The sequence below is a fragment of the Janthinobacterium sp. C22 genome (assembly GCF_057919405.1).
Genome location: NZ_CP193659.1, coordinates 6,223,141 through 6,338,483 on the forward strand (window position 1 = coordinate 6,223,141; position 115,343 = coordinate 6,338,483).

The 115,343-nt window shown below is 61.3% G+C and carries 82 protein-coding genes, 4 tRNA genes, 6 rRNA genes, 9 pseudogenes and 1 riboswitch (2 of these 102 only partly in view); of the genes and pseudogenes, 36 read left to right on the forward strand and 65 right to left on the reverse strand.

Translation table 11 applies throughout. From position 1 onward, the window contains the following. The 8 genes and pseudogenes from ACRHIG_RS29195 to xapA all read right to left on the reverse strand — a co-directional run. A protein-coding gene (locus ACRHIG_RS29195; protein ID WP_489630917.1) for a hypothetical protein crosses the window boundary here: on the reverse strand, positions 1 to 166 show its 5' portion. It extends 680 nt beyond the left edge of the window; the window shows 166 of its 846 coding nt (coding positions 1–166); its start codon is at positions 164 to 166; the stop codon falls past the left edge of the window. 91 nt (positions 167 to 257) lie between these two features. Further along, a pseudogene (locus ACRHIG_RS29200) lies at positions 258 to 476 on the reverse strand (cytidine/deoxycytidylate deaminase family protein); the annotation flags it as partial. A 64-nt stretch (positions 477 to 540) separates the two neighbouring features. Continuing rightward, the gene (locus ACRHIG_RS29205; protein ID WP_099379413.1) at positions 541 to 948 is read right to left on the reverse strand and encodes a cytidine deaminase; all 408 of its coding nucleotides are present in this window, start codon (positions 946 to 948) and stop codon (positions 541 to 543) included. A gap of 100 nt (positions 949 to 1,048) precedes the next feature. Beyond that, on the reverse strand, positions 1,049 to 2,371 hold the full coding sequence (gene deoA, locus ACRHIG_RS29210) for a thymidine phosphorylase (protein ID WP_489628775.1): 1,323 nt from the start codon (positions 2,369 to 2,371) through the stop codon (positions 1,049 to 1,051). Between the two features lie 75 nt (positions 2,372 to 2,446). Further along, positions 2,447 to 4,826, reverse strand: a pseudogene (locus ACRHIG_RS29215) (aldehyde dehydrogenase family protein). 12 nt (positions 4,827 to 4,838) lie between these two features. Further along, positions 4,839 to 5,798 carry a deoxyribose-phosphate aldolase gene (gene deoC / locus ACRHIG_RS29220; RefSeq protein ID WP_034785577.1) on the reverse strand — a complete coding sequence of 320 codons (960 nt, stop codon included), beginning with the start codon at positions 5,796 to 5,798 and terminating at the stop codon, positions 4,839 to 4,841. Continuing rightward, positions 5,795 to 6,988, reverse strand: a complete 1,194-nt coding sequence (locus ACRHIG_RS29225; protein WP_489628777.1) for a phosphopentomutase — start codon at positions 6,986 to 6,988, stop codon at positions 5,795 to 5,797. Before ACRHIG_RS29225 ends, deoC begins: the two co-directional genes overlap by 4 nt. Positions 6,989 to 7,106: 118 nt before the next feature. Beyond that, positions 7,107 to 7,946, reverse strand: a complete 840-nt coding sequence (gene xapA / locus ACRHIG_RS29230) for a xanthosine phosphorylase (protein WP_092798101.1) — start codon at positions 7,944 to 7,946, stop codon at positions 7,107 to 7,109. A gap of 361 nt (positions 7,947 to 8,307) precedes the next feature. Here xapA and ACRHIG_RS29235 point away from each other — a divergent pair, with 361 nt between their 5' ends. The 7 genes from ACRHIG_RS29235 to ACRHIG_RS29265 all read left to right on the forward strand — a co-directional run bounded on the left by ACRHIG_RS29235 (position 8,308) and on the right by ACRHIG_RS29265 (position 16,421). Continuing rightward, positions 8,308 to 9,471, forward strand: coding sequence for a carbohydrate kinase (locus tag ACRHIG_RS29235; RefSeq protein WP_489628778.1), 1,164 nt, complete (start codon positions 8,308 to 8,310; stop codon positions 9,469 to 9,471). Then, a complete protein-coding gene (locus ACRHIG_RS29240) occupies positions 9,468 to 10,397 on the forward strand; it encodes a pseudouridine-5'-phosphate glycosidase (RefSeq protein ID WP_409027184.1) in 930 nt (309 codons plus the stop codon). The genes ACRHIG_RS29235 and ACRHIG_RS29240 overlap by 4 nt, the downstream gene beginning before the upstream one ends. A gap of 84 nt (positions 10,398 to 10,481) precedes the next feature. Then, on the forward strand, positions 10,482 to 11,384 hold the full coding sequence (locus tag ACRHIG_RS29245) for a LysR family transcriptional regulator (protein ID WP_489628779.1): 903 nt from the start codon (positions 10,482 to 10,484) through the stop codon (positions 11,382 to 11,384). A gap of 379 nt (positions 11,385 to 11,763) precedes the next feature. Further along, on the forward strand, positions 11,764 to 12,759 hold the full coding sequence (locus ACRHIG_RS29250) for a BMP family lipoprotein (RefSeq protein WP_475414084.1): 996 nt from the start codon (positions 11,764 to 11,766) through the stop codon (positions 12,757 to 12,759). Positions 12,760 to 12,840: 81 nt separating this feature from the next. Beyond that, the gene (locus ACRHIG_RS29255; RefSeq protein WP_489628780.1) at positions 12,841 to 14,373 is read left to right on the forward strand and encodes an ABC transporter ATP-binding protein; all 1,533 of its coding nucleotides are present in this window, start codon (positions 12,841 to 12,843) and stop codon (positions 14,371 to 14,373) included. Further along, complete coding sequence (locus tag ACRHIG_RS29260; RefSeq protein WP_070219324.1) at positions 14,366 to 15,445, forward strand: ABC transporter permease; 1,080 nt, start codon at positions 14,366 to 14,368, stop codon at positions 15,443 to 15,445. The genes ACRHIG_RS29255 and ACRHIG_RS29260 overlap by 8 nt, the downstream gene beginning before the upstream one ends. A 4-nt stretch (positions 15,446 to 15,449) precedes the next feature. Then, entirely contained in the window at positions 15,450 to 16,421 is a 972-nt protein-coding gene (locus ACRHIG_RS29265; protein ID WP_034754516.1) for an ABC transporter permease, read from the forward strand. Between the two features lie 506 nt (positions 16,422 to 16,927). On the opposite strand, the pseudogene ACRHIG_RS29270 reads toward ACRHIG_RS29265, so the two are convergent. Beyond that, positions 16,928 to 17,518: pseudogene (locus ACRHIG_RS29270) on the reverse strand (NUDIX domain-containing protein); the annotation flags it as partial. Between the two features lie 85 nt (positions 17,519 to 17,603). On the opposite strand from ACRHIG_RS29270, the gene ACRHIG_RS29275 reads away from it, so the two are divergent. After that, positions 17,604 to 18,368, forward strand: a complete 765-nt coding sequence (locus ACRHIG_RS29275; RefSeq protein WP_489628781.1) for a DeoR/GlpR family DNA-binding transcription regulator — start codon at positions 17,604 to 17,606, stop codon at positions 18,366 to 18,368. A gap of 34 nt (positions 18,369 to 18,402) precedes the next feature. Here the strand turns inward: ACRHIG_RS29275 and ACRHIG_RS29280 are convergent, their stop codons facing one another. The 10 genes and pseudogenes from ACRHIG_RS29280 to puuE all read right to left on the reverse strand — a co-directional run bounded on the left by ACRHIG_RS29280 (position 18,403) and on the right by puuE (position 35,602). Continuing rightward, positions 18,403 to 19,473 (reverse strand): S1/P1 nuclease, encoded by a 1,071-nt coding sequence (locus ACRHIG_RS29280; protein ID WP_489628782.1) that lies wholly within the window; start codon positions 19,471 to 19,473, stop codon positions 18,403 to 18,405. Positions 19,474 to 19,481: 8 nt separating this feature from the next. Next, positions 19,482 to 20,710, reverse strand: a pseudogene (locus ACRHIG_RS29285) (phospholipase D-like domain-containing protein). 16 nt (positions 20,711 to 20,726) lie between these two features. Beyond that, the gene (locus ACRHIG_RS29290; RefSeq protein WP_489628783.1) at positions 20,727 to 22,436 is read right to left on the reverse strand and encodes a bifunctional metallophosphatase/5'-nucleotidase; all 1,710 of its coding nucleotides are present in this window, start codon (positions 22,434 to 22,436) and stop codon (positions 20,727 to 20,729) included. Positions 22,437 to 22,548: 112 nt separating this feature from the next. Next, entirely contained in the window at positions 22,549 to 25,974 is a 3,426-nt protein-coding gene (locus ACRHIG_RS29295; RefSeq protein WP_489628784.1) for a TonB-dependent receptor, read from the reverse strand. Positions 25,975 to 26,766: 792 nt separating this feature from the next. Continuing rightward, entirely contained in the window at positions 26,767 to 28,269 is a 1,503-nt protein-coding gene (locus tag ACRHIG_RS29300; protein WP_489628785.1) for an adenosine deaminase family protein, read from the reverse strand. A 43-nt stretch (positions 28,270 to 28,312) separates the two neighbouring features. Beyond that, positions 28,313 to 29,629, reverse strand: coding sequence for a guanine deaminase (guaD, locus tag ACRHIG_RS29305; protein ID WP_489628786.1), 1,317 nt, complete (start codon positions 29,627 to 29,629; stop codon positions 28,313 to 28,315). Between the two features lie 9 nt (positions 29,630 to 29,638). Beyond that, entirely contained in the window at positions 29,639 to 30,718 is a 1,080-nt protein-coding gene (xdhC, locus tag ACRHIG_RS29310; protein WP_489628787.1) for a xanthine dehydrogenase accessory protein XdhC, read from the reverse strand. A 9-nt stretch (positions 30,719 to 30,727) separates the two neighbouring features. Continuing rightward, positions 30,728 to 33,072: pseudogene (xdhB, locus tag ACRHIG_RS29315) on the reverse strand (xanthine dehydrogenase molybdopterin binding subunit). Positions 33,073 to 33,082: 10 nt separating this feature from the next. Further along, entirely contained in the window at positions 33,083 to 34,549 is a 1,467-nt protein-coding gene (gene xdhA, locus ACRHIG_RS29320; protein ID WP_489628788.1) for a xanthine dehydrogenase small subunit, read from the reverse strand. A gap of 99 nt (positions 34,550 to 34,648) precedes the next feature. After that, on the reverse strand, positions 34,649 to 35,602 hold the full coding sequence (gene puuE / locus ACRHIG_RS29325) for an allantoinase PuuE (protein WP_489628789.1): 954 nt from the start codon (positions 35,600 to 35,602) through the stop codon (positions 34,649 to 34,651). A 120-nt stretch (positions 35,603 to 35,722) separates the two neighbouring features. On the opposite strand from puuE, the gene uraH reads away from it, so the two are divergent. Continuing rightward, entirely contained in the window at positions 35,723 to 36,076 is a 354-nt protein-coding gene (uraH, locus tag ACRHIG_RS29330; protein WP_086145089.1) for a hydroxyisourate hydrolase, read from the forward strand. A 208-nt stretch (positions 36,077 to 36,284) separates the two neighbouring features. Here uraH and rrf (ACRHIG_RS29335) read toward each other — a convergent pair. From rrf (ACRHIG_RS29335) to ACRHIG_RS29355, 5 genes are all read right to left on the reverse strand, one after another. Continuing rightward, positions 36,285 to 36,397, reverse strand: a 5S ribosomal RNA gene (rrf, locus tag ACRHIG_RS29335). Between the two features lie 144 nt (positions 36,398 to 36,541). Further along, positions 36,542 to 39,417 (reverse strand): 23S ribosomal RNA (locus ACRHIG_RS29340). 248 nt (positions 39,418 to 39,665) lie between these two features. Then, positions 39,666 to 39,741, reverse strand: a tRNA-Ala gene (locus ACRHIG_RS29345). A gap of 27 nt (positions 39,742 to 39,768) precedes the next feature. Next, a tRNA-Ile gene (locus ACRHIG_RS29350) sits at positions 39,769 to 39,845 on the reverse strand. 98 nt (positions 39,846 to 39,943) lie between these two features. Next, positions 39,944 to 41,472, reverse strand: a 16S ribosomal RNA gene (locus ACRHIG_RS29355). Together the 16S, 23S and 5S rRNA genes with 2 tRNA genes alongside form the textbook arrangement of a ribosomal RNA operon. 609 nt (positions 41,473 to 42,081) lie before the next feature. Here ACRHIG_RS29355 and ACRHIG_RS29360 point away from each other — a divergent pair. Next, positions 42,082 to 44,070, forward strand: coding sequence for a sigma-54-dependent Fis family transcriptional regulator (locus tag ACRHIG_RS29360; protein ID WP_489628790.1), 1,989 nt, complete (start codon positions 42,082 to 42,084; stop codon positions 44,068 to 44,070). Between the two features lies 1 nt (position 44,071). On the opposite strand, the gene ACRHIG_RS29365 is transcribed toward ACRHIG_RS29360, so the two are convergent. The 9 genes from ACRHIG_RS29365 to ACRHIG_RS29405 form a co-directional block, all read right to left on the reverse strand. Continuing rightward, the gene (locus tag ACRHIG_RS29365; RefSeq protein WP_489628791.1) at positions 44,072 to 45,082 is read right to left on the reverse strand and encodes an FAD:protein FMN transferase; all 1,011 of its coding nucleotides are present in this window, start codon (positions 45,080 to 45,082) and stop codon (positions 44,072 to 44,074) included. Further along, entirely contained in the window at positions 45,072 to 45,716 is a 645-nt protein-coding gene (locus tag ACRHIG_RS29370) for a 4Fe-4S binding protein (RefSeq protein WP_489628792.1), read from the reverse strand. The genes ACRHIG_RS29365 and ACRHIG_RS29370 overlap by 11 nt, the downstream gene beginning before the upstream one ends. Then, positions 45,605 to 45,955, reverse strand: a complete 351-nt coding sequence (locus ACRHIG_RS29375; protein WP_489628793.1) for a hypothetical protein — start codon at positions 45,953 to 45,955, stop codon at positions 45,605 to 45,607. Before ACRHIG_RS29375 ends, ACRHIG_RS29370 begins: the two co-directional genes overlap by 112 nt. A 4-nt stretch (positions 45,956 to 45,959) precedes the next feature. Next, a complete protein-coding gene (locus ACRHIG_RS29380; protein WP_489628794.1) occupies positions 45,960 to 47,132 on the reverse strand; it encodes an FMN-binding protein in 1,173 nt (390 codons plus the stop codon). A 96-nt stretch (positions 47,133 to 47,228) separates the two neighbouring features. Then, positions 47,229 to 48,389, reverse strand: coding sequence for a porin (locus ACRHIG_RS29385; RefSeq protein ID WP_489628795.1), 1,161 nt, complete (start codon positions 48,387 to 48,389; stop codon positions 47,229 to 47,231). A gap of 286 nt (positions 48,390 to 48,675) precedes the next feature. Further along, the gene (locus ACRHIG_RS29390; RefSeq protein ID WP_489630892.1) at positions 48,676 to 50,412 is read right to left on the reverse strand and encodes a PQQ-dependent methanol/ethanol family dehydrogenase; all 1,737 of its coding nucleotides are present in this window, start codon (positions 50,410 to 50,412) and stop codon (positions 48,676 to 48,678) included. A 51-nt stretch (positions 50,413 to 50,463) separates the two neighbouring features. Next, a complete protein-coding gene (locus ACRHIG_RS29395; RefSeq protein ID WP_034756816.1) occupies positions 50,464 to 50,853 on the reverse strand; it encodes a DUF779 domain-containing protein in 390 nt (129 codons plus the stop codon). A gap of 56 nt (positions 50,854 to 50,909) precedes the next feature. Then, positions 50,910 to 52,430, reverse strand: coding sequence for an aldehyde dehydrogenase (gene adh, locus ACRHIG_RS29400; RefSeq protein ID WP_077399968.1), 1,521 nt, complete (start codon positions 52,428 to 52,430; stop codon positions 50,910 to 50,912). 253 nt (positions 52,431 to 52,683) lie between these two features. Next, entirely contained in the window at positions 52,684 to 53,640 is a 957-nt protein-coding gene (locus ACRHIG_RS29405; RefSeq protein WP_489628796.1) for a beta-propeller fold lactonase family protein, read from the reverse strand. Between the two features lie 204 nt (positions 53,641 to 53,844). On the opposite strand from ACRHIG_RS29405, the gene ACRHIG_RS29410 reads away from it, so the two are divergent. Both ACRHIG_RS29410 and ACRHIG_RS29415 read left to right on the forward strand, forming a co-directional pair. Then, positions 53,845 to 54,384 (forward strand): TonB-dependent receptor plug domain-containing protein, encoded by a 540-nt coding sequence (locus ACRHIG_RS29410; RefSeq protein WP_489628797.1) that lies wholly within the window; start codon positions 53,845 to 53,847, stop codon positions 54,382 to 54,384. Positions 54,385 to 54,386: 2 nt separating this feature from the next. Further along, complete coding sequence (locus ACRHIG_RS29415) at positions 54,387 to 55,982, forward strand: TonB-dependent receptor family protein (protein WP_489628798.1); 1,596 nt, start codon at positions 54,387 to 54,389, stop codon at positions 55,980 to 55,982. A gap of 159 nt (positions 55,983 to 56,141) precedes the next feature. Here ACRHIG_RS29415 and ACRHIG_RS29420 read toward each other — a convergent pair whose 3' ends face one another. The 5 genes from ACRHIG_RS29420 to ACRHIG_RS29440 all read right to left on the reverse strand — a co-directional run bounded on the left by ACRHIG_RS29420 (position 56,142) and on the right by ACRHIG_RS29440 (position 61,733). After that, positions 56,142 to 56,975 (reverse strand): substrate-binding periplasmic protein, encoded by an 834-nt coding sequence (locus ACRHIG_RS29420; RefSeq protein WP_489628799.1) that lies wholly within the window; start codon positions 56,973 to 56,975, stop codon positions 56,142 to 56,144. 25 nt (positions 56,976 to 57,000) lie between these two features. Continuing rightward, positions 57,001 to 57,486 carry a cytochrome c-550 PedF gene (pedF, locus tag ACRHIG_RS29425; RefSeq protein WP_035824926.1) on the reverse strand — a complete coding sequence of 162 codons (486 nt, stop codon included), beginning with the start codon at positions 57,484 to 57,486 and terminating at the stop codon, positions 57,001 to 57,003. Positions 57,487 to 57,618: 132 nt separating this feature from the next. Next, positions 57,619 to 58,638, reverse strand: a complete 1,020-nt coding sequence (gene rtcA / locus ACRHIG_RS29430; RefSeq protein ID WP_489628800.1) for an RNA 3'-terminal phosphate cyclase — start codon at positions 58,636 to 58,638, stop codon at positions 57,619 to 57,621. A gap of 16 nt (positions 58,639 to 58,654) precedes the next feature. Then, entirely contained in the window at positions 58,655 to 59,890 is a 1,236-nt protein-coding gene (locus tag ACRHIG_RS29435) for an RtcB family protein (protein WP_475415104.1), read from the reverse strand. A 271-nt stretch (positions 59,891 to 60,161) separates the two neighbouring features. After that, on the reverse strand, positions 60,162 to 61,733 hold the full coding sequence (locus ACRHIG_RS29440) for an RNA-binding protein (protein WP_489628801.1): 1,572 nt from the start codon (positions 61,731 to 61,733) through the stop codon (positions 60,162 to 60,164). A gap of 206 nt (positions 61,734 to 61,939) precedes the next feature. Between ACRHIG_RS29440 and rtcR the strand changes: the two genes are divergently transcribed. Next, on the forward strand, positions 61,940 to 63,544 hold the full coding sequence (rtcR, locus tag ACRHIG_RS29445; RefSeq protein ID WP_489628802.1) for an RNA repair transcriptional activator RtcR: 1,605 nt from the start codon (positions 61,940 to 61,942) through the stop codon (positions 63,542 to 63,544). Between the two features lie 217 nt (positions 63,545 to 63,761). Here the strand turns inward: rtcR and rrf (ACRHIG_RS29450) are convergent. From rrf (ACRHIG_RS29450) to ACRHIG_RS29470, 5 genes are all read right to left on the reverse strand, one after another. Further along, positions 63,762 to 63,874 (reverse strand): 5S ribosomal RNA (gene rrf, locus ACRHIG_RS29450). A 138-nt stretch (positions 63,875 to 64,012) separates the two neighbouring features. Next, positions 64,013 to 66,901: ribosomal RNA gene (locus tag ACRHIG_RS29455) — 23S ribosomal RNA — on the reverse strand. A gap of 239 nt (positions 66,902 to 67,140) precedes the next feature. After that, positions 67,141 to 67,216 (reverse strand) — tRNA-Ala (locus ACRHIG_RS29460). Between the two features lie 25 nt (positions 67,217 to 67,241). Further along, positions 67,242 to 67,318: transfer RNA gene (locus tag ACRHIG_RS29465), tRNA-Ile, on the reverse strand. 80 nt (positions 67,319 to 67,398) lie between these two features. Beyond that, positions 67,399 to 68,928 (reverse strand): 16S ribosomal RNA (locus tag ACRHIG_RS29470). A 491-nt stretch (positions 68,929 to 69,419) separates the two neighbouring features. Here ACRHIG_RS29470 and cobT point away from each other — a divergent pair. From cobT to ACRHIG_RS29540, 14 genes and pseudogenes are all read left to right on the forward strand, one after another. Beyond that, positions 69,420 to 70,460 (forward strand): nicotinate-nucleotide--dimethylbenzimidazole phosphoribosyltransferase, encoded by a 1,041-nt coding sequence (gene cobT, locus ACRHIG_RS29475; RefSeq protein WP_489628803.1) that lies wholly within the window; start codon positions 69,420 to 69,422, stop codon positions 70,458 to 70,460. A gap of 4 nt (positions 70,461 to 70,464) precedes the next feature. Beyond that, a pseudogene (locus ACRHIG_RS29480) lies at positions 70,465 to 71,270 on the forward strand (adenosylcobinamide-GDP ribazoletransferase). Between the two features lie 4 nt (positions 71,271 to 71,274). Continuing rightward, on the forward strand, positions 71,275 to 71,829 hold the full coding sequence (locus ACRHIG_RS29485; RefSeq protein ID WP_489628804.1) for a histidine phosphatase family protein: 555 nt from the start codon (positions 71,275 to 71,277) through the stop codon (positions 71,827 to 71,829). A 44-nt stretch (positions 71,830 to 71,873) separates the two neighbouring features. Then, positions 71,874 to 72,115: riboswitch (cobalamin riboswitch) on the forward strand. Between the two features lie 128 nt (positions 72,116 to 72,243). Next, positions 72,244 to 74,112: a TonB-dependent receptor domain-containing protein gene (locus ACRHIG_RS29490; protein ID WP_489628805.1), complete on the forward strand. Its 1,869-nt coding sequence runs from the start codon at positions 72,244 to 72,246 to the stop codon at positions 74,110 to 74,112. A gap of 88 nt (positions 74,113 to 74,200) precedes the next feature. Next, positions 74,201 to 75,226: a FecCD family ABC transporter permease gene (locus ACRHIG_RS29495; RefSeq protein WP_489628806.1), complete on the forward strand. Its 1,026-nt coding sequence runs from the start codon at positions 74,201 to 74,203 to the stop codon at positions 75,224 to 75,226. Between the two features lie 7 nt (positions 75,227 to 75,233). Further along, positions 75,234 to 76,001 carry an ABC transporter ATP-binding protein gene (locus ACRHIG_RS29500; protein ID WP_489628807.1) on the forward strand — a complete coding sequence of 256 codons (768 nt, stop codon included), beginning with the start codon at positions 75,234 to 75,236 and terminating at the stop codon, positions 75,999 to 76,001. A gap of 1 nt (position 76,002) precedes the next feature. After that, positions 76,003 to 76,634, forward strand: a pseudogene (cobO, locus tag ACRHIG_RS29505) (cob(I)yrinic acid a,c-diamide adenosyltransferase). Positions 76,635 to 76,641: 7 nt separating this feature from the next. Then, positions 76,642 to 77,208 carry a bifunctional adenosylcobinamide kinase/adenosylcobinamide-phosphate guanylyltransferase gene (cobU, locus tag ACRHIG_RS29510; RefSeq protein WP_489628808.1) on the forward strand — a complete coding sequence of 189 codons (567 nt, stop codon included), beginning with the start codon at positions 76,642 to 76,644 and terminating at the stop codon, positions 77,206 to 77,208. Continuing rightward, positions 77,202 to 78,155 (forward strand): adenosylcobinamide-phosphate synthase CbiB, encoded by a 954-nt coding sequence (gene cbiB / locus ACRHIG_RS29515; protein ID WP_489628809.1) that lies wholly within the window; start codon positions 77,202 to 77,204, stop codon positions 78,153 to 78,155. Before cobU ends, cbiB begins: the two co-directional genes overlap by 7 nt. Further along, positions 78,148 to 79,134, forward strand: a complete 987-nt coding sequence (gene cobD / locus ACRHIG_RS29520) for a threonine-phosphate decarboxylase CobD (protein ID WP_489628810.1) — start codon at positions 78,148 to 78,150, stop codon at positions 79,132 to 79,134. The genes cbiB and cobD overlap by 8 nt, the downstream gene beginning before the upstream one ends. Continuing rightward, a complete protein-coding gene (locus ACRHIG_RS29525; protein ID WP_489628811.1) occupies positions 79,131 to 80,030 on the forward strand; it encodes a cobalamin-binding protein in 900 nt (299 codons plus the stop codon). The genes cobD and ACRHIG_RS29525 overlap by 4 nt, the downstream gene beginning before the upstream one ends. Further along, a complete protein-coding gene (locus tag ACRHIG_RS29530; protein ID WP_489628812.1) occupies positions 80,027 to 80,224 on the forward strand; it encodes a hypothetical protein in 198 nt (65 codons plus the stop codon). The genes ACRHIG_RS29525 and ACRHIG_RS29530 overlap by 4 nt, the downstream gene beginning before the upstream one ends. After that, complete coding sequence (locus ACRHIG_RS29535; protein ID WP_489628813.1) at positions 80,206 to 80,832, forward strand: ABC transporter substrate-binding protein; 627 nt, start codon at positions 80,206 to 80,208, stop codon at positions 80,830 to 80,832. The genes ACRHIG_RS29530 and ACRHIG_RS29535 overlap by 19 nt, the downstream gene beginning before the upstream one ends. Beyond that, positions 80,829 to 82,283, forward strand: coding sequence for a cobyric acid synthase (locus ACRHIG_RS29540; protein WP_489628814.1), 1,455 nt, complete (start codon positions 80,829 to 80,831; stop codon positions 82,281 to 82,283). The genes ACRHIG_RS29535 and ACRHIG_RS29540 overlap by 4 nt, the downstream gene beginning before the upstream one ends. Before the next feature lie 66 nt (positions 82,284 to 82,349). Here ACRHIG_RS29540 and ACRHIG_RS29545 read toward each other — a convergent pair whose 3' ends face one another. Then, positions 82,350 to 83,495, reverse strand: coding sequence for a hypothetical protein (locus ACRHIG_RS29545; protein ID WP_489628815.1), 1,146 nt, complete (start codon positions 83,493 to 83,495; stop codon positions 82,350 to 82,352). A gap of 206 nt (positions 83,496 to 83,701) precedes the next feature. Here ACRHIG_RS29545 and ACRHIG_RS29550 point away from each other — a divergent pair, with 206 nt between their 5' ends. The 6 genes from ACRHIG_RS29550 (at position 83,702) to yacG (ending at position 89,118) form a co-directional block, all read left to right on the forward strand. After that, on the forward strand, positions 83,702 to 85,174 hold the full coding sequence (locus tag ACRHIG_RS29550; protein WP_489628816.1) for a DHA2 family efflux MFS transporter permease subunit: 1,473 nt from the start codon (positions 83,702 to 83,704) through the stop codon (positions 85,172 to 85,174). Between the two features lie 73 nt (positions 85,175 to 85,247). Continuing rightward, on the forward strand, positions 85,248 to 86,444 hold the full coding sequence (locus ACRHIG_RS29555) for a type II secretion system F family protein (RefSeq protein ID WP_489628817.1): 1,197 nt from the start codon (positions 85,248 to 85,250) through the stop codon (positions 86,442 to 86,444). Positions 86,445 to 86,550: 106 nt separating this feature from the next. Beyond that, complete coding sequence (locus ACRHIG_RS29560; RefSeq protein WP_489628818.1) at positions 86,551 to 87,420, forward strand: prepilin peptidase; 870 nt, start codon at positions 86,551 to 86,553, stop codon at positions 87,418 to 87,420. Positions 87,421 to 87,442: 22 nt separating this feature from the next. Beyond that, complete coding sequence (gene coaE, locus ACRHIG_RS29565; protein WP_489628819.1) at positions 87,443 to 88,090, forward strand: dephospho-CoA kinase; 648 nt, start codon at positions 87,443 to 87,445, stop codon at positions 88,088 to 88,090. A 62-nt stretch (positions 88,091 to 88,152) separates the two neighbouring features. Next, positions 88,153 to 88,908, forward strand: coding sequence for a cell division protein ZapD (gene zapD / locus ACRHIG_RS29570; protein WP_070219363.1), 756 nt, complete (start codon positions 88,153 to 88,155; stop codon positions 88,906 to 88,908). 18 nt (positions 88,909 to 88,926) lie between these two features. Continuing rightward, positions 88,927 to 89,118 carry a DNA gyrase inhibitor YacG gene (gene yacG / locus ACRHIG_RS29575; protein ID WP_034785391.1) on the forward strand — a complete coding sequence of 64 codons (192 nt, stop codon included), beginning with the start codon at positions 88,927 to 88,929 and terminating at the stop codon, positions 89,116 to 89,118. A 3-nt stretch (positions 89,119 to 89,121) separates the two neighbouring features. Here yacG and ACRHIG_RS29580 read toward each other — a convergent pair whose 3' ends face one another. The 5 genes and pseudogenes from ACRHIG_RS29580 to argJ all read right to left on the reverse strand — a co-directional run bounded on the left by ACRHIG_RS29580 (position 89,122) and on the right by argJ (position 92,401). After that, positions 89,122 to 89,538 carry a PIN domain-containing protein gene (locus ACRHIG_RS29580; protein WP_475413909.1) on the reverse strand — a complete coding sequence of 139 codons (417 nt, stop codon included), beginning with the start codon at positions 89,536 to 89,538 and terminating at the stop codon, positions 89,122 to 89,124. A 6-nt stretch (positions 89,539 to 89,544) separates the two neighbouring features. Continuing rightward, positions 89,545 to 89,754, reverse strand: a complete 210-nt coding sequence (locus tag ACRHIG_RS29585) for a FitA-like ribbon-helix-helix domain-containing protein (RefSeq protein WP_475413908.1) — start codon at positions 89,752 to 89,754, stop codon at positions 89,545 to 89,547. A gap of 118 nt (positions 89,755 to 89,872) precedes the next feature. Further along, positions 89,873 to 90,292: an NUDIX domain-containing protein gene (locus ACRHIG_RS29590; protein ID WP_475413907.1), complete on the reverse strand. Its 420-nt coding sequence runs from the start codon at positions 90,290 to 90,292 to the stop codon at positions 89,873 to 89,875. Further along, positions 90,289 to 91,018: pseudogene (locus tag ACRHIG_RS29595) on the reverse strand (ATP-binding protein). Before ACRHIG_RS29595 ends, ACRHIG_RS29590 begins: the two are co-directional and overlap by 4 nt. A gap of 146 nt (positions 91,019 to 91,164) precedes the next feature. Beyond that, a pseudogene (gene argJ / locus ACRHIG_RS29600) lies at positions 91,165 to 92,401 on the reverse strand (bifunctional glutamate N-acetyltransferase/amino-acid acetyltransferase ArgJ). A gap of 222 nt (positions 92,402 to 92,623) precedes the next feature. Between argJ and ACRHIG_RS29605 the strand changes: the two are divergent. Beyond that, a complete protein-coding gene (locus ACRHIG_RS29605; protein WP_489628820.1) occupies positions 92,624 to 93,949 on the forward strand; it encodes an alpha/beta hydrolase in 1,326 nt (441 codons plus the stop codon). Positions 93,950 to 94,030: 81 nt separating this feature from the next. On the opposite strand, the gene secA is transcribed toward ACRHIG_RS29605, so the two are convergent. After that, positions 94,031 to 96,799: a preprotein translocase subunit SecA gene (secA, locus tag ACRHIG_RS29610; protein WP_489628821.1), complete on the reverse strand. Its 2,769-nt coding sequence runs from the start codon at positions 96,797 to 96,799 to the stop codon at positions 94,031 to 94,033. A gap of 278 nt (positions 96,800 to 97,077) precedes the next feature. Here secA and ACRHIG_RS29615 point away from each other — a divergent pair, with 278 nt between their 5' ends. Continuing rightward, a complete protein-coding gene (locus ACRHIG_RS29615) occupies positions 97,078 to 97,587 on the forward strand; it encodes a DciA family protein (protein ID WP_489628822.1) in 510 nt (169 codons plus the stop codon). A gap of 109 nt (positions 97,588 to 97,696) precedes the next feature. Here ACRHIG_RS29615 and lpxC read toward each other — a convergent pair whose 3' ends face one another. The 3 genes from lpxC to ACRHIG_RS29630 all read right to left on the reverse strand — a co-directional run bounded on the left by lpxC (position 97,697) and on the right by ACRHIG_RS29630 (position 100,474). Beyond that, a complete protein-coding gene (gene lpxC / locus ACRHIG_RS29620; protein ID WP_489628823.1) occupies positions 97,697 to 98,632 on the reverse strand; it encodes a UDP-3-O-acyl-N-acetylglucosamine deacetylase in 936 nt (311 codons plus the stop codon). A gap of 75 nt (positions 98,633 to 98,707) precedes the next feature. Beyond that, the gene (locus tag ACRHIG_RS29625) at positions 98,708 to 99,550 is read right to left on the reverse strand and encodes a DMT family transporter (RefSeq protein WP_475413928.1); all 843 of its coding nucleotides are present in this window, start codon (positions 99,548 to 99,550) and stop codon (positions 98,708 to 98,710) included. A 150-nt stretch (positions 99,551 to 99,700) separates the two neighbouring features. Continuing rightward, on the reverse strand, positions 99,701 to 100,474 hold the full coding sequence (locus ACRHIG_RS29630) for a helix-turn-helix transcriptional regulator (RefSeq protein ID WP_489628824.1): 774 nt from the start codon (positions 100,472 to 100,474) through the stop codon (positions 99,701 to 99,703). 104 nt (positions 100,475 to 100,578) lie between these two features. On the opposite strand from ACRHIG_RS29630, the gene ACRHIG_RS29635 reads away from it, so the two are divergent. Continuing rightward, the gene (locus tag ACRHIG_RS29635; protein ID WP_489628825.1) at positions 100,579 to 101,346 is read left to right on the forward strand and encodes a class I SAM-dependent methyltransferase; all 768 of its coding nucleotides are present in this window, start codon (positions 100,579 to 100,581) and stop codon (positions 101,344 to 101,346) included. Positions 101,347 to 101,502: 156 nt separating this feature from the next. On the opposite strand, the gene ACRHIG_RS29640 is transcribed toward ACRHIG_RS29635, so the two are convergent. From ACRHIG_RS29640 to ACRHIG_RS29695, 12 genes are all read right to left on the reverse strand, one after another. After that, positions 101,503 to 102,009 (reverse strand): peroxiredoxin, encoded by a 507-nt coding sequence (locus ACRHIG_RS29640; RefSeq protein WP_475413898.1) that lies wholly within the window; start codon positions 102,007 to 102,009, stop codon positions 101,503 to 101,505. Positions 102,010 to 102,191: 182 nt separating this feature from the next. Further along, positions 102,192 to 103,400, reverse strand: coding sequence for a cell division protein FtsZ (ftsZ, locus tag ACRHIG_RS29645; RefSeq protein WP_475413897.1), 1,209 nt, complete (start codon positions 103,398 to 103,400; stop codon positions 102,192 to 102,194). A gap of 154 nt (positions 103,401 to 103,554) precedes the next feature. Further along, positions 103,555 to 104,787: a cell division protein FtsA gene (gene ftsA / locus ACRHIG_RS29650; RefSeq protein ID WP_010394955.1), complete on the reverse strand. Its 1,233-nt coding sequence runs from the start codon at positions 104,785 to 104,787 to the stop codon at positions 103,555 to 103,557. Positions 104,788 to 104,829: 42 nt separating this feature from the next. Beyond that, positions 104,830 to 105,642, reverse strand: a complete 813-nt coding sequence (locus tag ACRHIG_RS29655) for a cell division protein FtsQ/DivIB (RefSeq protein ID WP_475413896.1) — start codon at positions 105,640 to 105,642, stop codon at positions 104,830 to 104,832. Between the two features lies 1 nt (position 105,643). After that, a complete protein-coding gene (locus tag ACRHIG_RS29660; protein ID WP_489628826.1) occupies positions 105,644 to 106,612 on the reverse strand; it encodes a D-alanine--D-alanine ligase in 969 nt (322 codons plus the stop codon). Between the two features lies 1 nt (position 106,613). Beyond that, positions 106,614 to 108,017, reverse strand: coding sequence for a UDP-N-acetylmuramate--L-alanine ligase (murC, locus tag ACRHIG_RS29665; protein ID WP_475413894.1), 1,404 nt, complete (start codon positions 108,015 to 108,017; stop codon positions 106,614 to 106,616). 10 nt (positions 108,018 to 108,027) lie between these two features. Beyond that, positions 108,028 to 109,122 (reverse strand): undecaprenyldiphospho-muramoylpentapeptide beta-N-acetylglucosaminyltransferase, encoded by a 1,095-nt coding sequence (murG, locus tag ACRHIG_RS29670; protein ID WP_489628827.1) that lies wholly within the window; start codon positions 109,120 to 109,122, stop codon positions 108,028 to 108,030. Continuing rightward, the gene (ftsW, locus tag ACRHIG_RS29675) at positions 109,119 to 110,330 is read right to left on the reverse strand and encodes a putative lipid II flippase FtsW (protein ID WP_489628828.1); all 1,212 of its coding nucleotides are present in this window, start codon (positions 110,328 to 110,330) and stop codon (positions 109,119 to 109,121) included. The genes murG and ftsW overlap by 4 nt, the downstream gene beginning before the upstream one ends. Further along, positions 110,330 to 111,886: a UDP-N-acetylmuramoyl-L-alanine--D-glutamate ligase gene (murD, locus tag ACRHIG_RS29680; RefSeq protein ID WP_489628829.1), complete on the reverse strand. Its 1,557-nt coding sequence runs from the start codon at positions 111,884 to 111,886 to the stop codon at positions 110,330 to 110,332. Before murD ends, ftsW begins: the two co-directional genes overlap by 1 nt. Next, positions 111,886 to 113,061 (reverse strand): phospho-N-acetylmuramoyl-pentapeptide-transferase, encoded by a 1,176-nt coding sequence (gene mraY / locus ACRHIG_RS29685; protein WP_034748886.1) that lies wholly within the window; start codon positions 113,059 to 113,061, stop codon positions 111,886 to 111,888. Before mraY ends, murD begins: the two co-directional genes overlap by 1 nt. Positions 113,062 to 113,063: 2 nt before the next feature. Further along, on the reverse strand, positions 113,064 to 114,494 hold the full coding sequence (locus ACRHIG_RS29690) for a UDP-N-acetylmuramoyl-tripeptide--D-alanyl-D-alanine ligase (protein ID WP_489628830.1): 1,431 nt from the start codon (positions 114,492 to 114,494) through the stop codon (positions 113,064 to 113,066). Continuing rightward, positions 114,494 to 115,343 carry the 3' portion of a UDP-N-acetylmuramoyl-L-alanyl-D-glutamate--2,6-diaminopimelate ligase gene (locus ACRHIG_RS29695; RefSeq protein ID WP_489628831.1) on the reverse strand. 659 nt of this gene lie beyond the right edge of the window, so only the last 850 of its 1,509 coding nucleotides appear in the window; the start codon falls outside the window, past its right edge; its stop codon occupies positions 114,494 to 114,496. Before ACRHIG_RS29695 ends, ACRHIG_RS29690 begins: the two co-directional genes overlap by 1 nt.

The following is a 115,343-nucleotide window of genomic DNA, read 5'->3' on the forward strand; positions in this document are numbered from 1 at the left end:
GTGCCTGCGTCGCCTCGTGGATGCTCTTGCCGATGAAAAAAGATTTGGGCGCGGCGCCGGAAGGGGCGCGCGCATACTCGGTGGCGCCGCGCACGGCCGGATAGCAGAAGCTGCGGCCGGCCTGCGCCTGCAGCGGCGCCGGCAAGGCCGAACGTGGCGCTGCCATCGTAATTGATGCCCGCCTTGACGTCGGGCGCGGCCACCACCACGTTGAAACCGGCCGCCAGGATGGCGCCCGTGCACATGCAGCAGGGATCGAGCGACGTGACGATGGTCAGTTCCCCCGGCGGCGGCAAGGGCGTGCCCTTGGCCCGCTCGGCGAAATACCAGTCCACCAGCTGGCGCTCGCCATGCGCCGTGGGGTCGAACACGAGGCCCTGGCGCACGACGTTATTGTGCATCGATTGCAGCACGTTGCCGGCGCCATCGAGCAGCACGCCGCCCACGCCAAAGGTACCCTGCGTCTTGGCCGCCATGGCTTCGGCCGCGGCGATGGCCACGGCGGCCTGGATGTCGATCGTCTTGTTCAAGCGGATCCTGTTACTTCATGTCCAGGTCGGAATTGCCGAAGCCGTGCGGCAGCAGCCAGCCCGCCGTCACTTCCATGATGTCGTTTTTCAGGTTCGTCAGGATCACGGGCAGGTCGGCGCCGCCCATCTCGAAGATCACCTGGCGGCAGGCGCCGCATGGCGAGATGGGTTCGGCCGTGTCGCCCGTGACGGCCAGTTTGGCGAAGTCGCCCGGTTTGCAGCCATGCGCGATGGCGCTGAAAAACGCCGTGCGCTCGGCGCAGTTGCACAGGCCATACGCGGCGTTTTCCACATTACAGCCACGGAAGACGCGGCCATCCTTGCACAGCAGCGCCGCGCCCACCTTGAAACGCGAGTATGGCGCGTAGGCCAATTCGCGGCCGGCGTTGGCTTCGGCGATCAGTTCTTGGTTGTTCATTTGTTCTCTCTACACTAGACAACTACCGGGGTCAGACCCTCAACACCGCTGACACATAGCTCTACGCCATCGCAAACGGGGGTCTGACCCCAGATTTAAATTATGGACGAATGGTACGATAAATCACCGGATTACCGGCCAGCGCCACGGCGCCGATGGCATACGCTTCCTGGATTTCCCTGACGGCTTGCTGCGCCGCCGCTTCCGTGCGCGCGTGCACCATGGCCAGCGGCTGGCCGATCGCCACCTGCTCGCCCAGGCCCACGAGGTCCGTCAGGCCGACGGCGAAATCGATGCTGTCGCTCGGACGTCGGCGGCCACCGCCCAATGCCACCACGGCCAGGCCGATGGCGCGGCAATCGCGCACGTTGGCGTAGCCGGCCGACGGCGCCGGCGCCGGCACGACGAACGGCGCCTGTTCCAGGTGTTTATCAGGATGCTCGACGAGATCCGCCGGGCCGCCCAGGGCCGACACCATGCGCGCAAAGCGCTCGGCCGCCGCGCCCGAATCGAGGGCCGCCGTCAATTTCACGCGCGCTTCCTCTTCAGTGGCGGCCAGGCCGCCCAGCACCAGCATCTCGGCGCACAGCGCCAGGGTGACTTCATGCAGGCGCGCGGGACGCGAACGGCCCGTCAGATAATCCATGGCGCCGCGCACTTCCAGCGCATTGCCGGCGTACGGCGCCAGCGACTCGTTCATGTCCGTCAAAATCGCCGACGTCTGCATGCCAGCGCCATTGCCCACGGCGACGATGCTCTCGGCCAGCTCCACCGACTTGTCGTAGGTCGGCATGAAGGCGCCCGTGCCCACTTTCACGTCCATCACCAGCGCGTCCAGCCCCGCCGACAGTTTCTTCGACAGGATGGAGCCGGTGATCATGGCCACCGATTCCACCGTGGCGGTGACGTCGCGGATGCTGTAGAAGCGCTTGTCAGCCGGTGCCAGCTGCGCCGTCTGGCCGATGATGGCCACGCCGATCTCCTGCACCACCTTGCGGAACAGTGCATTGTCCGGCACCGTGCAATAGCCTGGAATGGCGTCGAACTTGTCCAGGGTGCCGCCCGTGTGGCCCAGGCCGCGGCCCGAGATCATCGGCACGTAGCCGCCGCACGCGGCGACCATGGGGCCCAGCAGCAGGGAGACGACGTCGCCCACGCCGCCCGTCGAATGCTTGTCGACGATGGGACCCGGCAGGTTCAGCGAGCGCCAGTCCAGCACCTGGCCGGAATCGCGCATGGCCAGGGTGAACGCCACGCGCTCGTCCATGTTCATGTCGTTGAAATAGACGGCCATGCCCAGCGCCGCGATCTGCCCTTCGCTGACGCTGCCGTCAGTGATGCCGCGCACGAAAAACTGGATTTCCTCGGCGCTCAAGACGCCCTTGTCGCGCTTCTTGCGAATGATTTCCTGGGTCAAAAACATGAATTAACTCCGATCATAATAGACTGGGGTCAGTCCCTACGGTTCTGACCCCAGCTTTGCAACTCCAGTTGTCAATCAGACGCCGTAAGGAATCCACACGTTTTTCACTTGCGACGCATGCGCCAGCACGGCACGGCCGCCGCTTTGGGCGGCGCTGTACCAGTCGCGGCCCTTGGCGCCGCCGACCCAGGTGCGTTTCAGGGTGCCGGCCGACAGGCGCTCGACTTCGGCGCAACCGTCGGCGGAACCGTCATGGCGCCAGACGGCGTCGATGTCGGCGTGCGTGGCCAGGGTGCGCGCCAGTTCATCGGCATTGCCGCTGATGATGTTGACGACGCCGCCCGGCAGATCGGAAGTATCGAAGACCTGGTACAGGTCCAGTGCGGACAGCGGATGCGCTTCCGACGGCACCACCACCACGCGGTTGCCCAGCGCGATGGCCGGCGCCACCAGCGAGATGAAGCCCAGCAAAGGCGCTTCATTCGGGCAGACGATGCCGATCACGCCGACCGCTTCATTGAGCGCCACGGTGATGCCCTTGGTGGGCGGCTGGTGCGCCAGGCCGTCGTACTTGTCGGCCCAGGCGGCGTAGTAGAACAGGCGTTCGATCGATGCCTGCACTTCCTTCTCCGGATTTTTATTGCCCGTCATGGCGGCGATGCGGGCGGCGAATTCGTCGGCGCGCGCTGCCAGATTTTCGGCGATGTAGTACAGCACTTGCGCGCGGTTGTGCGCCGTGGCGCTGGTCCAGCCGGACGCCTTGTGCGCCGCCTCGACGGCGTTGCGGATGTCCTTGCGGCTGCCCACGCCCACTTCGGCCAGCAAGGCGCCATTCGCGCCGAACACGGCGGTGCTGTAGGCGCTGTCGGGGCGTGCCTGCTTGCCGCCGATGTACATCTTGGCCGTGCGGTCGATGGCGAACGGGTCGGCTGCCGCCGGCTTCACGTTGGCCTTGGTTTTCGCTTCCACCACCGGCAGGGCCGGACGTGCATCTTCGGCCAGGGCCGTCATGTATTCCAGCATGCCTTCGCGGCCGCCTTCGCGGCCGAAGCCCGATTCGCGGTAGCCGCCGAAGCCGCAAGCGGCGTCGAACTGGTTCGCGCTGTTGATCCACACCACGCCGGCCTTGATGGCGGGCGCGATATCGAGGGCCAGGCTGATCGACTCGGTCCACACGCTGGCGGCCAGGCCGTACACCGTGTTGTTGGCCAGCTGCACCGCTTCAGGCGGCGTGCGGAAGCTCATGGCCACCAGCACGGGGCCGAAGATTTCAGCCTGCGCCACGGCGGCCGAGGTCGACGCACCGGTGATCAGGGTGGGCGGGAACCACGAGCCGTCAGTCGGCAGTTCGCACGCCGGTTGCCACACGTCGCAGCCTTCGGCGCGGGCCGAATCGACGAGCGCGGCGATGCGCTGGCGCTGCACGGGGTCGACCAGCGCGCCCACGTCCATCGATTTGTCCAGCGGTGAGCCGAGACGCAGGTTTTCCATGCGCGCGCGCACCTTGTTCAGGAAGCGCTCCTGAACCGATTCCTGCACCAGCAGGCGCGAACCGGCGCAGCACACTTGCCCCTGGTTGAACCAGATCGAATCGACCAGGCCTTCCACGGCGCCGTCCAGGTCCGCGTCTTCGAAGACGATGAACGGCGACTTGCCGCCCAATTCCAGGACAGCTTCTTGCCGCTGCCGGCCGTCGCTTCACGAATGAGGCGGCCCACTTCGGTGGAACCCGTAAAGGCGATCTTGTCGACGCCAGGATGGTTGACGATGGCCGAGCCCACTCTGCCGTCGCCGGTGACGATGTTGACCACGCCGGCAGGCACGCCGGCCTGCAGGCACAATTCGGCGAACAGCATGGCGGTCAGCGACGTGAATTCGGCCGGCTTGAAGACGACCGTGTTACCGGCCGCCAGTGCCGGGGCGATTTTCCACGACAGCATCAGCAGGGGAAATTCCACGGCACGATCTGGCCCACCACGCCCACGGCGCGGTAGTCGGCGAATTCTTCCGACTGCAGCTGCGCCCAGCCTGCGTGATGGTAGAAGTGGCGCGCGGCCAGCGGCAAATCGATATCGCGCGTTTCGCGGATGGTCTTGCCGTTGTCCAGGGTTTCGAGCACGGCGAACAGGCGCGAATGCTTTTGCAGCAAGCGGGCCAGCGCGTACATGACTTTCGCGCGGCCATGGCTGCCCATGCCTTGCCATACGGGCAGCGCGCGGCGCGCCGCTTCCACGGCGCGTTCCACGTCGGCGTCGGTGGCTTGCGTCAGTTCGGCCAGCTGCGTGCCGTCGGCAGGATTGGTCGAGGCGAACAGTTCGGCCGGCTCGCTCCATGCATTGTCGATAAACAGGCCGAATGTGCGCTGGTGGCCGTCGAGCCACGCCTGCGCTTCTTTTTGACTTTCGGGAGCAGGGCCGTAGTCCATAGTAGTGAGAATCTCGTTAATTGTAGGCATGACGATTGTTCTTTAAGGTTGTGCGTGACGATGATTGGCCGAGTAGCTGCCGGTGACGTAGTGCTCGAGCTGGCGCTCGATGTCGGTCAGCAGGCTGGAAGCGCCGATGCGGAACAGGTGCGGCTGCAGCCATTCGTTGCCCAGTTCTTCCTTCATCAGGGTCAGGTACTGCAGCGCGCTCTTGGCCGAGCTGACGCCGCCGGCCGGCTTGAAGCCCACCTGGAAGCCCGTCTGCTCGTGGTATTCGCGGATCGTGCGCACCATCGTCAGGGCCACGGGAATGGTGGCGTTCACGCCTTCCTTGCCGGTGGAGGTCTTGATGAAATCGGCGCCCGCCATCATGCAGACCCACGATGCCTTGGCCACGTTTTCCATGGTCAGCAAGTCGCCCGTGGCGAGAATCGCCTTCACGTGCGCCTCGCCGCACGCCTTGCGGTAGGCCAGCATTTCGTCGTACAGCACCTGCCAGTTGCCGTTCAGGACGTGCTGGCGCGTGATGACGATATCGATTTCGGAAGCGCCGGCGGCGACCGACAGTTCGATCTCGCGCAGCTTCGTTTCCATGCTCGTCAGGCCGGCCGGGAAACCCGTCGACACGGCGGCGATGGGCAGGCGGCCCTGGATGACTTTCACGGCCGGCTGGATCATCTCGTGGTACACGCACACGGCGCCGGTGCTCAGCTGCGTCAAGCCCAGCGCGTCCATCAGGTCGGCGCGCAGCGGGCGCATGGCCTTCATGCACAGGCGTTCCACGCGGCCCGGCGTATCGTCGCCGCCCAGGGTGGTCAGGTCGATCATCTGGATGGCTTTCACCAGCCAGGCGGCCTGGTATTCCTTTTTCACGGTACGGCGGTTCGCCAGGCTGGCCGCGCGGCGGTCCGTCGCGGCGCGGTTGACGCGGATCTGGTTGATCCAGCCCAGGTCGAGGCCGACGGCCTCGTTACGCTTGAATTCGGGGTGCATGAGTGTCATAACAAGCTGGTTCCATTAGCAAGTGGTGGTACGCCAAGGTGCTTGGCGAGGGTTTGGCCAATATCGGAGAACGTCTCGGAAATGCCCAGTGCGCGCGGGGCGACGCCGGGACCGAAGAAGATCATCGGAATGTGTTCGCGGGTGTGGTCGGAGCCGTGCCAGGTGGGGTCGCAGCCATGGTCGGCGGTGATCACGACCAGGTCGCCTTCCTTCAGCTTGGCCATGAATTCCGGCAGGCGCGCATCCATTTCGCGCAGCGCGTCGGCATAGCCTTCGACGTTGCGGCGGTGGCCGAACGCCTGGTCGAAGTCGACGAAGTTCACGAAGGTGAGCGACTTGTCCTGCACTTCATCGGCCGTCTTCAACAGCGCTTCGAACAGCGCCATGTTGTCGACGCCCTTCACGACTCTGGAAATACCCTGGGCGGCGAAAATATCGCTGATCTTGCCCAGGCCGACGACTTCGCCGCCCGCATCCTTGACGTGGTCGAGCAGGGTCTTGCTTGGCGGCGCCACCGCATAGTCGTGGCGGTTGGAAGTGCGCGTGTAGTTGCCGTTGCTGCCAGTGAACGGGCGGGCGATGACGCGGCCGATGTTGTACGGCTCGACCAGCTTGAAGGCCATTTCGCACACCTGATACAGGCGCTCGAGGCCGAACGATTCTTCGTGCGCGGCGATCTGCATCACCGAGTCGCCCGAGGTATAGATAATCAGCTTGCCGGTGGCGACGTGTTCATCGCCATGCTTGTTGATGATGTCCGTGCCCGAGGCATGGCAGTCGCCGAGGAAGCCGGGCACGCCGGACAGGGCTTTCAATTTATCGGTCAGGTCGGCCGGGAACGATGGCGTGGTGCGTGGGAAGTAGCCCCAGTCGAATTCGACGGGCACGCCGGCGATTTCCCAGTGGCCGCTCTGCGTGTCCTTGCCGGTGGAGCGCTCGCGCGCCGCGCCGTAGGCGCCGGTGTAGCCGTCGCGCTGGTCGAAGCCCGTGGCCCATTCGCCGCTGGCCAGGTGCGCGGCGGCGCCCAGGCCCAGGCGTTCCATGTTCGGGAGTTTCAAGGTCTTGCCGCTTTTGGCGACAGTGCTGGCAATGTGGCCAAAGGTATTGGCACCTGCGTCGCCATACTTGGCGGCGTCTGGCGTTGCGCCAAGGCCGAAGGAATCAAGCAGGAGGATAAATGCGCGTGACATGATAAGGCTCGCTTTATGGAATGATGCAAAGATGATGCGGACAGTGTAGGCCGGATTTTCCCGGCCTGCCGCGCGGCGGCGCCGATGGCCGGCGCGCCGCTGCTGCGTAAAAAAGTGCTTAGGCTTGCGGCGTAGCCGATACGGTCGCCAGGAAGGCCAGGATCAGCTTGACCAGGTCTTTCGCGCCGATGGCCGCGTATTTCAGGGTTTGTTCGTGCGACAGGGCGAATGGCGACATGCCTTCGGCCAGGTTGGTGATGACGGACACGCCCACCACTTTCAGGTCGCAATGGCGGGCCGAGACCACTTCAGGCACCACGGACATGCCGACCGTGTCGGCGCCCAGGCGGGCCATCATGCGGATTTCGGCGGCCGTCTCGAAGTTCGGGCCAGGGTAGGCGACGAACACGCCTTCGTGCAGGGTGATGCCGTTCGACGCGGCCGTGTCCTTGACCAGCTTGCGCAGGTCCGCATCGTAGGCATTGGCCATGCTGAAGAAGCGCGGGCCGAAGCGGTCGTCGTTCGGGCCGACCATCGGCGTGCCTGGCAGCAGGTTGATATGGTCGCTGATGGCCACCAGGCTGCCGGCGTCCACTTCAGGGCGCAGGGAACCGGCGGCGTTGGTAACGAACAGCATTTCGCAGCCCAGCAGTTTCAAGGTGCGGATGGCGCTCGTCATCACGCCCATGCCATAGCCTTCATAGAAATGGCCACGGCCCTTCATGCAGACGACGGCGACGCCCGACAGGGTGCCAACCACCAGTTCGCCGGCATGGCCGTGCACGGTGCTGATCGGGAAACCTGGCAATTCGTCAAAGCTGATGCTGACGGCATCCGTCATCTGCTCGGCCAACACACCCAGGCCGGAGCCGAGGATCATCGCCACGCGCGGCTTGAAATTTTCAGGAGCGCGGGCACGGATGATTTCGGCGGCGTGGAAAGGGGCGTTGTTCGACATGGTTATCCTCGTAATGACTAATGATGATGGTTGCTGCCTGCGCGGCGGCACGGTGCCGCAGCCCAGGTATCGGGTATGTATGGGTGTTGCTGGACTATCCAGATGCGTATTGCCTCTATTTGCCGCCACTATGCATCAAACGGAATATGTATGGCAAATACCATTTTTCTTGCCCATTTATACAATTCAAATATAAATGGCCGATATTATAGTCGAGGCTAGCCCAGGCCTGCCATGCCCTGGAAATGCATGCATACAAGCTCCATACGAAGGTTTTTTATGCACGCTTGACACCCGCTTGACACCTGCAAGACAAATGTTTACAGTCGCAGACAAATGTTTAAACCTTCATCGAAAACTTGTGACCGATACCAATAAAAAAGACCAGCTATATGCGCTGATCCGCAACAACCCCTTCATTTCGCAGCAAGACCTGGCGAGCGAACTGGGCTTGTCGCGCTCGGCCGTTGCCGGCCACATCGCCGGGCTGATCCGCGAGCGGCGCCTGCTGGGACGCGCCTACGTGCTGCCCGACAGCCGCCCCGTGCTGTGCATAGGCGCCGCCAACCTCGACCGCAAGATGCGCACGCTGGCGACCTTGCAGATGGGCACCTCGAATCCCGTGCGCTCGGAAGAAGTGTTTGGCGGCGTGGGCCGCAACATCGCGGAAAACCTGGCCCGATTGTCGATTCCCGTCGCCCTGCTGACGGCGCTGGGCGACGACGCGGCCGGCCATGCGCTGCAGACGCACGCGGAAGACGCGGGCATCGACATGCGCGGCAGCCTGCATTTAAGCAACACCAGCAGCGGCACCTACACGGCCGTGCTCGACGAACATGGCGAAATGCTGTTGGCGATGGCCAACATGCAACTCTATGAACAGCTGACACCGGCCTTTTTGCATAGCCGCCAGCCGCAGCGCGCCGCCGCCGCCCTCACCGTCTGCGACCTGAACCTGGGCCACGACAGCGTGCAGGCGCTGCTGGCCGACGCGCGCCAGGATGCGGCCCACGCGACGCCGCTCGTCATCGTCGCCGTCTCGCAGCCGAAGATGGCGCACCTGCCGCAAGACCTGACGGGCTTGTACCTGCTGATCCTCAACCGGGGCGAACTGGAAACGCGCGTGGCGCGGGCTTTGCCGACGGCATTCGAGGTGCGCGCCGCCTGCCGCGAAGTGCAGCGCCAGGGCGCGCGCCAGGTGATCGTCACCTGCGGCGGCGAAGGCGTGTACTTCACCGATGGCGACGATCTTGATGCGCCCATCGTCCACCTGGCCGCGCGCGAGGTGGACGCCGTCGACGTGACGGGCGCCGGCGACGCGTTTTCCGCCGCCGTCTGCTGGTCGCTGTACCACGACAGCAGCGACCTGAAACTGGCTTGCCGGCGCGGCCTGAAGCTGGCCGCCATGACCCTGGAATCCGACGCCACCGTCTCGCCACTGATCTCGGTCGGCGCCCTCGACGACATTGACGACGCCGACCTGGCGCCGCCTCCCCCACCCTCTTTCAACAGGATTGACACATGACGCAACTGAATAACTTCCTCTCGTTCTCGCAAGAAGTCCTCGACGCGCGCGCCGCCGGCAAGGCCATCGTGGCACTGGAATCGACCATCATTTCGCACGGCATGCCGTATCCGCAAAACGTGGAGATGGCGCGCGAAGTGGAACAGATCATCCGCGACGGCGGCGCCGTGCCGGCCACCATCGCCATCATCGGCGGCAAGATCTGCGTGGGCCTGTCGCCGGAGCAGCTGGAATTGCTGGGCACCTCGCCCGACGCCATGAAGGTCAGCCGCCGCGACCTGCCGTTCGTGCTGTCGCAGGGCAAACTGGGCGCCACCACCGTGGCCGCCACCATGATCTGCGCGGAACTGGCCGGCATTGCCGTGTTCGTCACGGGCGGCATCGGCGGCGTGCACCGCGGCGCGGAAACGAGCTTCGACATTTCCGCCGACTTGCAGGAATTGGCGCACACGTCCGTGGCCGTCGTCTGCGCGGGCGTCAAATCCATCCTCGACATCGGCCTGACCCTGGAATACCTGGAAACCCATGGCGTGCCCGTCATCAGCGTGGGCCAGGAAGGTTTCCCTGCCTTCTTCACGCGCGAAAGCGGCTTCAAGGCCGATTTCCGCCTCGATACGGCAGCCGAGCAGGCCGCCTTCATCGGCACGAAATGGCAGCTGGGCTTGAAAGGCGGCGTGATCGTCAGCAATCCCGTACCGGCCGCGCAAGCGATGCCCAAGGAAGAAATCGATGCGATCACCACGCAAGCCTTGCAGGAAGCGGACGCGGGCGGCGTGAAGGGCAAGCAAGTCACGCCTTTCCTGTTGTCGCGCATCAAGCAGCTGACGGATGGCCGCAGCCTGGCGACGAATATCGCCCTGGTCAAGCACAATGCGCAAGTCGGCACCGCGCTGGCCATTGCCATGCAGGCGGTCGTGGCACGATAATAGGACTGCTGTAAAGAAAGCGCGCGCGCCTGCACGGTCCGCGCGCCATTCCATCGCCAAGCACCACGCAACGCCAAGGAAAGCATGTCCATCGATCTGAAACAGTTAAAGTATTTTCTTGCCGTTGCCGAGGAGAAAAGCTTCAGCCGCGCCGCCGAGCGCCTGCATATCTCGCAGCCGCCCCTGAGCCAGCAGATCATGAAACTGGAAAGCGAACTGGGCGTGCGCCTGTTTGCGCGCACCACGCGCACCTTCGAGCTGACCGTGGCGGGCAAGGCGCTGATGAACGAGGCGGCCGAACTGCTGGCCAAGATGCGCATGACCATCGACACCATCCGCCAGATCGACCGGGGCGAAGTGGGCCGCTTGCGCGTGGGCATCGTCGGCTCGGCCATGTGGGGCCCCATCCCCAGCCTGCTGGAAGAATTCCAGACCAAATTTCCCCGCGTCACCTGGACCATCCATGAATTCGGTCCCACGGTGCAATACGAAGCCTTGCGCGCCAAGCAGATCGACGTGGGCTTCTGGCGCGAACCCAAACTCAACGACGACGACTTGCGCCACGACAACCTGCGCCAGGAACTGTGCTTCCGCGAGAACGTGTGCGTGGCCGTCAATGAACACCATCCGCTGGCGAAAAACACGGCCATCGAGCTGATCGACATCGCCCAAGAGCCCATGCTGACCCTCAACCTCGACAAATCCGCGTTTCCCCGCTACCTGGTGCAATGCTGCATCAACGCCGGTTTCGAACCCGTGATCTTCCAGGAAGCGAGCGAACCGCAAACCCTGCTGGCCATGGTGGGCGCGGGCCTGGGCGTGACCCTGGTGCCGGAAACGACGAGCCGCATCGGCTGGCCCGGCGTCGTATTTCTACCGATCAAGACCAATCCGCCGTCGGCCAACCTGTACATCAGCTACACCACGCTCGACGACGCTCCCGTCGTGCGGGCTTTCTTGAATATTATTAATCCCCCATCCTCCTGACAGGCCATTTATATGCGCCGCATATAAATACATAAACAAAAACGTATTTGTCATACATATCTGGCATGATGCATAGTGATTCGGACGCCCATCGCGGCGCCGGTCCCGTGCTTGCCCTGCCCGTCCACTGACGGCGCATCCCAGCCCGCTCCGGCCGCCCCATTCGATGTTGTACCTATAAAAGAGACGGGGCGCGACTGTTGCATGAGCATCACACTGTCGACATAAAAGCATACGAGGCCAGCAATGATCTTGTGCAATACAGTGCAATGTTGATAAGGAATCATCACCTCGTGCATCAAAAACAGGCTAAATCGGCCCCAAATTATATGTTTCACCTATAAAAAATATACAATATCGATCTTCCAGGAGCCAATTCATGAAACTTACACAATTTAGTTTGACGATCGCAGCCGTTTTTCTGACTGCTCAAGCGTCCGCGGCTACCCCAAAACTGGGTGTCGTGTATGACGCGGGCGGCAAGTTCGACAAGTCGTTCAACCAATCCGCTTTCGAAGGCGCATCGCGCTTCAAAAAAGACACGGGCATTTCCTTCATCGAAGTGCAGGCATCGAGCGATACGCAGGCCGAGCAAGTCATGCGCGGCCTGGCCCGCAAGAAACTCGACATGATCGCCGCCATCGGCTTTGCGCAAACGCAAGCCGTGCAAAAGGTCGCCAAGGAATTCCCGAACGTGAAATTCGTGCTGATCGACGGCCAGGCCGCCGGCAGCAACGTCAATTCCGTCGTCTTCAAGGAAGAAGAAGGTTCCTACCTGGTGGGCGTGGCCGCGGCCATGGCCAGCAAGAGCAAGAAGGTCGGCTTCATCGGCGGCATCGATATTCCCCTGATCCGCAACTTCGCCTGCGGCTACGCGCAAGGCGTCAAGGCAGTGAACGCGAAGGCGGAAATCACGCAAAACATGGTCGGCACCACGTCCGGCGCCTGGAATGACCCGGCCAAGGGTGGCGAACTGGCCCGCTCGCAATTCGAGCGCGGCGTCGACGTCGTCTTCGCCGTCGCTGGCGGCAGCGGCATGGGCACCCTGCAGATGGCCAAGGAAAAAGGCAAGCTGGCCATCGGCGTCGATTCGAACCAGAACCATCTGTATCCAGGCAGCATCCTGACCTCGATGGTCAAACGCGTCGACAACACCGTCTACGACAGCTTCATGCAAGTCAAGAACGGCACCTGGAAGGGCGGCGTCAGCTATAAAGGCTTGAAAGAAGGCGGCGTGGATTGGGCGCTCGACGCGAACAACCGCAAGCTGATCACGCCGGAAATCGAAAAACGCGTGTTGGGTGCGCGTAAGGACATTATCGATGGCAAGATCAAAGTGATCGATTACCGCGTCGGCAGCAGCTGCCCGGTTTAATTTTTCTCCGTATCTTTTAGCGCGCCGCCGGGGCCTGTCTCCGCGCGGCGCGTTTCCATGAAACTATCCAGTTATGAACCTATGCAGCCAGCAGTAGAATTTCGCAGCATTTCCAAGCAGTTTGGACATGTGAAGGCGAACGCCGACGTCAGCTTCTCCATCGCCAAGGGCAGTATCCACGGCCTGGTGGGAGAGAATGGCGCCGGCAAATCGACCTTGATGAGCATCCTGTACGGGTATTACCGTGCCGACGGCGGAGAAATCTTGCTCGACGGTAAAGTACAGCCTATCCGCAACAGCCAGGAAGCGATCAACCTCGGCATCGGCATGGTGCACCAGCACTTCATGCTGGTCGAGAACTTCACCGTCCTCGACAATATCATGCTGGGCACGGAAGGCGGTTTTCGCCTGGCCAGCCACCGCACGGAAGCGGAAGCGAAATTGCGCGAGATTTGCGCGCGCTACCGCCTCGACGTCGACCCGCTGGCGAAGATCGAAGACTTGTCCGTCGGCGCGCAGCAGCGCGTGGAAATCCTCAAGCAGATTTACCGCAGCGCCAATATCCTGATCCTCGACGAGCCGACGGCCGTGCTGACGGCACAGGAAACGGCATCGCTGTTTGAAATCCTGCGCCTGTTCAAGGAACAGGGCAAGACCATCATCCTGATCACACACAAGCTGCAAGAGATCCTGGAAATCACCGACAACGTCACCGTCATGCGCGGCGGCACGGTGGTGGGCGCCGTGGCAACGGCCGGCACCTCGAAAGAGGAACTGGCCAACATGATGGTGGGCCGCCCCATCCAGAGCCACTTGCCCCGTGCACCGTACAATCCCGGTGCCACGGTGCTGGAAGTGGCTGATTTGCAATTGGCCGACGAGCAGCAGGTCAAATTGCTGGCCGACATAGGTTTCAACTTGCGCGCCGGCGAAATCGTCGCCATCGCGGGGGTCTCGGGCAATGGCCAGAGCGAGCTGCTGGAAATCCTCTCGGGCATGCGCTTGCCCACGTCCGGCACCTTGCGCTTCCTGGACAAGGACTTGCCGTTTGCCAAGCGCCACGATGCCGATGGCTTGCCGCTGGCCTTCCGCGAGCTGGGCATCGCCCACATTCCGGAAGACCGCTTGCGCGATGGCGTGGTGAAAAATTTCTCCGTCATGCAGAACACCATCCTCGGTTACCAGGACCACCTGAAGAACCGCTGGGGCCTGTTCAACTTCAAGGCCATCGGCGCGCGCTGCGCTGAACTGCTGAAGACGTTTGACGTGCGCCCGGCCAACCCGGACCTGCGCATCGGCTTGTTGTCCGGCGGTAACCAGCAAAAGGTGGTGATCGCGCGCGAAGTACTGGCCAAGCCGAAACTGATGCTGGTGGGCCAGCCCACGCGCGGCGTCGACATCGGCACCATCGAAAGCATCCATACGCAATTGCTGGCCCTGCGCGACGCGGGCGTGGCGATCCTGCTGGTGTCCGTCGAACTGGAAGAAGTGCGGGCGCTGGCCGACCGCATTCTCGTCATGTGCGGCGGGCGCATCACCGGCGAACTGAAAATTGAAGAATTCGATACCACCCGCATCGGTCTGTTGATGGGGGAATGCATAAATCATGAATAACGACTTGCCACGCTGGGCGACAGCCTTTGTCATGCCCATGTTAAACCTGCTGTCGGCCTTGCTGGTCGCCGCCCTGGTCATCTATATGCTGGGCGAAGACCCGGCCGAATCGCTGTCCATCCTCGTCCACAGCGCCATCCTCAATCCGGAAGGCTTGAGCTACACGCTGTTCTACGCCAGCACCTTCATCTTCACGGGCCTGTCGGTTTCCGTGGCGATGCAGGCCGGGCTGTTCAATATCGGTTCCGAAGGCCAGATGTATATCGGCGGCCTGGGCTTGACTGTCGCCATGCTGGCCTTCGACCAGACCCTGCCCGCCTGGCTCCTGATTCCCGCCGCCATGATCGGCGCGGCCCTGTTCGGCGCGTTGTGGGGCTTTTTGCCCGGCTATCTGCAGGCGAAGCGCGGCAGCCACATCGTGGTGACCACCATCATGTTCAACTTCATCGCCGCCAGCCTGATGAATTTTATTATCGTAAAGTACCTGATTCCGCCGGGCGAGCAGAACACGGCCAGCCGCGTGTTTGCGGAAAGCGGCGAAATGCCGCGCCTCTCCACCTGGTTCCCGTCGCTGGGCGACACGCCGCTGAACATCAGTTTTATTTTGGCGATCGCCGCGCTGGTCATCTACGGCGTGATGGTCTGGCGTTCGTCGTGGGGCTTCAAGCTGCGCGCCACGGGCCTCAACAAGCACGCGGCCCACTATGCGGGCGTGTCGATCAGCAAGATGATCATCGTCGTCATGCTGATCTCGGGCGCGCTGGCGGGCCTCGGTTCCGTCAATTCCATCATGGGCTCGACCCATTACCTGTCGCTCAACTTCGTCGGCGGCGCCGGTTTCATCGGCATCGCCATCGCCCTGATGGGCCGCCAGCATCCGGTCGGCATCTTTTTGTCGGCCGTGCTGTTCGGCGCCCTGATCCAGGGCGGCTTCGACCTGTCGCTGGAAAAACCGAATATCCCGACGGAAACCTTCATTTTCATCCAGGGCTTGATCATCCTGTTCTGCGGCGCCATGGAAAACTTCTACGCACCGGCCATTTCCGCCCTGCTCAAGCGCACCAAAGGCTAACACCATGACACTCGACGACTTCCAATTCGCCAGCATCCTGGTATCGACCGTGCGCAATGCGCCCGTCCTGATCTTTGCCGCCATGGCCGGCCTGTTTGCCGAACGCAGCGGCATGATCGACATCGGCCTGGAAGGCAAGATCCTGGCCAGCGCCTTCGCTTCCGCCGCCGTCGCCTACACGACGCAAAACCCGTATTACGGCATGGCGGCCGGCATGCTCGTGTGCGTCGCCCTGGCCCTGCTGCAGGCGTACGTCAGCATCACGCAAAAGGGCAACCAGCTGGTGGCCGGCATGGCGATCAACATCGCCATGAGCGGCCTGACGTTCGTGCTGGCGCAATTTTTCTTCCAGCAAGGCGGCCGCACGCCGGACCTCGGTTCGGCGCGGCTGTTCGACGTGGTCTTGCCGGGCACGCAGTACGTGGAACACATCCCCTTCATCGGCTGGGTGTATGCCCACTTGATCGGCGGCCATTCCATCCTCGTCTACGTAGCCTTCCTCTTGATTCCGCTCGTGCACTGGCTGCTGTACCACACGCGCTTCGGCCTGCGCCTGCGCGCCTGCGGCGAAAACCCGCATGCGGCCGACTCGGCCGGCGTGAGCGTGGAAGCGACGCGCTACCTGGCCATGCTGGTGGCCGGCATCCTGTGCTCGTTCTCGGGCGCGTATCTGGCCATCGTGCAAAGCGGCTTCTTCCTGCGCGACATGTCGGCCGGTGCCGGCTACCTGGCCCTGACGGCCATGGTGTTCGGCAACTGGCGCCCCGTCTACACCTTCCTCGGCTGCCTGATGTTCGGCTTCTTCGCCGCCATCCAGATCCAGATTGAAGGCGTGGACTTGCCCGTCGTGGGCCGCATCCCCGGCTCGCTGATCCAGATGGTGCCGTACGTCGTCACCGTAATCGTGCTGGCGGGCTTGATGGCGAAATCCATCGCGCCGAAGGCTATCGGTATCCCCTTTGTAAAATCGCGTTAAGAGCACCTGAGAAAATACCCATGGCGTCGTTGCCTTGCCTCGTCGTACATTCGTACTGCCTTCGGCAAGACGCCTAGCCCTGGGCATTTTTCAGGCGCTCCCTGAAATGACAAAAAGCGAAGCCCGCGGGCTTCGCTTTTTTACGCCTGGGCAATCTCGTCCAGCGAGAAAAACACGGCCAGCCCCAAGCCGCGCGCCACTTCGACCATTTGGTCGGCCCCTTGGGAGGCGCCGCCAAGCCGCAGCACGGCATCGCAATGGCTTAATAAACGCGTCGCATGCGCGTGGAACAGTTCCTCATACACGGCATCGCCCACCTGGCGTGAACCGGCCAGCGCCAGCATGGGCAAGGCCAGCCATTCACCGAGCACGGGCATGTGTCCCTTGGCATACAAGGGCAGGCAGACGACTTCCATGGCTGCCACATTCGCCGCCATCAGGGCCGGATCATCGCCCGTGCCTGAACGGTAGGGGCCGGCAACGAGAATCTGCAGCCCCCGTTTGGCTGGCATCAAATACAGCTGCGCATGCTGCAGCAGCATGATGGTCTTGCCGTCGCAGATGCGCCCATCCGCCACCATCCGTATCGCTTGCGCCAGGGGCAACTCCAGCACTTCGATATCCTCGCCTTCATGGGCCAGGCCGCCGCCGTCGCCGATGCGGCTGGCGGGATCGTATTCGGCGGCAAAGAAATGCAAACGTTCCGTCACGGAGCCGGGACTCATGAAGGCCTGGAATATCTTGTGCACCTGCCCCACCCGGTAACCGGTTTCCTCTTCCACCTCGGCGCGGATGCGCTGCTCGGCGCTGGCCTCTTCCAGCAAACCGGCGGCAGATTCGATGAGGAAACCATCGTGGCCTTCGCGGTAGGTAGGGAAGCGGAACTGGCGGATCAGGATCACCGTGCGTTTGGCTTTGTTGTAGAGCAGGATGGTGGCGCCATCGCCGCGGTCATAGGTTTCCCGCGTCTGCGTCTGCCACTGGCCGTCGTGGCGCAGGTAATCGAACGTGGTCTTCTGCAATAGGTACCAGTCGTGCGACAGGGTTTGCACCTGCTGGATGCGGACCCGTTGCTGCTTGCTATTTTCTTCGCGCATATCGTCTCCTTGTGCTTGCGTCCGACGACTTTATCATGCAAACTCGTGCAATATCAAGAAAATACAAGAATACTCAAGAAAAATCATGCTGACACATCAACGCAAACAATACTTGCTGGACTTGCTCCAGCGCGAAGGCCAGATCGTCGCCAAGGCCGTCAGCGACACTCTGGGCTTGTCGGAAGACACGATACGCCGCGACCTGCGCGAACTGGCGAAAGAGGGATTGCTTGAGCGCGTGCACGGCGGCGCCCTGCCCCTGCTGCCCCGTTCGCCCGCGCTGGCGCCGTTTGCGGGGCGCGAACAGATTTCCGCGGAAGCCAAGCCCGCCATCGGCCGCGCGGCGGGCGCCATGATACAAACGGGGCAAGTGGTGTTTCTCGATGGCGGCACGACCGCCGTGCAGCTGGCGCGCCAGCTGCCGCGCGATTTGCGCGCCACCGTCGTCACGCACAGCCCGTCGATTGCCGTCGAGTTGGTGCATCACCCGTTCATCGAGGTGCTGATGCTGGGCGGGCGCCTGTACAAGCACTCGATCGTGGGCGTCGGCGCCGCGACCGTGGAAGCCATCGGCCGCATCCGCGCCGACCTGTATTTCATGGGCGTATCCAGCCTGCATCCGCAAGCGGGCATCACCACGGGCGATTATGAGGAAGCATGCGTGAAGCGCGCGTTGAGCGAGGCGTCAAGCCGCACCGTCGTGCTGGCCTCGCCGGAAAAGTTCAACACGGCGTCACCGTTCCAAATCGCGCCCTTGAGCCAGGTCAACGATATCATCGTGCACCGCGATGTGGAAGACGCCCTGGTCGCGCCCTTCCGCGAGATGGGAATCGCCATCACCCTGGCATGAAAAAACGGCCCGCAGGCCGCTTTCGCATGACACCTTACTGTGGCCAGATCGCCTGCAGCACGGCAGCCAGGTGATAGCCGCCCTCGATCAGCTGCTGCTTTGCCAGCGCAGAACTCGGTACCGGATAGTTGTCCGGCACCGTCAAGCTCCAGACGTTATAGACGCCACCCTTGCGGCTGGTCTGCTGCGTGGCCGGGCCGGCCACCACGTCCGTAAAGGCAATCTTTGACGCCGCCAGCGCGGCATCGGCCCACTGATACGGCCAGGTGACGGGGTCGCCGCTGTTGGCGCTCACCACGGGCGCGCTGGCGATCACGGTGCTGGCGAACTGCTGCGGCGTGCGCGTACTCAAACGGCGCATGGCGTAATCGACCACGGTCGTATCCCAGTAGGAATGCAGGGGCTTGGTGGGCGACTTCGGATAGCTGCCGGCAGGCCTGGTATCGCCCGCTTCCGCCGGCAGCGGCGCGGGAATTACGGCATCCGACAGGGCCGTCATCTTCGCATCGTCGAGCAGCAAGTCGTTGCCGCCGCGCGCATTGAAAACGGCGACGTCATCGATCTGCGCCTGCGTGGCGGGCACGAAAAACTGGCCATCCTTGCCGAGAAACGCATTGCCCACATGCAGCGGCTGGTGGATATCGCCCACCAGGTGCGTGATCAGGATCAGCGCTTCGCGCTGGCTGAAGCCGTGCGGATTGCTGGCCGCATCGGCCTTGCCCTGCAACACCAGGATCGCTTGTTTCAAGGTTTGCACGATATCGTCGTCGGCCGTGCCCACGCCATGGTCGTGGTAGTGCACGTTCTGGAACGGTACATTCGTGTAGTGGTATTCGCCATGCTTGGGATTCGCCGCCACATACGTCAACATTTCCGGCGATTGGGGGCCGCAATACGTGCCCTTCACGCAATCGGGCCAGTTGGCGATCTTTTCCAGGCTTTCACCCGGTAACAGCAATTGGGAGATATGCGCCTGCGTCGCGCTGCCCTTGAGCAATTGATCGGCGATGGCACCTACGGCGCGGTGGCCGTCATTGCCCCAGGCTAGCGCATTGCCGGAAGCGAAAGCGGCGCCCAGCGCCAGCACGCAGAATAATTTTTTCATGCCCACCATTACTCCTTGCCTTGCGGCGCGGCCTTGGCCGGCTTCGGATACTGCTTGTTGATGTCGATGGGTTGCGCGTACGCCGAGCTCCACGTCTGCTCATGCAGCGCAGCGATGCGCTGCGCCATCTGCTCGTTGCGCAGCACCACTTCCAGGTTGCGCGACAAATCGAAATAGCCGCCCGCCCAGTTGCTCGTGCCGACCCAGGCCAGCTTGCCGTCGATGCTCATGGTCTTGCTGTGGATCACGCGCGCGAATGGGATGAAGCCCGTCGAGGCCGTGGGAATCGTCACGATGCGGATTTCCACGTTCGGCAACAGGGCCAGGCTTTTCAGGTAGACGATGGCCGGCGCTTCCGTGTTCCAGCTTGACACCATCAGCTTGATCTTCACGCCGCGCTGGGCGGCCGCGCGCACGGCGTTGTCGATCACGGCGTAGTACGGACGCGTGCGGTTCGGGCCGTAGGACAGGGGCGCGTAATCGAGCAGCTGGATGCGCACTTCGCTTTGCGCTTGCGCCAGCAAGGCGGGCAAGCCCGTTTCCGAGTCGCCCACGCCGGCCGGGTTGTACGCGTTCGGGCTGGCCAGCAAAAATGCGTTTTGCGCGTAATTGGCTGGCACCACCTTGCTGTTGAGCACCGTGGCGCGGCTGCCTTGCGACGTCAGCGCCTGGGCTTGCCAATCCTGCTCGAAGATGGCTTGCACCTGGCTGACCATGCCTGGCTCCGTGATTCGCAAGCCCGTTTCATGGATGTGCTCGAACGAGCGCCAGTCGAAGTTCTGGCTGCCGATGTACGCGACCTGGCCATCGACGGCCAGGTATTTTGCGTGCACGATGCCATTGCCCGTGATTTTATTGAAATCGATGAGGCGCAAGTCCAGGTTCGGAATCGCCTTGATCCGCGCGATGGTCGCCGCTTCCGACAGGCCCACGCCCTTCTGGTCCAGCAGGAAGCGGATCTTCACGCCGCGCTGGCCGGCGGCCGTCAAACTGGCCAGCACCTTTTCAAAGGCCGTGCCCGGCTTGCTGACGGCATAGAACTGGGCGATGACGATCTCTTTTTTGCACCATCGAACAGCTCGCTCCACACGGCGACGGGCTCGCGCAGGTCGGGATTGGTCAAGCTCGTTTCCACGGGCGAGGTGTGCACCAGCTCAAAGCCGGGTATCGTGAAATCGGCGTGGGCCGTGCCCGCGAACAGGGTAGTGACGAGCAGGGAAACAGATAAACGACGCATGGTTATTCCTTGTAGATTATTTGACGCGCACGATGCGGCCCGCCGCCGTGGCGCTGCCGGCCGGCTTGCCGGCCCGCGCGCGGTCGATCAGGTAATTGCTGAAGGCATCGATGTCGCGCACGCCCGTGTCCAGACGGCGCGTGCCGGCCGCCAGCACGGTGAAGCGGTCGCCGCCGCCGGCAAGGAAACTGTTGGCCGCGACACGGTATTGTTGGCCGTCGTCAATGGCGACGCCATTGAGCATGATGCTGCCGGGCAGCACGCGCTGGCCCTGGGGCCGCGTGCTGTCCCAGCGATAACTAAAACCTTCGGACACCTGCAGCAGATTGCTGTCTTCCGCCTCGGCGCCCGGCCATTGCTGCTCAAGCAAGGTACGGATTTGCGCGCCGGACAGACTCACCACGATCAGCGTATTACCAAACGGTACCACGGCCTGGTTCTGGCCCACGTTCGTCATCAGGCCAGCGCCCGCTTCCAGGTCCTTGCGGATGCCGCCATTATTCATCAGGCCGATTTGCGCGCCGGCAGCGCGTGCGCCGAACAGGGTACTGTCGGCCACCAGGTCGCCCAGCGCGGAAGCGCCGCTGCCCTTGGTGCTGCGGCCGACGTTCGGCACGGCGATGGCGGCCACGGGACGCGACAATTCGGCCGCACTGCGCTGCTTGACCGATTCCAGGTAGGCTGCCACTGCCGGGTCCGGCTCATACATGCCTGGCAGCATGACGACGTTTTGCGCGCTGGCATCGATCAGCGCATTCTTGACGGGATCGACCTTGAGCTTGATGCGCGTCAGCATGTGTCCGCCCATTTGCGCTTGTGTCACCAGCCGGCCATCGACGCGGCACAGATAGCCCTGGTGCGAATGGCCGCTGATGACGAGCTGGATGGCCGGATCGAGGCGTTTCACCACGTCGACCACTTCCCCCTTCAGGTGGCTGCAATCGGGCTGGTCGACGGCTTCCTTCGTCTCGCCGCCCTGGTGCAACAGCACGACGAAGACGCCTACGCCCTGCGCGCGCAACTGCGGCAAGGTGGCGTTGATGGCGTCCGCTTCATCGCCAAACTGCAGGCCGGCAATGCCGGCGGCCGTCACCACGGACGGCGTATCTTTCAGCACGGCGCCGATCAGGCCCACCTTGACGCCATGCGCCTCTTCGATGAGGTAGGCGGGCAGCAGCGACTTGCCCGTTTGCGTGTCGATGACATTGGCCGCCATATAGGTATAGCTGGCGCCCTTGAAGTCGGGCGTGAACTTGCACGCCTTGTCGGCGCGCGCGGATTCGCAGCCGCCGCGCTGCTGGCGCAGCAATTCCGCCTTGCCCTGGTCAAATTCGTGGTTGCCGACGGAACTGGCCTTCATGCCCAGCATATTCATGGCGACGATGCTCGGTTCGTCCGCCCACAGCGCCGACATGGCGGGGCTGGCGCCGACCAGGTCGCCATTGCCGACAAAGATCAGCTGCGCATCTTCGCGCCGCCACGCCTTCAATGCGCCGGACAAGGTGTCGATGCCGCCGGCCTGCACCGTCTTGCGCCCGGCATCGCCAGCGCTCGTATAGGTAAATTTGCTGCGCTCGAGGTTGCCGTGAAAATCGTTCAGGGCGACCAGGTTCACTTCAATCGGGCCGCTGGGCGCAAGCTGTGGCGCGGAAGCGAAATTACTGCAGCCGGACAGGCTGAGGATCAGGGCCGCGCTGGCGACCGGATTGCGTAGGAAGTGAGCCATGGAATGATATGTATTGAAAAGGGGAAAGAGTAAACCATCTGGTCTATAAAAAAACGGCTGGTGTCGCCACCAGCCGTTTTTTATCTTGCCAAACTACGAGGCAACTACGACATTAAAATTCGTACTTGATCGTTGCTTGCAGCGCCCATTGCGATTCGCCTTTGGCTTGGCGCGTTTCCGTACCTTCTACGACAGGACGCGTGTTATAGACGTACTTGCCATCTTTCATACCGACATAGTCGACAAAGCTGCGCACTTGGCCACCAGCCGATTGGAAGGCCACTTCATTGATGCGGCCCCATTTACGGTTCAGCAAGTTGCTGAAGTTCAGGATGTCGAAAGTGAAGATACCTTTGTTACCACTGAAGAAGCCCGGTACTTCCTGGCTCATGCGGACATCGAAGCTGTTGGTCCATGGTGCAAAGCTCTTATTACGGCCAACGACACCGCCTTTTGCCTTGCGCAGATCACCATTGGCATTGACGACAGCCCAGAAAGCGTCTTCGTTCGCGTGATTAGTAGCGGTATCGCCACGGAACACGACTTCACCCGAACCTGGTGCGCGTGGGATGTACATCAAATCATTGCCCGCCAGACCGTCGCCGTTCAAGTCATTATTGATGGTCCAGCTGTATGGCTTGCCGGTACGGCCTTCATAGAACAAACCGAACGTGGTCTTGTAAGTACCGAAGAAACGCTTGCTCCAGTTCACGTTCGCCGTGAAGCGATCCTTGACCAGGTAGTTCGAATTGGATGCCACGTTTTCGTTCGGATCGAAGACAGCACGGCCGCCCCAGTTCGAGCTTGAGGTCGACGACGTCAGCGGCGACACTTCCGTAGCATCGCTATAGGTGTACGACGTACCCCACGACAGGCCATCACGCACGGGGCTACGCAGCGACAAGGTCAACACGTTGGACGCGCCTTTGTCGGTGTTTGTTGCCATCAGTACTTGACCAAACTTCTCGTTGGCACCCGATTTGGTACGTGCACTGCAATCCGAGGTACCAGTCAAGCTGCCGGTGGAGTTCCAGCATTTTTCCAGGTAGGCATTCGCGCCATAGTACAACGGACGGCCATCGCTACCAGTAGCTGTAGGCGCACCCATGTTCAGCTCTTGATAATAGATCGAGTCTTTGGTTTGCAGTCGCAGGTATTCCGCACCGACAATCAGGCCCATCCATGGCAATTCATGTTCGAACGCCAGGTTGGCCTTCCAGACCGACGGCTGCGCCAGATTCGGACTCAGCGCATCGACCTTCATTGCCGGAATGACCGCGCCCAAGTTGGTTGGCTGCTTGGTTGGGTCAGGATTAAAGAAACCGTCGCTGTTCAGGCAAGTGCCTGCCGAGCTTGAGCACGTGTAGTTTTGCACGGCCATGCCGGTATTCTGATAAGGATTACCCAGCCAGACGCTGGCAGCAGCGCCCTGGAACAAGCCAAAACCACCGCGCAACTGCATTGGACGCGCAGAATCAAACTTGTAATTGAAGCCCACGCGTGGCTGGTACAAGTTCTCGCCATCGATGGTGTGCGAATTGTCGATGCCGAAACCGCCCGTTTGACGGCCACCTGGCGTCGTGCGCGCCACTGTTGGCTGAGCTGCGAGCGCATTGTAGATCGGCTTTTCGCCGATGCGCGTGCCGTCGACGCGCAGGCCGGCGCTAATGGTCAGCTGCTTGTTGACATTCCAGGTATCTTGCACGAACAAGCCGATATTTTTCAGGGAGAAACTGGCAATCGCATCGTCCAGCGTGCGGCCAGGCTGCGCCACCTGATAGGAATACGAGCTAGGACGACCGCGGCTGAAGTTTTCCAGGATGGCGGCCTGGCGCTGTGCTGCAGTCGCGCTACTGCAATTCACTTTACCAAATGTGTATTGGAAATTAAGCTTTGGATCGGTGCTGTCATTCGTATTGATACAGCCAAAGGTGTAATTACCATTGACGTTTTGCAAGAAGGCATTGTAGACATCATTCTTGCTGTAGTCGGTACCAAACTTGACTTCATGGTCGCCCAGCACCCATGTACCAGCAGCGTAGAAGTCTTTGGTTTTGGTGCCCAGAACGTTTTTCTGACGGCTCTGTTCGGTGCCGAAGTTCAAGAAGCGGTTGCCGGTTGCCAAACCTGCAGGTGCGCCATCAGGCAATACGCCGGTAAACTGCAGGCCGATGGCTGGCAGGTAGGCATTGTTTTGCGGCACGCTGTCGTACTTGCGCGACGACACCTTGACTTCGGTCGAGAACGTCGGCGTCCACTCGGCGGTCCATTGACCAACCAGGGTTTCCAGGCTCTTCTCCTGGGAGTACCAGTAGGAGCTCAGCGACAGGCCGGTCGGCGAGAAACCCGTGTAGATTGGTTCCGCTTGTTCAGTCTTGGTGTAACGCAGCATCATGCGCTGGGTGTCGGTCAAGTTCCAGTCCAGTTTCAGCAACTTTTCCTTGGCCGTAAATTCCGAACCGCCAGGTACCGCAAGGCTGCCGATATCAATACCATATTTGTCTTTAGCAATGGAAGCTGCGCCATCGATGGCCGATTGGGTAATCGCCACGTTGGTCTGTGCACTGCCGATCGGACCGAAGGTTGGCGCGCCGCGCGAGCTCTTGGTTTCTTCGTAGTTAGCAAACAAGAACAGTTTGTCTTCGATCAGCGGGCCGCCCAGGGTGATGCCCTTGGTCGTGTCCTTCGATTTTGGCGCATCGTAGTATTCGCCCGTCGTATCGTTATAGCGATCACCAGCGGTGCTGTCATTGCGGAACACGTAGTAAACGCTGCCCTTGACCTTGTTGGTGCCGGATTTGGTCACGGCGTTGATGTTGGCGCCCGTGTAGCCTTTTTGCGTCACGTCATAGTTGGCGACGTTCACTTGCACCGACTGGATCGCTTCGATCGAGATCGGTTGCTTGCCGGTAGCCGTACCGGAAGCTTCCAGACCGAAGGTGTCATTCACGGCCACGCCGTCGATCGTCATCGAGTTGTAGCGCGAGTTCTGGCCAGCGACGGAAATTTCACCGCGCTCCTTGTCCGTTTGCGACAGGCGCGGGTCGGCGCGGGCGTAATCCTGCAAGCTGCGCGAAATCGATGCCTGGGTTGCCAGTTCCGTCGGGCCGATGTTAGTGCCGGCGCCCATGTTGTTGCGGTTAAATACCTGATTGCGGATGGCATTCGTGCTGACTTTCACCACTTGCATCTGCGCACCCAGGGTCGCATCGACGCTGGCCGTTTCAGCCAGCTGGATGAAGACGCCTTCGCGTTTTTCCACTTCGCCATTCTTGGTGATGGTGATCGTGTAGGGACCGCCTGCGCGCAAGCCACGTGCAACATAACGGCCTTCGGCATCGGTGGTCACGTTGCTGACGGAGCCAGATTCAACGTGAACGATATTGACCTGGGCGCCAGCTGCAGGCTTGCCGTCATTGGCCGAGATACGTCCGCTGATGGCCGACGTAGTGTTCTGTGCGAACGATGGTGCCGCCGCCAGTGCAATAGACAGGCTGAACGCGATTTGCGTTAGCCGAAGTCGCTTGTGATTGATCATCTTTAACCCCAGAAAAGACTATTATTTTTGAACATCCTGGATTGCCCCACCGTCCGGCTGCGCCGCACAGCAACACAAACTCAAGATCTCCTCTTTACGATGCTGCAACTGTTACGCCGGCTGGACTGGCTGCGGTCCTGACAAGACCATCACAAACGCCTCTCCACACATCACAGCCCCTGGCAATTCAAGCAATAACGACGGAAAACGAGGTCTCCTGGCCGTACAACACAGCGCGCTAGCATCTGTGTCATTCACCCGACATGCTGAGCCGGCCACCATGGCAAGCCGCGAGTGTAATTGTTAAATATTTCAAGACTGTGACACGGCGGAAAAATACAGAGGAATGTCGTCATTTAGCTGCGCGACTGTTTGTTTCACTCTGCATCTCACCTTTATTTACTGCAAATACCCAGCTTCATACGATATCGCCCAGATGAATTGTGACTTTTTAATATCACCTTCATCCCACTATGCATCATCAAAAAATGGATGACAAATACGATTTTTTTTACATATTTATATATTTAAAATATAAATAGCATAGGGTAAGGAGCGAGATTGATATCGTGCTGACAGCGTTCGGGCTTATGGCGCGAGATTATAAATGAGCAATATGTACTTGAAATTGATTCATCCAGGAAATTGGATAAAGTCGCGTATCTGCCGTCAATTGTGTCGCATGGCCGCCACAACATTAACAAAACAACATTGCGGGTATTGGAGGGGAAAATGGAAAACGGCCGGAAGATCCGGCCGCTCTGAAAGTATCAGTTGCGAAGGTCGCGCAACTTACGGTTTGCTGCTCTTGCCTGCCTTGTCGGCCGCGGCAATTTGCGCTTCAAAACGGGTAAAACGGGTATCGAGCGCTTTCAGCAAACGTTGCTTGTCCGCTTCCGCCAGGAAGGAATAGCGCAAGCTGTTATACGACAGCTTTTTGATTTCCGCATAATCGGTCTTGTACTGGCTGGCAAACAGCACGTATTCATTCGACAGGGTATTGCGCGACACGCCCGCGTCGTCGGTGGAGATGACGAATGGCACGCCATACTTGCGGTACAGGGTAACCGGATGGGCCTGGCCCTTGATGCCGAGGATGTAATCGTTGCTGGTCAGGTTCACTTCCACAGGGATGCCCCGTTCACGCATCTTCTGCATGGTCGCCAGCGCATTGTGCTCGTAGGCGATATCCATGCCGTGGCCGATACGGTCGGCGCCCGCCACGTCGACGGCTTCGGCGATATGGAACGCCATGCCTTCCGGCGGCACCATGCCCAGCGCCAGCTCGCCCGCGTGCAGGGCGATCTTGACGTTCGGATATTTCGTCTTGAGGAACTTGAACATTTCCATGTGCAGGCTGTAATCGCGCATGGACACGTTCACGCTCTCCTGGCCCACGATGTTCACACCCACCAGCAGCGGATTCAGGCTCGCTGCCTTGAAAGCGGCCACCATGGACGAAAACACTTGCGATGGCGACAGGAAACGCAGCACATACGCCTGGTAGCGCATGGTGAAGTTGGCATCGTCGATGCCGGCGCTGCTGGCGTTCACATTGTCGTTATACGCGGTGATGCTCTTCTGGAAGCTGGCATCCTGCTCCAGGCTGGCGGTCCACTTGGCCAGCACGGCTTGCAACGCGGCCGGCGGCAAACCCGGCGCCAGCACCTGCTGGTCGAACTGCGCGTTCTGCACGAATGGCGACAGCTCGAAGATCGTCTCGATGTAGCTGAGGTTTTCCGCGATGGCGCGCTGCTTCAGCGCTTTCAGGCCATCGGCCGTATTTGTCGACGCCACGGGACCGAAGTAGCCGAAGGTGTCAAAAAAGGTACGGTCCGGCGGCGTCTGGATGGCGCCGTGGTTATAGAAATCCTTGGTCGACCAGCGCTGCAGCAATTCCGCATACAGGCCCGCATCGGCGAACACTTCCGTGGACGACAGGCAGCTGCGCTGTGCGGCCGGCTTGGCGCGCTCGGCCGCCACGACATCCTTGTTGCTTTCGATGCGGTAGGTCGTCTTGTTGACGCAATAGTTTTCCTTGTCGACCCAGTCGAGAAATTGCTCGGCATAAATGGCGCCCGAGTAATGGTGATGCAAATCACCGCCCTTGGGCATCATGGAAAAGAACAGGCTCAACTCGGCTGTCTTCGGCTGTGCACCGGCAAGCAGGGCAGCAAAATGGCGCGCCGTGGCCGCTTCGTTGGAAGACGGAGTGGCCACGGCCTTGGCGGCGTGCGCCGTTCCGGTCAATGCCAGCGCGGCGCCAAGCGCCAGGCCAGTGAGTTTCTTGTGCATTCGCGTTCTCGCTCAGGATAATTCGTGTTGAACAACGGGTAGGTCAGCCCTGCCCCCGCACATGCACGCATTGCCCGCCTGAATAGGTGGCGGCCACGGCGCGGTCGTCGCCCAGCAGCGCGAAGGCAAACAGCAATTCCTCCAGGCTTTGACAGCCAGCCGTGCGGCGCTCGAGCAGCGGCGTCGATTGCTTGTCGAGCACGATGAAGTCCGCTTCCGTGCCTGCCGTGAAATTGCCCAGCGTACCTTCCAGCTGCATGGCCCGTGCAGCGCCCAGCGTCGCCAGGTAAAACATGCGCAAGGCGGGCAGATAGCTGCCTTTCAAGCGTGCTACTTTATAGGCTTCGTTCATGGTTTGCAACATCGAGAACGAGGTGCCGCCACCCACGTCCGTAGCCAGCGACAGCAGCACTCTTGCCGCATCGGCCCGCTCGAAATCGAACAGGCCGCTACCGAGGAACAGGTTTGATGTAGGACAAATGGCGGCCGCCGAAGACGTTTCCGCCATGCGCGCGCGGTCGCGCTCATCGAGCCAGATGCAGTGGCCGAACATGGCGCGCGGGCGCAGCATGCCGTAGTGGTCATACACATCGAGATAGCTGCGCGCCTGCGGATGCAGTTCGCGCACCCAACGGCATTCATCTTCGTTTTCCGATACGTGGGTCTGTAAATAGGTATCCGGATAGGCGCGCGCCAGCTCGCCCGCCAGGTGCATCTGTTCATTTGTCGACGTCGGCACGAAACGGGGCGTGATCGCATACAGCGAGCGGCCGTGCTTGTGCCAGCGCTGGATCAGCTCTTCGCTGTCGCGCGCGCCGGACTCGGCCGTGTCGCGCAGGAACTCGGGGCAGTTGCGGTCCATCATGACCTTGCCCGCCACCATGCGCAAGCCGCGCGCCTCGCTGGCGCCAAAGAAGGCATCGACCGATTGCGGATGCACGCTGCCATACACCATGGCCGTCGTGGTGCCGCAGCGCAGCAGTTCATCGAGAAAGAACTCGGCGACATCGCGCGCATGCTCTGGGTTCTCAAACGCGCGTTCGGTAGGAAAAGTATACGTCTCCAGCCACGGCAGCAAACCGGGCGCGGGCGAGGCGATCATTTCCGTCTGCGGGAAATGCACATGCGTGTCGATAAAGCCGGGCACGATCAGCTTGCCCCGGTAATCGACGATCTGCGTGCCAGGCGGCAATGTCGCTTGCAGCTGCGCGTAATCACCGGCTGCCACCACCTTGCCATCGGCCACGATCAGCAAGCCGTCCGCATGCCAGGCGTGCGCCTCTTCGCTGAAAGCAGGATCGGCGTGGAAGTGCAGCAAGCTGGCACGGTAAGCTTGCAAAGTAGCAGGAACAATCGGCATGACTTCTTTCTATAAAGGATGAATGACCGCGCGCTGCTTGCGGCGCGGTGGCGCGCTGGCAGACGCCAGCCGCAGCGGTGCGGCCAGGGCGGCAGCGGCCGCTTCCTCCCACACCATGAGTAATTGACAGGCAACGGAGGCGGCGATCACGGCCGGTGCCTTGTTGCGGATACCGGGCATGCCGATCGGACACACCATGGCCGCAATGCGCTCGTCCGGCACGCCCCGCACCCGCAGCCGGTGCTCGAACTGCTTGCGTTTCGTGTGCGAACCGATCAAGCCGAACCAGCCCGCATCCTCGCGTGCCATGATGGCTTGCGTCAAGCGTTGATCCAGCGCATGGCTATGCGTCATGACCAGATAGCTGCCGCCTGGCGGCGCCATGGCGACGAATTCTTCGGGCGTGTCGGTGGCGGCGATGCGCACATTAGCTGGCAACCCCGCCGGCAATGCTGCGAGAAACATGTCTTCGCGTTCATCGACCCAGGTGACATTGCAGGGCAAGTGGGCCAGCGCACGCACGATGGCCGCCCCCACGTGACCGGCGCCAAACAAGGTCAGATGGGCGCGCGGCGCCAGGCAGGGGTCGACCAGCCAGCGCCGCCCTTCACTCCCCTGCGCGACATGGGTATTGCGTTCGCGTGAAAACGTGTCGGGCGCCTGGCCTGGTGTGCCGGCGATCAAGCTACCGGCGGCATCGAACAGCGCAGAGGCGGGTTCGCCATCGAGCGCCGTCAGGCGCCAGCTATCGTGCTGGCGGCGTTCACGCAAGGCGGCCAGCAATTCTTTCAGGCCGGCATCGACATATTCAAACGCCAGGTGGACGACACCGCCGCAGCATTGGCCCAGGCTGGGGCCCAGCGCAAAACGTTCGAACCGCGCGCGGGTGTCGCCCGTGGTCAGCATGGTCTTGGCGATTTCCACGGCGCGCAATTCCAGGTGGCCGCCGCCGATGGTGTCCACTTGGCCTTCGAGGGTGACGCGCATCTTCGCGCCCGCCTCGCGCGGCCCGGAACCTTCCACCAGGGCCACCGTCACCAGCACGGATGCCCGCGTGTCGTTCTCGATTGCCGTCAGCCAGTCGCTCATCGTCTGCTCCTAGGCGCCGACATGCGCCGCTTGGACGGCCATGACCGCCTTGAGGATTTCCTCGCTGGTGGCCGGTGCATTCAGCGGTGGCTGCACGGCGTGATGGCCCACGCTGGAAATGGCGTCGCGGATGGCAAAGAACACGGAAAACGGCAACAGCAGCGGCGGCTCGCCCACGGCTTTCGAGCGGTGGATGCTGTCTTCCACATTGCGGTTCTTGAACAGTTTCACACGGAAATCTTCGGGACAATCGGAAATGCCGGGAATCTTGTACGTCGACGGCGCATGCGTCATCAACTTGCCTGCCCCATTCCACCACAGCTGCTCCGTCGTCAGCCAGCCCATGCCCTGGATAAACGCGCCTTCCACTTGACCCAGATCAATCGCGGGATTCAATGACTGGCCCGCGTCGTACAAGGCATCGGCGCGCAGCAGTTTCCATTCGCCCGTCAAGGTATCGACCACCACTTCGGCCACGGCCGCGCCATACGCGTAGTAGGAAAACGGATGGCCCGTCATCGTCTTCGCATCCCACGACAGCCCGGGCGTGGCATAGAAACCGTCCGACCACAGTTGTACGCGGGCCAGGTACGCCTTCTGCACCAGCTCGGCAAACGGCACGACGTGACCATTGACGTGGATGTGCTTGTCGAAGAAGCGCACGCCAGCGGATTCGCCGCCGTACAGTCTGACCGCGTAATCGGCCAGGCGTTCACGGATCTGGCGTGCCGCGTCCTGCGCCGCCTTGCCGTTCAAGTCGGCGCCAGTGGATGCCGCCGTGGCCGACGTATTCGCCACCTTGCTGGTGTCGGTAGCCGTGGCGCGTACGCATTCGAGGTCCAGTCCCAGCTCGTGCGCCACTACCTGCATGACCTTGGTATTGATGCCCTGCCCCATTTCCGTGCCGCCATGGTTGACCAGCACGGAGCCATCCACGTACACGTGGACGAGGGCGCCGGCCTGGTTCAGATGCGTGACGTTGAAGGCGATGCCGAATTTCAAGGGCGTGAATGCCAGCCCCTTTTTCAGGACAGGACTGGCCTCATTAAAGGCGTCGATAGCGCGGCGGCGCGCCCGGTAATCGCTGCTCTCTTCCAGTTCCGCGACGAGTTCATGGATCACGTTGTCGACGATTTTTTGCCCGTACGGCGTGACGTTGCGCCCTTCCGCATCGTTGCGGCCATAGAAGTTGAGCAGGCGGATATCGAGCGCATCGCGTTGCAAATGGCGGGCGATTTCATCGATGACGTACTCGATGGCGATGGCGCCCTGCGGCCCGCCGAAGCCCCGGAAAGCCGTATTCGACTGCGTATTCGTCTTGCCGCAGGCGGCGCGGATGTCCACGTCGGACAAATAATAGGTGTTATCGAAGTGGCAGACGGCGCGCGTGGCGACGGGGCCGGACAAGTCCGCCGAATAGCCGGCGCGCGTGGTCATGTCGACCTTGGCGGCCAGGATCTTGCCATCGTCGTCGTAGCCCACTTCGTATTCATAGTAAAAACAGTGGCGCTTGCCCGTCACCAGCATGTCGTCGTCGCGGTCGGCGCGCAGTTTCACGGGACGCTTCAGTTTGGCCGCCGCGATCGACGCGGCCGCCGCCCACAGGGCCGACTGCGATTCCTTGCCGCCGAAACCTCCCCCATGCGCCGGCATTCGACCGTGATGTTGTGCGAATGCACGCCCAGCGCATGCGCCACCACGTGCTGCATCTCGCTCGGATGCTGGGTAGAACACAGCACCAGCATGCCCTGCGCTTCTTTCGGGATGGCGTAGGAAATCTGTCCTTCCAGATAAAACTGTTCCTGACCGCCCACATACAGCTGGCCCTTGACCACATGCGGCGCGCCCTCGAATGCGGCCTGGTAGTTGCCGCGTGTCAGCTGCATGGGCGGCAGCACATACGATTGCGCCGCCTTGGCCGCCTGCGGCGTCATGATCGCGGGCAACTCGTCATACGACACTTGCGCCAGGCGGGCGGCGCGGCGCGCATGGTCGTGCGTATCGGCCACCACAATAAAGATGGGCTGGCCCACGTATTGCACCAGATCAAAAGCCAGGATGGGATCATCGTGGATGATGGGGCCGCAATCATTGGTGCCGGGAATGTCCTGCGCCGTATAGACGGCGACGACCCCCTGCGCACTGCGCACGGCGGAGATATCCATGGCCGTGATGCGCGCGTGCGGCTTTTGCGACAGGCCCAGCGCCGCGTGCAAGGTGCCCTGCAGTTCGGCAATATCGTCCGTGTACGTGGCTTGCCCCAGCACATGCAGTTGCGCCGATTCATGGGGGCTGGGCTTGCCCACGGCGGCCCAGGCGGCCGCTTGCAGTTCGGGCGTGGCAGGATAATTCATGCTGGTCCTTTCAGGCGCGGCAAGCGTAGGCGTTGAGGGACGTCGGGGGCAAAGGCGCACCGGGACGGGTTTCCAGCCAGAAGCGGCGCAACAGGTTCTGCGCCGTCGTCATGCGATAGGTGTTCGACGCACGCATGTCCGACATGGGAGCGTAATCGTCAGCCAGCAGGCGCATGGCGATAGTCAGATTTTCCTCACTCCATTCCTGTCCGCGCAAGAATGCTTCCGTCTGCGCGGCACGCTGCGGCGTGGCCGCCATGCCGCCAAAGGCGATACGCGCATCCACGATGCGCTCGCCGTCGAGCTGGAAGGCGAACGCGGCGCACACGGCCGAGATATCCTGGTCGAAGCGCTTGGCCAGTTTATACGTGCGGAAATACACATCGGCACGGGGTAAGGGCACCCGCACGGCTTCGACGAATTCACCGGGCTGCAAGTCTTTCTTCTGATAGCCCAAATAGAACTTTTCAAGCGGCATGATCCGCTGCCCGGCCGGGCCGCGCAGCACGATATCGCTGCCCAGCGCAATCAGCCACGGCATCGAGTCGCCGATGGGGGAACCATTCGCCACATTGCCGCCCAAAGTACCCGCGTTGCGGATCGGCAAGGAAGCAAAACGCTGCCACAGTTCCGACAATTCGTCCGGATAATACCGGCACAGCGCCGCATACGCATCGTTCAGGCTGGCGCCGGCGCCAATCTGCAGCTTGCCGTCAACGATGCCGATGGTTTTCAGCGCGGCCACATTGCCCAGATAAATGATGTCGCCCAGGTCGCGCAGTTGCTTGGTGACCCACAAGCCCACGTCCGTGGAACCGGCCAGCAGGCAGGCCCGCGGTTTTCCCGCGCGCAACGCCACCAGTTCATCGATGGTACGCGGCGCGTGGAAGTGCTGGCCGCCATGTTCATAGGTACTCACGCTGACGCGCTGCAGCGCCTGCAATTGCTGCGCCAAGGCATCGCGGTCAAACGTGACGTGCGGCAACTCCCCCATGCGCCTGGCGGCGTCGATGATGGGCCGGTAACCGGTGCAGCGGCACAGATTGCCCGACAGCGTATCGTCGATTTCGCAGCGCGTGGGCGTGGCGCCACTTTTCTCCAGATACATGCCCCACAAGGACATGACGAAGCCGGGCGTGCAAAAACCGCACTGGGAACCGTGGCACTCGACCATCGCCTGCTGCACCGGATGCAAGGCGCCATCAGGCTGCTGCAAGTCTTCCACGGAAAACAGGGCCTTGCCATCGAGCGTGGGCGTCAGCTGAATGCAGGCGTTGACGGCTTTCATCTCGACCTGGCCATCCACCAGGCTGCCGATGACGACGGTGCAGGCGCCGCAATCGCCCTCGGCGCAGCCCTCCTTGGTGCCCGTGCAATGCAAATCCTCGCGCAGGTGCTGCAACACAGTCTGCGTAGGGGCGGCGTTGCGTACTTCCTGTACGGCACCACGGTAGTAAAAGCGGATCGGTTCTGACATGCTGGCCTCGGTATAGTCCCAGTATAGGAGATTAACACCGGCATATGGGACAACTATATGCAAAGACTGATTTTACTTATCATCCAATATCAATATGCATCAGATAGTGCAGGGATGCGTCGCATGCCAGTGTTCGGCGATATCGATGCGGCGCGTGATCCAGACCTGCTCATGGCGCTGTATATAGTCGAGGAAGCGCGCCAGCGCCGCGGCCCGTCCCGGCCGCCCCACCAGGCGGCAATGCAGGCCGATGGACAGCATCTTCGGCTGGTTCAAGCCGTTCGGATCGCCTTCCGCGTACAGCACGTCGAAGGCATCCTTCAGGTAATCGAAAAACTGCGTGCCCGAATTAAAGCCCTGCATGGCGGCAAAGCGCATGTCGTTCGTATCCAGGGTGTAGGGCACGATCAGCTGCGGCTGCATGGCCGGCATGCCGGCCGCGTCCGTGTACGCCACCTTTTCCCAGAATGGCAGGTCATCGCCGTAATAATCGGCGTCGTAGCGGAAGCCGCCATGCTCGACCACCAGTTTGCGCGTATTCGGAGAGTCGCGCCCCGTGTACCAGCCTTGCGGGGAGGAACCCGTCAATTCGCGGATGATCTGCACGGCTACACGCATGTGTTCGCGCTCCGTCGCTTCGTCCATGTTTTGGTAGGAAATCCAGCGCAAGCCGTGGCAGGCGATTTCATGCCCCAGTTCCTGGAAGGCGGCCACCGCCTCCGGATTGCGTTTCAACGCCATCGATACGCCAAACACCGTCAATGGCAGGCGCCGCTCCTCGAACATGCGCAGCAAACGCCAGAGTCCGGCACGCGAACCGTATTCATAAATCGACTCCATGCTCAGGTGGCGCGCAGGAAAAGCGGCCGCACCGATCATTTCCGACAAAAACGTTTCCGAGGCGGCATCGCCATGCAGCACGCTGTTTTCCGCCCCTTCCTCGTAATTGAGAACGAATTGCAGGGCGATGCGGGCCTTGCCCGGCCATTGAGGATGCGGTGGCGTGCGGCCATAGCCGATCAAGTCGCGCGGATAATTTTCATAAGTGCTCATGCGGTGGCTCGCCTATAGGAGACAATGTTGGTTATACGCCCAATCATATAGCCAGGTGCTGACGCAGGTATATGATTTGCACGATAAGCACATTCACTCACCCTATATACAGGATAGCAAATGGGAAAACTCAGCACGCATGTACTCGATATCGCCCACGGCAGGCCGGGAGCCGGCGTCAAGGTGGCCCTGTTTTCGGTCGCGCCGGAAGGTAAAGTGTTATTGAAGATGGATATAACCAATAGCGACGGCCGCTGCAGTTCCCCCTTGCTGGAAGGAGACAGCATGAAAGCGGGCCAGTATGAGCTGGTATTCAATGCCGGCGATTATTTCGCCGCCCAAGGCGTGGAATTGCCCTCGCCCCGCTTCATCGATCTGGTGACGCTGTCCTTCGGCATTGCACATACGGATGAGAACTACCACGTGCCGCTGGTGGTGTCGCCGTGGTCATACTCGACCTATCGCGGTAGCTGATCTCCCACCATACCAACAATGTTGTCGGATTACGCGCTGCGCGCTAATCCGACCTACCCGGTATGGTTGATGCTGGCCGATGTCCGTCGGCGTAGGTCAGCGTAGGTCGGCTTAGCGCAGCGTAAGCCGACAAGCACCGGCACAAAACCACCAGACGAAAAAAACCCGCCAATTGCTTGACGGGTTTTTCTCTTACTGCGAATAACAAGCCTGACGATAACCTACTTTCACACTGGTTGCAGCACTATCATCGGCGCAAAGTTGTTTCACGGTCCTGTTCGGGATGGGAAGGGGTGGGACCAACTTGCTATGGTCATCAGGCATAACTTGTACCGGCATTTGTCCTCAGTGGAGCGACAAAGCCATGAATCTGGAAGAAGCGGATTATTTAGAATTTTGGGTAATGATTGCGATCAACAACTTCGCAACATGTACTTTCTTATCCTCTGTACCTGCTAAGGTTATAGGGACAAGCCGTACGGGCAATTAGTACTGGTTAGCTTAATGCATTACTGCACTTCCACACCCAGCCTATCAACGTCCTGGTCTCGAACGACCCTTCAAAGAGCTCAAGGCTCTGGGAAATCTCATCTCAAGGCAAGTTTCCCGCTTAGATGCTTTCAGCGGTTATCTCTTCCGAACTTAGCTACCCGGCAATGCCACTGGCGTGACAACCGGTACACCAGAGGTTCGTCCACTCCGGTCCTCTCGTACTAGGAGCAGCCCCCTTCAAATTTCCAACGCCCACGGCAGATAGGGACCAAACTGTCTCACGACGTTTTAAACCCAGCTCACGTACCACTTTAAATGGCGAACAGCCATACCCTTGGGACCGGCTACAGCCCCAGGATGTGATGAGCCGACATCGAGGTGCCAAACTCCCCCGTCGATATGAACTCTTGGGAGGAATCAGCCTGTTATCCCCAGAGTACCTTTTATCCGTTGAGCGATGGCCCTTCCATACAGAACCACCGGATCACTATGTCCTACTTTCGTACCTGCTCGACTTGTCAGTCTCGCAGTTAAGCACGCTTATGCCATTGCACTATCAACACGATGTCCGACCGTATCTAGCGTACCTTCGAACTCCTCCGTTACACTTTAGGAGGAGACCGCCCCAGTCAAACTGCCTACCATGCACTGTCCCCGATCCGGATAACGGACCAAGGTTAGAACCTCAAACAAACCAGGGTGGTATTTCAAGGTTGGCTCCACGAGAACTAGCGTCCCCGCTTCAAAGCCTCCCACCTATCCTACACAGATTGGTTCAAAGTCCAATGCAAAGCTACAGTAAAGGTTCATGGGGTCTTTCCGTCTAGCCGCGGGTAGATTGCATCATCACAAACATTTCAACTTCGCTGAGTCTCGGGAGGAGACAGTGTGGCCATCGTTACGCCATTCGTGCAGGTCGGAACTTACCCGACAAGGAATTTCGCTACCTTAGGACCGTTATAGTTACGGCCGCCGTTTACTGGGACTTCAATCAAGAGCTTGCACCCCATCATTTAATCTTCCAGCACCGGGCAGGCGTCACACCCTATACGTCCACTTTCGTGTTTGCAGAGTGCTGTGTTTTTATTAAACAGTCGCAGCCACCAGTTTATTGCAACCCTTTCACCCTCATGGAGTAAACCATTCAAGCTACCGGGGCGTACCTTTTCCCGAAGTTACGGTACCAATTTGCCGAGTTCCTTCTCCCGAGTTCTCTCAAGCGCCTTAGAATACTCATCTCGCCCACCTGTGTCGGTTTGCGGTACGGTCTCGTATGACTGAAGCTTAGAGGCTTTTCTTGGAACCACTTCCGATTGCTTCGTGAACAAGTTCACTCGTCCCATCCCCTTGAATTCCGCGCCCGGATTTGCCTAAGCGCCTTCTATGAGACAGAAACTGACTATTCCAACAGTCAGACAACCTTCCGCGATCCGTCCCCCCATCGCATCATACGACGGTGCAGGAATATTAACCTGCTTCCCATCAGCTACGCATCTCTGCCTCGCCTTAGGGGCCGACTCACCCTGCTCCGATGAACGTTGAACAGGAAACCTTGGGCTTACGGCGTGGAGGCTTTTCACCCCCATTATCGCTACTCATGTCAGCATTCGCACTTCTGATACCTCCAGCATCCTTTACAAGACACCTTCGCAGGCTTACAGAACGCTCTCCTACCATATCCAATAAAGGATATCCGCAGCTTCGGTGACTGGCTTAGCCCCGTTACATCTTCCGCGCAGGACGACTCGATCAGTGAGCTATTACGCTTTCTTTAAATGATGGCTGCTTCTAAGCCAACATCCTGACTGTTTTAGCCTTCCCACTTCGTTTTCCACTTAGCCAATCTTTGGGACCTTAGCTGGCGGTCTGGGTTGTTTCCCTCTTGACGCCGGACGTTAGCACCCGACGTCTGTCTCCCAAGCTCGCACTCATCGGTATTCGGAGTTTGCAATGGTTTGGTAAGTCGCAATGACCCCCTAGCCATAACAGTGCTCTACCCCCGATGGTGATACTTGAGGCACTACCTAAATAGTTTTCGGAGAGAACCAGCTATTTCCAAGTTTGTTTAGCCTTTCACCCCTACCCACAGCTCATCCCCTAATTTTTCAACATTAGTGGGTTCGGACCTCCAGGGCGTGTTACCGCACCTTCATCCTGGCCATGAGTAGATCACTTGGTTTCGGGTCTACACCCAGCGACTGATCGCCCTATTCGGACTCGATTTCTCTACGGCTTCCCTATCTGGTTAACCTTGCCACTGAATGTAAGTCGCTGACCCATTATACAAAAGGTACGCAGTCACGGAACAAGTCCGCTCCTACTGTTTGTATGCACACGGTTTCAGGATCTATTTCACTCCCCTTCCGGGGTTCTTTTCGCCTTTCCCTCACGGTACTGGTTCACTATCGGTCGATTACGAGTATTTAGCCTTGGAGGATGGTCCCCCCATATTCAGACAGGATGTCACGTGTCCCGCCCTACTTGTCGTACGCTTAGTACCACCGGTCCGATTTCACATACGGGGCTATCACCCGCTATGGCTCCCATTTCCAGGGGATTCTGTTATCGGTCCGACTATCACGTACAGGCTCCTCCCATTTCGCTCGCCGCTACTTTGGGAATCTCGGTTGATTTCTTTTCCTGCAGCTACTTAGATGTTTCAGTTCGCCGCGTTCGCCTTGCATACCTATGTATTCAGTATGCAATACCCTAAAAGGGTGGGTTGCCCCATTCGGAAATCTGCGGATCAAAGTGTGTTTGCTCACTCCCCGCAGCTTATCGCAAGCTACTACGTCCTTCATCGCCTGTAATCGCCAAGGCATCCACCATGTGCACTTATTCGCTTGTCCCTATAACGTTAGCCTCTTCATTCTTTCGAACGAAAAGAGCGCTACAGGGATAAGAAAGTACAACGTTGTTGCTTGTTTGTTGATACATACAATCATTACCCATCGATCTGCTTGTTACGGCAAACCGATCAATAAATAATCTTTACTTCTTCCAGATTGTTAAAGAACGAAACAGCTTTGATCGCTAAAAGATCAAATCTAAACCTGAGCCTATTTGACTGGCTTACATTTGTACTTTTGGTAAAACGTGGTGGAGGATGACGGGATCGAACCGACGACCCCCTGCTTGCAAAGCAGGTGCTCTCCCAGCTGAGCTAATCCCCCAGGATATTTTTACGACTCGGGTCTTACTGGTAGGGCTGGTTGGACTCGAACCAACGACCCCCGCGTTATCAACACGGTGCTCTAACCAGCTGAGCTACAGCCCCAACGCGGAACTACGACGACTACTGTTTCTTCTTAATTAAACAGCCGATAAGTGTGAACATTTGATGCGTGAATCATTACTGATTCGTGCAAACTCTAGAAAGGAGGTGATCCAGCCGCACCTTCCGATACGGCTACCTTGTTACGACTTCACCCCAGTCACGAATCCTACCGTGGTAAGCGCCCTCCTTACGGTTAAGCTACCTACTTCTGGTAAAACCCGCTCCCATGGTGTGACGGGCGGTGTGTACAAGACCCGGGAACGTATTCACCGCGACATGCTGATCCGCGATTACTAGCGATTCCAACTTCATGCAGTCGAGTTGCAGACTACAATCCGGACTACGATACACTTTCTGCGATTAGCTCCCCCTCGCGGGTTGGCGGCGCTCTGTATGTACCATTGTATGACGTGTGAAGCCCTACCCATAAGGGCCATGAGGACTTGACGTCATCCCCACCTTCCTCCGGTTTGTCACCGGCAGTCTCATTAGAGTGCCCTTTCGTAGCAACTAATGACAAGGGTTGCGCTCGTTGCGGGACTTAACCCAACATCTCACGACACGAGCTGACGACAGCCATGCAGCACCTGTGTACTGGTTCTCTTTCGAGCACTCCTCAATCTCTCGAGGATTCCAGCCATGTCAAGGGTAGGTAAGGTTTTTCGCGTTGCATCGAATTAATCCACATCATCCACCGCTTGTGCGGGTCCCCGTCAATTCCTTTGAGTTTTAATCTTGCGACCGTACTCCCCAGGCGGTCTACTTCACGCGTTAGCTGCGTTACCAAGTCAATTAAGACCCGACAACTAGTAGACATCGTTTAGGGCGTGGACTACCAGGGTATCTAATCCTGTTTGCTCCCCACGCTTTCGTGCATGAGCGTCAATCTTGACCCAGGGGCTGCCTTCGCCATCGGTGTTCCTCCACATATCTACGCATTTCACTGCTACACGTGGAATTCTACCCCCTCTGCCAGATTCTAGCCTTGCAGTCTCCAATGCAATTCCCAGGTTGAGCCCGGGGATTTCACATCAGACTTACAAAACCGCCTGCGCACGCTTTACGCCCAGTAATTCCGATTAACGCTTGCACCCTACGTATTACCGCGGCTGCTGGCACGTAGTTAGCCGGTGCTTATTCTTCAGGTACCGTCATTAGCAAGAGATATTAGCTCTCACCGTTTCTTCCCTGACAAAAGAGCTTTACAACCCGAAGGCCTTCTTCACTCACGCGGCATTGCTGGATCAGGCTTTCGCCCATTGTCCAAAATTCCCCACTGCTGCCTCCCGTAGGAGTCTGGACCGTGTCTCAGTTCCAGTGTGGCTGGTCGTCCTCTCAGACCAGCTACTGATCGATGCCTTGGTAGGCTTTTACCCTACCAACTAGCTAATCAGATATCGGCCGCTCCACGAGCATGAGGTCTTGCGATCCCCCACTTTCATCCGTAGATCGTATGCGGTATTAGCGTAACTTTCGCTACGTTATCCCCCACTCCAGGGTACGTTCCGATATATTACTCACCCGTTCGCCACTCGCCACCAGAGCAAGCTCCGTGCTGCCGTTCGACTTGCATGTGTAAGGCATGCCGCCAGCGTTCAATCTGAGCCAGGATCAAACTCTTCAGTTTAATCTCTGTTACTTTGCCCTTTTACAGGCACCGTCATTGCTGACGGGTCGCTCACTTCAAAAACAACTGACAGGCCACTTCTTGCGAAGCGTCCTATTTCATTTATTTATTCGTGAACATTTGATATTTTAAGTTAGACGCCAATCCGAAGATTGGCGCTGCACTTACATCAAATGCCCACACTTATCGACTGTTAATTGTTAAAGAACGGTATTCGGTGCTACTTTCGCGCTATCGACAAAGCGTTGTGTTTGTCAGCTGCGAAGAAGGAAGAGTATGAAGCGTTTCAGCTAATTCGTCAACCTTCTTTTTTCACCCTGCTTTACTCGGCATTTGCATGCGTCGTTCAGCGAGGGGGCGAATTATAGCCCTGGCCCGTGCGGCCTGCAAGCGCTATTTTCCCGCGCCGTGAAACGGCCCTGGCACCGCACTTGCTTATACAGCCCCATGCACTGCCCCTGATGGTAGCAACTCTGAGCCTGGCAGCAACACTGGGGACAGCCCGGCTCGCTTTGCTTTGCTCCTATCTGTGACAGGTGCTACATTATGGAACACTCTCGATATTCAAAAGAGCGCCGCAGTACAGGGCCCAACGGAGGCAACGAGATCATGTATCAACCCTCAGCTACTTACCGTAGCGCACCGTTTTCGTCCATCGCGGACGCGAACTCTTTGCCGGCAGGACAGGACAATGTCCCCGTCATCATCGAAACGTCCCATCAGCGTTCCGTCGCATTTGGCCTGTCGCCCACGGCCACGCCCGACTTTACGCCAGCCGGCAAATCCGATCTGTCCTTGCTGATCGAGCAAAACCGCATGCTGCACACGCATGCGCTGCCGGCCATGGAAACGCTGTACCAGCAAATCGTCAACACCCACAATATGGTGATACTGACGGATGCCAATGGCGTGATCGTGCATTCGCTGGGCGACGATGATTTCCTGGAGAAAGCCAACCGCGTCGCCTTGCAGCCGGGCGTGGCATGGTCGGAACAAAGCCGGGGCACGAATGCCATCGGCACGGCCATCACGGAAAAAGTACCGACGTTGGTCCATGCGGACCAGCACTACCTGGCCGCCAATCATTTCCTGACATGCTCCGCGGCACCGATCACCGACCATCGGGGCAATGTCATCGGCGTACTGGACGTGTCCAGCGACCAGCGCAGTTTTCACAAGCATACGATGGCCCTCGTGCGCATGTCGGCACTGATGATCGAAAATCAGCTCTTTTCCGCCACCTTTGAAGACGCCATCACCGTGCACTTCCACGCGCGCCCCGAATTCATCGGCACCTTAATGGAAGGCATCGCCTCGTTCACACCGGGTGGGCGGTTTTTATCGGCCAACAAGAATGGCTTGTTCCAGTTGGGCCTGTCATTTGCTGCGCTGCAATCGCACACGTTCAGCTCCCTGTTCGGCTTGCCCGTTTCCGCCCTGTACGACCATTACCGTACGGCCTCACCCGGTTTGCTGAACCTCTGCATGCACAGCGGCGTGCGCGTGTACGGGCGCGCGCAGTTGCGCCTGTCCAATAGCGTCTTCCAGCACGGCTTTACTACCAGCACCGATCACAGCGACATCAACGCCGTGCCGGCCCAGGTGCCCGCGCCGGCCAGCCATGCGGCCAATGCGGCGCGGCGCCTGTCCGGCTTGCGCTACCTGCGCACGGGCGATCCGCAGCTGGAACTGGTGATCGAAAAGGTCAACAAAGTATTGGGGCGCGATATTCCCATCCTCGTCATGGGCGAAACAGGGACTGGCAAGGAATTGCTGGCGCAAGCCATCCATAACGACTCGCCACGGGCCATGGGACCGTTTATTGCCGTCAACTGCGCATCCATCCCGGAAACCCTGATCGAATCCGAACTGTTCGGCTATGAAGACGGGGCATTCACGGGCGCACGCAAGAAAGGGGCCATCGGCAAGATACTGCAAGCCAATGGCGGCACCCTGTTCCTCGACGAAATCGGCGACATGCCGTTCGGCTTGCAGGCACGTCTGTTGCGTGTGTTGCAGGAACGCATGGTCACGCCGCTGGGCAGCAGCAAATCGATCACGGTCAATGTGGAACTCATTTGCGCCACGAATCACAACTTGCGCGAACGCATGGCCAAGGGACTGTTCCGCGAAGACTTGTATTACCGCCTCAATGGCCTGGTGGTCAAACTGCCGCCCCTGCGCGAGCGCACGGACCTCGACACGGTCGTGAAGAAAATCCTCGCGACGGAAGCACCTGACACGCGTTACACGGTGGCGCCCGACATCCTGCGCCTGTTCCACCAACATAAATGGCCAGGCAACTTCCGCCAACTGACCAATCTGTTGCGCACGGCCATCGTCATGGCGGGCGACGAGCATGAAATCTGTTTGCGCCACATGCCCGATGATTTCCTCGACGATATTGAGATGACGCAAGCGACTGCCGCCAGCGCCAGCACGGACCGCATGATCGCAGCCGGCGCCAACCTGGAAGAGATGGAGCAAAGCGTGATCCTCAAGTCGCTGGACGCCCACGGTGGCAACGTCTCGGCTACGGCGCGGGCCCTGGGCGTGTCGCGCAACACGATCTATCGCAAGGTGCCGCACCTGAAATAGCCTAGAGTAGACGGGGAAAGCCAGGCGACATCTTGCGCCCGCCCTGCTTGTCGATGGTCATCAGGTCGACCCCGTCCATCCGCGCGGCCATGGCATGCGCACGCGCGGCCCCCGTCACCATGAAGGTTGTCGACAAGCCATCGGCCAGCAAGCCCGTAGGCGCCAGCACGGTCACGCTGGCCAATTCGCCAGGCGAATCGCCTTTCGCAGGATCGAAGATGTGGTGATGCACGAAATCGGGCGTGAACGTGCATTCGTAATCGCCCGACGTGGCCACGCTGCGCCCCTCCACTTTCAAGGTGGCCGCCAGAATTTCCGCGTCGCGCGGGTCCTGGATGCCCAAAGTCCACGGGCGCCGCACGGCACGCTGCCCGCGCGCGACGAACTCGCCCGTGTCGAGCAGCGCGTGCCGCACGCCGCGTGCCTGCACGGCCGCCAGCGCCATGTCGGCCGCGTAACCTTGCGCCAGGCCATTCAAGGTCAGCGCCATGCCGGGCTGAAGAAAACGCACTTCCCGGCGATCCCACGCCAGTTGCCGCCAGCCTACCCGCGCCCGCGCCGCGTGGAGCAATGCTTCCGCCGGTAAACTTGCCTGGTCTGCCGCCGCGCGAAACAGCTGCCATAAAGGTTGCACGGTGATATCAAACGCCCCGTCGCTCCATTGCGACAAGGCTTGCGCCTGCGCCAGCACCGTCAGCAGATGGGCATTCGGCCGGGCCAGGCGGCCGTCACGGTTCAACTGAAAGACTTGGCTGGCAGGATTGTAAATGCTCATCAGGTGGTCGATATTCCTGGCCGCATGCAAAGCGTCCTCAATGGCCAGTTCGGCCTGGCGCTGATCGTGGTGCAACACGGTGACGGCGATCGTCGTGCCAAACGCCAGGGCGGCGCCTTGATAGAGGCGCACGCCGGACGCCGTGGCCGTGCCGCGCGCCATGCTGCCAGGCAAGATCACGCCCGCCATGCCGGCCACGCTGCCGATCGCTGCGGAAATAAAGGTTCTACGCTGCATTGCTGCTCTCCTTTGCCGTGGCCCGGACAATGGGAATGGTGCGGGCACGCTTGATTTCCAGCATCAAGGGTGCGCATTTTTCATCGCTGGCATAGATCACCACACAATCCATGCACTGGAAACATTCGCCATAATCGACTTTGCCGCTCGGCGCAATGGCATGATGCTCGCAACGGTGGCGGCAAGTCTGGCACGGCGTGCCGCATTCCTTGCGGCGCGGAATCCAGTTGAACAAGCGAAAGCGCCCCAGCAGCGCCAGCGCCGCACCAAACGGGCACAGGTAGCGGCAAAAGAATTTGTAGGAAACACTGCTGAGCAACAGCAAGCCCACGGCATATGCGACGAAGGGCCAGGCGCGCACGAAGTTCAGGGTAATGGCCGTCTTGAACGGTTCCAGCTCCACCAGCTTGTCCGTGATCTGGCTGGAAAACATGTTGCTGCCGAGTATGGCCGCCAGCAAGCCATACTTGATCCACTTCAAGCGATCGTCCAGACGCGGCTTGATCTTCCACTGCGGCAAGCTCAGCCACTGCCCCAGCTTGCCAGTGAATTCCTGCAGGGCGCCAAACGGGCACAGCCAGCCGCAAAACGTGCCGCGCCCCCAGATAAAAAAGTGAGCAACACGAACGCCCATACGATCACCGTCATCGGGTCGAACAGGAAAAAGCCCAGACTGCGCCCAGCCAGCAGTGCCTGGATCACCCCCGTGATGTTGACGATCGATAACTGCCCCTGGGCGTAATAACCGATGAAGGCGATGGTAAACAACAGAAACAGACGGCGGAACCACACGAATTGCCGGCCATTACGCACCAGGCGTTTCTGCCAGGCCAAGGCGCCGGCCAGCAGCGCCAGCCCGGCCATCAAGATCAACAGTTCAGCCTTGCGCCCCTTCCACGTACCGCGCCAGCCGGCATCGTCGCCTTGCGGCGCCGTATAGAACCCGGCCGGCAGGCGGTAGCTGAAATCCACGTTGCGCGCGATACGTTCCGGATACACGATACCCTTGCTGCGCGTAATCGGCATGGTGAACGCCAGCGGGCTGGCCGCATCGAGCCCCGCCTGGCTGATGACGCGGAAGACGGCGATATTGTCCGTCGGTAACGCCCCCATCAGACAAGCTCAATTCCAGGTCCAGGTCGCGCATGTCGATGGGCAAACCATCCTGCTTGAGCAACAGCCTGTCCGGCACGGTGCCGCGCACGAAATCGTCGCCCAGCACGCTGTAGCGCCCGCGCGACATGACGAGGATGGCGTGGTCGCCCTCGTCGAGGCGGTTGCGCAGCTTGTTCCAGCTGCGTTCCGTCAACAGGTTGCGTCCCACCGTGGGCACGGAAACATAGGCCAGGTACAGGTCGATGAACACGCCGTCCGGCTCGCGCTGCGCCTCGGCATCGAGTCCAGCACCATTGCTGCCTGCAAACAGGGTTTCGATGTCCTTGTTGCTCAGGCGTACATGCTGGATCAAGCCTTGCGCCAGCATCTGCGCCACGCTGAGTTTCTCGAACACCTCCATGCGGATGCGGGCGATCTGGTCCGGGTCGCGGCCTTGCGCGAATCCGAGCTTCTTGCGCGACACTTTCAAGGCGGACGCCAGCACGCTCTGGTTGATGATGCGCACGGAGGCCGTCGCCTTCGACACGCCGTCGATATCGGCGTGCGTGGCATCGGCTGCACGTTTCTTCCTGGCATCGATGGCGATATTTTGCTTGAGCGACAAGCCCTGGTACTGTTTGACGAACTGAAACAATGGCGCTTCACCTAGGCCATCGAGAAACACGGGTTCGTGCTGCGACAGCACGGCCACGTCCAGAAAACTGCCCTGCGGATTGATGGCGATCAACAGGTTGACGGGAACGCCGGAAAAGCCGGGAATCGGCGCCAGGTCCACCGACTCAAACACATAACCGACCAGCTCAGTGGCCGTGGCGTTTTGCTTGAACAGGGGCCAGACGGGCAGCTCGGCTTCCTTCTCGCCGACGACGAGGGGCGCAGGGAAGCGCCGCGCCAGCTCGGCCTTGGTGAGCACGCCGGCCCACGCCTGTCCCAAGATAAACAGGAATAGCCAGCATCCGATGAACAACCGCATTATCCGCATGCATTGCACTCCGTGCGGCGCCGCAGCTTCCGGCGCCGCTTTCATTAATTAGAAGAAAATGATGCCGCCCAAGGACACGCCATTCATCTTCGCTTCGCCGCCCATAAAGCCTTTCGAGCGCGTCTGGCCCAGCTCGCCCACCAGGGTGATCGCGCTGTTGAGCGAGTAGTACGCGCCAAGGGTCAGGTTGGCGTTCGACTTCAAGCCACCCGTGCCGGCCGTGTTGTCGTCGTTCTTGCTGATGCCGTAGGACAAGCCCAGCTTCAGCTTGTCCGTCGTTTTATACGTGCCTTGCAGCAGCCAGTTCTTCGACTTGGTATCGCCCTGGTCCGCATCGGACAAGATACCGAGTCCCTTGCCGCCCTGGAAGTTGAACAGCACGCCAGCCGGGCCCATCTGGTACGAAGCGCCCATTTCCACGCCGCGCATGGTCAGGTCATCGACACCGGGTGTTTTCGAGGTGAATTTTTGCGATTTCACACCCAGCCAGGCTTTCAAGCCCTCCTGCGCATATGTCAGCTGCGCCTGCACTTGCGGACTGGACTTCGAAGAATAAGTCGAGCCTGCCACGATGGGCGTATCGGACACAGGGCTGACCAGCGCCACGTCGGCGCCAAAACCGCTGGACTTCGGCGTGCTGTACATGATCTGGCCATAGTTGCCCAGATAGGTATAGCCGGCGCCGATATGGCCCAGGGTCACCCGGCCCCGCTGCGTGGCCTGTACGGGCGCGCCCGAGCCCAACAATGTCATGTCGGACAGGATCGCATTCGCGCCGAAGATGCCGTAGTCGCGGCCCAGCTTGAAGGTGCCCATCTGCTCATTGCCAAACGTAAAAAAGGCCTGGCGCACGTCGACCACGCTGTTCTGGCTGATGGCGCTGTCGGTGGCCGTCGAGTTGTAGATGCCGATCAAGGCCTTCACGTCGTACTCGCCCAGGCGCGAGCTTGCCGAGGTGATCAAGCCGTTCGGCAACAAGCCGTTGCCGATGGTCGTGCGGTCCTTCTCTCCGCCGCAGCCGAGCGCCTGGCCGCCCAGCGCCAGCCCGCCCACCGCATCGCCCGAACACGATACTTGCGTGTAATAGGCGTTGACGATGCCGCCCACCGACACGGTCCAGTCGCCAGCCTTGATATCGACGGCTTGCGCCTGCCCTAGCGCTGCGATTGTCATGACACCCACGCTCCCCAGCTTGATCAATGTGTTCATTGCTTCTCCTCTTTCTTCTCTGTTTTTAGTGTGCACACCAATGATTGATGTACCTCAAGCTTTGGCAATAAGCATGCCCAGCACGGTTCACAGGGAAAAAGAGAAAAAGCGCATATAAGGTGTGCAGCGGCGGATCAATGGCCGCTGGCGTTGTTCCTTTTTTGACCGCCGGCACATTGATCGAGCGCCGGCGTAAACAAAAAACTGACGGCCTGGGCCGTCAGCAAAAGAAAACGCCCGGCGGACAGGGAGACACCCATCCGTGTGGCCCGGGCGCTTCGCCCCGTTACTTCGACGCCAGCTTGAAGACCCACACGGAACCGCCTTGTTCCAGGAAGTTGACCTTCTTCGCCACTTCGCCGCCCCACAGCGGCACGGCGCCGCCCCAGCCGGAAACGACGGCCACGTATTGCGTGTCGCCATCCTGCCAGGTGACGGGTGGCGCCACGACGCCGGAGCCCGTCTGGAATTTCCACAGCTCCTTGCCCGTCTTCGCGTCGACGGCTTTCAGGAAGCCTTCCGGCGTGCCGTAGAACACCAGGTTGCCTGCCGTACTCATCACCCCGCCCCACAGCGGCGCGTTGTTCTTGATTTCCCAGACGATCTTGCCCGTCTTCGGATCGACGGCGCGCATGGCGCCGATGTAGTCGTCAAACAGAGGCTTGATGGTGAAACCGGCACCGAGGAAGGCGCCGCCCTTCTTGTAGCTGATCGGCTCGTTCCAGATATCCATGCCCCATTCATTCGCCGGCACGTAGAACAGCTTGGTTTGCGGCGAGTAGGCCATCGGCATCTGGTTTTTTGCCCCGAGGAAAGCGGGCGCGGCAAACACGGTCGTGCCCTTCTTGCCTTCTTCTCCCTTGGTCGGGTCGCCAGGGCGGCCGGCGGGAATGAAGTTCGGCCGGCCCGTCTTCAGGTCGATGCTGCTGGCCCAGGTGATTTTCTTGACGAACGGAAAGGCGTTCTGCAGCTTGCCGTTGGCCGCATCGATGACGTAGAAGAAACCGTTGCGGTCGGCCTTGCCGCCGTAGCGCTTGCCATCCATGTCGAAGGTGACGAACTCGTTGGCGCCGTCGAAATCCCAGGCGTCATTCGGCGTGTTCTGATACGCCCACTTGATCTGCCCCGTTTTCACGTCGAGCGCCACGGTGGACGACGAATACAGATTGTCGCCGGGACGCAAGTGGCTGTTCCATGGCGCCGGGTTGCCGGTGCCAAAGTAAGCGAGCTTGGTCTGCGGATCGTAAGTGCCGCCCATCCACGTCGAGGCGCCGCCCGTTTTCCACAGGTCGCCCGGCCAGGTCTTGTTCACGGTGCCGGACACACCGTTATCGATGGCCTTGCCATCCTTGTCGTAACGGTGGCCCATATGGCCTTCCACCGTGGGACGGCTCCACACGAGGTCGCCCGTCATCGGGTTGCGCGCCTCGACCCGGCCGACGATGCCGAATTCCCCGCCCGACACGCCCGTCAGCAGCAAGCCTTCGGCGATCAGCGGCGCCGCCGTCATCGAGTAGCCGGCCGCATAGTCGTCGACCTTTTCCTTCCAGACGATCTTGCCCGTGTTCTGGTCCAGCGCCACCAGGTAGGCGTCGAGCGTGCCGAAAATCACCAGGTTGCCGTACAGCGCGGCGCCGCGGTTGACCACGTCGCAGCAGGGCATGATGCCGTCCGGCAAGCGATGCTCATATTTCCACAGTTTGGCGCCCGTTTTCAGGTCAACGGCAAAGATACGCGAATACGATGCCGTGACGAACATCTTGCCGTTGTGAATCAAGGGCTGCGATTCCTGGCCCCGCTGTTTTTCGCCGCCGAACGAGAACGACCAGGCCGGCACCAGCCTGGCCACGGTCTTGTCATTGATTTGCGTCAATGGCGAATAGCGCTGCCCTTGCGTGCCCATGCCGAACGACAGCACGCTGGACGGATTCTTCGCCGTGCTGTCGAGCATGGCGGTGGTGACATTGCCCACGTCGGCCGCCTGGACCAGCGATGCCAAACCCAAACCGATGAGTATCCCCATGATGTTTTTCTGCACAATCATCTCCCTCTGTTTTATTAGTATGTGTGTGTATCAAGTCTTGCGGTGTTCATGCGGCTGGGCATGCAACAAGGCGCACTCTTCATCGGTGAACAGGCGTGAGCGCGTCAAGAAGCGCTTGCCCGTACCGTTGTCGAGTGAAAACATGCCGCCATTGCCATCGACCACATCGATAATCAACTGGGTATGCTCCCAGTACTCGAATTGCTCGAGTCCCATGTAGAACGGTGTGCCATTCAAATTGCCGAGATAGATGTCGGTATCGCTGACATCGAATTCGCCCAGCGCATAGCACATGGGCGCACTGCCGTCGCAGCAGCCGCCGGACTGGAAAAACATCAGCGGGCCGTGACGCTGGCGCAACTTGTCCATCATTTCCAGCGCCGCATCGGTGGCGACCACCCTGGCAATTGCTGCACTCATGGCATCCCTTTCTGCGCGCCGCGCCTGGTTGAACAGGCGCGGCGCCTGTTGCCGGTTTAGAAGAAGCCCAGCGCTTTCGGGCTATAGCTCACCAGCAAGTTCTTCGTTTGCTGGTAGTGGTCGAGCATCATCTTGTGGTTTTCGCGGCCGATGCCCGATTGCTTGTAGCCGCCGAACGCGGCGTGGGCCGGATACAGGTGGTAGCAATTGGTCCACACGCGGCCCGCCTGGATGGCGCGGCCCATGCGGAAGGCGCGCGAACCGTCACGCGTCCACAGGCCGGCGCCCAGGCCGTACAAGGTGTCGTTGGCAATCGCCAGCGCGTCGGCCTCGTCCTTGAAGGTCGTCACGGAGACGACCGGTCCGAAAATTTCTTCCTGGAAGATGCGCATCTTGTTGTTGCCCTTGAACACGGTCGGACGCACGTAGTAGCCGCCTTCCAGGTCGCCCGCCTGCGTGTTGCGCTCGCCGCCGGCCAGCACTTCGGCGCCTTCCTGGCGGCCGATGTCGAGGTAGGACAGGATTTTTTCCAGCTGCTCCTGCGACGCCTGCGCACCGATCATGGTGGACGAGTCGAGCGGATTGCCCTGCTTGATGGCGGCCACGCGCTTCAAGGCCCGTTCGATGAATTTCTCGTAGATCGATTCCTGGATCAGCACGCGCGATGGGCAGGTGCACACTTCGCCTTGATTCAGCGCAAACATCGCAAAGCCTTCCAGGCACTTGTCGAAATACTCGTCGTCCGCATCCATCACGTCTTCAAAGAAGATATTCGGCGATTTGCCGCCCAGCTCCAGGGTGACGGGAATCAGGTTTTGCGCCGCGTAGCCCATGATCAGGCGGCCCGTGCCCGTTTCACCCGTAAAGGCAATCTTGGCGATGCGCTTGCTCGACGCCAGCGGCTTGCCCGCTTCCAGGCCGAAACCGTTGATGATGTTCAATACGCCCGGCGGCAGCAGGTCGCCGATCAGCTCGATCAACACCATGATGGAAGCGGGGGTTTGCTCGGCCGGTTTCAGGACGACGCAATTGCCGGCGGCCAGGGCTGGCGCTAGTTTCCACACAGCCATCAGAATCGGGAAATTCCACGGAATGATCTGGCCCACGACGCCCAGCGGCTCATGGTAGTGATAGGCATAGGTTTCCGCGTCGATTTGCGCGACGGAACCTTCCTGCGCGCGGATGCAGCCGGCGAAGTAGCGGAAATGGTCGATGGCCAGCGGAATGTCGGCATTCATCGTTTCACGGATCGGCTTGCCGTTGTCGATGGTTTCCGCCGTGGCGATCAGGCTCAGGTTCTGTTCGATGCGGTCGGCGATGCGGTTCAGGATATTGGCGCGCTCGGCAGGCGAAGTCTTGCCCCAGGCCTCCTTGGCGGCATGGGCGGCATCCAGCGCCAGCTCGACGTCTTCCGTCGTGGAACGGGCGATTTCGCAAAACGGCAAGCCGGTGATCGGCGTAATGTTGGGAAAGTATTCACCTTTTACTGGTGCAACGAATTTGCCGCCGATGTAATTGTCATAGCGTTGTTTGAAGGGATTGGCTACGCCCAGTTTGCTGATGTCTGCGAGATTCATGTCGTCCTCTATCGGGTTAATTAGAATGGAGTTACTTAATTAAAATCAAACGTCCTGGTACAGATGGGGTGAGTACACGCAGTCTTCCGCAAATGCCGTGCCAGCTCGCCATCCCCCTACCCAACTTAGCGGGTTTTACCTCTGTTGCAAGGACCTGGTGGCGATATCGGCGGGTTCAATTGCTGCCGTAGCGCGCCATCGCCGCTGCACAATGGAACAGGTGTACCAGACTGGAACACCTGTTCCTGTACCGCTACCGAATCACCACGCCCCATGGCAATTCGCCGACGGCGATATCGGCCACCTTGCGCGCGCTGGCCGTATCGATGACGGAAATGCTGTTCGAACGGCCGTTGGCCACGTACAGCTTGGCCCCGTCGGGCGTGATGGCCATGTTCCACGGGCGCTTGCCAACGGGAATGGTGGCCGTCACCTGCTTGCTGGCCGTATCGATCACCATCACCGTGCCGTCCGTGCCGTTCGAGACATACACTTGCCTGCCGCCGGGATGGACGACGATGCCGTTGGCATTCTTGCCGGCTGGAATGGTGGCAATCGCCTGGCGCGCCGCCATGTCGATCACATACACGGCATTGACCAGTTCGCACGCCACGTAGGCGCGGCCCGAGTCGGGACTGAAACCGATGCCGCGCGGACGCAGGCCCACGGCGACGGACGCCACCTGGCGGCGTTGCGCCACATCGATGACATCGACTTGCTCGGCCTCTTCCGCGCTGACCAGCAGCCAGCGCCCATCGGGGCTGAACACGGCATGTTCCGGGTTGCGTCCCTGCACCTTGATATCGGCGAGCAAGGCGCCCGTCTGGCCATCGAGCAAGGCCACGCTATTGTTTTCCTCGACGGCCACGGCCACGTAATGACCGTCCCGGGAAGCGCTGACGCCTTCGGGCGACTTGCCCAGCGTCACCGTGCGCACGGGCGCGCCGGTCACGTTATCGATCAGCAGCAAGGCGCTGCTGGCCGCGTCCGTGACAAACAATTGCCGTCCGGTGGGATCGGCGGCGATGCCGCGCGGACGCTTGCCTGCGGCGATCTGGCGCACCACCTGGTCGGTCGCCGTGTCGATCACGCTCACGGTGCCCGACTTTTCATTGGGGACATAGGCAAAAGGAGCGGCCTGGAGGGCCGTGCTGAAGAGCGCAGGCAGCAGCCAGCACATCTGGCGCAAGCGCGGGAAGAAGTTGGGCATAATCACCTTTTCAATAGCAAAACACAGGAAAAGCGCGCGGTAGCGGCGCATCTGATAATTGCTGCATGCAAACGCCGTGCCACTGACACGCGTATAATTTCCGCCCACCAATGGAGACATGGCAGGCATATTGCTTGATACAACTAGGCAGACCTGTGCCGCGCACGCGCTCAAGCAGGCTTTTATTCACATTGGAGAATCCGCATGCAGCATCGTTTCCGCCTGAACACCATCGCCAGCCTGTTTGTCGCCGGCAGCGCCACCCTCGCCCCCCACGTCTTTGCAGCCGAGCCTGCTGGCTTGGCCGCCGGGCAACTCATGGAGACGGTGGTCATCAGCGGCAGCCGCATCGCCCATCCCAGCCAGGAAGTGCCGGCCTCGATCGACGTCGTCGACAGCGCCCGCATCCAGGAGGGCCAGATCCGCGTCAATGCCTCGGAAGCGTTGGCCGCCGTGCCGGGCCTGGTCGTGCAAAACCGCCAGAACTACGCGCAAGACTTGCAGATCTCGTCGCGCGGCTTCGGCGCCCGCTCGGCCTTCGGCGTGCGCGGCGTCAAGCTGATCAGCGATGGCATTCCCGCCAGCATGCCCGATGGGCAAGGCCAGGCCGCCACCTTCAATCTCGATACGGCCGAGCGCATCGAAGTGCTGCGCGGGCCGTTTTCCGCCATCTACGGCAACCATTCGGGCGGCGTGATCCAGTTGTTTTCCAAGGATGGGCAAAATCCCCCTCCGTCGAACTGAACGTGACGGGCGGCAGCTTCGGCACCAGCAAGGTGGACCTGTCGGCGCAGGGCCAGGCAGGCGGCATCGGCTACGTGCTCGACGGTTCGCGCTTCCGCACGGACGGCTTCCGCGACCACAGTGCCGCCACGCGCGAACAGGCGTTCGGCAAGATCACGGTCAAGCCGAATGCGGACAGCAAGCTGACCATCGTCGCCAACAGCCTGCACCAAGGCAACACGCAAGATCCGCTGGGCGCCACCTGGGCCACGTTTTCCCGCGATCCGCGCGCCGGCGAAATCGACACCACCGATACGCAAAACCCGAAACGCACCCTGGCCGAACGCTACAACACGCGCAAGAGCATCGACCACCAGCAAATCGGCGCCACCTACGAGCAGTCGTTTGGCGAAGACCGCCTGCACGTGACGGCCTACGGCGGCAACCGCGACGTGATCCAGTACCAGGCATTCACCAAGGGTTTCCAGGCGCCCGCCAGCCATTCGGGCGGCGTGGTCGACTTCCAGCGCCAGTTCTATGGCATCGACACCAATTGGCTGCACGTCAGCCAGTTGGCCGGCGGCAAGCTGAGCACCACCATCGGCATCGACTATGGCCGCTCCAGCGATGACCGCACCGGTTATGAAAATTACATCGGCAACACGTTTGGCGTGAAGGGCAAGCTGCGCCGCGACGAGCAGGATGTCGTCTCCAGCCTCGATCCGTATATCCAGGCGGAATGGCAGAGCGGGCCATGGATGCTCAGCGCAGGTTTGCGCTACAGCAAGATGAAAGTGTCGGTCAACGACCATTTCCTCGGCAATGGCGACGACAGCGGCAGCCTGGAATTCAGCCACACGACGCCTGTGCTGGGCCTGCTGTATAAACTGACGCCCAACGTCAACGTGTATGCCAGCGCCGCGCGCGGTTTCGAAGCACCCACCCTGAACGAACTGTTTTACTCGGGCACGGGCGGCGGCTTCAATTACCAGCTGAAACCGGCCACCAGCACCAACCTGGAAGCGGGTATCAAGGCCAGGATCGCCAACAACACGCACGTGAACGCGGCCGTGTTCCAGATCAAGACCAACGATGAACTGGTGGTCGACAGTTCCAGCGGCGGGCGCACCAGCTACCGCAATGCAGGCAAGACCTTGCGCCAGGGCATGGAAGTATCGCTCGACTCCAGCTTGCCATATGGTTTCACGACAAAAGTGGCCCTGACCAGCCTGCACGCCGTGTATGACCAGGCGTTTGGCAGCGTGCGCGAAGGCAGCCGCTTGCCGGGCGTGCCCAGTGCCAACCTGTTCGCGGAACTGGCCTGGAAAGATACGCTGGACCGTTTCGGCGCGGCAGTGGAAAGCGTGGCCAGCAACCAGGTCTACGCGGAAGACAGCAACAGCGAAAAACCGGCGCCCGGCTACACGGTGTTCAATGCCCGCTTCAACGCCAAACAAAACGTAGGGAATTGGCGCTTCAAAGAGTTTGCCCGCCTGAACAATCTTTTCGACAAAACCTACGTGGGCTCCGTCATCGTCGGCGACAGCAACAAGCGCTACTATGAGGCGGCGCCGGGCCGTAACTGGTTGTTGGGTGTGAGCGCCCAATACTCCTTTTAAGAACACCTGAGAAAAAGTCCATGGCGGCGTTGCATTGCCTTGTCGTACTATTCGTACTGCCTGCGGCAATGCGCCTTGCCCTGAACATTTTTCAGGCGTTCTCATGAAAAAGCCCGCGCCTCTTCCGAAGCGCGGGCTTTTACCATTCAGCATAGTCTGCTACGGCCGCGCTTCCTTCACGCCATACTTCTCAAAGATGGCTTTCAATTCGCCGCTGGCCGCCATCTCGTTCATGGCCGCCTGCAGTAACTTGGCTACATCGAGCTGTTGCTTGCTGACGGCCAGGCCCACGGCCCAGCCGGCACGCGGCAAGCGGGCGAACGCCACTTCGCTCAAGGGGAAAGCGGGATCGCTTTTGAGCACCGACTCGATTTCCGAACGGTTGGCCAGCACGGCGTCGAGCTTGCCTGCTTGCAATTGCTGCAAGGCTTCGGCGGCGGTATCGAAGATGCGCACATCGTCGCGGTACTTGCCATTGTCTTCCCCGAGCATCAGCATGGCCGCGATCGACACCTTTTCCACGCCGATGCGCTTGCCAGCCAGCGAGGCGACACCATCGAATTGCGGCACGGCTTGCGCGCTGCGCGCCAGGCGCACGGTTTCCACGTAGTACGGCGCGAAGATCTCGACCTTGTCGTTATCCGCCATCAACTTCTTGTCGACCGGCACGTGCAGCATCACGTCGGCAGGGCCATAGCCGAGGTAATGCCCCTTCCACACCATATTGCGCAAATCATCGTTGAGGTTTTCGCCGGCGGGAAATGGCAGCAAGCTCAGTTTCAAACCCAGCTTTTTCGCCAGCGCTTCGGCAATGTCGATATCGATACCCACGCCCTTGTCGGAAAACGGCGCGAACTCGTTATAGACAGCCACTTTCAGGCTGCCCGACTGCTGTACTTTCTGCCAGTCGGCACGCGCCGGCGCGGCGGCGCACAGCGCCAGGCAAGCGAGCGACAGCATTGCGCGCGTGCCCCGGAATTGAAATGAACGCATGGGACTCCTTCGTGATCAATTCGGCTTAATTGGACTCGCGGCGGGTTTCCAGATAGGTCTTGATGGCCCACATGGCTTCCTGGTTGAACACGCCTTCGAACGGCGGCATGTACACGGCGCCATTGCGCACTTTACCGTGGCGGATGGTGGTGAGATAGTAATTGTCCGTTTCCTTATAGCAAGCCTGTTTCTTTGTCTCATTCTTGATACCGAAGCAGTCGCGGTCCAGCTGGCGCAAGTCCGGTGCGATGCCGCCCGAGATGGCTTCGATGCCGTGGCAGCGCGCGCAATTCTGGTTGTAGGCCGACGTGCCCACTGTCAGGGCCAGCTTGTTGCCCCGATACGGGTTTTGCTCGAGCCACTTGTCGCCCACCTTGGGCAAGCCCGTGGTGTCGACGCCTTGCGGCGTGACATTGCCATGCGCATAGGCATGCGGCAAGGTCAGCAGGGAAGTAAGGGCAACGGCGCCGGCGGCGGCCACGCCGAGCAGGGTACGGATGGAATAGGTCATGCTGGTCTCCTTGGTTTTTTTAGTCAATATCTCAAGAAGAGCAAATGCCATGCCATGCGTACATACCCCTGATCCGGCTGCCCATGTATCAATTTGGAACAGCTGCAACAGGTATTTGTGTCACCGCGTACGTCAGGCGGCGGCCACCGTGCAGATGCTGGCCCGCGCCTGCTGCTCGAAAGTAATACGCACGGGTAAAAATCTGGCAATCACTTCCGCATTCGTCAGCGCATGCTGCGACACCTTGTTGCAGCTGAAAGTACCTCCACCGGCCAGCGCCATGGGCAGCAAGAGCTGGTCGGCCAGGTGCTCGCCCACGGCCGCGTCCGTCTTGAGATAAGCGCGCACCTCGTTCAACAGGCGCTTGGCCACGGATTCGGCCAGCAAGGACTTTTCGCCGAACGACGTAAATACTTCCGTGACGTGTTCATGCTCCAATGTCAGCAACAGGACGTTGCCCGGGCCCTGCTCCGCCGGCAAGCCGACGAGGCGCAGCTGCTTGCCGCTCCAGCCCATGCCGTCGGCGACGCGCTCGAGCTCGCGCTGCGCCACGTTCACATGCACGCCGGCCACCACGCTTTCCGCATACCCGGTCTTCCGCTCGCCGCGCTGCAGCAGTGAAATGGGCCGCAAGCGCTGGCACGGTTGCACCGCGGCAATCACTTCGCCGCCGCCCGCGGGATGAAAGCCATAGCGCTGCTGCGTAATCTCTACCTCGGCGCCCATCTGTTCCAGGATGCGGCCATACGCGCGCTGCAGGAAATGCACGGGCGGCGCCATGGCATTGTGCGTGCCGCCGCTGATGCGCACGGTGGACGGCCCATCCGCATGCAACAGGGCCGGCAGCAGGGTTTGCAGTACCAGGGTGCAACTGCCGGCACTGCCGATGGCAAAGCGGTAATCGCCGCCGCGTATGGCGCCAGGCACGAATTCCAGGCTGGCTGCGCGCAGCGCCACCGGCGTCGTGCGCGCCCCGCAAATGGCGGCCGCCGCTTGCACGGCCAGCAAATGCTGGCGCAGCAAGCCGGGCTTGTCCCGTCCCGCGCGAATGTTAATCAGCCGGAACGGCTGCCCCGTAATCATCGACAGGCTCAGCGCCGAGCGCAAAATCTGTCCACCGCCTTCACCTTGCGCTCCATCAATTTCTATCATCTCTACTTTCTCTCTGTTAACCTTTGACGCAAACGACCTGCTTCAGGATATGCACCACGTCAACCAGCTCGCGCTGCGCCAGCATCACCGCATCGATATCCTTGTAAGCCATCGGAATTTCATCGATCACGTTCTCATCCTTGCGGCATTCCACGCCTTGCGTGGCGCGGATCTGGTCGGCCAGGTTGAAGCGCCGCTTCGCTTCCGTGCGGCTCATCGTGCGTCCCGCACCGTGGCTGCAGCTATGGAAACTGTCCGCATTACCCTTGCCGCGCACGATAAAACTCTTCGCGCCCATGGAACCGGGAATGATCCCCAGTTCGCCGGCGCGGGCCGAGACGGCGCCCTTGCGCGTGACCAGCACGTCCTTGCCGAAGTGGTGCTCCTTCTGCACATAGTTATGGTGGCAGTTGACGGCTTCCACGTGCGTCTGGAACGGTTTATGGATGACGGTGCGCACGGCCGTGATCAGGTTTTGCATCATCACTTCGCGGTTGTTGCGCGCGAAACGCTGGGCCCAGCCCACCGCTTCCACGTAATCGTCGTAATGCTGCGTGCCTTCGGCCAGATAGGCCAGGTCCTGGTCGGGCAGGTTGATGAAGTGGGTACGCATATCCTGCTTGGCCAGTTCGATGAAATGCGTGCCGATGGCATTGCCCACGCCGCGCGAACCGGAATGCAGCATGAACCATACAGAGCCCTGTTCATCGAGACAGACTTCGACGAAGTGATTACCGCTACCCAAAGTTCCCAGGTGACGATAATTGTTCGTGTTTTTCAGCTTGGGCGTTTTCAGGCAGATCGCATCGAATTCATCCTTCAGCTGCAGCCAAGCGGCGTCGACCACCGAGGGCGGCGTATGCCAGGAACCTTCGTCGCGGCCGCGGTGACCGCGCGTCTTCGGCGACATCCCGTGCGGAATGGCGCGCTCGATGGCGCTGCGCAGCGGTCCCAGGTTATCGGGCAGATCATTCGCCGTCAGCGTGGTTTTCGCCGCCATCATGCCGCAACCGATATCCACGCCCACGGCCGCCGGAATCACCGCGCCCAGGGTAGGGATCACGCTGCCGATGGTCGACCCTTTACCCAGGTGGACATCGGGCATGACGGCGATGTGCTTGTAGATGAACGGCAGGGTCGCCGTGTTGCGCAATTGTTTTTTGGCCGCTTCTTCGACAGGCACGCCACGCGTCCACATCTTCACTGGACGGCTGCCTTCGGTATGCAGAACTTCGTATTCTTCGTTTTTCATCGCTATGCTCTTCTTCTATTGTATAGGGGGTGATGACAAGGATTGGTGAAACATTGCCGACGCATCGGCTCTGGATGTAGTTCCACCGGCATTCATCAGTACGACAACCCGACAAGGGGGACAGGATTTTCTGCCAGGCGCACTGCGGCTGGCAGGCCGGTTTGACGCGGCTGATCGATGTAATCCTGTCGGCATTCGGGGTACTGCGGCGCATGACAAGCTTGGACAGGACGTCTCTCATGTAGTCTTGTCCGCATTCATGCGCTTTACTTCAACAACTTGGTGCCGCGATATCGATGGCGGCGATTTCTCCCACCCAGTGGACCGGGTCCAGCTGTCCCGCGGCAAAGGCGGCGATGATCCTGAATACGTCGTCGGAAAAACCGCCGATATTCAGGATATCCTCGCGCTCCATCGCCTGGGTCGTGGCGTGCGGCGAAATATCGATGCATACCAGCTTTGCCTGCGGATTACGCTGCTTGAAGACATTCCACTGCCCCATCGTCGCCGTGGCGCCGCTGCGCTTCGCGTCGATCCACGATTCGTTATCGGACACATAGATCACCAGGTCGGCCAGCTCCTTCCTGCCATTCATGCGCAGCAGGGGCGCGCTGCAATTGGTGCCGCCACCGCCGATGGCCGCCAGCCTGGCCGCATTCGCCATCACGCTGTCATCGGCGCCAAGTGCGCACTGCACCACGTTGTGCTCGAACGGCAGCACCACGGCGTCCGGATTCTTGCGCAGCATGGCTGCCGCCACCAGGGCAGCCACGTCGATGCAGCGCACGTTCGAGGTGGCGCTGCCGCGAAAACCGCTGACGGGCGAGGCCATCGAGCCGGAAACGTCGGGACACACCACCACCTTGCCGGCAATCCGCGGCACGTTCGCCAGCGATTTTTCCAGCGCCTGTTCCAGCGCATCGCGCACGACGGCCGGCACGTTCTCGCCGGCCGCCATGTACGCCGACATCAGCTGGTAGGGAAACACGCGCGAGCTGGCGATCGCCTCGGGATCGCGCAGCTTGGCGGCGATCAGTTCCGGCATGCCGGCTAAGTCGTACACGCCATGGCGGGCAAAGGTATTCAGATTCATGCGCACCATCTGCCAGCCGCCCTGGCGCGCGATCTGCGCCCAGCTTTCCGCGTTCAGGGGCAACGCCGTCAGCATCTGGAACGGCACTGCCGGTATCGGCTGCGCAGGATCGGCCTTGTATGCCTCGAACGCGGCCAGTGCCGGCGGCAAGGCATCGCGTTGGTATTCCTTGCCGATCAGCCAGGCAAAGAATGCCTCCCGCCACGCTGCCTGCGGTTTCGGGTGCACCATCTTCACCACGTCGGCCAGCGACGGCGCATTGCCCACGGCAGCGGCCAGCAAGGCCTGCTCGGATGCGTTGTTCAACCAGGCTTGCACCAGCTTTTTCGGACGCGATCCCAGCGACTTGCGGCCCACGGCGCCCGAACGCATGATCTGCACGAAGTTGCGCAGCATCTTGCCGTTGTTAATCACGCGCTGGAAGGCCTGCGTCAATTCTGCAGCGCCCTGCCCCGCCAGCACGGCCACCAGCAAGGCCGGCATGTCTTTCATATAGCCCCGCTCGCGGCAGTACACGGCCGTTTGCGCGATGAAGGCTGGTTCGACGGCCTTGCACAGTTCCAGTACCATCGCCAGCTGCGCTTCGGCGCTGGCATAGAACGTCGTGTTCAGGCAGCCGGTGGCCGCGTATTGCGCCAGCTGATGCCGGGGCGTCAGCGCATAGGCCGGCGCGCCTTCGGCATTGCGTGCCAGTGCCGATGGCAAGGCCGCGGTCTGTTGTGCGCTCTGGAATAAGTGGGCGTTGGCCATTTTTCGTTCCTCTCTGCTCTCTACGTTTATCTCGTTGGTATCTCCTCTATTGCAAACGCCGTGCCAGCTTTCAATATTTCCTCAAACATTTCCATAAACCATTGATTTCATTAAATAATATTTTCACGTAAGCTGTGCGTTGAAAATATCCCTGCCACGGTGATTTGGAATACAATTATCTTTTAAGATAAATATTTATCCCAACCATGCAAGCAAAACGTACCGTCGTCATCGGTTTTCTCGGCACACAGCTCGACAATGGCAGAGGAGCGGCGCGCTGGGAAAAGTGGCGCCCCAGCGTCGCCCTGACCCAGCACGAAGACAAGATCATCGACCGCTTTGAGCTGCTGTACGCCGGCGAGCAGTTTGCCAGCCTGGTGCGCCAGGTATCGCAGGACATCGCCAGCGTCTCGCCTGAAACAAGGCTGGTCGCCCATGAACTACCCATCAGCGATGCCTGGGATTTTGAGGACGTGTACGGCGCGCTCTACGATTTTGCCAACAGCTACGCCTTCGATCCGGACAAGGAGGAGTACTGGATCCACATCACCACTGGCAGCCACGTGGCGCAAATCTGCATGTTCCTGATGACGGAAGCCCGCTATTTCCCGGGCCGCCTCGTGCAGACGTCGCCGCCAAAACGGCAGGCCGCCGGCAATCCGGGCAACTACACGCTGATCGACCTCGATCTGTCGCGCTACGACCAGATCGCCCAGCGCTTTACGCGCGAGCAGGCCGAGGGCGTGGCCTTCCTGAAGTCCGGCATCGCCACGCGCAATGCGAAGTTCAACAGCATGATCGAGGAAATCGAACGCGTCGCCATCAAGTCGCGCGCACCCATGCTGCTGATGGGACCTACCGGTGCCGGCAAGTCCTTTCTTGCGCGCCGCATCTATGAACTGAAAAAATCGCGTCACCAGATCGACGGAAAATTCATCGACCTCAATTGCGCCACCCTGCACGGCGATGGCGCAGCCTCTACCTTGTTCGGTCATATCAAGGGGGCATTCACGGGCGCCGGTGCGGACCGGCCAGGCTTGCTGCGCAGCGCACACAAGGGCTTGCTGTTTCTCGATGAAATCGGCGAACTGGGACTCGATGAACAGGCGATGCTGCTGAAAGCCATCGAAGAAAAACGCTTCTTTCCTGTTGGCGCCGATACGGAAGTGCAAAGCGACTTCCAGCTGATCGCCGGCACCAACCGCGATCTGGGAAAAGAAGTGGCCGCCGGCCGCTTCCGCGAAGACCTGTATGCACGCATCAACCTGTGGACGTACGAATTACCGGGTCTGGCGCAGCGGCCGGAAGACATCGAACCGAACCTCGACTACCTGCTGGCGCAGTACGGTGCGGAGACGGGCGAAAGAGTGCGCTTCAACAAGGAGGCACGCGAGCGCTTCTTGCGCTTCGCCAGCTCGCCATCGGCCCGCTGGAGTGGCAATTTCCGCGATTTGTCCGCTGCTGTCACCCGCCTGGCCACCTTGTCGGAAGCAGGCCGCATCACGGACAAAGTCGTCGACGATGAAGTCGCACGCCTGAAGCGCCTGTGGCAGCATTCTGATGGTCCGTCGACAGACAACGTGGATCTAGCAGACATCATGGGAGCGGAAGCGGTCGCGCAACTCGACCTGTTCGATGCGCTGCAGCTGCAGGCCGTGATCAAAGTCTGCCGGCAGTCGAACAATATGTCCGATGCGGGCCGCAAGCTGTATGCCGTATCGCGTGATGCGAAAGCCAAGCCGAATGATGCCGACAGGCTGAAAAAATATCTGACGAAATTTGGCGTGAACTGGGAAGACGTGAGCAGATAGAACCTGCAGCACGCATCCGGGTAAGTTGGCGATGACACCTTGGCGTTGGCGCTATCGAGGGTCTGACCGTCCGTCTGCGCAGGTCGGCGTAGGTCGGCTTAGCGCAGCGTAAGCCGACAAGCACCGACACAAAACCGCCAGACGAAAAAAACCCGACCATGGCTGATCGGGTTTTTCTTTAGGTGAAACAGCCGGGGGCTGTTTCACCAAATAACAAGCCTGACGATAACCTACTTTCACACTGGTTGCAGCACTATCATCGGCGCAAAGTTGTTTCACGGTCCTGTTCGGGATGGGAAGGGGTGGGACCAACTTGCTATGGTCATCAGGCATAACTTGTACCGGCATTTGTCCTCAGTGGAGCGACAAAGCCTGAATCTGGAAGAAGCAAAGATTGGGGTAATGAATTGGTGTATCAACACACACGCAACGTTGTACCGTCTTATCCTCTGTACCTGCTAAGGTTATAGGGACAAGCCGTACGGGCAATTAGTACTGGTTAGCTTAATGCATTACTGCACTTCCACACCCAGCCTATCAACGTCCTGGTCTCGAACGACCCTTCAAAGAGCTCAAGGCTCTGGGAAATCTCATCTCAAGGCAAGTTTCCCGCTTAGATGCTTTCAGCGGTTATCTCTTCCGAACTTAGCTACCCGGCAATGCCACTGGCGTGACAACCGGTACACCAGAGGTTCGTCCACTCCGGTCCTCTCGTACTAGGAGCAGCCCCCTTCAAATTTCCAACGCCCACGGCAGATAGGGACCAAACTGTCTCACGACGTTTTAAACCCAGCTCACGTACCACTTTAAATGGCGAACAGCCATACCCTTGGGACCGGCTACAGCCCCAGGATGTGATGAGCCGACATCGAGGTGCCAAACTCCCCGTCGATATGAACTCTTGGGAGGAATCAGCCTGTTATCCCCAGAGTACCTTTTATCCGTTGAGCGATGGCCCTTCCATACAGAACCACCGGATCACTATGTCCTACTTTCGTACCTGCTCGACTTGTCAGTCTCGCAGTTAAGCACGCTTATGCCATTGCACTATCAACACGATGTCCGACCGTATCTAGCGTACCTTCGAACTCCTCCGTTACACTTTAGGAGGAGACCGCCCCAGTCAAACTGCCTACCATGCACTGTCCCCGATCCGGATAACGGACCAAGGTTAGAACCTCAAACAAACCAGGGTGGTATTTCAAGGTTGGCTCCACGAGAACTAGCGTCCCCGCTTCAAAGCCTCCCACCTATCCTACACAGATTGGTTCAAAGTCCAATGCAAAGCTACAGTAAAGGTTCATGGGGTCTTTCCGTCTAGCCGCGGGTAGATTGCATCATCACAAACATTTCAACTTCGCTGAGTCTCGGGAGGAGACAGTGTGGCCATCGTTACGCCATTCGTGCAGGTCGGAACTTACCCGACAAGGAATTTCGCTACCTTAGGACCGTTATAGTTACGGCCGCCGTTTACTGGGACTTCAATCAAGAGCTTGCACCCCATCATTTAATCTTCCAGCACCGGGCAGGCGTCACACCCTATACGTCCACTTTCGTGTTTGCAGAGTGCTGTGTTTTTATTAAACAGTCGCAGCCACCAGTTTATTGCAACCCTTTCACCCTCATGGAGTAAACCAATCAAGCTACCGGGGCGTACCTTTTCCCGAAGTTACGGTACCAATTTGCCGAGTTCCTTCTCCCGAGTTCTCTCAAGCGCCTTAGAATACTCATCTCGCCCACCTGTGTCGGTTTGCGGTACGGTCTCGTATGACTGAAGCTTAGAGGCTTTTCTTGGAACCACTTCCGATTGCTTCGTGAATAAATTCACTCGTCCCATCCCCTTGAATTCCGCGCCCGGATTTGCCTAAGCGCCTTCTATGAGACAGAAACTGACTATTCCAACAGTCAGACAACCTTCCGCGATCCGTCCCCCCATCGCATCATACGACGGTGCAGGAATATTAACCTGCTTCCCATCAGCTACGCATCTCTGCCTCGCCTTAGGGGCCGACTCACCCTGCTCCGATGAACGTTGAACAGGAAACCTTGGGCTTACGGCGTGGAGGCTTTTCACCCCCATTATCGCTACTCATGTCAGCATTCGCACTTCTGATACCTCCAGCATCCTTTACAAGACACCTTCGCAGGCTTACAGAACGCTCTCCTACCATATATATCTGTGATAAATCACAGAACAATATCCGCAGCTTCGGTGACTGGCTTAGCCCCGTTACATCTTCCGCGCAGGACGACTCGATCAGTGAGCTATTACGCTTTCTTTAAATGATGGCTGCTTCTAAGCCAACATCCTGACTGTTTTAGCCTTCCCACTTCGTTTTCCACTTAGCCAATCTTTGGGACCTTAGCTGGCGGTCTGGGTTGTTTCCCTCTTGACGCCGGACGTTAGCACCCGACGTCTGTCTCCCAAGCTCGCACTCATCGGTATTCGGAGTTTGCAATGGTTTGGTAAGTCGCAATGACCCCCTAGCCATAACAGTGCTCTACCCCCGATGGTGATACTTGAGGCACTACCTAAATAGTTTTCGGAGAGAACCAGCTATTTCCAAGTTTGTTTAGCCTTTCACCCCTACCCACAGCTCATCCCCTAATTTTTCAACATTAGTGGGTTCGGACCTCCAGGGCGTGTTACCGCACCTTCATCCTGGCCATGAGTAGATCACTTGGTTTCGGGTCTACACCCAGCGACTGATCGCCCTATTCGGACTCGATTTCTCTACGGCTTCCCTATATGGTTAACCTTGCCACTGAATGTAAGTCGCTGACCCATTATACAAAAGGTACGCAGTCACGGAACAAGTCCGCTCCTACTGTTTGTATGCACACGGTTTCAGGATCTATTTCACTCCCCTTCCGGGGTTCTTTTCGCCTTTCCCTCACGGTACTGGTTCACTATCGGTCGATTACGAGTATTTAGCCTTGGAGGATGGTCCCCCCATATTCAGACAGGATGTCACGTGTCCCGCCCTACTTGTCGTACGCTTAGTACCACCGGTCCGATTTCACATACGGGGCTATCACCCGCTATGGCTCCCATTTCCAGGGGATTCTGTTATCGGTCCGACTATCACGTACAGGCTCCTCCCATTTCGCTCGCCGCTACTTTGGGAATCTCGGTTGATTTCTTTTCCTGCAGCTACTTAGATGTTTCAGTTCGCCGCGTTCGCCTTGCATACCTATGTATTCAGTATGCAATACCCTAAAAGGGTGGGTTGCCCCATTCGGAAATCTGCGGATCAAAGTGTGTTTGCTCACTCCCCGCAGCTTATCGCAAGCTACTACGTCCTTCATCGCCTGTAATCGCCAAGGCATCCACCATGTGCACTTATTCGCTTGTCCCTATAACGTTAGCCTCTGATCACTAGGTAATCAAAGAGCGCTACAGGGATAAGAAAGTACAACGTTGTTGCTTGTTTGTTGATACATACAATCATTACCCATCGATTCGCTTTTTACGGCAAACCGATCAATAAATAATCTTTACTTCTTCCAGATTGTTAAAGAACATACAGCACTTGATCTCGAAAAGACCAAACCTAAATCCCGGCGCCATCTGCGCTGATTTACGTTTGAACTTTTGGTGGAGGATGACGGGATCGAACCGACGACCCCCTGCTTGCAAAGCAGGTGCTCTCCCAGCTGAGCTAATCCCCCTAGGGTATTTCCAGACTACAGAAACTGGTAGGGCTGGTTGGACTCGAACCAACGACCCCCGCGTTATCAACACGGTGCTCTAACCAGCTGAGCTACAGCCCCAAATGCTGTTCTTCTTTATTAACAGCCGATAAGTGTGAACATTTGATGCGTGAATCATTACTGATTCGTGCAAACTCTAGAAAGGAGGTGATCCAGCCGCACCTTCCGATACGGCTACCTTGTTACGACTTCACCCCAGTCACGAATCCTACCGTGGTAAGCGCCCTCCTTACGGTTAAGCTACCTACTTCTGGTAAAACCCGCTCCCATGGTGTGACGGGCGGTGTGTACAAGACCCGGGAACGTATTCACCGCGACATGCTGATCCGCGATTACTAGCGATTCCAACTTCATGCAGTCGAGTTGCAGACTACAATCCGGACTACGATACACTTTCTGCGATTAGCTCCCCCTCGCGGGTTGGCGGCGCTCTGTATGTACCATTGTATGACGTGTGAAGCCCTACCCATAAGGGCCATGAGGACTTGACGTCATCCCCACCTTCCTCCGGTTTGTCACCGGCAGTCTCATTAGAGTGCCCTTTCGTAGCAACTAATGACAAGGGTTGCGCTCGTTGCGGGACTTAACCCAACATCTCACGACACGAGCTGACGACAGCCATGCAGCACCTGTGTACTGGTTCTCTTTCGAGCACTCCCCAATCTCTCGGGGATTCCAGCCATGTCAAGGGTAGGTAAGGTTTTTCGCGTTGCATCGAATTAATCCACATCATCCACCGCTTGTGCGGGTCCCCGTCAATTCCTTTGAGTTTTAATCTTGCGACCGTACTCCCCAGGCGGTCTACTTCACGCGTTAGCTGCGTTACCAAGTCAATTAAGACCCGACAACTAGTAGACATCGTTTAGGGCGTGGACTACCAGGGTATCTAATCCTGTTTGCTCCCCACGCTTTCGTGCATGAGCGTCAATCTTGACCCAGGGGGCTGCCTTCGCCATCGGTGTTCCTCCACATATCTACGCATTTCACTGCTACACGTGGAATTCTACCCCCTCTGCCAGATTCTAGCCTTGCAGTCTCCAATGCAATTCCCAGGTTGAGCCCGGGGATTTCACATCAGACTTACAAAACCGCCTGCGCACGCTTTACGCCCAGTAATTCCGATTAACGCTTGCACCCTACGTATTACCGCGGCTGCTGGCACGTAGTTAGCCGGTGCTTATTCTTCAGGTACCGTCATTAGCAAGAGATATTAGCTCTCACCGTTTCTTCCCTGACAAAAGAGCTTTACAACCCGAAGGCCTTCTTCACTCACGCGGCATTGCTGGATCAGGCTTTCGCCCATTGTCCAAAATTCCCCACTGCTGCCTCCCGTAGGAGTCTGGACCGTGTCTCAGTTCCAGTGTGGCTGGTCGTCCTCTCAGACCAGCTACTGATCGATGCCTTGGTAGGCTTTTACCCTACCAACTAGCTAATCAGATATCGGCCGCTCCACGAGCATGAGGTCTTGCGATCCCCCACTTTCATCCGTAGATCGTATGCGGTATTAGCGTAACTTTCGCTACGTTATCCCCCACTCCAGGGTACGTTCCGATATATTACTCACCCGTTCGCCACTCGCCACCAGAGCAAGCTCCGTGCTGCCGTTCGACTTGCATGTGTAAGGCATGCCGCCAGCGTTCAATCTGAGCCAGGATCAAACTCTTCAGTTTAATCTCTGTTACTTTGCCCTTTTACAGGCATGGTCGAACTATTTAACTAGTTCAAACCCCTCGCATTGCGAGGTGTTTGCTCACTCAAAAAACTGACAGGCTACTTCCGAAGAAGTATCCTATTTCATTATTTCTTGTGAACATTTGATATTTTAAGCATTACAGCAATCCGAAGATCACTGCTGCACTACATCAAATGCCCACACTTATCGACTGTTAATTGTTAAAGAACTGTATTCGGTGCTACTTTCGCGCTATCGACAAAGCGTTGTGTTTGTCAGCTGCGAAGAAGGAAGAGTATGAGGCATTTCACTACATCCGTCAACTCCTTCTTTTTCTCACTTTACGCTGCATTTACATGCGTCGTTCAGCGAGGGGGCGAATTATAGCCTTGCCCCGCACGCCCCGCAAGCGCTAATTTGCATCTGAGCAAATATTGCTGTGTGATATCGTAGCGCCGACCATACCTTGCCTCATCCATATAAATTCCCATGCCTATTCCACACATCTGCTCCACCGCCAATCCCGCACTGGCCAGCGCACTCGAACACGCCATCAATAGCAAGACCAAGCCGCTGGGCAGCCTCGGCATGCTGGAAACCTTGGCCCGCCAGATTGGCCTGATCCAGCAAAGCACGCAGCTGGCATTGCACCAGCCAGCCATCATCGTTTTTGCGGCTGACCATGGGGTCGTCGCGGAAGGCATTTCCGCCTATCCGCAAAGCGTGACCTGGCAAATGGTGGAGAACTTCCTCGGCAACGGCGCCGCCATCAACGTCTTTGCCCGCCAGGCCGATTGCGCCCTCTATATAGTAGACGCCGGGGTGAACCACGATTTCGGCCCGCGCGACGGCTTGCTCGACCGCAAGCAAGGCCCCGGCACCCGCAATTTTGCCCAAGAACCCGCGATGAGCCGGGAACAATGCCTGGCCGCCATGCAGGCGGGCATGGACCTGGCCGCCACCTTGGACGGCAATGTGCTGGGCTTTGGTGAAATGGGCATCGGCAATACCACTGCAGCAGCCGCACTGATGCACAAGCTGACGCAAACGCCGGTCGCCGACTGCGTGGGCGCCGGCACCGGCCTGTCCAAGGAAGGCATATTGCACAAGCAGCAGGTGATCGAAGCGGCCGTCGCCCATCATGCGGCAGTCCATGAGCCGCTCGACATGCTGGCCACCTTTGGCGGCTTCGAGATCGCCATGATGGCCGGCGCCATGCTGAAAGCAGCCGAACGGCGCATGATTCTGCTGATCGACGGCTTCATCGTCAGCAGCGCCCTGCTGGCGGCGGCCCGTCTGCAGCCAGCCATCCTCGATTATTGCGTGTTTTCGCACTGCTCCGATGAAAACGGCCATCGCCAGTTGCTGGAAAGCCTCGGAGCGCGTCCGCTGCTGCACCTCGATTTGCGCCTCGGTGAAGGCACGGGATCGGCGCTGGCCTTGCCGCTGCTGCACGCGGCCGTCAACTTCATGCGCGAAATGGCCACCTTCGCCTCAGCCCAGGTCAGCGAAAAGTCCACGCCAGACTAAGATCATGAGCAACCCCGTTTCCGCCGCAGTCCATCAGTGCCGCCTCTTCTTCATTGCGCTGCAGTTCTTCACGCGCCTGCCAATCCCGCGCTGGGTGGGTTTCGAGCCCGCCTGGCTGCAGCACGCTTCGCGCTACTTTCCGCTGGTCGGCGTGGTGGTGGCGGCCATCAGCGGCGCCGTGTATCTGCTGGCCAGCTGGCTCCTGCCTTCGGCGGTGGCCGTGCTGCTGGCCGTCGCCGCCGGCATCTACCTGACGGGCGCCTTCCATGAAGACGGTTTTGCCGACATGTGCGACGGCTTCGGCGGCGGCTTGACGCGCGAGCGGGTGCTGGAAATCATGAAGGATTCGCGCATCGGCGCATATGGCGCCATCGGCATCCTCAGTCTGCTGGCCATCAAGTGCGCCGCACTCGCCTCGCTGCCGCCTGCCTCGGTGGTGGCGACCCTGTTCATCGCCCATCCGCTCTCACGCCTGGCCGCCGTCTCGCTGATCTGGCTCATGGACTATGCGCGCGATGAAGGCAAGGCCAAGCCGATGGCGCAGGAAATGACGACGGGGAATTCCTCATCGCCGCCGTCTGCGCCCTGTTGCCCGCCATCGCCTGCGGCGCGCTGGGCATAGTTGACTGGAGCGCGCTGGTCTTTGCCATAGTGGCGGCGGCAGCGGCCGCATTCTGGCTGGGCCGCAAATGCCAGCGCCGCCTGCAAGGCTACACGGGCGACTGCCTGGGCGCCGTGCAGCAGGTGGCGGAAGTGGCGATTTACCTGGCCATCCTTTCCAGCTTTCAGCCACCGACACGCTTCTATTGACACCATGCGTCTGATCCTCGTTCGCCACCCCACGCCGCAAGTCACCAGCGGCACCTGCTATGGCCGCAGCGACGTGGCGGTGGCGCCGCATGAAATGGCCGCCACGCGCGCCAGCCTGCAAGCGACCTTGCCACCCGGTGTGCCGCTCTACGCCAGTCCGCTGCGCCGCTGCGCCGGCCTGGCAACGGCCCTGGCGCAGGATCTGCCCGCGAGCGAATTACACCTTGATGCCCGGCTGGCCGAAATGGATTTCGGCACATGGGAAATGCAGCCCTGGCACGCGATTGCACGCGCGGACATCGATGCCTGGGCCGCCGACCTTGCCTGGTACCGCCCCGGCGGCGGCGAGAACGTGCTGGCAATGGCTGCCCGCGTCGATGCGTTTTTAGGCGATCTGTTGCGCGAACAACACGAAATTGTCATCATCATCTGCCATGCGGGCACCATCCGCCTGCTGTCGGCACTGCAAGCCCGCCTGCCATTGGAAGAAACGGCCCTGCTGGCCGCCCATTCCGCCCATAAAATCGCCTATGGTGCGACGGTCGTCGTCGATTTCTGATATCGAATCGTCCAGCCAGCCATGTCAGTCCACGCCCACTGCACGTATAATGACCGGGTTTTGGTGCCCGCGCTCATGTCCATGAGCGCAGTTAAACGGGAAACACGATGCCGCGCCCGCGGCGAACGTGTGCTGCCCCCGCAACGGTAAGCAAGTGTCGCCCCTCCCAACAGGAGGCGGACGACAAGCTATCTCTGACAACCACTGTGCTTGCAATCATCGAGCATGGGAAGGTGGGATAGCCGTACTTGCCAGCCCGGATACCGGCCAGGACAGGTGGAAGTGTGCGAACGGGGATGTTCGCGATCCAGAATGGCCCATGGCCATCTTCGATCGTCATCTTCAGTTCCCACTTCTGTTCAATCTGGCCTACGGGGACGTCGGCTGGTTGCATATTACTTACTGAAAATTATCATGACCCATGCTGTTTCCCGCCACGCGGCGCTCACGTCGCTCGCGCTAGCCATTGCCGCGCCTGCCGCTTTCGCCCAGACCACGCCAGATACCTTCGATCCGATCGTCGTCACAGCCAACCGCTACCCGCAGCACCTGAGCGAAGTATTGAGCGATACGCAGACCATCAGCGCGGAAGATATCGCGCGTTCCGGCGCCGGTACGCTGATCGACCTGCTGCAAAAGCAGCGCGGCATTGAAGTCAATCGCAGTGGCGGCCCAGGCACCAATTCGAGCGTCTTCATTCGCGGCGCGAACAGCAACCAGAATATCGTGCTGGTCGACGGCGTGCGCATCGGCTCCGCCACTTCGGGCACTGCCAACTGGAGCGCCCTGCCTTTGTCGAACATCGACCACGTTGAAATCGTCTACGGTCCACTGAGCACCATGTATGGTGCCGATGCCGTCGGCGGTGTGATCCAGATCTTTACCAAGAAAGGCGATGGCGCGGCGCGCTTCTCCGCCTTCGCTGGCTACGGCCGCTACAACACGCGCCAGGTGGAAGCCAACGTTGCCGGCTCTACTGGTGGCAATAACAGCTTCAGCTACGCGCTGACCGCAGGCAAGGAAAAATCGGATGGCTTTTCCGCCTCCAAGCTGGGTGCCTCGACGTATACCTACAATCCGGATAAAGACGGCTACGACAAGGAAAGCGTCAGCGGCCAGTTCGGCTACCAGATGGCCAAGGGCCATGAAGTCGGCCTGACTTTCCTGAACAGCAAACTGAATGCGCAGTACGATTCGGGCTTGAACTTCGACGCACGCAACGACAATAAGCTGGAAAACATTTCGGTCTTCACGAAGAACCAGTTCTTGCCGAACTGGACCAGTGAACTGCGCTACGCCCAGGCAAAGGACAAACAAACCTCGGTTTCCGCCACCGGCGCCTTCGGCAGAAGCCAGTTCGACACCAAACAAAGCGACATCAGCTGGCAAAACGATATTCTCATTGGCCGTGACACCCTGCAATTGCTGGGTGAGTACCGTGATGAAGACGTCGTGAGCTCGGCCAAGGGCCTGTCCGGCGGACGCAACACCAAATCGTTCGCGGCATCGTACAACCTGGTGCGCGGCGCCCACCTGGCCAACATCAGCGGCCGTCGCGACGACAGCTCGGCGTATGGTACGCACAACACGGGTAGCGTCGCCTACGGCTATCGTTTTAGCAACGCCTTGCGCGCCAACGCCAGCTATGGCACCAGCTTCCGCGCACCAACCTTCAACGATCTTTACTACCCTGACTCCGGTATCCCGACGAACAAGCCGGAAAAAGGCCGCAACGCTGAAATTGGCTTGCACTACAACGACGGTCAATCGCAACTGAGCGCGATCTACTACCATAACAAGATCACCGACATGCTCACCTACGTGTCAACATGCCCGGTAATCGGCTGGAAGCCAGGCTATGGCTGCAGCATGAACGTCGACAAAGCCCTGCTCGAGGGCGTGACACTGGCTGGCGCGCGCAAATTCGGCGCCTTCAACGTCAGTGGCAATATCGACCTGCAAGATCCGCGCAATGAAACCACGGACAAGCAACTGGCACGCCGCGCGAAAAAGCATGCCAATTTCACCCTCGATTACACGACCGGTCCTTTGACCGCTGGTACGGAGTGGCAGTTGTCTGGCAAGCGTTTTGAAGATGCCGCCAACAAAACCACGCTCGGTGGCTATGGCTTGCTGAACCTGTACACCACCTACCAGTTCGCGCGTGACTGGTCGGTGCTGGCACGCTGGAACAACATCACCAACAAGGACTACGAACTGGGCCGCTTCTACGCAACGCCAGGCTCGAACCTCTTCGTTGGCGTACGCTACGGCATGAAATAAGCATGAGGTAATGATGTAAGCTGCGGGCGGTGGCGCTATCCGTCATCGTCCGCAGTGCAGTTCTGTGGTCCCCGTTTTAAAGGTATGCATGCACCCATTTTTCCGCAACATGCGCCACCGCGCCACCGTGATCCTCACGGTGCTGGTCGCGTGCGCCGTTGCCAGCCTGATTTTCTCCGGCATGATCGGTTCGATCGCGATTCCGCTCGCCGACCTGCCTTCCGCCCTGTTCCATGTCGTACAGGGCAAGACCGACACCCTCGCCGCCACCCTGCTCGACCTGCGCCTGGGCCGCGCGCTGACCGCCTTCGTTACCGGCGCGGCGCTGTCGCTGGCGGGCCTGATGATGCAGGCCCTGCTGCGCAATCCCCTGGCCGACCCGTATGTGCTGGGCATTTCCGCCGGCGCCTCCGTCGGTGCGCTGGCCGCACTGCTGTTCATGTGCGCGCTGTGGGTGGTCGATGCCGCCGCCTTTGCCGGCGCCGTCGGCGTGTCCATGCTGCTGTACTTCTTTGCCCGGCGCGACCTGCGCGGCGGCACGGCGGCCGAAGGCGGCGCCTCGCTCTTGCTGCTGACGGGCGTGATCCTGGCCTCGGCCTGCATGGCCATCGTCACCCTGATGCTGTCGATCGCCCCGGAAAGCCGCTTGCGCAGCATGGTGTTCTGGATGATCGGCGACCTCTCCGGCGCGCCCGCGCGGCTGATGCCCTGGCTGGTTTTGGCCGGCGCCCTGGTCTTCGCCTTGCGCTGTGCGCGCTCGCTCAACGTCATGGCGCTGCACGCGGAAGCGGCCAGCACCCTGGGGGTGCGCGTGGGCGCCCTGCGCAAGGGACTGTTCTTCTGTTCCGGCCTGCTCACGGCCAGCGCCGTCACCAGCGCCGGCAGCGTGGGCTTCGTCGGCCTGATCGTGCCGCACGCGCTGCGCTTCGCCTGCGGTCCCGATCATCGCCTGCTGATACCGGCCGCCGCGCTGGCCGGCGGCACCTTTCTCGTGCTGGCCGATACCCTGGCGCGCACCGTGCTGGCGCCATTACAGCTGCCCGTCGGCGTGGTGACAGCCATGATCGGTGCGCCCGTGTTCCTGTACCAACTGCACCGGCTGCGCAGGAGATGAAAAAAGCATGATACGCACCTACCAACTGGGCCTGAAGGCGGGCACGCGCTCCCTCGTGGAAAACCTCACCTGGCAGATCAAAGACGGCGAATGCTGGAGCATCATCGGCCGCAACGGCGCAGGAAAAAGCACCCTGCTGCGCGCGCTGGCCGGCTTGCGCGAACCGGATGCCGGACACGTGACGATACAGGGCCGCGCCCTGATCGACTGGCCACTGGAAGCACTGGCGCGCGAACGGGCCTTCCTGGCGCAGGCGAGGCACGACGCGTTCTCCTACCGCGTCATCGAAACCGTGCTGTCGGCGCGCCACCCGTATCACGACAACCATTACTGGGAAGGCAGCGACGACCAGCGCATCGCCCTGGCGTCACTGGCCTCGATGGAAGTGGACCACCTGGCCGAGCGCGACGTGCGCAGCCTGTCCGGCGGCGAACGCCAGCGCGTGGCGATCGCCGCCATGCTGGCACAGGACACGCCCCTGCTGCTGCTGGACGAACCGGCCAACGCGCTGGACCTGGCGCACCAGGTCAGCGTCATGGGCCTGCTGGCCAAGCTGTGCCGCGAACAGAATAAAACCGTGGTGATGGTGGGGCATGACCTGAACCTGGCGCACAGCGTCTCGACCCATGCGCTGCTGCTGATGGGCGACGGCGGCTGGCTGGCCGGCCCTGTGGCCGAGGTGATGCAGGCCTCCATCCTGGGCGACTACCTGGGCCACCCGATCGAAATCATCGATCACGGCAAACGCAAGATATTCATACCGAAAGAGGACTGACATGAGCGACAACAAACCTATCGACGTAGAAACAGCCGCAATCAACGAACGCCACCGCGTGCGCATGGAGAGAAAAAGGCCATCATCGACGCGGCCATCGCCAAGGCCGACAAGGAAATCGGCATCATCATCGTCAATACGGGCAACGGCAAGGGCAAGAGCTCGAGCGGCTTCGGCATGGCCATCCGCGCCATGGGTCACGGCATGAAGGTAGGCGTGGTGCAGTTCATCAAGGGCGCCATGTCGACGGGCGAAGAAAAATTCCTACGCCGCTTCCCCGAGGAAATCAGCTTTCATGCGATGGGCGAAGGCTATACCTGGGAAACGCAGAACCGCGAACGCGACATCGAAAAAGCCGAACTGGCATGGGAACAGGCAAAGACATTCCTGGCCGACCCCAGCTACGGCCTGGTGCTGTTCGACGAACTCAATATCGCCCTCAAGTACAACTACCTCGACGTGCACAAGGTCATCGCCGATCTGCTCGATCGCCCGGCCATGCAGCACGTGGTCATCACGGGCCGCGGCGCGCCGGACGAATTGATCGCCATTGCCGACACCGTCACCGAGATGGCCGTCGTCAAGCATGCGTACGCGGCCGGCATCGGCGCACAGATCGGCACCGAGTGGTAACAGCGCCATGACACGCACCCTGGTCTTTGGCGGCGCCCGTTCCGGCAAGAGCGCCTATGCGGAAACGCTGGCCCGCGAGTCCGGCAAGGAAGTGCTCTACATCGCCACCGCGCAGGCGGGCGACGACGAGATGGCCACGCGCATCACGCATCACCGCGCACAGCGCCCGGCCGGGTGGGTGACTATCGAAGAACCGCTGCGCCTGGGCGACGCCATCCTGCGGGAAGCACGGCCGGGCCGCCTGCTGCTGGTCGACTGCCTGACCCTGTGGCTGACGAATCTGATGTTTTCCAGCGGCGAGACGTATCCGGACGTGGGCGACATCGCCCTGCCCGAACTGTTCCACAGCGAGCGCGCACACCTGCTGTACGCGCTGGCCGAAATCGGCGACACCGGCTGCGACCTCGTTCTCGTCTCGAACGAAGTGGGCATGGGCATCGTGCCCTACGGCGCCATCTCGCGCTGCTTCACCGATGAAGCGGGCCGGCTGAACCAGGCCGTGGCGGCCGTGTGCGACAAGGCTGTCTTTGTCGCCGCCGGCCTGCCGCTGTACCTGAAAGGCGGCCCATGCTGAGCGGCCTGTCGCTGCCCATGCTGGCCGCCTTGATGGCGGCGGGCGTGCTGCTCGACATGCTGCTGGGAGAAACGCGCCGCTGGCATCCGCTGGTGGGCTTTGGCCGCCTCGCCAGCGCGCTGGAGCGCCTGCTGAACCGGGGCCGCGGACGTTTCCTGCGCGGCGCGCTGGCCTGGTCGCTGGCCGTGCTGCCCATCAGTTATGCCGCCTGGTGGCTGTGCGGCCTGGCCGGCGCGGCCTTGCACGTCTTTTTGCTGTATCTGTGCCTGGGCCTGCGCAGCCTGCGCGATCACAACCAGCCGATTGCCGACGCCCTGGCCATTGATGACCTGGACAACGCGCGCCTGCTGACGGCGCGCATCGTCAGCCGCGACACGGCCGACGCCGACGCGGCCAGCCTGGCCAAGGCCAGCACGGAGTCCTTGCTGGAAAACGGCAACGACGCCGTCTTTGGCACCCTGTTCTGGTTTGCCGTGGCGGGCGGCCCCGGCGCCGTGCTCTTCAGGCTGGCCAATACCCTCGACGCCATGTGGGGCTACCGCAATGCGCGCTACGACTGGTTCGGCTGCTGCGCCGCGCGCATCGACGACATATTGAATTACCTGCCGGCGCGCCTGACGGCCCTGTCGTATGTCTTGCTGGGCAAGAGCATGGCCGACAAACAGCGCGCCTGGCACTGCTGGCGCACGCAGGCGCCCAACTGGGGCAGCCCGAATGCGGGGCCCGTGATGGCCAGCGGCGCCGGCGCCCTCGGCCTGGCCCTGGGCGGCGACGCCATCTACGACGGCGCGCTGGAACGCCGCCCGCCACTGGGCAGCGGCCGTCCCGCCGAAGCGCGCGACATCGACCGCGCCTGGCGCCTGGTAGCCGAAACGGCCGTGCTGTGGCTGATCTGGGTGGCGCTGCTGGCGGGCCTGTTTTACCTGAAAGGGAAGTATCTTGCTTGAACATGGCGGCAATCTGCGCGACGCCGCGCGTGAATACGGCCGGCCGATCGCCGACTGGATCGACCTGTCGACCGGCATCAACCCGCACTGGTATCCAGCGCCAGCACCCGACGCCAACGCCTGGCACCGGCTGCCGGAAGCCAATCCCGCGCTGGCGGCCACCGCCTGCGCGTATTACGACGCGCCGGCCATGCTGCCCGTGGCAGGCACGCAAGCCGCCATCCAGGCCCTGCCCCGGCTGCGCGCGCCGTCGCGCGTGGTGGTGGCCGCGCCGTCGTATGCGGAACATGCGCACCACTGGGGCCAGCACGGCCACGATTTACGCCAGGTGCCGTATGCGCAGCTGGGCGACGCCATCGACAGCTGCGACGTGCTGGTCGTCTGCAATCCGAACAATCCCACGGGCGAACGCATCGCACCGGAACTGCTGCTGGAATGGGCCGGCAAGCTGGCCGCGCGCGGCGGCTGGCTGGTGGTCGATGAAGCGTTTGGCGACACGGAAACGCAGGCTAGCCTGGGCCCGCACTCGGACCAGCCGGGCCTGATCGTGCTGCGCTCGGTGGGCAAATTCTTTGGCCTGGCGGGACTGCGCCTGGGCTTAGTCGCCGCCCATCCCGTGCTGCTGGCGCAGCTGGCCGACATGCTGGGCCCGTGGACCGTCAGCGGCCCGGCACAGCAAGTGGCGCTGGCCGCCCTCGCCGACACGCATTGGCAGCACGCGATGCGCGAGCGCCTGCGCGGAGAAGGCGACCGCCTGCACCAGCTGTTGGCCACGCACGGCATCGCCAGCAACGGCACGGCGCTGTTTCAATGGTGGCCGGAAGAACGCGCCGAGGCGCTCTGGCGCCATATGGCGGAATCGGGCATCTGGGTGCGCCTGTTCCGCCACGCGGCCCACGGCATCCGCCTGGGCCTGCCCCCCGACGAACATGCCTGGCTGCGCCTGCAGCAGGCCCTCACCGCATGGAAGCCCTTATGAACCACTTGAAAACCGCACTGCTGCTGGCCGGACTGGTCTCGCTGCAAACACACGCCGCCATCAGCGTGCGCGACGACGACGGCAATACCGTCACCGTGGCAAAACCGGCGCAGCGCATCCTGGCACTGGCGCCGCACGTCACGGAACTGCTGTTCGCGGCCGGCGGCGGCGAGAAGATCGCCGGCGTCGTCAGCTACAGCGACTACCCGGAGGCGGCCAAGAAAATCACGCAAGTGGGCGACAACCGCCAGTACGACATGGAACGCATCATCGCCATGAAGCCGGACCTGATCGTCGTGTGGATGCATGGCAGCGCCGAGCGCCAGATCGCCATGCTGCGCCAGCTGAAAGTGCCGATCTATCACAGCGAGCCGCGCAAGCTGGCCGATATCCCCGACAGCATGGAGCGCCTGGGCCAACTGATGGGTACGGAAAAAACCGCCAGGCCGGCCGCCGCCCAGCTGCGCGCCAAACTGGCCAGCTTGACGGCGCAATACGCGCAGCGCCCGCCCGTGCGCGTGTTTTACCAGGTATGGGACAAACCTCTATATACCTTGAGCGGCGCGAGCATCATCAGCGATTCGATGCGCGTATGCGGCGGCCAGAATGTGTTCGCCGCGATGAAGGTGGTGGCGCCCGTCGTCACGCCCGAAGGCGTGCTGCAGGAAGACCCGGAAGTCATCTTCGGCACCAGCGAAAAAAGCGACCCGCGCAGCGAAGGCGGCCTGGCCATGTGGCGCGCCTTCCCGTCGATGACGGCCGTGCGCAAAAATAACCTGTTCCGCCTGAATGGCGACCTGCTGAACCGCGCCGGCCCGCGCATGATCGAAGGCACGGCCGCCATGTGCGAACAGCTGGAAATGGCTCGCCAGCGCCGCGCCAAGTCCGCACCATGAGCCACTACCAACGCATCGCCTGTTTGTCGACGGAAGCCGTGGAGACGCTGTACGCGCTGGGCGCCGAGGACGTCATCGCGGGCATCTCGGGCTTTACCGTGCGTCCGCCACGGGCGCGCGAGGAAAAACCAGGATCAGCGGCTTTTCGTCCACGAACCTGGAACGCATCCTGGCAGTGGAACCGGATCTCGTGATCGGCTTTTGCGACATGCAGGCCGATATCTGCCGCGACCTGGTCAAGGCCGGCATCGAAGTACACCAGTTCAACCAGCGCACGGTCGACGGCATCCTGCGCATGATCGCCGTCCTTGCCGCGCTGGTGCGGCGCGAGGAAGCGGGCAAATTGCTGATCGCCAGCCTGCGCGCGGACATCGCCGCCGCCCGCAACCGGGCCGCGGCCTGGACGCGCAAGCCCGTGATTTATTTTGAAGAGTGGAATGATCCCCTGATGAGCGGCATCGGCTGGGCAGCGGAACTGATCGCCATCGCCGGCGGCACGGACGCCTTCCCGGAATTGTCCGTGCAGCCGGGCGCGAAGGAGCGCATCATCGCCGATTCCCACGACGTGGTCGTACGCGCGCCCGACATCATCCTCGCCAGCTGGTGCGGCAAGAAATTCCAGCCCTCGCAACTGGCGGCGCGCCCGGACTGGGATGCGATTCCCGCCGTGAAAAACCAGATGCTGTTCGAGATCAAGTCGCCCGACATCCTGTCGCCCGGCCCGGCGGCGATTACCGAAGGGCTGCGCCAGATCAGCGACATCATCGCGCGCTGGCAACATCTGCAGGAGCAGCAGGCATGAAGCTTCCCTTCCCCGTCCTGATGGTGCAGGGCACGACGTCCGACGCGGGCAAGAGCACCGTCGTCGCGGCCCTGTGCCGGTTGTTGAAGCGCCGTGGCGTGACGGTAGCCCCGTTCAAGCCGCAAAACATGGCCTTGAACAGCGCGGTGACGAGCGACGGCGGCGAGATCGGCCGCGCCCAGGCCTTGCAGGCGCTGGCCTGCGGCATCGCGCCGCACACGGACATGAATCCGGTGCTATTAAAACCGTCGTCGAACACGGGCGCGCAAGTGATCATCCACGGCAAGGTGCGCGCCGAGATGGATGCGCGCGACTACCAGCAATACAAGACCATCGCCATGGGCGCCGTGCTGGAATCGTTCACGCGCTTGCGCCAGCAGTACGAGGCCGTCGTCGTCGAAGGCGCGGGCAGCCCCGCCGAAGTCAACCTGCGCGCGCGCGACATCGCCAACATGGGCTTTGCCGAAGCCGTCGACTGCCCCGTGATCCTGGTGGCCGACATCGACCGGGGCGGCGTCTTCGCGCACATCATCGGCACCCTGGCGTGTTTGTCCGACAGCGAGCGGGCGCGCATCGTCGGCTTCGTCATCAACCGCTTCCGCGGCGATATCTCGCTGCTCACACCCGGCATCGACTGGCTGGAACAGCAGACGGGCAAGCCCGTGCTGGCCGTGCTGCCCTACCTGCAAGGCCTGTTCCTCGATGCGGAAGACGCCGTCGAAGCGACGCAGGCCGAACGGGGTGCCTTCAAGGTGGTGGTGCCGCAACTGCCGCGCATCAGCAACCACACGGATGTCGACGCGCTGCGCGCCCACCCCGGCATCGACCTGCAATTCATCAAACAGGACCAGCCGATTCCAGCGGCCGACCTGGTGATCCTGCCCGGCAGCAAGAACACGCGCGGCGACCTGGCCTGGCTGCAGCAGCAGGGCTGGTCCGCCTACCTGGCGAAACACCTGCGCTACGGCGGCAAGGTGCTCGGCATCTGCGGCGGCTTCCAGATGCTGGGGCAAAGCGTGCGCGATCCGCTGGGAGTGGAAGGCGCGGCGGGAGAGTCAGCGGCACTGGGCCTGCTCGACATGGTGACGGAATTGACGGCGGAAAAACGCCTGCAGCAGGTCGCTGGCCACTGCGCGTTTGCCGGCGCGGCCGATGCCCCCGTGGCAGGCTATGAAATCCACATGGGCGTCTCGCATGGCGCGGCGCTGGCGCAGCCGGCCTTCGTCATCGACGGCCGGCCCGAGGGGGCCGTATCGGGCGACGGGCAAATCCTCGGCAGCTATTTGCACGGCATGTTCGACACGCCCGCCGCGTGTGCGGCGCTGCTGCGCTGGGCGGGGCTGGACTCCGGCCACACGGTGGACACCGCCGCCCTGCGCGAAGCGAGCCTGGAGCGCATCGCCGATGCGGCGCTGCCGTTGATGGAGGCATTGGAACGATTACCGGGCTGATGGTGTTGTCGGGTTACGCCGTACCGGCTAACCCGACCTACTCACACAGGCACGTGGCGGCACCTCTTAATTTTTCAGGCACGTGCCCATATACGAGCGGTCGGTGGAAAACTCGACCGCCATGCTCGACGACACGGGCATGAACATCGAATAGTCGGCCGGCACGTCGGCCGGGTCCTTGAACACGGCGATGCCATCGAAATCGGCGGCCTGCGCGCCCAGGCCCAGCTTGTTGGCGGTGATGGTTTCCGCATGCGTCTTGCCGCTCGTGTTATTCGTCAGGGTGGCGGTGCCGCCCGCAATCTCGATCCTGGCGCTGATGCCCGGCGCCGCACAGGCGTAGCTGCCGGCGATTTCGCTGCCGATCTTCTGTCGTTTGGCCGCCACGATGGTACCCACGCGCAGCACGTTTTCCTGGTTGCGGCTGTAGCGGTCGATGAACAGCGCCAGCCCCCGGTCGCCCGCATGCACGTGGACGATGCCGAAATCCTGCTGGCCCTGGCGGGCGACGAGCAAACCGCTCTTCGCATCCTTGACCAGGGTCAGGCTGGCGTTTTCCGCTTCCAGCTGCGGCGATACCGCGGAGCACACGCCTTGCGCATTGAACACGCCGCCATTGCACAGTTGCGCGCTGCCGTCGGCCGCCACCTTCAGGCTGCCTTTCGGATTGAAACGGTCGCCGCCGTTCGATGCATTGCGCATGGCACCCAGGAAAATATAGCTGCCGGCCAGCCCGGCCACGTCCCCCACCGCATAGCCGGTGCCGCTGACGGTCGAAGCCATGTTACCCAGCTTGATATTTCCGCTCAACAAGCGCGTGCGCGCGTCGACAGTGACGCTGAAATCCGCTGCCGTGTAGGTGGTGAGATGGCCAGCGGTGACGGCGCTGAACGTGCCGCTGCGGTCGCTCAAGCCGAACTGCGTCGACAGCACCCGGATCGCGTAGGTTTTCTTGACGCTGTCGAACGTGATGCGCCATGTGTCGCCGATATCGGCCGCCACGTCATACACCGTCTCGTCCGCATTGGCGCCGGCGATCACGGCCAGGCCAGCCTGGGCGGCGACCGCTTGCGAGGCGACCGTCACAGGATCGGCGACAGGCGTGACCACGACGGGCGGCGTGACCGGCGCTTCCGGCGCAGCGTGATCGCCGCCGCCACCGCAGGCAGACAGGGCGGCGCTCAGGGCAAGGAAGGTAAGTGCATTTTTCATGTGGCATGACTTTCGGGAAGGAGGGGCGGGAATTGCCGGAAAACACATGCTAGCCTTGCCAGTAATCTATTGCCATGGAACAAATGTTCCATGGACGATGCCCCCGGCGCACTGCCAGAATGAATGGCGCGGGCGGCACGCCTGCGCCATTTATGTGACAATTCGTCGTACTGTCGGCTCCGTCTTACCTCCTCAGGCTCGCATCCATGACCAGTTCCCCGATTAAAAGCTACCTGCCTTGGGTGGTCGCCACCGCCCTGTTCATGGAGCAACTCGACTCCACCATCGTCAACACCGCCATCCCCGCCATGGCCGCCAGCCTCAACGTAACGCCGCTGAGCCTGAAGGCCGTCGTCACCAGCTACATCCTGAGCCTGGCCGTGTGCATTCCCATCAGCGGCTGGATGGCCGACCGCTTCGGCACGCGGCGCGTGTTTTCCGCCGCCGTTGCCATCTTTACCGTCGCTTCCATCCTGTGCGGCCTGTCCGTGAATGCGCCCATGCTGGTGGCCGCGCGCCTGCTGCAAGGGGTGGGCGCGGCCATGATGATGCCGGTGGGCCGGCTCACCATCATCCGCACCTTTCCCAAGTCGCAATTGCTGGCGGCCATGAATTTCGTCATCATCCCCGCCCTGATCGGCCCCCTGCTGGGGCCCACGGTGGGCGGGCTGATCGTGCACTGGCTGTCGTGGCGCGAGATTTTCTTCGTCAACGTGCCTGTCGGCCTGGTGGCGCTGTACCTGGCGCACCGCTACATGCCCGACTACTATGGCGACAAGCCCCGCCCGCTGGACCTGATCGGACTGGTGCTGTTCGGCACGGGCATCGCGCTGCTGTCGTGGCTGCTGGAAATCTTCGGCGAACACCGCATCGACGGCACCTCGTTTGCCGTGCTGCTGTTCATTTCCATCAGCCTGCTGGCCGCGTATGCCTGGCATTCGAGCGAAGTGCTGCACCCGCTGCTGCGCCTGGCCCTGTTCAAGATCCGCACCTTCCGCGTCTCCGTGGTAGGCGGCTTCGTCACGCGGCTGGGCGTGGGCGGCCTGCCCTTCCTGTTGCCGCTGCTGTACCAGCTGGGCCTGGGCTTGCCTGCCTGGCAGTCAGGCTTGCTGATGATGCCGTCGGCGGCCGCCGCCATGGGCATGAAATTCATTTCCGCGCGCGTGCTGGCCCGCTTCGGCTACCGCCAGGTGCTGATCGTCAACACGGTGCTGATCGGCGTCACCATCGCCATGTTTTCGCTGGTAGACGCGGGCACGCCCCTGTACGTGATCGTCGCCATCAGCCTGTGCATGGGCTTTTTCAATTCGCTGCAGTTTTCCAGCATGAACACCATCGCGTACGCCGACGTCGACAAGGCCGATTCCAGCATGGCCAGCACCATCGCCAGTTCGATGCAGCAACTGTCGATGAGCTTTGGCCTCGCCTTCGGTTCGCTGATCACGGGCTGGTACCTGGGCGACATGCCGCAGTCGGACCGGGCCATGCTCAGCACGGCCCTGCACCACGCCTTTCTGACCCTGGCCGCCCTGACGGTGCTGTCCTCGCTGACCTTCTGGACCCTGCGCCGCGACGATGGCGAAAGCATCAGCAAGGGCACGGACAGCGACGAGGACGATGCGGCCGACGTGAAGGCCCAGGCCGTTGTGCAGACGGAAGTGAAAACCACAAAAGGCTGAGCCACATCAAGCCTGCCGCCAGCGCCGCTGGTGCTTTTGCCCGGCGCTGCTACCGTGACGGCAGGAGGTGCACATGGCGGCCGAGCGGCGCTTTGCATGGAAGGGCACGGACCGCCACGGCAAGGCGGCCGATGGCGTCTTGCGCGCCGCCGACGCCGGCGCGGCGACGGTCGCGCTACGACGCCAGGGCATCCTGGCCACCCGTGTGCAGGCTGCGCGCAGCGCGCCGAGCAAGGCCATCACGCGCAAGGATATCGCCCTGTTCACGCGCCAATTGTCGACCATGATGGCGGCCGGCGTGCCGCTGCTGCACGCCTTCGACATCGCCGGCAAGGGCCACGCCAAACCCGCGATCACCGAGTTGATGCGCGACTTGCGCCACGACATCGAAGCGGGCAGCAGCCTGCAGCAGGCCTTCCGCCAATTTCCCCTGCTGTTTGACGAGCTGTATTGCAACCTGCTGGCGGCGGGCGAACAGGCCGGCATCGTGCAGGACTTGCTGGCGCGCCTGGCCACGCACCAGGAAAAAGCCATCGCCCTGCGGCGGCAGGTGCGCGGCGCGCTGATGTACCCGCTGGTCATCGTGCTCGTCGCCATCGTCGTCACGGCCATCATCATGAGCGTGGTCGTGCCCGCCTTCCGCCAGGTCTTCGACAGCTTCGGCGCGCCCTTGCCGCTGCCCACCCTGGCCGTCATGGGCGTGTCCGCCTTTCTGGTCCGCTACTGGCTGGCCTTGCTGGCAGCGCTCGTGCTCGCTTGCGTGCTGCTGCACCTGGCCTGGCGCCGCTGGCCCGCCTTGCGGCGCAACACGCAACTGCGGGCATTGCGCCTTCCCGTGTTCGGCCCGCTCCTGCGCAAGGCGGCGATCGCCCGCTGGACGCGCACCCTGGCCGCCATGTTCGCCGCCGGCGTGCCGCTGCTCGACTCGCTCGGCCTGGTGGGCGCCGCCTCCGGCCACGCGCTGTACCAGGAAGCGACGGCGCGCATCGAGCGTGAAATCCGCGCCGGCGGCAGCCTGGCCCTGGCCATGGAGCACAGCGGCGTATTTCCCCCGCTGCTGACGCAACTGGCCCTGATCGGCGAGGAATCGGGTGCACTCGATGCCATGCTGTCGCGGGCGGCCGAGATCATCGAGGCGGACATCGACGCCACCGTGACCACCCTTTCCACGCTGCTGGAACCGGCGCTGATGGTGGTGCTGGGCGTGCTCGTCGGCTCCCTCGTGATCGCCTTGTATTTGCCGATTTTCAAGCTGGGGGCCGTGATTTAACGGTTCGCCCTGCGCAAAACATCCCCACGTGCCGGCAGATGTTTTACACTGCGGCAGTGCCAGGCAATGTTTGCGCGGCAACATCATCACCTCAGACAAATCCACCATGCTGCAAGATACCCTGCTGTTCGCCGCGCCCGGCAATCTTCCCGTCGCCCTCGTCGCCGCCCTGTTCGGCCTGATCGTCGGCAGCTTTCTGAATGTGGTGATCCACCGCGTGCCGAAGATGATGCAGCGCGACTCCGATAATTACGTGGCGGAGGAAAGCGGCTTGCCCTTGCCGCATACGGACCGCTACAACCTGATGCTGCCGCACTCGAACTGCACCGCTTGCGGCCACCGCATCACGGCCATGGAAAACATCCCCGTCATCAGCTACCTGCTGCTGCGCGGCAAATGCAGCGCCTGCAAGGCGCCCATCTCCGCGCGCTATCCGCTGGTGGAACTGCTGACGGGCGCGCTGTCGGCCCTGTTGATCTGGCATTTCGGCAGCGGCTGGACGGGCCTGGCGACGCTTGTGTTTGCCTGGCTGCTGATCGCCATGACCTTCATCGATGCCGATACGCAAATGCTGCCGGACGACCTCACCTTCCCCCTGCTGTGGGCAGGCTTGCTGGTCAATATCAACGGCACCTTCGTGCCCCTGCAGGAGGCCGTCATCGGCGCGGCCGCCGGCTACCTGGCCCTGTGGGCCGTGTACTGGGCCTTCAAGCTGGCGACAGGCAAGGAGGGAATGGGCTATGGTGACTTCAAATTGCTGGCGGCGCTCGGTGCGTGGCTGGGCTGGACCATGTTGCCAACGATCATATTGTTGTCATCGGTGGTGGGCGCAGTGGTCGGCATCGGCCTGATCGTGTTTGCCAAGCGGGGGCGCGACAAGCCGATTCCGTTCGGCCCCTACCTGGCGGCGGCAGGCCTGATTGCGCTGCTGTACGGCACGCCCCTGTCACGCCTCACGCTGGGCCTGACCGGCTGACCAGCTCCTTATGGATACACACATGCAATTACAAAACGCCCCCTATTTCAGCGTCGGCCTCACCGGCGGCATCGGTTGCGGCAAGAGCACGGTGGCCGACCTGTTCGCCGCGCGCGGCGCCTCCATCATCGACACCGACCAGATCGCGCACAGCCTGACGGCGCCGAATGGCGCGGCCATGCCGGCCCTGGTGGCGGAATTCGGCCCCGGCTACGCCGATGCGCGCGGCGCCCTCGACCGCACCAAAATGCGCAATCTCGTATTCTCCGACGCCGCCGCCAAGGCGAAACTGGAAGCCATCCTGCACCCGCGCATCCGCCAGGCCACGCTGGCGGCGGCGGCCGCAGCGACGGGCAGCTATGTGATCTTTGCCGTGCCCCTGCTGGTCGAGTCCGGCGGCTGGGTGGAGCGGGTCAACCGCGTACTGGTCATCGATTGCCTGGAAAGTCTGCAAGTGTCGCGCGTGATGGCGCGCAATGGATTATCGGAAGAACAAGTCAAAGCCATCATGGCCACGCAGGCCACGCGCGCCATGCGCCTGGCGGCGGCGGACGATGTGATCGACAATAATGGCGATTTGGCGGCCCTGGCGCCGCAGATTGCCCAGTTGCACGATTTATATCTGGCATTTTCAAAAAGAATGGCTGGAATCGGGCCGCAACGTTTGTAATTTGTCGACGCTTGGTTCAAAATCACGGGATTGTTTGCAGGTCCTTACTTAAGGGAATTATTTTGATTGTCTACGAATACCCTTTCAACGAACGCATACGTACCTTGTTGCGGCTGGAAGACCTGTACGACAAATTCAAGTTCTTCATCCAGCAAGAGCATGCAATGCAGCATCATGTTGCCTTGGCAACTATTTTCGATATGCTCGAAGTGGCCGGCCGCGCCGACCTGAAGTCCGACCTGCTGCAGGAACTCGAGCGCCAGCGCCAGAGCCTGCTGGGCTACCGCAGCAATCCGAACGTGGAGCCGGAAACCCTGGATGCCATCCTCGGCGAACTCGACAGTGTCAGCGGCGCCCTCGTGGCGGCGCAAGGCAAGACGGGCCAGAATATCCGCGACAATGAATGGCTGATGAGCATACGCGGCCGCACCATCATCCCGGGCGGCGCCTGCGAATTTGACTTGCCGTCGTACTTCGCCTGGCAAAAACGCAGCTGCGAGCAGCGCCTGACCGATATCCACGCGTGGTTCGCCCCGCTGGCGCCCCTGTTCGACGCGCTGGCCCTGGTCTTGCGCCTGCTGCGCGATTCCGGCGGACCCGTCAAACTGATCGCCAATGGCGGCAGCTACCAGCAAATGCTGCAAGGCAAGGTGTACCAGATGCTGCGCCTGAGCCTCGATGAAAACAGCGGCGCCATCCCGGAAATTTCCGCCAACAAATACATGCTGTGGGTACGCTTTACTACCCAGGGCGGCGACCTGAAACCCAAGCCGCTGGAAGAAGATGTACCATTCGAGCTCACGCTGTGTAATTTTTAACTGTTACTTATTTGCCCCATCATGACCGTCGTTAACTGCCCTACCTGTGCCGCCAAAGTCGAATGGACTGAAGCCAACAAATACCGCCCCTTCTGCTCGGAACGCTGCAAGCAGATCGACCTGGGCGCCTGGGCGGAAGAGAAATATACGATCCCCGCCGCCGATCCGTTTGAAGATCCCCTGGCAGACGAAGACAACAAGCCGCAGTAAGCTTCATTTGAATGGATTTTCCAGGCGCAGCCCCTGCGCCGCGAAACTATCGAGCCTGCCGCTGACCACCGTCAAGCCATAGGCGATGCCCATCGCCGCGATCTGCGTGTCCACACCCTGTACGGCGCCACGGCCCTGCAAACGGGCACAGACGAGCGCGCAATCGAGGTCGAAGTCCAGCAGCCGCGCAGCATAATCGGCCAGCAGCGCTTCCAGCCAGCCTTCCAGGGCCAACGCTTCCAGGGGCGCTTCACGCCGCCAGCTGCACTGTATGCCTGCGCGCAATTGCGCGATCACCTGTACCGGTAAGTAGCGCGCCTCGGGCGCCACCCGCTCGAAGAAAGCGGCAATGCCCGCCGGTGCACCTGTCCCTTTGCGTGCAGCAACGATCACATCCGTATCGACCAGATAGGCGCCCATGGCGGCTCAGGAGCGGCGCTCGAAGTCCCCATCGCCCCCCACATCGGGCATGCCGCGCAAAATATCGTCGAGCGGCCGTTTCGGCAACGGCCGCAAGGCGCTGCGCAGGATGTCGCGGTGCTCTTCCTCAATGCTGCGCCCATGCGCGCGAGCACGCTTGTGCAGCGCCGCGAGCAGCAGTTCATCGGTATCGGTGAAGGTCAGGGTCAGCGGCATGCGAATTCCCCAGTGCGTCATGAGAGCACTCTAACGCAAAACACCGGCAATACAAGGGAAGGACAACACTGGTTTGCGCCAGCGCAGCGCACGGGCTGCATGCTGGCACAAATCGAACTCAGGTGGCCAGGGATTCCTGGCGTACCTCATCAAGCCATTCCAGCAGGGGAATGGTGGCCGGCAGCAAGGGTTCCACGCCGACCGTGCCTTGCCAGGCGAACGCCTGCCCTTCCAGGCTTTGCGGCTCGCCCCGCCATTCGCGGCTGATATAGAAATGCAGGCGCACATGGGCGTGCGGATATACATATTCGACGCCGCACCAGGCCTCGGCACTGTCGATGTATAAACCCAGCTCCTCGACAAACTCGCGTTTCAAGGCGTCCAAAATGGCTTCGCCCGGTTCGACTTTACCGCCAGGAAATTCCCAATAGCCGTCATACGGCTTGCCGGCCGGGCGCTGGCCCAGCAGCACGTCGCCATTTGGCTTCATCAGGATGCCGACGGCCACATCGACCGGTGTCACTTTCACCTCGCTCATTGCGGCAACTTTCCCGCAGGTAGTTTCCCAGCATAATCGAGCGCAAATTGCCACGCCACCCGGCCCGAACGGGAACCGCGCTGCAAGGCCCAACGCAGGGCGTCGCCGCGCGCTTGCGCGATCTGCTCCGGCGTGCAGCCGAACGAAGCGAGCCAGTGCTCCGCGATATCGAGGTAGTCATCCTGCTTGAACGGGTAGAACGACAGCCACAGGCCGAAGCGCTCGGACAGCGAGATTTTTCTTCCACCGTCTCGCCCGGATGCAAATCGCCATCGTCGTCCGTCTTGTAGCTGGTGTTGTCCGACATGCGTTCGGGCATCAGGTGACGGCGGTTCGAAGTGGCATAGATCAGCACATTGTCCGATTGCGCGGCGATGCTGCCGTCGAGCGCCACTTTCAGCGCCTTGTAGCCGCTTTCTCCTCTTCGAACGACAGGTCGTCGCAAAAGATGATGAAGCGCTCGGGGCGCGCCGCCACCAGGTCGACGATGTCGGGCAAGTCGGCCAGGTCCGCCTTGTCGACTTCGATCAGGCGCAGGCCCTGATCCGCAAACTGGTTCAGGCATGCCTTGATCAGCGAGGACTTGCCCGTGCCGCGCGCGCCCGTCAGCAGCACGTTGTTGGCCGGACGGTTACTCACGAACTGGCGTGTGTTCTGCTCGATCTGCGCTTTTTGCGTGCCGATGTTGTGCAAGTCATCCAAAGCGATGTTCGATACGTGCGCCACCGCCTGCAGATGGCTGGCGGCACCCTGGCGCCGGCGCCAGCGGAAGGCAAAGCTGTTCCAGTCGGTCGCCGGCAAGGCCGGCGGCAAGATCGACTCCAGGCGCGACAGTACCCGCTCGGCGCGGATCAGGAATTGATCGAGGCCGGTCATGAGCGGTAGTCGGCGTTGATCGACACGTAGTCATGCGACAGGTCGCACGTCCACAGGGTGGCCGTCGCGTCGCCGCGCGCCAGCTTGACGCGGATGGTGATTTCGCTTTGCTGCATCACGCGCTGGCCATCCTGCTCCTGGTAATCGGGGTTGCGGCCGCCGTTCTTCGCCACCCACACGTCGTCCAGGTACAAATTCAATTGACCCACGTCCAGGTCGTCCACGCCCGCATAGCCGATGGCGGCCAGGATGCGGCCCAGGTTCGGGTCGGAGGCAAAAAGCGGTTTTCACCAGCGGCGAATGGGCGATGGAATAGGCGATCTTGCGGCACTCTTCCACGTTGCGGCCGTCTTCCACGGTTACCGTCATGAACTTGGTGGCGCCTTCGCCGTCGCGCACGATGGCTTGCGCGAGAAAAGTAGACAGCTCGGTCACGGCGGCGGCCAGTTCCGCATAGTGCGGCGAATCGGTCGAATCGATGACCAGGCTGCCGGCGCCCGTGGCCACCAGCATGAACGAGTCATTGGTGGACGTGTCGCCGTCGATGGTGATGCAGTTGAACGATTTGTCGGCCGCCTGTTTCACCAGCTGGTCCAGCACGGGCTGGGCCACGGTGGCGTCGAACGCGAGGAAGCCCAGCATGGTGGCCATGTTCGGCTTGATCATGCCGGCGCCCTTGCTGATGCCCGTCAGGGTCACCGTGTGGCCACCGATGGTGACCGTGCGCGAACCGGCTTTCGGCTGCGTGTCGGTGGTCATGATGGCTTCGGCGGCCGAGAACCAGTTATCCGAGGTCAGCGCGGCCACGGCTTGCGGCAGGCCGCCGACCAGGCGTTGCACGGGCAGCAGTTCCAGGATCACGCCGGTGGAAAACGGCAGGATTTGCTGCGGCGTGCAGCCCAGCAGCTCGGCCAGCGCGGCGCAGCTGGCCTGTGCATCGGCCAGGCCCGATTCGCCCGTGCCTGCATTCGCGTTGCCCGTATTGACCAGCAGCGCGCGGATCGGCGCGGCGCCGGCCGTCACTGCGGCCAGGTTGGCCTTCGAGATTTGCACGGGCGCGGCGCAGAAGCGGTTCAAGGTAAACACGCCGGCCACGGTGGCCGTCGGCGCCAGTTTCAATACCAGCAAATCCTTGCGGTTGGGTTTCTTGATGCCGGCTTCGGCAACACCGATTTCAATGCCGGCGACGGCTTTCAGGTCGGCGGCGACGGGCTTGGGAGAATTGACGGCCATGGTGATTTCTTCTGCGAGGGAAAAGGGAAGCGCTATTGTAGCGCCTTCGCGGCGCGGGTGAACATGCAGCAAGTGAATAGTCGCGCTGGCCACGGCGGCGCCGATAGGGGCCGGTGGCGCGGCCAGGCTTGCGATTTATCAGAACCATGCCGCCTGGCGGCGCTAAGGTATGGGAATGGACGAAGGCGCGTCTTGCAATCGCCCCGCCCAGGGAAGGATGTCATGGCGCAGGGTCAGTCAAACCGGATGCAGCGCAGCGCTTCAGGCCTGTCGTGCCTGTTGCGCCGCCTATCCCTGCTTTGCCTGCTGGCCTGGTTGACAGCCTGTACTGTACCGCGCGGCCCCGCGGATGGCGCCAGCATCCACGCCACCGAACAGGCATCCGAAGCGCCGCCTGCGGCTGAAGTTCCACCGCCAGCCGCGGTACCGCCGCCATCGCCTGCCAGTCCGTGGAGCAATGCATGGTCGGGCATAGGCGGCCTGCTCGGCAACCTCGGCAATCTGGTCGGCAGCACGGGCAGCGCCGGCACGCCGAGATCCGACAACGATGCGCCGCCACCCGGCGCCACGCACGTCACCGTGTATTACGCCACCGACCGGAAATACCAGTCCGGCAGCCACAATTATGGCTGGCAGCCCAACCGCGTGGCGCCCTACCTGAGCTATGGCAGCGTCGTGGTGAGCATCCCGGAGAAAAGAGCGCCGGGCGAGCTGCCGTTGCCGCCCTGGTACGCCATCCTGTCCGGCGACAATGCGCAAAAATATGTGCTGATCAAGGCAAGCACGCGCCTGTCGCGCGCGGATTTTCTCGCCACCGTCAAGGCCAGGATACAGGCCGCGCCGGAACGGCGCGCCGCCTTCATCTACATCCACGGCTACAGCAACTCGTTTGACGACGCGGCCCGGCGCACGGCGCAGATGGCGGTCGACCTCGATATCGGCGCCCTGCCCGTGTTCTACAGCTGGCCGTCGAAAGGCACGTTTGCAGGCTATGAGTTCGATGAAAACGCCGCCGAATGGACGCAGGCGCACCTGCAGGCCTTCCTGGCCGATTTCGCCGAGCACTCTTCCGCCACCGATATCTACATCATCGCCCACAGCATGGGCAACCGCCCGATGACCGTGGCCCTGGCCAGCCTGCTGGAAAAGCGCCCCGAGCTGCGGCCCCTGTTCAAGCAGGTGGTGCTGGCGGCGCCGGACATCAATGCCGATATCTTCCGCGAGCAGATCGCTCCCCGTTTTGCCAGCCTCAAGCTTCCCGCCACCCTGTACGCGTCCGCGAACGACAAGGCCATCCGCGCCTCCTACAATTTTGCCGACTGGGACAGGATAGGCGACATCCGCGGCCCCGTCGTCAGCATCCCCGGCATGGAACTCGTCGATGCCTCGGCCGTCATCATGAATTTCATGGGCCACGATTATTTCGCCAGCAACCGCGTCCTGCTGACCGATATCGCCACCATGATCAAGACGGGGCAACGGGCCAGGAACCGCGGCGGCTTGAAAGGCATTCCCTCGCAGGCGCCGCAATACTGGGCCTTTCCCTGAGCAGGGGCCAAGCCCAGTATTGCGGACATAAAAAAACGGAGACCGCGGTCTCCGTTTTTTGTTCACGCTGACAAACCGCGCTTAAGCGAGCTTGCCGTGGCAAGCCTTGTACTTCTTGCCGCTGCCGCAAGGGCATGGATCGTTGCGGCCCACTTTGACGCCCATGCTCACGCTCATGTCGTCGACGTTGTCCATGTTGCCGCCGGCGACAGGCGCCAGCAGCTCTTCCGGCGCCGCGTTCGGGTCGAATTCGGCGTGCTGGTAGTGCACATTTTCCACGTGCGACTGCTGCATCGCCTGTTCAGCCGCATCGACTTCTTCGCGCGACTGGATGCGTACCGTCATCACGTGTTTCGTAACGTCGTTCTTGATCATGTCGAGCATCTGGCCAAACAGTTCAAACGCTTCGCGCTTGTATTCCTGTTTCGGATTCTTCTGCGCATAACCGCGCAGGTGAATACCCTGGCGCAGGTGATCGAGCGCCGCCAGGTGTTCGCGCCAGTGGCTGTCCACGCTTTGCAGCATGACATTGCGCTCGAAGCCGCCAAACGATTCCTTGCCGACGATATCGATCTTCGACTGGTACACGGCATCGGCCGCGGCCAGCACTTTTTCCAGGATCTCTTCGTCCGTCAGGGTCGCATCGGCTTCCAGCATTTGCTGCAGCGGCAGGTCGAGCTGCCATTCGCTGGCCAGGGTGTTTTCCAGGCCCTTGATATCCCATTGCTCTTCCACCGATTCGCGCGGCACGTATTCGTGCACCAGGTCGGTGAACACGCCGTGGCGCAGCGAGCCGATCATCTCGGAAATATCGGTCGTTTCCAGCAGCTCGTTACGCTGCTGGTAGATGACCTTGCGTTGATCGTTGGCGACGTCATCGTATTCCAGCAATTGCTTGCGGATGTCGAAGTTGCGCGCTTCGACCTTGCGCTGGGCCGATTCGATCGAACGCGAGACGATGCCTGCCTCGATCGGTTCGCCTTCCGGCATTTTCAAACGGTCCATCACGGCGCGCACGCGGTCGCCGGCGAAGATGCGCAGCAGCGCGTCGTCGAGCGACAGGTAGAAGCGCGAGGAACCCGGATCGCCCTGGCGGCCGGCACGGCCACGCAACTGATTGTCGACGCGGCGCGATTCGTGGCGTTCGGTGCCGATGATGTGCAAGCCGCCCGCATTGACCACGTGGTCGTGCAGCGACTGCCATTCATCGCGCAAGGTCTGCGACTGGGCTGCCTTGTCGGCGTCGCTCAGCTCAGCATTGGCTTCGATGAACTTGATCTGGTTTTCGACGTTGCCGCCCAACACGATGTCGGTACCGCGGCCGGCCATGTTGGTGGCGATGGTGATGGCTTTCGGACGGCCTGCCTGGGCGATGATTTCCGCTTCGCGCGCATGCTGCTTCGCGTTCAGCACGTTGTGCGGCAAACCGGCCTTGGTCAGGATGCCCGACAGCAGTTCCGAGTTCTCGATCGAGGTCGTGCCCACCAGCACCGGCTGGCCGCGCTCGTAGCAGTCGCGGATGTCGTTCAACATCGCGTTGTATTTTTCCGCCGACGATTTGTAGACCTGATCCTGGCGGTCCTTGCGCTGCAATGGACGGTTTTGCGGAATCACGACCGTTTCCAGGCCGTAGATTTCCTGGAATTCGTACGCTTCCGTATCGGCCGTGCCGGTCATGCCTGCCAGCTTGGCGTACATGCGGAAGTAGTTCTGGAAGGTGATCGAGGCCAGGGTCTGGTTCTCGTTCTGGATCTTGACGCCTTCTTTCGCTTCGACGGCCTGGTGCAAGCCATCGGACCAGCGGCGGCCCGTCATCAGGCGGCCCGTGAATTCATCGACGATCACCACTTCATTGTTCTGCACCACATAGTGCTGATCCTTGAAGTACAGCGCATGCGCGCGCAAGGCCGCATACAGGTGGTGCACGAGGGTGATGTTGGCCGAATCGTACAGCGACGCGCCTTCCGGCAGCAGGCCCATTTCCATCAGGATGCCTTCGGCCTTTTCATGGCCCGCTTCCGTCAGCAGCACCTGGTGCGCTTTTTCATCCTTGGTGTAGTCGCCCGGCACTTCCACCTTGCCCTTGCCGTCCGGCGTTTCTTCGCCGATCTGCAAGGTCAGGCGCGCAGGCACTGCATTGATCTTGTGATACAGGTCCGTATGGTTTTCGGCCTGGCCGGAAATGATCAGCGGCGTACGCGCTTCATCGATCAGGATCGAGTCGACTTCATCGACGATGCCGAAGTTCAGGCTGCGCTGCACGCGCTCGCGCGCTTCGTAGACCATGTTGTCGCGCAAGAAGTCGAAACCGAATTCATTATTCGTGCCGTAGGTAATGTCCGAGCTGTATGCCTGCTGCTTGGCACTGTGCTCCATCTGCGACATGTTCACCCCCGTCGACAGACCCAGCCACGCATACAGGCGGCCCATGGTCTCGGCATCGCGCTGCGCCAGGTAATCATTGACGGTGACGATATGCACGCCCTTGCCCGACAAGGCGTTCAGGTAGGCTGGCAAGGTTGCCATCAGGGTCTTGCCCTCGCCCGTGCCCATCTCCGCGATCTTGCCGAAATGCAAAACCATGCCGCCGATCATCTGCACGTCGAAATGGCGCATGCGCAGGACGCGCTTGCTGGCCTCGCGGCAAACGGCAAACGCTTCCGGCAACAAGGCATCGAGCGATTCGCCGGCGGCGATGCGTTCCTTGAAGGCAGGCGTTTTGGCTTGCAGCTCGGCATCCGACAGCTTTTCGATGGCCGGCTCGAGCGCATTGATCTCGCGTACCGTTTTTTGGTATTGCTTGAGCAGCCGCTGGTTGCGGCTACCGAAAATCTGGGTCAGTAATGACATGCTTGAATTCTTGAAAAAACGCCGTTAAAAAAGCTCGGTAGCTGACAGCGAGGTAATAATCGCGTGACCGCACGGAGTTCGACTATGGCAAAAGACGATGATTTTATCATGCGTTCCCGCCAAGGTTGGGGTAATGCACCATATAACAATAGCTTAATGACAAACAAATGGCAGAAATTGCGGACATTTCCCATACTGTAAGGCAATGCGGCCCGCCCGCCTGCACCGCACCCGCCGCCGCACTCGTCATGCGCGGGCGAGTGTGCTATGTTTCGGCCATGCGAACTCCCACTTATTCTCCGGCGCCGCGCCGCGGCTACGGCTTCGCCCGTTCCGGCCCGGCCGCGACGGGCGCAACCGATTTTCTGCGCGGCAACGCCACGATGGCTTCCCTGATGCCCACCGTCACGCGCCTGGCCGCCCTGCAAAAAGATTGCGCCAGGGCCTTGCCGGCGATGTTCGAGCATTGCGACATCCTGCAATTCGAAGGCGGCCAACTGGTGCTGGCCACGCCGAACGCGGCGCTGGCGGCCAAGCTCAAGCAGCAATTGCCGAAACTGCAAGGGGAACTGGAAAGAAAGGGCTGGCAAATTTCAGGCATCAAGCTGAAAGTGCAAGTCATCAAGAGCATCGCGCCCATCGTGCATACGCGGGCGCTGGTCTTGCCGGAAAAGGCCATGTCGGCCCTGGAAGAGCTGAGCACGGCATTGCCGCCATCGAAGCAGAACGAGCAATTAATCGCGGCGCTGCGCAACATGGTGCGCCACCACCGCGAACCAAAAGATTAGCAACGCCAGGCGGCAGCACGTAGGTCGGATTAGGCCCTTCGGGCCGTAATCCGACAACATTGTTGGCGCCTGCGGGGTTGTCGGATTACGGCCTGCGGCCTAAACCGACCTACGTCAACGACCACTCGCGCTCCATCTGGCGCAGGTAGGACTGCGGCGGCGCCTCGTTCGTGGCGAACGAGACGATTTCATACGCATCAGGCTGCTCCAGCAGCGCCAGCAGCAGCTGGTTGTTCAGCGCGTGGCCCGATTTATGCGCCGTGTAATATGCCAGCAAGGGATGGCCCACCAGGTACAGGTCACCGATGGCGTCGAGGATCTTGTGGCGGACGAACTCGTCTTCGTAGCGCAAGCCATCGGCATTCAAGATGCGGTATTCGTCCATGACGATGGCGTTTTCCAGCGAACCGCCTCGCGCCAGGCCCATGCCGCGCAAGCTTTCCACGTCCTGCATGAAACCGAAGGTGCGCGCGCGCGCCACGTCGTGCACGTAGGACACGTCGCCAAAGTCCACCGAGGCGCGCTGCATCGTGCCATCGACGGCCGGGTGATTGAATTCGATGAAGAAATCGAGCTTGAAACCGTCGTACGGCGACAAGCGCGCCCATTTTTCCGCGTCTCCCTTGCCTTGACGCACTTCCACGGGCTTGACGACCTTGATGAATTTCTTCGGCGCCTGCTGCTCTTCCACCCCCGCTTGCTGCAGCAGGTAGACGAAGGACGAGGCGGAACCGTCCATGATGGGAATTTCTTCCGCATTCACGTCGATCACCATATTATCGATGCCCAGGCCGGCCGCCGCCGACATCAGATGTTCCACGGTGGAAACCCTGGCGCCGTCCTTGATCAGTACGGATGCCATGCGCGTATCGCCCACGGCCATGGCGCTGGCGGGAAACTCGACGATGGGATCGAGGTCGATACGGCGAAACACGATGCCCGTATCGATCGCGGCGGGACGCAGAATCAGCTCGACCTTGGTGCCAGAGTGCAAACCGACACCGATGGTGCGGACCTGTTGTTTGATGGTGCGTTGTTTTAACATCTGTCGATTATATCTATTTGCCGGATTTTCGTTGCGGCGCGGCATGGCCCACGCCAGAAATACCACAGCGGCTCATCACGGATGTTCGCTTTCCGCATGCACGGCTTCGCGCCGCACCAGGTAAATGCCGCTGCCGATGATGATGGCCGCGCCGATCAAGGTGTATTCGTCGGGCAAGGCGCGCCACAGCATCCAGTCCAGGGCCATGCCCCAGGCCAGGGCCGAGTATTCGAACGGCGCCACGCTGGACGCTTTGCCAAAACGAAATGCCTCCGTGATGGCCAGCTGCCCCAGAAAGCCGCTCAGCGACAAACCGGCCAGCAGCCACCAGTCTTCGCGGCGGATGCCCACCCATTCATGCGCCGACAGGGCCACGCCGCCGAGGGCCATCATCACCATCAGCCAGAAGACCATGCTTTCGCTGGCATCCGTGCGGCTCAGGATGCGGCCCGTGACGGCAGAAATGGCGTAGCAGGCGGCCGAGCCCAGCACGGCCAGCCCGGCCAGCGAAAAGAAGCCGGTACCGTCGGGGCGCAGCGCCACCAGCACGCCCAAGAGACCCACGACGATGGCGCACCAGCGTGCGACGTCGACTTTTTCCTTCAAGATAAAAACCGACAGCACCGTGATCAGCAAGGGCGCAACGAAGAACAGCGCATACGTCTCGGCCAGCGACATGCGCTTCAAGCCGTAGGCGAACAGGGTAATCATCAGCACGCCCAGCGCGCCGCGCAGCAAGTGCAGGGGCCAGCGCACCTTCAGCACATTCTTGAAGGCGCCACGGTACAGCAGGTACAGGCAAACGAGCGGCAAGGACGACAGGGCGCGCAAGGCCGTCACCTGCATGGGCGGATAATGGGCGGACAACAGCTTCATGGCCGTGTCCATCAGGGAAAACATGGCGACGGCGACCAGCATCACATAGATGCTGCGCAGGTTGGGATTGCGGGATATCAGGACAGACTCCTGGCGAAAGAGCGGGACCGTCATCATGGCGACGGCCGGAGCCAGGACAGCATGGCAAGGCCAAACCATCAACCCGATTATAGCAAGCGCGGCCGTTTTACCTTATGACACAGGCAACAGCATCACCAGCTTCAGCTCATGCTGGCGCGCCAGGTGCAAGGTCACCTGATTGAACTCCAGCAGCCCCTGCTGCGCATGCTGGAAGCGGCGCAAGCCCCCGTCGCGGCCTTGCACCTGCTGCGCGCCCCACCACTGGCGAAATTCAGGGCTGGCGCCGGCCAGCTCCGCGATCAGGCCGGCCAGCGGCGCCTGGTCCGCCTGGCGGCCGATATCGGCGCGAAACTCCGCCACCAGCCGCCGCGCCCGCTCCGGCCAGCCGACGATCAGGTCGCGCGCGCCAGGTTCCAGGAACATGAAGCGCAGCTGGTTCGGCGCGTCCCCGTCGCCATGCAGCCAGCCCGTGAACAAGGCGGACGCCGCTCCGTTCCACGCCACGGCGTTCCATTCGCGGTCGAGGATGTACGCGGGCGCGCCGATGGCGGCGACGATGGCGGCCAGCTCGGCGCTGGCAGGCCCAGCGCCCTCGCCCGTACCGTAACTGGGATCATGCTTGTCGGCCACCTCGAACAGATAGGCGCGCTCGGCCGCGCTCAATTGCAGCACCTGCGCCAGGCGGGCCAGCATCTTCGCCGACGCCGACACGGGCCGCCCCTGCTCCAGCCACGTCAGCCAAGTGGGACTGACGTCACACAATTGCGCCAGTTCCTCGCGCCGCAAACCCGGCGTGCGCCGGCGTCCGCCGCCGGGCAAGCCAGCCATGGCAGGAGTGACGGCTTCGCGCCGGGCGCGGATGAATTCAGCGAGCTTGTTCGACATGGCACAAATGCATGGTAGTAGATATACCAGTATAAGTTATGGTCTTGTTACAGGATAATTTTATCCCTATTCTGCAGGAACTCACCCATCCACAGGAGAAAACCATGCAGCAGCACGATGTCGTTACCGAACAGTTTGGCAAGACGGCCCATGCCTACCTGAGCAGCGCGGTGCACGCGCAAGGCGCCGACCTGGTGCTGATGCAGGAATGCGCGCGCCGCCACGGCCAGCCGGCCGTGCTGGACCTGGGCTGCGGCGCCGGCCACGCCAGCTTCGCCGTCGCTCCCGTGGCGGCATCCGTCGTCGCCTACGACCTGGCGCAGCCCATGCTCGACGTCGTCGACCACGCCAGGGCGCAGCGCGGCTTGCACAATATCCGCACGCAACAGGGCGACGTGGCGCGCCTGCCGTTTGCCGACGCCAGCTTCGACATGGTCGTCACGCGCTTTTCCGCGCACCACTGGAACGACGTGGCGGGCGCCCTGGCCGAAGCGTGGCGCGTGCTGCGCCCGAACGGCACCTTGCTGGTGGTCGACATCGTCGCGCCCAAGACGGCCCTGTACGACAGTACCTTGCAGGCGGTGGAAATGCTGCGCGACGCCTCGCACGTGCGCGACTACCGCACCTGCGAATGGGGCGCCAAGTTCGACAACGCGGGCTTTACGCACAGCTTGCACAGCGTGTGGAAACTGACGATGCAGTTCGACGAGTGGGTGGCGCGCATGCGCACGCCGAACGAGCGCGTGGCGGCCATCCGCAACCTGTTCGATGGCGCGCCCGAGGAAGCGCGCAAGTATTTCGCGCTGCAGGACGATTATTCGTTCAGCATCGATGCGGCCATGTTCGAGGCGAAGAAACCACCGGTACAATAGAAAAACGGCGCCAATGGCGCCGTTTTTATTGCGTAGGTTGGATTAGCGCGCAGCGCGTAATCCAACAATGCCAGAGCAAACGTGATGCGCACGCCGCACGTCGGCTTACGCTGCGCTAAGCCGACCTACGCCGACCTGCGCCGACCTGCGATCTGCTTAAGCCAGCTGGCCCAGCAAGGTTTCGGCGTTCGACACTTCAAACTTGCCGCCCTGCTCGACGTTCAATTGCGTCACGACGCCATTGTCGACCAGCATCGAGTAGCGCTGCGAGCGCGTGCCCATGCCATGCTTGGAAAAATCGGCGTCCAGGCCCAGTGCCTTGCTGTAGGCGGCGTTGCCGTCAGCCATCATGCGCACCACGCCGGTGGCTTTCTGGTCGCGGCCCCAGGCACCCATCACGAACGCGTCGTTGACGGAGATGCACCAGATTTCATCGACGCCCGCAGCTTTCAGGTCGGCGGCGTGCTTGACGTAGCCTGGCACGTGCTGTGCGGAGCAGGTCGGGGTGTAGGCGCCTGGCAGGCCGAAGATGGCGATCTTCTTGCCCTTGACCAGGTCTTGCACGTTGAACGTGTTCGGACCCAGTGCGCAACCTTCGGTTTCGCTTTCGATGAATTCGGCCAGGGTGCCTTCTGGCAGGGTGTCGCCGATCTTGATGGTCATGTTGACTCCTTGTGTGCTGTCGGTTGAGGATGCTGCCGGCGTGATGCCGACACTGCGCGATAGTATGCCTGACTTGCCGTATTTGTGCAGAAAGTGGGCGGAAAGGCAAAGCCAAAAGTCAAAAAACGGCAAAAAAACGGCGACCCTCAGGCCGCCGTCATCGCTACTGACATCAGATCACCTTAATCTGCTTGCTTGCGCAGGAACGCTGGAATGTCGTAGGTCTCCATGCCATTCTTTTCCATCGCGCGCACTTGCTCCGAAGCCGATTCGCGGCGCCATACGGCTGGTGCCTTCATGCCGTCGAAACCGGCTGCCGGCGTGGCCACGCCAACCGTCGTCGCCGCCGCTTGCGCGCTACCCATGGCAGCCGACGGGGTCAGCGGGCTGTTGTGGGTGCCGGTACGCAGCACTTGCTGCGGTACCAGCTGGATGTTTTTCTTGGCGCGCCCCAGGCCCGTGGCCACCACGGTGACGCGGATGTCGTCGCCCATGGCGTCGTCGTAGGCGATACCTTGCGCGATCGACGCGTCCGGCGCGGCAAACGCGCGCACGGCGGCCATGACTTCCTTGATCTCCTTACCTTTCAAGCCACGGCTGGCCGTGACGTTGACCAGCACGCCGCGCGCGCCGGAAAGATCAATACCGTCCAGCAGCGGCGAAGCGACAGCCTGTTCGGCGGCGATGCGCGCGCGGTCGACGCCGGAAGCCGTCGCCGTGCCCATCATGGCCTTGCCCTGCTCGCCCATGATGGTTTTCACGTCGTTGAAGTCGACGTTGATATGGCCAGGCACGTTGATGATCTCGGCAATGCCGGCCACCGCGTTGTTGAGCACATCATCGGCGTGCTGCATCCATTCCAGCATGCTTTCGTCTTCGTAGATCTCTTCCAGTTTTTCATTGAGGATGATGATCAGCGAATCGACGTGCAGGGACAGCTGCTCCAGGCCTTCGTCGGCGATGTCCATGCACTTCTGGCCTTCGTACGAGAATGGCTTGGAGACCACGGCCACCGTCAGCGCGCCCAGTTCCTTGGCCACTTCGGCCACGATAGGAGCGGCGCCCGTGCCCGTGCCGCCGCCCATGCCGGCGGCGATGAAGACCATGTGCGCGCCGCGCAGCGAATCGGCGATGCGCGTGCGCGATTCTTCCGCCAGCTGGCGGCCGACGGCAGGCTTCATGCCGGCGCCCAGACCCGTATCGCCGATCTGGATGATGTTGTGGGCCTTCGATGTCGACAGGGCCTGTGCGTCGGTGTTGGCGGCAATGAACTCCACGCCCGACATGCCTTTGTTGATCATGTGTTGGACTGCATTGCCACCCGCACCGCCGACGCCGACGACCTTGATGACGGTACCTAAAGCTGTGTTATCGACCATATCGAACTCCATGATGTGCTCCTATCAGATGCGGTTTCCAAGCGCCAGGCCTCATATTGGTAGGAGAACTGGAGATTGAAAACTGCGGTTAAATATAAAATAAAGTTATGTGTGTGTACCTGCGATGCTGCCAAAAAACCTGACCTGCCGGGCCTGAAATACGCCCTTAAAAATTCCCTAAAAACCATTCCTTCATGCGCTGCCAGACTGCCTTCACCGAGCCGTCCTGACGCGTCACGATGTGGCCGCGCAGGTATTGCTTCTTCGCTTCCAGCAGCAGGCCCAGTACCGTGGCATAGCGCGGACTGCGCACCACGTCGGCCAGCTGGCCCCGATACTCGGGCGTGCCCAGGCGCGCCGGTTTCAGGAAGATGTCTTCCGCCATTTCCACCATGCCGGGCATGATGGAGGTGCCGCCCGTGAGCACGATGCCCGACGACAGCACGCCTTCGTAGCCGGATTCGCGCACCACCTGGTGCACCATCGCGAACAGCTCCTCGACCCTCGGCTCAATCACTGCCGCCAGCGCCTGGCGCGACAGGTTGCGCGGGCCGCGGTCGCCCAGGCCCGGCACTTCCAGCGATTCGCCGGGATCGGCCAGGACCTGCTTGGCCACGCCATAGCGGATCTTGATTTCTTCCGCTTCCGCGGTCGGGGTACGCAAGGCCATGGCGATGTCGTTGGTGATCTGGTCGCCGGCGATGGGAATGACGGCCGTATGGCGGATCGCGCCATCGGAGAATACCGCCACATCGGTCGTGCCGCCGCCGATGTCGATCAGCACCACGCCCAGTTCCTTCTCGTCGGGCGTGAGCACCGCATCGGCCGAGGCCATCGGCTGCAGGATCAGGTCCGACACTTCCAGGCCGCAGCGGCGCACGCACTTGACGATGTTCTGCACCGCCGACACGGCGCCGGTGACGATATGCACCTTCACCTCCAGGCGGATGCCGCTCATGCCGATAGGCTCGCGCACATCTTCCTGGCTGTCGACGATGAACTCCTGCGGCACCGTGTGCAGCAATTGCTGATCGGTCGGAATGTTAACCGCTTTTGCCGTCTCGATGACGCGCGCCACGTCGGTCGCCGTCACTTCCTTGTCCTTGATGGCCACCATGCCGCTGGAATTGAAGCTGCGGATATGGCTGCCCGCAATGCCCGCGTAAACATTGCGGATCTTGCAATCGGCCATCAGCTCGGCCTCTTCCAGCGCGCGCTGGATGGACTCCACCGTGGCCTCGATATTGACCACCACGCCTTTTTTCAGGCCCTTCGATTCGTGCTGGCCCAGCCCGATCACTTCGTGGCGCCCGTCGGACATCACTTCGGCTACGACCGCCACCACTTTCGAGGTGCCGATGTCGAGGCCGACGATCAGGTTTTTCGCGTCTTTTGTCATTTCTGTCGCCTACTGTATGGGCTATAAATTAAGATTATTGGGTTAAGTCGGTTTTTTAATCGGACTACTGTTTTTCTTCTTCATCACTGGCTTGCCATCCTTGCCTTCGGCCGGTATCACCAGGCCGGCGGAACTGAGCGCCAGGCCATTCTGGTAGCGCATATCGATCGTGTCGATATTCTCCAGCCGGCTCGCCAGCTGCGGGTAGATGCCCACCAGCCGGTCCACCCGCGCCTTCAGGGTCGTATGATTCTGCTCGCGCCCCAGCGCCACGCTCATGCCGTTATCCAGTTTCACCGTCCACGCATAGCGGCTCGACAGCGACAGCGATTCAGGCACCATCTTCAGCGGCGCAAACCACTTTGCCAGCTGCACATAGGTGGCCAGTACTTCCTTTTCGCTGCCATCGGGGCCGGCAAACGCAGGCAATTCATGGTCGTCTTCGGCTTCGGCCACATTGGCCGTAAACACGTCGCCCTTGACCGACAGCAGGCGTCCATCCTCGCCCCAGGTGCCCAGTGCCTCATGTTCTTCCAGCGCCACGATCAGCTGGTTCGGCCACTCGCGCCGCACGCTGGCGCGGCGTACCCAGGGCACCGATTCGAACACGCCGCGCACGCTTTCCAGGTTGGTCGTGAAGAAATTGCCCTTGATGCGGCCCAGGGTGCCGCTGCGCAGGGTCAGGTAATTCACATGGCGCAGGCCCTTGTCGTCCGCGCTTTCCACCTTGATCGTGCGCAGGTCGAACATGGGACGCTGCGACACCCACCAGACGCCGGCGGCCACGCACACGACCAGCACCGCGGCCAGCAAGCCGTTGGCAGTCGTATTGAGGCTTTTAGCGTCATGCCACATATCAGCGCTGTCCCTTGTGCATTTTCAGGCTTGCGCCGGCAACGATTTCCAGGCACAGGTCTTCATAGCTGGTGCCTTCCGCGCGCGCCGCCATCGGCACGAGCGAGTGACCGGTCATGCCTGGCGAGGTATTCACTTCCAGCAAAAACAGCTTGCTGTCGGCCGCGCGCATCAGCACATCGACCCGTCCCCAGCCTTCGCAGCCGAGAGCGCGGTATGCCGCCAGGGCGATGCGTTCCATCTCGGCGATGATCGCCGGGTCCAGCTGCGGCGGGCAAAAATACTGCGTATCGTCCGTGAAGTACTTGTTCTGGTAATCGTAATTGCCTTGCGGCGCGACGATTTCAATCGGCGGCAGCGCGCGCGCCGCGGCGCCCTTGCCCAGGATCGCGACGGTGAACTCGCGGCCCTTGATGAATTCCTCGGCCAGCACCGAATCATCGAGACCGGCGGCGATGTCGTAGGCTGCCTGGAAGGCCGACGCTTCGTTGACCGTCGTGATGCCGATGCTCGAACCCTCATGCGGCGGCTTGACGATCAGCGGCAAGCCCAGTTGCGCGGCCACCTTGGCCAGGTCGGAGCTGTCGTCCAGCACCGCGTACTTCGGCGTCGGCAGCTCGTGCATCAGCCAGATCATCTTGGTATAGACCTTGTCCATGCCGACCGAGCAGGCCATCACGCCGCTGCCCGTGTACGGGATGCCCAGCTGCTCCAGCGCGCCCTGCAGGCTGCCGTCTTCGCCGAAGCGGCCGTGCAGCGCGATGAAGACGCGGTCAAACTTCTCAGCGGCCAGTTCGGCCAGGCTGCGTTCGCCCGTGTCGAAGCCATGCGCATCCACGCCATGGCTTTTCAACGCGGCCAGCACGCCCGCGCCGGACATCAGCGACACTTCGCGCTCGGCCGAACGGCCGCCGAACAGGACGCCGACCTTGCCCAATTGTTTTACGTCGATAGCTGAAGCTTGGTTCACGTCAGGCCTTTACAGTGTTGGATGGATACGTTGTCAGTTGTTGCGGAATGCCGCTGATGGAGCCCGCGCCCATGGTCAGCACGACGTCGCCGTCGCGCGCCACGCTCATGATGGTGTCGGCCATGTCCGTCATGGACTCGACGAAGATCGGTTCGATCTTGCCGCGTGCGCGCAGCGCATGCGCCAGGGCGCGGCCATCGGCGGCGACGATAGGCGCTTCGCCCGCCGCATACACTTCAGACAGCAGCAGCACGTCGGGTGCGCCCAGCACCTTGACGAAATCCTCGAACAGGTCGCGCGTGCGGCTGTAGCGGTGCGGCTGGAAAGCCAGCACCAGGCGGCGGCCCGGATAGGCGGCGCGCGCGGCGGCCAGGGTCACTTCCGTTTCCACCGGATGGTGGCCGAAATCGTCGACCAGCGCGAAGCTGCCGCCGTTCGGCAGCGCCACGTCGCCATAGCGGGTAAAGCGGCGGCCCACGCCGGAAAACTCCGCCAGGCCCTGCTGCGTGGCGCTGTCGGCGATGCCGATTTCGCGCGCGATGGCGATCGCCGAGCAGGCATTCTGCACATTGTGCATGCCGGGCTGGTTCAGCACCACATCCAGGTCCGGATAACCTTCCTGCAGCACGGTGAAGTGCATTTCCAGACCCACGGCGCGCGCGTTGATGGCGCGTACCTGCGCGTCTTCCGCGAAACCGTAGGTGGTGACGGGCTTGGTGACGGACGGGATGATGGCGCGCACGTGCGGATCGTCGATGCACAGCATGGCGCGGCCATAGAACGGCAAGCGGTGCGTGAACTGCACGAAGGCCTGCTTGAGCTTTTCGAAATCGTGCTCGTAGGTGTCCATGTGATCGGCGTCGATATTCGTGATCACTTCGATCATCGGCGTCAGGTTCAGGAACGAGGCGTCCGATTCATCGGCTTCGGCCACCAGATAGTCGCCCGAGCCCAGCTTGGCGTTCGCGCCGGCGCTGGTCAGGCGTCCGCCGATGACGAAAGTCGGATCGAGGCCGCCCTGCGCCAGCACGGAAGCGACCAGGCTGGTGGTCGTCGTCTTGCCGTGCGTGCCGGCGATGGCGATGCCGCGTTTCAGGCGCATCAACTCGCCCAGCATCACGGCGCGCGGCACCAGCGGTATCTTGCGCGCGCGCGCGGCCGCCACTTCGGGATTGTCTTGCGGGACGGCGCCCGACGTCACCACCGCATCGGCGTCGCCGATGTTCTCGGCCGCGTGGCCGAGCATGACGGTTGCGCCCAGGCTCGCCAGGCGCTGCGTCGCCGCATTGCTGCCCAGGTCGGAGCCCGACACCTTGTAGCCGAGGTTGACCAGCACTTCGGCGATGCCGCTCATGCCGCTGCCGCCAATGCCGACAAAGTGGATATTGTTTACTTTATGCTTCACAGAGCTAACCTCATGCCAGTTTTTCCAATACGTGTGCGATCGCCTCATTGGCGTCGCGCTTGCCTGCTGCCAGTGCCGCCTGCGCCATCTGCTGGCAGGTATCGCGCGTCAAGGACGCCAGCAGGGTGCTCAGCGACGCCGCACTCATTTCCGTCTGCGGCAGATGAATCGCCGCGCCTTGTTTTGCCATCCATTGCGCGTTGTCGCGCTGGTGGCTGGTGGTCGACGCCACCAGCGGCACGAGCACGCTGGCCACGCCGGCCGCCGTCAATTCCGACAGGGTGATCGCGCCCGCGCGGCAGATCACCAGGTCGGCTTCGGTATACGCCCGGGCCATGTCGTCGATGAAGTCGACCACGTTTGCTTGCACGCCCGCCTGCGCATACGCGGCATGCAGGGCGTCGATATTCTTCTTGCCCGACTGGTGCGTCACCAGCGGGCGTTCGCCCTGCGGCATCAGCGCCAGCGCGGCGGGCAGATTATCGTTCAGCGCTTTCGCGCCCAGGCTGCCGCCCACCACCAGGATGCGCAGCGGTCCGCTGCGGCCCGCGAAGCGCGCGGCCGGCGGCGCCATCGCGAGTATCTCGGCGCGCACGGGATTACCCGTGACGACGGCCTTGCCGGCGGCACTGCCGAAATCGGCGGGGAAACCAAAGCACACCTGCTGCGCCAGCGGCACCAGGGTCTTGTTCGACAACAGCAGCGCCGCGTCGGCATTCACCAGCACCAGCGGCACGCCCTTCAGGCGCGCCATCAGGCCGCCCGGCACGGTGACGTAGCCGCCCATGCCCATCACCACGTCCGGCTTGCGGCTGGCGATGAAACGGCGAATGGCAAAGAAGCTGGCCAGCATCCTGAAGCCGCCTTTGACCGTGTGCGCCAGGCCCTTGCCGCGCATGCCCGAGAACGCGATGGCGTCCATGGGAATGCCGCTTTTCGGCACCAGTTCCTGCTCCATGCCGTGGGTTGTGCCCAGCCAGCTCACTTCCCAGCCGCGCGCGCGCATCGTCTGCGCAATCGCCAGGCCCGGGAAGATATGGCCGCCGGTGCCGGCCGCCATGATCATCAGTCTTTTCGTCGTTTTCAAGTTCGTCACGTTGTTCATAGCCGGCCTCCGCGCATCAGGATCCGGTTTTCGTAATCGATGCGCAGCAAAATCGCCAGGCCGATACAGTTAATCAGTACGCCCGTGCCGCCATAACTCATCAAGGGCAAGGTCAGGCCCTTGGTCGGCAGCAGGCCCAGGTTCACGCCCATGTTGATGAAGGTCTGCACGCCGATCCAGATGGCGATGCCCTTCGCCGTCAGGCCGGCAAAGGTCTGGTCGATGGCGATCGCCTGGCGGCCGATGTCGAAGGCGCGCTTGATAATCCAGTAGAACATGCCGATCACGACCAGCACGCCCACCAGGCCCAGTTCCTCGCCGATCACGGCCAGCAAAAAGTCCGTATGCGCTTCGGGCAGGTAATGCAGTTTTTCCACGCTGCCGCCCAGTCCCACGCCAAACAGTTCGCCGCGCCCGAAGGCGATCAGCGAGTGCGTCAGCTGGTAGGCCTTGTTCAGCGCATTGTCTTCCTGCCACGGATCGAGATACGCGAAAAACCGCTCGCGGCGGAATTTCGACAGAGCGATGATGGTGACGAAGATCGCCGTCAGCATGGCGCCGATGCCGCCGAACCAGATGGCGTTGACGCCGCCCAAAAACAGGATGCCCATGGCGATGCAGACGATCACGCCGAAGGCGCCCAAGTCGGGTTCCATCAGCAGCAGCAAGCCGACGAAGCTGACGGCCAGCGCCATCGGCATGAAGCCCTTGGTCAGCTTGTGCATGTATTCCTGCTTGCGCACCGTGTAGTCGGCCGCGTACAGCACCATCACCACCTTCATCAGTTCGGACGGCTGCGGCCGCAGGCCCGGCAGGTTCAGCCAGCGGCGGCCGCCGTTGACGGACACGCCCAGACCCGGTATCAGGACCATCACCAGCAGCACCAGGGTACCGATGAACAGCCACGGCGCGATCTTTTGCCAGGTGGCGACGGGGATACGGAACACCAGTGCGCCGACGATGATTGACACGCCGATGAACAGCGCCTGGCGCACGACGAAATAATTGTTCGTATAGGCGGCGAACTTGCGCGCATCCGACAGCGAGATCGACGCCGAATACACCATCACCATGCCCAGCAACATGAGCAGCAGGACCACCCACACCAGCGGCTTGTCATAGTCCATCATCTTCGACTGCCGCGCGCGGCTGTCCAGCGGCTTGGCAGCCGAGCCGGAACCAAAGCTGAAGGGCAGTTGGAAGGCCATCAGATATCCTGTCCGTTTTCCAGGGCGATGTCGCGCACGGCGTCGACAAACACCTGCGCGCGGTGCGCATAGTTCTTGAACATGTCCAGGCTCGCGCACGCGGGCGACAGCAGCACGGCATCGCCGGCCAGCGCCAGGCCGCTGGCGCGCTTGACGGCTTCCGGCAAGGTGGCGCAGTCGATGATGTCCACGCCGGCCGGCTCGAGCGCCGCGCGCAAGGCAGGCGCGTCGCGCCCGATCAGCACCACGGCGCGCACATAGCGCGAGACCGGTTCGGCCAGCGGCGAGAAATCCTGCCCCTTGCCGTCGCCGCCGGCGATCAGCACCAGGCGCTGTTCCGCGCCGCCGAAGGCCTTGCCTAGGCCGGCCAAGGCGGCCACTGTCGCGCCCACGTTGGTGCCCTTGCTGTCGTCGTAGTATTCAACTTCAGCCACGGCCGTGATCAGCTCCACGCGGTGCGGCTCGCCCTGGTATTCGCGCAAGCCGTGCAGCAGCGGCGCAAATGGCAGGCCGATGGCGCGGCACAGGGCCAGCGCCGCCAGCGCATTCGAGGCGTTATGCTGGCCGCGGATTTTCAGCGCGTCGGCCGGCATCAGTTTCTTGGCCATCGTCGGCACCGGTTCCGGCGCCGGATCGTTCTTCCTGCGTTTTTTCTCGATCACTTCTTCGCTGGGCACGGCTTGCGCCAGCCAGAAGATGCCGCGTTCATTGACCAGGCCAAAGCTGTCCACTTCCGCCGGCTCGCCCGTGCCGAAGGTGATCGTCTCGGCCAGCGGATCGGCCATGCGCATGACGGCCGCATCGTCGCGGTTCAGGATGCGCACCGTCTGGTCGCCGAAGATGCGCGCCTTGTCGGCAGCGTAGGCCGCCATGTCGCCATGCCAGTCCAGGTGGTCCTGCGACAGATTCAGGACCGTGGCCGCATCGGCCTGCAGGCTGAACGTCGTGTGCAGCTGGAAGCTGGACAATTCAAGTATCCACGCTTGCGGCAAGGTACCGGCGACGGGTTCCGCCGCTTCAGCGTCCGCATCCACCGGCTGCGGCGCGGGTTCGGCATCGAGCACTTCGCGCAGCACGTCCAGCACGGCCGGGCTGATATTGCCGGCCACGCGCGTGATCAATCCGGCGCGCTCGCACAGCAGGCCCACCAGGCTGGTGACGGTCGTCTTGCCATTCGTGCCCGTGATGGCGATGACTTTCGGCGCATAGCCGCGTTCCGCCTTGAGCGCCGCCAGTGCCTGCGCGAACAGTTCGATCTCGCCCCACACGGGGATGTTTTTCTCAACAGCGGCTGGAGCGATCTGTACCAGTTCGCGGCCCGGCGCCAGGCCGGGGCTGACGGCGACGAAGTCGACGCCATCGAGCAGCTCGGCCGTGAAGGCGCCGGCGATGAACTGCGCCTGCGGCACGGCGGCCTGCAGCGCGGCCAGGCGCTCGGGCACCTCGCGCGTATCGGCCACGCGCACGCAAGCACCGCTGCGGGCCAGCCACAGGGCCATCGCCAGCCCCGATTCGCCGAGGCCCAGTACCAGTGCGGTTTTAGCGTCGTACATCATCAGCGCAGCTTCAAGGTGGTCAGGCCGAGCAGCACCAGCATCATGGTGATGATCCAGAAACGCACGACCACCTGCGTCTCCTTCCAGCCTTTTTGTTCAAAATGGTGATGCAATGGCGCCATCAGGAAGACGCGGCGGCCAGCGCCATAGCGCTTCTTGGTGTACTTGAACCAGACGACCTGGATGATCACGGACAGCGTTTCGACGACGAAGATGCCGCCCATGATGAACAGGACGATTTCCTGGCGCACGATGACGGCGATGGTGCCCAGTGCGCCGCCCAGCGCCAGCGCGCCCACGTCGCCCATGAAAACCTTGGCGGGGTGCGTGTTATACCAGAGGAAGGCCAGGCCGGAACCAGCCAGCGCGCCGCAGAAGATCACCAGTTCGCCGGCGCCCGGAATGTGCGGGATGAACAGGTAGCGCGCATACGTGGCGTTACCCGTCAGGTAGGCGAACAGCCCCAGGGCCGTGCCCACCATCACGGTCGGCATGATGGCCAGGCCATCGAGACCGTCCGTGAAGTTGACGGCGTTGCTGGTGCCGACGATGACGCAATAGGTCAGCGCGATGAAGCCCCACACGCCCAGCGGATAGCTGATGGTCTTGAAGAACGGCACGATCAGATCGGCCTTCGGCGGCAGGTCCATGGCGAAGCCGGACTGCACCCAGGCGTAGATCAGGTTCCACACGTGGCCCGCGTCAGGTTCCGACACGGAGACGGAAAACGCCAGGTAAAACGCGGCGACGATGCCGATCAGCGACTGCCAGAAGTATTTTTCGCGCGAGCGCATGCCTTCCGGATCCTGGTGTACCACCTTGCGGTAATCGTCGGCCCAGCCGACGGCGCCAAAGCCCAGGGTGACGATCAGGACCGGCCAGATGAAGCGGTTCGACAGGTCGGCCCACAGCAAGGTGGAAATGCCGATGGCGATGAGGATCAGCACACCGCCCATGGTCGGCGTGCCGTGTTTTTTCAGATGCGTTTGCGGGCCGTCCGTACGCACGGCCTGGCCGACCTTCATGCGCGTGAGCATGCGGATCACGGCGGGGCCGGCGCACAGGCCGATCAAAATCGCCGTCAGGGTGGCGAAGACGGCGCGGAAAGTGATGAAGTTAAAGACCCGCAATGGGCCAATGTCGTCCTGGAAATAATGAGCGAGCCAGAGCAGCATGATTAGTGAGCTTCCTTGTTATTGTTGTTTGAACCAATCAAATGCTGCACGGCCCGTTCCATCTTCATGAAGCGGGAGCCCTTGATTAATACTGTTGCATCCGAACGGCCGGACAAATGCGCATCGAGCGCCGCCAGCAAACCGTCGAACTGTTCGAAATACTCCACGACCGTGCCCGATTCCTGGCTGGCGGCTGCCTGCGCCGCACTCACCAGATGGCGCGCCAGGCCGCCCGTCGCCAGCACGTGTTCGATGCCTTTGGCGGCGGCGTAGGCGCCGATCTCTTCGTGGAACTGCTGCCCCTGCGTGCCGACTTCGCCCATCTCGCCCAGCACCAGGATGCGTGGTGCCGCGGCCTGCGCCAGTACATCGATGGCCGCGCGCGCCGAATCCGGATTGGCGTTATACGTGTCGTCGATGATGGTGGCGCCGTTGGCGGCACGTTTTTTCTGCAGGCGGCCGTTCACGGGCGCGAACGCCTCCAGGCCCTGCTTGATATGTTCGATGGCGATGCCGGCGCCCACGGCGCATGCCGCCGCAGCCAGCGCATTGCGCACATTGTGTTCGCCCGCCGCCTGCAGGCCGACGAAAAACTGGCGCAAGGCGCCGTCCTGCGCGCGCACGCTGACGAACATGTCGCTGCCAAAATCCTCGGCGGCGCGGTGCGTGCAGCTGACGTCCGCCTCTTTTGACAGCCCGAAGGTGATAACGGCGCGCGCGCCGGCCAGCTCCTGCCACAGGGGTGTGAATTCATCGCCATACGGGAAGACTGCCACGCCGTCGTCGGCCAATGCCGCCAGCGCGGCGCCGTTTTCGCGCGCCACCGCTTCGACCGTATGCATGAATTCCTGGTGCTCGCGCTGCGCGTTGTTGACCATCGCCAGGGTCGGCGCGGCAATCGCGGCCAGGCGCGCAATTTCGCCAGGATGGTTCATGCCCATCTCGATGACGGCCGCCTTGTGCTGCTCGCTCAGACGGAACAGGGTCAATGGCACGCCAATTTCATTATTCAGGTTACCGCGCGTGGCCAGGCGCGCTTCTTCGCCGAAGGCCGCCGTCAGGATCGATGAAATCATCTCCTTGACGGTGGTCTTGCCATTGCTGCCGGTAACACCGATGACGGGCATATTGAAACGGCCGCGCCAGTGGTTGGCGATGCGGCCCAGCGCGGCCAGGGTATCGGGCACCACGATGGCCGCTACCTTGCCGCTGTCCCAGCCTTCGGGCAAGCGCTCGACCACCACGGCGGCGACGCCGCTGGCGGCCACCTGCTCGAGGAAGTCATGGGCGTCGAAACTCTCGCCGCGCAGGGCGACGAACAGCGAACCGGCCTGGGCGCTGCGGCTGTCGGTGGAGACACCGTCAAAAACGGCGTCGCCAATCAGCTGCGCGCCGCCCAGCGACGGCATCAGTTCTGTCAGGGTGCCGCGCATCAGTTCGTCCTCATCATGGTCAGGCGCGCGGACAGGGCCAGCTGCGCATGGTCGGCGTCGGAGAACGGCATTTTCTTGCCCTTGATTTCCTGGTACGGCTCATGGCCCTTGCCCGCCAACAGGATCACGTCCGGCTTGGCGGCGTGCTTGATGGCCGACAGGATGGCGGCGGCGCGGTCTTCAATGGCCTGCGGCTGCGGACCGTCTGCGCGCATGCCGGCGACGATCTGCGCGATGATGGCGTGCGGATCTTCGCTGCGCGGATTGTCGCTGGTGACGAGCACGTGATCGGCCAGCTGCGCGATGGCACCCATCTGCGGGCGCTTGCCCGGATCGCGGTCACCGCCGCAGCCGAACACGCACCACAGCTGGCCACCCCGCTCCTGCGCCACCTGGCGCAGGGCGGCCAGGGTCTTTTCCAGCGCGTCCGGCGTATGCGCGTAATCGATGACGACCATCGGCGCTTCCTGGCCGCCCACCTGCTGCATGCGGCCCGGGGCCGGCTGCAAGGATTCGATGCCGTCGATGGCGGCGCGCAGGCCGGTGCCGTGCGCCAGCAAGGCGCCCAGCACGGCCAGCGCGTTGCTGATGTTGAAGTGGCCCACCAGCTGCGTCTTGACCAGCGCCACGCCCAGCGCGCATTCCAGGTGGAAGTCGGTGCCGGCATTACGGCTGCGGAACTGGCTGGCGCGCAGCATCAGCACGCCAGGCAGGTCGGGCAAGGCGGCAGCATCCTGCAGGGTATAGCCGATGACGGGATATTCGCCGGCCAGCTTGCCGTCCACGTGCGCCGCCAGACGCAGGCCCATCGGGTCGTCCAGGTTGATGACAGCCGTTTTCAGGCCGGGC

Bases quoted from the DNA above. Each gene is read 5' to 3' on its own strand.
- ACRHIG_RS29205 (WP_099379413.1), bottom strand. From the start codon at position 948: ATGAACAACCAAGAACTGATCGCCGAAGCCAACGCCGGCCGCGAATTG.
- deoA (WP_489628775.1), bottom strand. From the start codon at position 2,371: ATGTTTTTGACCCAGGAAATCATTCGCAAGAAGCGCGACAAGGGCGTC.
- deoC (WP_034785577.1), bottom strand. From the start codon at position 5,798: ATGACACTCATGCACCCCGAATTCAAGCGTAACGAGGCCGTCGGCCTC.
- ACRHIG_RS29225 (WP_489628777.1), bottom strand. From the start codon at position 6,988: ATGTCACGCGCATTTATCCTCCTGCTTGATTCCTTCGGCCTTGGCGCA.
- xapA (WP_092798101.1), bottom strand. From the start codon at position 7,946: ATGTCGAACAACGCCCCTTTCCACGCCGCCGAAATCATCCGTGCCCGC.
- ACRHIG_RS29240 (WP_409027184.1), top strand. From the start codon at position 9,468: ATGACGCAACTGAATAACTTCCTCTCGTTCTCGCAAGAAGTCCTCGAC.
- ACRHIG_RS29245 (WP_489628779.1), top strand. From the start codon at position 10,482: ATGTCCATCGATCTGAAACAGTTAAAGTATTTTCTTGCCGTTGCCGAG.
- ACRHIG_RS29250 (WP_475414084.1), top strand. From the start codon at position 11,764: ATGAAACTTACACAATTTAGTTTGACGATCGCAGCCGTTTTTCTGACT.
- ACRHIG_RS29255 (WP_489628780.1), top strand. From the start codon at position 12,841: ATGCAGCCAGCAGTAGAATTTCGCAGCATTTCCAAGCAGTTTGGACAT.
- ACRHIG_RS29260 (WP_070219324.1), top strand. From the start codon at position 14,366: ATGAATAACGACTTGCCACGCTGGGCGACAGCCTTTGTCATGCCCATG.
- ACRHIG_RS29265 (WP_034754516.1), top strand. From the start codon at position 15,450: ATGACACTCGACGACTTCCAATTCGCCAGCATCCTGGTATCGACCGTG.
- ACRHIG_RS29275 (WP_489628781.1), top strand. From the start codon at position 17,604: ATGCTGACACATCAACGCAAACAATACTTGCTGGACTTGCTCCAGCGC.
- ACRHIG_RS29280 (WP_489628782.1), bottom strand. From the start codon at position 19,473: ATGAAAAAATTATTCTGCGTGCTGGCGCTGGGCGCCGCTTTCGCTTCC.
- ACRHIG_RS29290 (WP_489628783.1), bottom strand. From the start codon at position 22,436: ATGGCTCACTTCCTACGCAATCCGGTCGCCAGCGCGGCCCTGATCCTC.
- ACRHIG_RS29295 (WP_489628784.1), bottom strand. From the start codon at position 25,974: ATGATCAATCACAAGCGACTTCGGCTAACGCAAATCGCGTTCAGCCTG.
- ACRHIG_RS29300 (WP_489628785.1), bottom strand. From the start codon at position 28,269: ATGCACAAGAAACTCACTGGCCTGGCGCTTGGCGCCGCGCTGGCATTG.
- guaD (WP_489628786.1), bottom strand. From the start codon at position 29,629: ATGCCGATTGTTCCTGCTACTTTGCAAGCTTACCGTGCCAGCTTGCTG.
- xdhC (WP_489628787.1), bottom strand. From the start codon at position 30,718: ATGAGCGACTGGCTGACGGCAATCGAGAACGACACGCGGGCATCCGTG.
- xdhA (WP_489628788.1), bottom strand. From the start codon at position 34,549: ATGTCAGAACCGATCCGCTTTTACTACCGTGGTGCCGTACAGGAAGTA.
- puuE (WP_489628789.1), bottom strand. From the start codon at position 35,602: ATGAGCACTTATGAAAATTATCCGCGCGACTTGATCGGCTATGGCCGC.
- uraH (WP_086145089.1), top strand. From the start codon at position 35,723: ATGGGAAAACTCAGCACGCATGTACTCGATATCGCCCACGGCAGGCCG.
- ACRHIG_RS29360 (WP_489628790.1), top strand. From the start codon at position 42,082: ATGTATCAACCCTCAGCTACTTACCGTAGCGCACCGTTTTCGTCCATC.
- ACRHIG_RS29365 (WP_489628791.1), bottom strand. From the start codon at position 45,082: ATGCAGCGTAGAACCTTTATTTCCGCAGCGATCGGCAGCGTGGCCGGC.
- ACRHIG_RS29370 (WP_489628792.1), bottom strand. From the start codon at position 45,716: ATGGGCGTTCGTGTTGCTCACTTTTTTATCTGGGGGCGCGGCACGTTT.
- ACRHIG_RS29385 (WP_489628795.1), bottom strand. From the start codon at position 48,389: ATGAACACATTGATCAAGCTGGGGAGCGTGGGTGTCATGACAATCGCA.
- ACRHIG_RS29390 (WP_489630892.1), bottom strand. From the start codon at position 50,412: ATGGGGATACTCATCGGTTTGGGTTTGGCATCGCTGGTCCAGGCGGCC.
- ACRHIG_RS29395 (WP_034756816.1), bottom strand. From the start codon at position 50,853: ATGAGTGCAGCAATTGCCAGGGTGGTCGCCACCGATGCGGCGCTGGAA.
- adh (WP_077399968.1), bottom strand. From the start codon at position 52,430: ATGAATCTCGCAGACATCAGCAAACTGGGCGTAGCCAATCCCTTCAAA.
- ACRHIG_RS29405 (WP_489628796.1), bottom strand. From the start codon at position 53,640: ATGCCCAACTTCTTCCCGCGCTTGCGCCAGATGTGCTGGCTGCTGCCT.
- ACRHIG_RS29410 (WP_489628797.1), top strand. From the start codon at position 53,845: ATGCAGCATCGTTTCCGCCTGAACACCATCGCCAGCCTGTTTGTCGCC.
- ACRHIG_RS29420 (WP_489628799.1), bottom strand. From the start codon at position 56,975: ATGCGTTCATTTCAATTCCGGGGCACGCGCGCAATGCTGTCGCTCGCT.
- pedF (WP_035824926.1), bottom strand. From the start codon at position 57,486: ATGACCTATTCCATCCGTACCCTGCTCGGCGTGGCCGCCGCCGGCGCC.
- rtcA (WP_489628800.1), bottom strand. From the start codon at position 58,638: ATGATAGAAATTGATGGAGCGCAAGGTGAAGGCGGTGGACAGATTTTG.
- ACRHIG_RS29435 (WP_475415104.1), bottom strand. From the start codon at position 59,890: ATGAAAAACGAAGAATACGAAGTTCTGCATACCGAAGGCAGCCGTCCA.
- ACRHIG_RS29440 (WP_489628801.1), bottom strand. From the start codon at position 61,733: ATGGCCAACGCCCACTTATTCCAGAGCGCACAACAGACCGCGGCCTTG.
- rtcR (WP_489628802.1), top strand. From the start codon at position 61,940: ATGCAAGCAAAACGTACCGTCGTCATCGGTTTTCTCGGCACACAGCTC.
- cobT (WP_489628803.1), top strand. From the start codon at position 69,420: ATGCCTATTCCACACATCTGCTCCACCGCCAATCCCGCACTGGCCAGC.
- ACRHIG_RS29485 (WP_489628804.1), top strand. From the start codon at position 71,275: ATGCGTCTGATCCTCGTTCGCCACCCCACGCCGCAAGTCACCAGCGGC.
- ACRHIG_RS29490 (WP_489628805.1), top strand. From the start codon at position 72,244: ATGACCCATGCTGTTTCCCGCCACGCGGCGCTCACGTCGCTCGCGCTA.
- ACRHIG_RS29495 (WP_489628806.1), top strand. From the start codon at position 74,201: ATGCACCCATTTTTCCGCAACATGCGCCACCGCGCCACCGTGATCCTC.
- ACRHIG_RS29500 (WP_489628807.1), top strand. From the start codon at position 75,234: ATGATACGCACCTACCAACTGGGCCTGAAGGCGGGCACGCGCTCCCTC.
- cobU (WP_489628808.1), top strand. From the start codon at position 76,642: ATGACACGCACCCTGGTCTTTGGCGGCGCCCGTTCCGGCAAGAGCGCC.
- cbiB (WP_489628809.1), top strand. From the start codon at position 77,202: ATGCTGAGCGGCCTGTCGCTGCCCATGCTGGCCGCCTTGATGGCGGCG.
- ACRHIG_RS29525 (WP_489628811.1), top strand. From the start codon at position 79,131: ATGAACCACTTGAAAACCGCACTGCTGCTGGCCGGACTGGTCTCGCTG.
- ACRHIG_RS29530 (WP_489628812.1), top strand. From the start codon at position 80,027: ATGAGCCACTACCAACGCATCGCCTGTTTGTCGACGGAAGCCGTGGAG.
- ACRHIG_RS29540 (WP_489628814.1), top strand. From the start codon at position 80,829: ATGAAGCTTCCCTTCCCCGTCCTGATGGTGCAGGGCACGACGTCCGAC.
- ACRHIG_RS29545 (WP_489628815.1), bottom strand. From the start codon at position 83,495: ATGAAAAATGCACTTACCTTCCTTGCCCTGAGCGCCGCCCTGTCTGCC.
- ACRHIG_RS29550 (WP_489628816.1), top strand. From the start codon at position 83,702: ATGACCAGTTCCCCGATTAAAAGCTACCTGCCTTGGGTGGTCGCCACC.
- ACRHIG_RS29555 (WP_489628817.1), top strand. From the start codon at position 85,248: ATGGCGGCCGAGCGGCGCTTTGCATGGAAGGGCACGGACCGCCACGGC.
- ACRHIG_RS29560 (WP_489628818.1), top strand. From the start codon at position 86,551: ATGCTGCAAGATACCCTGCTGTTCGCCGCGCCCGGCAATCTTCCCGTC.
- coaE (WP_489628819.1), top strand. From the start codon at position 87,443: ATGCAATTACAAAACGCCCCCTATTTCAGCGTCGGCCTCACCGGCGGC.
- ACRHIG_RS29580 (WP_475413909.1), bottom strand. From the start codon at position 89,538: ATGGGCGCCTATCTGGTCGATACGGATGTGATCGTTGCTGCACGCAAA.
- ACRHIG_RS29585 (WP_475413908.1), bottom strand. From the start codon at position 89,754: ATGCCGCTGACCCTGACCTTCACCGATACCGATGAACTGCTGCTCGCG.
- ACRHIG_RS29590 (WP_475413907.1), bottom strand. From the start codon at position 90,292: ATGAGCGAGGTGAAAGTGACACCGGTCGATGTGGCCGTCGGCATCCTG.
- ACRHIG_RS29605 (WP_489628820.1), top strand. From the start codon at position 92,624: ATGGCGCAGGGTCAGTCAAACCGGATGCAGCGCAGCGCTTCAGGCCTG.
- secA (WP_489628821.1), bottom strand. From the start codon at position 96,799: ATGTCATTACTGACCCAGATTTTCGGTAGCCGCAACCAGCGGCTGCTC.
- ACRHIG_RS29615 (WP_489628822.1), top strand. From the start codon at position 97,078: ATGCGAACTCCCACTTATTCTCCGGCGCCGCGCCGCGGCTACGGCTTC.
- lpxC (WP_489628823.1), bottom strand. From the start codon at position 98,632: ATGTTAAAACAACGCACCATCAAACAACAGGTCCGCACCATCGGTGTC.
- ACRHIG_RS29625 (WP_475413928.1), bottom strand. From the start codon at position 99,550: ATGCTGGTCGCCGTCGCCATGTTTTCCCTGATGGACACGGCCATGAAG.
- ACRHIG_RS29630 (WP_489628824.1), bottom strand. From the start codon at position 100,474: ATGTCGAACAAGCTCGCTGAATTCATCCGCGCCCGGCGCGAAGCCGTC.
- ACRHIG_RS29635 (WP_489628825.1), top strand. From the start codon at position 100,579: ATGCAGCAGCACGATGTCGTTACCGAACAGTTTGGCAAGACGGCCCAT.
- ACRHIG_RS29640 (WP_475413898.1), bottom strand. From the start codon at position 102,009: ATGACCATCAAGATCGGCGACACCCTGCCAGAAGGCACCCTGGCCGAA.
- ftsZ (WP_475413897.1), bottom strand. From the start codon at position 103,400: ATGGAGTTCGATATGGTCGATAACACAGCTTTAGGTACCGTCATCAAG.
- ftsA (WP_010394955.1), bottom strand. From the start codon at position 104,787: ATGACAAAAGACGCGAAAAACCTGATCGTCGGCCTCGACATCGGCACC.
- ACRHIG_RS29655 (WP_475413896.1), bottom strand. From the start codon at position 105,642: ATGTGGCATGACGCTAAAAGCCTCAATACGACTGCCAACGGCTTGCTG.
- murG (WP_489628827.1), bottom strand. From the start codon at position 109,122: ATGAACAACGTGACGAACTTGAAAACGACGAAAAGACTGATGATCATG.
- ftsW (WP_489628828.1), bottom strand. From the start codon at position 110,330: ATGGCCTTCCAACTGCCCTTCAGCTTTGGTTCCGGCTCGGCTGCCAAG.
- murD (WP_489628829.1), bottom strand. From the start codon at position 111,886: ATGATGTACGACGCTAAAACCGCACTGGTACTGGGCCTCGGCGAATCG.
- mraY (WP_034748886.1), bottom strand. From the start codon at position 113,061: ATGCTGCTCTGGCTCGCTCATTATTTCCAGGACGACATTGGCCCATTG.
- ACRHIG_RS29690 (WP_489628830.1), bottom strand. From the start codon at position 114,494: ATGCGCGGCACCCTGACAGAACTGATGCCGTCGCTGGGCGGCGCGCAG.